At 60.1% G+C, this 90,107-nt stretch carries 75 protein-coding genes, 4 tRNA genes, 1 rRNA gene, 1 other RNA gene and 1 riboswitch (1 of these 82 running past the window's edge); of the genes, 35 read left to right on the top strand and 46 right to left on the bottom strand.

Going from position 1 to position 90,107, the window contains the following annotated elements; all coding sequences use genetic code 11:
• Nucleotides 1-155: 155 nt before the first annotated feature.
• A 5S ribosomal RNA gene (gene rrf / locus NF685_RS06825) occupies nucleotides 156-270 on the top strand.
• Nucleotides 271-302: 32 nt separating this feature from the next.
• Nucleotides 303-379 (top strand) — tRNA-Met (locus NF685_RS06820).
• Between the two features lie 498 nt (nucleotides 380-877).
• Here NF685_RS06820 and NF685_RS06815 read toward each other — a convergent pair.
• The 7 genes from NF685_RS06815 to NF685_RS06785 form a co-directional block, all read right to left on the bottom strand.
• Nucleotides 878-2,041, bottom strand: a complete 1,164-nt coding sequence (locus NF685_RS06815) for an alpha-hydroxy acid oxidase (protein ID WP_252849065.1) — start codon at nucleotides 2,039-2,041, stop codon at nucleotides 878-880.
• Nucleotides 2,035-3,345 (bottom strand): MFS transporter, encoded by a 1,311-nt coding sequence (locus tag NF685_RS06810; protein WP_252849064.1) that lies wholly within the window; start codon nucleotides 3,343-3,345, stop codon nucleotides 2,035-2,037. The genes NF685_RS06815 and NF685_RS06810 overlap by 7 nt, the downstream gene beginning before the upstream one ends.
• Before the next feature lie 74 nt (nucleotides 3,346-3,419).
• Nucleotides 3,420-4,352, bottom strand: a complete 933-nt coding sequence (locus NF685_RS06805; RefSeq protein WP_252849063.1) for a sugar phosphate isomerase/epimerase family protein — start codon at nucleotides 4,350-4,352, stop codon at nucleotides 3,420-3,422.
• Between the two features lie 87 nt (nucleotides 4,353-4,439).
• A complete protein-coding gene (locus NF685_RS06800; protein ID WP_252849062.1) occupies nucleotides 4,440-5,792 on the bottom strand; it encodes an MFS transporter in 1,353 nt (450 codons plus the stop codon).
• Between the two features lie 70 nt (nucleotides 5,793-5,862).
• Entirely contained in the window at nucleotides 5,863-6,849 is a 987-nt protein-coding gene (gene denD, locus NF685_RS06795) for a D-erythronate dehydrogenase (protein ID WP_252849061.1), read from the bottom strand.
• A gap of 70 nt (nucleotides 6,850-6,919) precedes the next feature.
• The gene (locus NF685_RS06790) at nucleotides 6,920-7,870 is read right to left on the bottom strand and encodes a LysR family transcriptional regulator (protein WP_252849060.1); all 951 of its coding nucleotides are present in this window, start codon (nucleotides 7,868-7,870) and stop codon (nucleotides 6,920-6,922) included.
• Between the two features lie 51 nt (nucleotides 7,871-7,921).
• Nucleotides 7,922-8,869, bottom strand: coding sequence for a LysR family transcriptional regulator (locus NF685_RS06785; RefSeq protein ID WP_252849059.1), 948 nt, complete (start codon nucleotides 8,867-8,869; stop codon nucleotides 7,922-7,924).
• Between the two features lie 145 nt (nucleotides 8,870-9,014).
• Between NF685_RS06785 and NF685_RS06780 the strand changes: the two genes are divergently transcribed.
• The 5 genes from NF685_RS06780 to NF685_RS06760 all read left to right on the top strand — a co-directional run bounded on the left by NF685_RS06780 (nucleotide 9,015) and on the right by NF685_RS06760 (nucleotide 16,455).
• Nucleotides 9,015-9,986, top strand: coding sequence for a 3-hydroxyacyl-CoA dehydrogenase family protein (locus tag NF685_RS06780; RefSeq protein WP_222547030.1), 972 nt, complete (start codon nucleotides 9,015-9,017; stop codon nucleotides 9,984-9,986).
• 405 nt (nucleotides 9,987-10,391) lie between these two features.
• On the top strand, nucleotides 10,392-10,967 hold the full coding sequence (locus NF685_RS06775; protein WP_252849058.1) for a biliverdin-producing heme oxygenase: 576 nt from the start codon (nucleotides 10,392-10,394) through the stop codon (nucleotides 10,965-10,967).
• A complete protein-coding gene (locus tag NF685_RS06770) occupies nucleotides 10,960-13,506 on the top strand; it encodes an HWE histidine kinase domain-containing protein (RefSeq protein ID WP_252849057.1) in 2,547 nt (848 codons plus the stop codon). Before NF685_RS06775 ends, NF685_RS06770 begins: the two co-directional genes overlap by 8 nt.
• A gap of 232 nt (nucleotides 13,507-13,738) precedes the next feature.
• Nucleotides 13,739-14,971: a putative DNA modification/repair radical SAM protein gene (locus NF685_RS06765; RefSeq protein WP_222547033.1), complete on the top strand. Its 1,233-nt coding sequence runs from the start codon at nucleotides 13,739-13,741 to the stop codon at nucleotides 14,969-14,971.
• Complete coding sequence (locus NF685_RS06760; RefSeq protein ID WP_252849056.1) at nucleotides 14,968-16,455, top strand: UdgX family uracil-DNA binding protein; 1,488 nt, start codon at nucleotides 14,968-14,970, stop codon at nucleotides 16,453-16,455. Before NF685_RS06765 ends, NF685_RS06760 begins: the two co-directional genes overlap by 4 nt.
• An 88-nt stretch (nucleotides 16,456-16,543) precedes the next feature.
• On the opposite strand, the gene NF685_RS06755 is transcribed toward NF685_RS06760, so the two are convergent.
• Together NF685_RS06755 and NF685_RS06750 are read right to left on the bottom strand one after the other, a co-directional pair.
• Nucleotides 16,544-18,205 (bottom strand): glycoside hydrolase family 13 protein, encoded by a 1,662-nt coding sequence (locus NF685_RS06755; protein ID WP_252849055.1) that lies wholly within the window; start codon nucleotides 18,203-18,205, stop codon nucleotides 16,544-16,546.
• 271 nt (nucleotides 18,206-18,476) lie between these two features.
• Entirely contained in the window at nucleotides 18,477-19,790 is a 1,314-nt protein-coding gene (locus NF685_RS06750; RefSeq protein ID WP_252849054.1) for an ABC transporter substrate-binding protein, read from the bottom strand.
• 601 nt (nucleotides 19,791-20,391) lie between these two features.
• Between NF685_RS06750 and NF685_RS06745 the strand changes: the two genes are divergently transcribed.
• From NF685_RS06745 to NF685_RS06695, 11 genes are all read left to right on the top strand, one after another.
• A complete protein-coding gene (locus NF685_RS06745) occupies nucleotides 20,392-20,904 on the top strand; it encodes a Spy/CpxP family protein refolding chaperone (RefSeq protein WP_222547037.1) in 513 nt (170 codons plus the stop codon).
• A gap of 318 nt (nucleotides 20,905-21,222) precedes the next feature.
• Nucleotides 21,223-22,620 carry a signal recognition particle protein gene (gene ffh, locus NF685_RS06740; protein ID WP_222547038.1) on the top strand — a complete coding sequence of 466 codons (1,398 nt, stop codon included), beginning with the start codon at nucleotides 21,223-21,225 and terminating at the stop codon, nucleotides 22,618-22,620.
• Nucleotides 22,621-22,669: 49 nt separating this feature from the next.
• A complete protein-coding gene (gene rpsP / locus NF685_RS06735) occupies nucleotides 22,670-23,005 on the top strand; it encodes a 30S ribosomal protein S16 (RefSeq protein ID WP_127103580.1) in 336 nt (111 codons plus the stop codon).
• A 31-nt stretch (nucleotides 23,006-23,036) separates the two neighbouring features.
• Complete coding sequence (gene rimM, locus NF685_RS06730) at nucleotides 23,037-23,621, top strand: ribosome maturation factor RimM (protein ID WP_252849053.1); 585 nt, start codon at nucleotides 23,037-23,039, stop codon at nucleotides 23,619-23,621.
• On the top strand, nucleotides 23,618-24,319 hold the full coding sequence (gene trmD, locus NF685_RS06725) for a tRNA (guanosine(37)-N1)-methyltransferase TrmD (protein WP_222547039.1): 702 nt from the start codon (nucleotides 23,618-23,620) through the stop codon (nucleotides 24,317-24,319). The genes rimM and trmD overlap by 4 nt, the downstream gene beginning before the upstream one ends.
• A gap of 27 nt (nucleotides 24,320-24,346) precedes the next feature.
• Nucleotides 24,347-24,727 carry a 50S ribosomal protein L19 gene (rplS, locus tag NF685_RS06720; RefSeq protein WP_025884695.1) on the top strand — a complete coding sequence of 127 codons (381 nt, stop codon included), beginning with the start codon at nucleotides 24,347-24,349 and terminating at the stop codon, nucleotides 24,725-24,727.
• 23 nt (nucleotides 24,728-24,750) lie between these two features.
• Entirely contained in the window at nucleotides 24,751-26,169 is a 1,419-nt protein-coding gene (gene leuC / locus NF685_RS06715) for a 3-isopropylmalate dehydratase large subunit (RefSeq protein ID WP_222547040.1), read from the top strand.
• Nucleotides 26,169-26,801: a 3-isopropylmalate dehydratase small subunit gene (gene leuD / locus NF685_RS06710; protein WP_252849088.1), complete on the top strand. Its 633-nt coding sequence runs from the start codon at nucleotides 26,169-26,171 to the stop codon at nucleotides 26,799-26,801. The genes leuC and leuD overlap by 1 nt, the downstream gene beginning before the upstream one ends.
• Nucleotides 26,798-27,907: a 3-isopropylmalate dehydrogenase gene (gene leuB / locus NF685_RS06705; protein ID WP_252849052.1), complete on the top strand. Its 1,110-nt coding sequence runs from the start codon at nucleotides 26,798-26,800 to the stop codon at nucleotides 27,905-27,907. Before leuD ends, leuB begins: the two co-directional genes overlap by 4 nt.
• Nucleotides 27,908-27,926: 19 nt before the next feature.
• Nucleotides 27,927-29,129: a pyridoxal phosphate-dependent aminotransferase gene (locus NF685_RS06700; RefSeq protein ID WP_252849051.1), complete on the top strand. Its 1,203-nt coding sequence runs from the start codon at nucleotides 27,927-27,929 to the stop codon at nucleotides 29,127-29,129.
• Between the two features lie 5 nt (nucleotides 29,130-29,134).
• Complete coding sequence (locus NF685_RS06695; RefSeq protein ID WP_252849050.1) at nucleotides 29,135-30,340, top strand: pyridoxal phosphate-dependent aminotransferase; 1,206 nt, start codon at nucleotides 29,135-29,137, stop codon at nucleotides 30,338-30,340.
• On the opposite strand, the gene NF685_RS06690 is transcribed toward NF685_RS06695, so the two are convergent.
• Nucleotides 30,337-30,513, bottom strand: a complete 177-nt coding sequence (locus NF685_RS06690; protein WP_252849049.1) for a hypothetical protein — start codon at nucleotides 30,511-30,513, stop codon at nucleotides 30,337-30,339. The genes NF685_RS06695 and NF685_RS06690 overlap by 4 nt on opposite strands.
• Here NF685_RS06690 and NF685_RS06685 point away from each other — a divergent pair.
• The gene (locus tag NF685_RS06685; protein WP_252849048.1) at nucleotides 30,506-32,188 is read left to right on the top strand and encodes a M3 family oligoendopeptidase; all 1,683 of its coding nucleotides are present in this window, start codon (nucleotides 30,506-30,508) and stop codon (nucleotides 32,186-32,188) included. The two genes, NF685_RS06690 and NF685_RS06685, sit on opposite strands and share 8 nt — an antisense overlap.
• Nucleotides 32,189-32,272: 84 nt before the next feature.
• Here NF685_RS06685 and NF685_RS06680 read toward each other — a convergent pair whose 3' ends face one another.
• Complete coding sequence (locus NF685_RS06680; protein WP_252849047.1) at nucleotides 32,273-32,821, bottom strand: thioredoxin family protein; 549 nt, start codon at nucleotides 32,819-32,821, stop codon at nucleotides 32,273-32,275.
• 146 nt (nucleotides 32,822-32,967) lie between these two features.
• Between NF685_RS06680 and NF685_RS06675 the strand changes: the two genes are divergently transcribed.
• Nucleotides 32,968-33,297, top strand: a complete 330-nt coding sequence (locus NF685_RS06675; RefSeq protein WP_222547045.1) for a hypothetical protein — start codon at nucleotides 32,968-32,970, stop codon at nucleotides 33,295-33,297.
• Here NF685_RS06675 and NF685_RS06670 read toward each other — a convergent pair.
• Nucleotides 33,252-33,656, bottom strand: coding sequence for a DUF423 domain-containing protein (locus NF685_RS06670; protein WP_222547046.1), 405 nt, complete (start codon nucleotides 33,654-33,656; stop codon nucleotides 33,252-33,254). The two genes, NF685_RS06675 and NF685_RS06670, sit on opposite strands and share 46 nt — an antisense overlap.
• 89 nt (nucleotides 33,657-33,745) lie before the next feature.
• On the opposite strand from NF685_RS06670, the gene NF685_RS06665 reads away from it, so the two are divergent.
• From NF685_RS06665 to NF685_RS06655, 3 genes are all read left to right on the top strand, one after another.
• A complete protein-coding gene (locus NF685_RS06665; RefSeq protein ID WP_222547047.1) occupies nucleotides 33,746-34,303 on the top strand; it encodes a DUF4142 domain-containing protein in 558 nt (185 codons plus the stop codon).
• Between the two features lie 2 nt (nucleotides 34,304-34,305).
• Nucleotides 34,306-34,842, top strand: a complete 537-nt coding sequence (locus NF685_RS06660) for a cob(I)yrinic acid a,c-diamide adenosyltransferase (RefSeq protein WP_252849046.1) — start codon at nucleotides 34,306-34,308, stop codon at nucleotides 34,840-34,842.
• 498 nt (nucleotides 34,843-35,340) lie between these two features.
• Complete coding sequence (locus tag NF685_RS06655; protein ID WP_222547049.1) at nucleotides 35,341-35,943, top strand: hypothetical protein; 603 nt, start codon at nucleotides 35,341-35,343, stop codon at nucleotides 35,941-35,943.
• Nucleotides 35,944-36,060: 117 nt separating this feature from the next.
• On the opposite strand, the gene NF685_RS06650 is transcribed toward NF685_RS06655, so the two are convergent.
• The 3 genes from NF685_RS06650 to NF685_RS06640 form a co-directional block, all read right to left on the bottom strand.
• Complete coding sequence (locus NF685_RS06650; RefSeq protein WP_252849045.1) at nucleotides 36,061-38,001, bottom strand: OPT family oligopeptide transporter; 1,941 nt, start codon at nucleotides 37,999-38,001, stop codon at nucleotides 36,061-36,063.
• Between the two features lie 102 nt (nucleotides 38,002-38,103).
• The gene (locus NF685_RS06645) at nucleotides 38,104-39,798 is read right to left on the bottom strand and encodes an alginate export family protein (RefSeq protein WP_252849044.1); all 1,695 of its coding nucleotides are present in this window, start codon (nucleotides 39,796-39,798) and stop codon (nucleotides 38,104-38,106) included.
• Nucleotides 39,799-39,892: 94 nt separating this feature from the next.
• Nucleotides 39,893-40,459: a hypothetical protein gene (locus NF685_RS06640; protein ID WP_222547051.1), complete on the bottom strand. Its 567-nt coding sequence runs from the start codon at nucleotides 40,457-40,459 to the stop codon at nucleotides 39,893-39,895.
• 239 nt (nucleotides 40,460-40,698) lie between these two features.
• On the opposite strand from NF685_RS06640, the gene ispH reads away from it, so the two are divergent.
• Genes ispH through rnhA form a run of 3 tightly spaced genes read left to right on the top strand, consistent with a single transcriptional unit; the run spans nucleotide 40,699 to nucleotide 43,189 of the window.
• Nucleotides 40,699-41,712 carry a 4-hydroxy-3-methylbut-2-enyl diphosphate reductase gene (gene ispH / locus NF685_RS06635; protein WP_222547052.1) on the top strand — a complete coding sequence of 338 codons (1,014 nt, stop codon included), beginning with the start codon at nucleotides 40,699-40,701 and terminating at the stop codon, nucleotides 41,710-41,712.
• Nucleotides 41,713-41,757: 45 nt separating this feature from the next.
• Complete coding sequence (locus NF685_RS06630; protein WP_252849043.1) at nucleotides 41,758-42,720, top strand: homoserine kinase; 963 nt, start codon at nucleotides 41,758-41,760, stop codon at nucleotides 42,718-42,720.
• Entirely contained in the window at nucleotides 42,713-43,189 is a 477-nt protein-coding gene (gene rnhA / locus NF685_RS06625; protein ID WP_252849042.1) for a ribonuclease HI, read from the top strand. The genes NF685_RS06630 and rnhA overlap by 8 nt, the downstream gene beginning before the upstream one ends.
• An 85-nt stretch (nucleotides 43,190-43,274) precedes the next feature.
• Here the strand turns inward: rnhA and NF685_RS06620 are convergent, their stop codons facing one another.
• Nucleotides 43,275-44,282, bottom strand: a complete 1,008-nt coding sequence (locus NF685_RS06620) for an ABC transporter substrate-binding protein (RefSeq protein ID WP_252849041.1) — start codon at nucleotides 44,280-44,282, stop codon at nucleotides 43,275-43,277.
• An 83-nt stretch (nucleotides 44,283-44,365) separates the two neighbouring features.
• Between NF685_RS06620 and NF685_RS06615 the strand changes: the two genes are divergently transcribed.
• Nucleotides 44,366-44,441 (top strand) — tRNA-Asn (locus tag NF685_RS06615).
• A gap of 18 nt (nucleotides 44,442-44,459) precedes the next feature.
• Here the strand turns inward: NF685_RS06615 and NF685_RS06610 are convergent.
• A complete protein-coding gene (locus NF685_RS06610) occupies nucleotides 44,460-45,722 on the bottom strand; it encodes an MFS transporter (protein WP_252849040.1) in 1,263 nt (420 codons plus the stop codon).
• A gap of 283 nt (nucleotides 45,723-46,005) precedes the next feature.
• On the opposite strand from NF685_RS06610, the gene NF685_RS06605 reads away from it, so the two are divergent.
• The 4 genes from NF685_RS06605 (at nucleotide 46,006) to NF685_RS06590 (ending at nucleotide 47,080) form a co-directional block, all read left to right on the top strand.
• Nucleotides 46,006-46,359, top strand: coding sequence for a tRNA-binding protein (locus tag NF685_RS06605; RefSeq protein ID WP_222547057.1), 354 nt, complete (start codon nucleotides 46,006-46,008; stop codon nucleotides 46,357-46,359).
• Nucleotides 46,359-46,841: a xanthine phosphoribosyltransferase gene (gene gpt / locus NF685_RS06600; protein ID WP_222547058.1), complete on the top strand. Its 483-nt coding sequence runs from the start codon at nucleotides 46,359-46,361 to the stop codon at nucleotides 46,839-46,841. Before NF685_RS06605 ends, gpt begins: the two co-directional genes overlap by 1 nt.
• Before the next feature lie 64 nt (nucleotides 46,842-46,905).
• Nucleotides 46,906-46,982 (top strand) — tRNA-Pro (locus NF685_RS06595).
• 21 nt (nucleotides 46,983-47,003) lie between these two features.
• Nucleotides 47,004-47,080 (top strand) — tRNA-Arg (locus tag NF685_RS06590).
• Nucleotides 47,081-47,201: 121 nt separating this feature from the next.
• Here NF685_RS06590 and NF685_RS06585 read toward each other — a convergent pair.
• The gene (locus tag NF685_RS06585; protein WP_252849039.1) at nucleotides 47,202-48,134 is read right to left on the bottom strand and encodes a restriction endonuclease; all 933 of its coding nucleotides are present in this window, start codon (nucleotides 48,132-48,134) and stop codon (nucleotides 47,202-47,204) included.
• Between the two features lie 421 nt (nucleotides 48,135-48,555).
• On the opposite strand from NF685_RS06585, the gene NF685_RS06580 reads away from it, so the two are divergent.
• The 3 genes from NF685_RS06580 to NF685_RS06570 all read left to right on the top strand — a co-directional run bounded on the left by NF685_RS06580 (nucleotide 48,556) and on the right by NF685_RS06570 (nucleotide 54,098).
• Nucleotides 48,556-51,609 (top strand): ligand-binding sensor domain-containing diguanylate cyclase, encoded by a 3,054-nt coding sequence (locus NF685_RS06580; RefSeq protein WP_252849038.1) that lies wholly within the window; start codon nucleotides 48,556-48,558, stop codon nucleotides 51,607-51,609.
• A gap of 159 nt (nucleotides 51,610-51,768) precedes the next feature.
• A complete protein-coding gene (locus NF685_RS06575) occupies nucleotides 51,769-53,715 on the top strand; it encodes a GAF domain-containing protein (RefSeq protein ID WP_252849037.1) in 1,947 nt (648 codons plus the stop codon).
• Nucleotides 53,715-54,098: a response regulator gene (locus NF685_RS06570; protein ID WP_222547062.1), complete on the top strand. Its 384-nt coding sequence runs from the start codon at nucleotides 53,715-53,717 to the stop codon at nucleotides 54,096-54,098. The genes NF685_RS06575 and NF685_RS06570 overlap by 1 nt, the downstream gene beginning before the upstream one ends.
• Before the next feature lie 26 nt (nucleotides 54,099-54,124).
• Here the strand turns inward: NF685_RS06570 and NF685_RS06565 are convergent, their stop codons facing one another.
• The 28 genes from NF685_RS06565 to rnpB form a co-directional block, all read right to left on the bottom strand.
• Nucleotides 54,125-55,102, bottom strand: a complete 978-nt coding sequence (locus NF685_RS06565; RefSeq protein WP_252849036.1) for a DMT family transporter — start codon at nucleotides 55,100-55,102, stop codon at nucleotides 54,125-54,127.
• Complete coding sequence (locus NF685_RS06560) at nucleotides 55,099-56,637, bottom strand: PepSY domain-containing protein (RefSeq protein ID WP_252849035.1); 1,539 nt, start codon at nucleotides 56,635-56,637, stop codon at nucleotides 55,099-55,101. Before NF685_RS06560 ends, NF685_RS06565 begins: the two co-directional genes overlap by 4 nt.
• Nucleotides 56,638-56,851: 214 nt before the next feature.
• Nucleotides 56,852-57,080: riboswitch (cobalamin riboswitch) on the bottom strand.
• Between the two features lie 46 nt (nucleotides 57,081-57,126).
• Nucleotides 57,127-57,687: a nicotinamidase gene (locus NF685_RS06555; protein ID WP_252849034.1), complete on the bottom strand. Its 561-nt coding sequence runs from the start codon at nucleotides 57,685-57,687 to the stop codon at nucleotides 57,127-57,129.
• A gap of 123 nt (nucleotides 57,688-57,810) precedes the next feature.
• Nucleotides 57,811-58,758, bottom strand: a complete 948-nt coding sequence (locus NF685_RS06550) for an efflux RND transporter periplasmic adaptor subunit (RefSeq protein WP_222547066.1) — start codon at nucleotides 58,756-58,758, stop codon at nucleotides 57,811-57,813.
• Nucleotides 58,759-58,900: 142 nt separating this feature from the next.
• Complete coding sequence (locus NF685_RS06545) at nucleotides 58,901-59,095, bottom strand: DUF1656 domain-containing protein (protein ID WP_222547067.1); 195 nt, start codon at nucleotides 59,093-59,095, stop codon at nucleotides 58,901-58,903.
• 79 nt (nucleotides 59,096-59,174) lie between these two features.
• Nucleotides 59,175-61,226 carry an FUSC family protein gene (locus NF685_RS06540; RefSeq protein ID WP_252849033.1) on the bottom strand — a complete coding sequence of 684 codons (2,052 nt, stop codon included), beginning with the start codon at nucleotides 61,224-61,226 and terminating at the stop codon, nucleotides 59,175-59,177.
• Between the two features lie 151 nt (nucleotides 61,227-61,377).
• A complete protein-coding gene (locus tag NF685_RS06535) occupies nucleotides 61,378-62,703 on the bottom strand; it encodes a hemolysin family protein (RefSeq protein WP_222547069.1) in 1,326 nt (441 codons plus the stop codon).
• A gap of 82 nt (nucleotides 62,704-62,785) precedes the next feature.
• The gene (gene ligA / locus NF685_RS06530) at nucleotides 62,786-64,852 is read right to left on the bottom strand and encodes an NAD-dependent DNA ligase LigA (protein ID WP_252849032.1); all 2,067 of its coding nucleotides are present in this window, start codon (nucleotides 64,850-64,852) and stop codon (nucleotides 62,786-62,788) included.
• The gene (gene recN / locus NF685_RS06525; protein WP_252849031.1) at nucleotides 64,849-66,564 is read right to left on the bottom strand and encodes a DNA repair protein RecN; all 1,716 of its coding nucleotides are present in this window, start codon (nucleotides 66,562-66,564) and stop codon (nucleotides 64,849-64,851) included. The genes ligA and recN overlap by 4 nt, the downstream gene beginning before the upstream one ends.
• Nucleotides 66,565-66,642: 78 nt before the next feature.
• A complete protein-coding gene (locus NF685_RS06520) occupies nucleotides 66,643-67,455 on the bottom strand; it encodes an outer membrane protein assembly factor BamD (RefSeq protein WP_252849087.1) in 813 nt (270 codons plus the stop codon).
• Between the two features lie 199 nt (nucleotides 67,456-67,654).
• Nucleotides 67,655-68,662 (bottom strand): UDP-3-O-acyl-N-acetylglucosamine deacetylase, encoded by a 1,008-nt coding sequence (lpxC, locus tag NF685_RS06515; RefSeq protein WP_252849030.1) that lies wholly within the window; start codon nucleotides 68,660-68,662, stop codon nucleotides 67,655-67,657.
• 164 nt (nucleotides 68,663-68,826) lie between these two features.
• Nucleotides 68,827-70,311 carry a cell division protein FtsZ gene (gene ftsZ, locus NF685_RS06510; RefSeq protein ID WP_252849029.1) on the bottom strand — a complete coding sequence of 495 codons (1,485 nt, stop codon included), beginning with the start codon at nucleotides 70,309-70,311 and terminating at the stop codon, nucleotides 68,827-68,829.
• 85 nt (nucleotides 70,312-70,396) lie between these two features.
• Nucleotides 70,397-71,797: a cell division protein FtsA gene (gene ftsA / locus NF685_RS06505; protein WP_252849028.1), complete on the bottom strand. Its 1,401-nt coding sequence runs from the start codon at nucleotides 71,795-71,797 to the stop codon at nucleotides 70,397-70,399.
• Complete coding sequence (locus NF685_RS06500) at nucleotides 71,794-72,837, bottom strand: cell division protein FtsQ/DivIB (RefSeq protein WP_252849027.1); 1,044 nt, start codon at nucleotides 72,835-72,837, stop codon at nucleotides 71,794-71,796. Before NF685_RS06500 ends, ftsA begins: the two co-directional genes overlap by 4 nt.
• The gene (locus NF685_RS06495; protein WP_222547077.1) at nucleotides 72,834-73,772 is read right to left on the bottom strand and encodes a D-alanine--D-alanine ligase; all 939 of its coding nucleotides are present in this window, start codon (nucleotides 73,770-73,772) and stop codon (nucleotides 72,834-72,836) included. The genes NF685_RS06500 and NF685_RS06495 overlap by 4 nt, the downstream gene beginning before the upstream one ends.
• Nucleotides 73,769-74,692: a UDP-N-acetylmuramate dehydrogenase gene (gene murB / locus NF685_RS06490; RefSeq protein ID WP_252849026.1), complete on the bottom strand. Its 924-nt coding sequence runs from the start codon at nucleotides 74,690-74,692 to the stop codon at nucleotides 73,769-73,771. The genes NF685_RS06495 and murB overlap by 4 nt, the downstream gene beginning before the upstream one ends.
• The gene (murC, locus tag NF685_RS06485) at nucleotides 74,689-76,107 is read right to left on the bottom strand and encodes a UDP-N-acetylmuramate--L-alanine ligase (protein ID WP_252849025.1); all 1,419 of its coding nucleotides are present in this window, start codon (nucleotides 76,105-76,107) and stop codon (nucleotides 74,689-74,691) included. The genes murB and murC overlap by 4 nt, the downstream gene beginning before the upstream one ends.
• 51 nt (nucleotides 76,108-76,158) lie before the next feature.
• A complete protein-coding gene (gene murG, locus NF685_RS06480) occupies nucleotides 76,159-77,274 on the bottom strand; it encodes an undecaprenyldiphospho-muramoylpentapeptide beta-N-acetylglucosaminyltransferase (protein ID WP_252849024.1) in 1,116 nt (371 codons plus the stop codon).
• Nucleotides 77,271-78,464, bottom strand: coding sequence for an FtsW/RodA/SpoVE family cell cycle protein (locus NF685_RS06475; RefSeq protein ID WP_222547081.1), 1,194 nt, complete (start codon nucleotides 78,462-78,464; stop codon nucleotides 77,271-77,273). The genes murG and NF685_RS06475 overlap by 4 nt, the downstream gene beginning before the upstream one ends.
• Nucleotides 78,465-78,491: 27 nt before the next feature.
• Complete coding sequence (murD, locus tag NF685_RS06470) at nucleotides 78,492-79,856, bottom strand: UDP-N-acetylmuramoyl-L-alanine--D-glutamate ligase (protein WP_252849023.1); 1,365 nt, start codon at nucleotides 79,854-79,856, stop codon at nucleotides 78,492-78,494.
• Nucleotide 79,857: 1 nt separating this feature from the next.
• Nucleotides 79,858-80,949 carry a phospho-N-acetylmuramoyl-pentapeptide-transferase gene (mraY, locus tag NF685_RS06465; protein WP_222547083.1) on the bottom strand — a complete coding sequence of 364 codons (1,092 nt, stop codon included), beginning with the start codon at nucleotides 80,947-80,949 and terminating at the stop codon, nucleotides 79,858-79,860.
• On the bottom strand, nucleotides 80,949-82,358 hold the full coding sequence (locus NF685_RS06460) for a UDP-N-acetylmuramoyl-tripeptide--D-alanyl-D-alanine ligase (RefSeq protein WP_252849022.1): 1,410 nt from the start codon (nucleotides 82,356-82,358) through the stop codon (nucleotides 80,949-80,951). Before NF685_RS06460 ends, mraY begins: the two co-directional genes overlap by 1 nt.
• A complete protein-coding gene (locus NF685_RS06455) occupies nucleotides 82,355-83,824 on the bottom strand; it encodes a UDP-N-acetylmuramoyl-L-alanyl-D-glutamate--2,6-diaminopimelate ligase (protein ID WP_252849021.1) in 1,470 nt (489 codons plus the stop codon). Before NF685_RS06455 ends, NF685_RS06460 begins: the two co-directional genes overlap by 4 nt.
• Before the next feature lie 3 nt (nucleotides 83,825-83,827).
• Nucleotides 83,828-85,804 (bottom strand): peptidoglycan D,D-transpeptidase FtsI family protein, encoded by a 1,977-nt coding sequence (locus tag NF685_RS06450; RefSeq protein ID WP_373317819.1) that lies wholly within the window; start codon nucleotides 85,802-85,804, stop codon nucleotides 83,828-83,830.
• 143 nt (nucleotides 85,805-85,947) lie between these two features.
• Nucleotides 85,948-86,967, bottom strand: coding sequence for a cell division protein FtsL (ftsL, locus tag NF685_RS06445; protein ID WP_252849019.1), 1,020 nt, complete (start codon nucleotides 86,965-86,967; stop codon nucleotides 85,948-85,950).
• Nucleotides 86,964-87,965, bottom strand: a complete 1,002-nt coding sequence (gene rsmH, locus NF685_RS06440; RefSeq protein ID WP_252849018.1) for a 16S rRNA (cytosine(1402)-N(4))-methyltransferase RsmH — start codon at nucleotides 87,963-87,965, stop codon at nucleotides 86,964-86,966. The genes ftsL and rsmH overlap by 4 nt, the downstream gene beginning before the upstream one ends.
• Nucleotides 87,962-88,429, bottom strand: coding sequence for a division/cell wall cluster transcriptional repressor MraZ (mraZ, locus tag NF685_RS06435; protein ID WP_222547088.1), 468 nt, complete (start codon nucleotides 88,427-88,429; stop codon nucleotides 87,962-87,964). Before mraZ ends, rsmH begins: the two co-directional genes overlap by 4 nt.
• 505 nt (nucleotides 88,430-88,934) lie before the next feature.
• Nucleotides 88,935-89,332, bottom strand: an RNA gene (gene rnpB / locus NF685_RS06430) — RNase P RNA component class A.
• A gap of 78 nt (nucleotides 89,333-89,410) precedes the next feature.
• On the opposite strand from rnpB, the gene NF685_RS06425 reads away from it, so the two are divergent.
• Nucleotides 89,411-90,107 carry the 5' portion of an alpha/beta hydrolase gene (locus tag NF685_RS06425; protein ID WP_252849017.1) on the top strand. Its footprint extends 296 nt past the window's final position, so 697 of the gene's 993 nt are visible here — the first part of the coding sequence; it begins with the start codon at nucleotides 89,411-89,413; its stop codon lies off the right edge, out of view.

Raw genomic sequence — 90,107 nt, 5'->3', positions numbered from 1 at the left:
CACGTGAAGCTAACCGGTCCTAATCGCCCATATCGCTCACACAACGCTCTCACAAGAGAGCATACACATGCATAGCAATCATCCACGCAAAACACACTCATCATGCAAAACACCAACCTCCACACCGACACACAGTTGTCGGGTGGATCAGAAGACCTGGTGGCTATGGCGGGAGACTTCCACCCGATCCCATCCCGAACTCGGCCGTGAAACGCCCCAGCGCCTATGATACTGCATCTCAAGATGCGGAAAAGTCGGTCGCCGCCAGGTCCCCTGATCCACCCCACAAAACACCCCACCCTCGCGGGGTGGAGCAGCCCGGTAGCTCGTCAGGCTCATAACCTGAAGGCCGCAGGTTCAAATCCTGCCCCCGCAACCAAACACAAGCCCGCTCAAACAAGCGGGCTTTTTTGCGCCTGAAACCCCAAAAAACAGAATGACCCAGACAGTCAACAACGCCGGGAAAGTGCGCCTCCAGTTCTAGAAGCCGCCGTCGCGCATCTGGGGTTATATTTTCAGAACATGCCTTGATTGGGCTGGCTTTGCTTTCGCCTAAAGTAAATCCCTGACATATCGAGGGGCAGATTGTCTTCCGCGGATGAGGATAGTTGGCGGGAAGGGGCTGATACTCGCCTACTTTCATTCCGTCCGCGTTGCTCTGAAGCCGCCCAAGAGCTTGATCGTCCAATCCGAAATTGAAATGACGCCAAGACTAATTCTCCACCGGGGCGTGCTGTTTTTCCTTCGCACAAGGCCGACACAGATAGAAGCGAACATGCTCTCGTGACTTCATCGGGCCTCGCAAGCCGCTCGAGCAATTGTTCGCTTTTATCTCTCAACACTGCACTGTCACCAACAGAGGCATGCGGCATTCCATTCAGAGACCCACGACCCTTTCTTCACGTAGAGCGTCGCAATCTGTGGCGCCCATCAGGCACATATCGGTATGGATTTCACGTTGCAGCAGTCCGATTGCGTGACGGATATAAGCCTCTCCGCCTAGAGCAGCGGCATAAAGGAAAGGCCTTCCGATCATGACCGCGTCTGCGCCGAGAGCGAGGGCCTTGACGATATCCGTACCACGTCTGAAGCCGCTATCGACCAGTACTGTCATGGTCCCGCTGGCATTTCTGATTTCTGAAAGAACCTCGACGGGCGACACGGCGCAATCGAGTTGGCGTCCACCATGGTTCGAGACCACTATTCCATCCGCGCCGAGTTCTTTTGCGATACGTGCGTCGTCGGCGCTAAGCACGCCTTTGATAATAAAGGCACCTTTCCAGCGGCTGCGTATGAACTCGGCATGTTTCCAGCTGAATGAGGGATAGCCGGTTACAGCATTGATCTCACGCGAGAAGATCGAAGGCCTCGCTTGCGGATCGATATTGCTTATTCTGGGTATTCCCCGCTGTCTGTATGTTCCCAAACCGACTTTCAGAAGCCATGAAGGATGACACGCCATATCCGCGACGAGCCGTGCAGTCGGACGGAATGGCATCGTATAGCCGTTGCGATTGTTGTTTTCACGGTTTGACCCGACGGCGACATCGGCAGTCAGCATGTAGGCGGAGAATCCAGCCCCTTCTACGCGTCCGAGCATCGCATCGATGTTTTCCGTATCCGGCTTCTGATAACCGGCGAACCAGCAACCTGGATATGAGCGCCCGATCTCCTCCATCGGTGTAATGGCATTGGCACTCAAGGCATAAGGAATACCGGCGTTTTTCGCGGCTCGCGCCATGGCATTGTCTGCATCGCGGCCGACCACGGCAGAGGCTCCCATGGGGGCGATCATGAACGGGCTGTTATAGCGTCGCCCGAAAAGGGTTATCTGCTGTGAGCATGTCGACACATCGCGAAGCACCCGCGGGATCATTTTAAGACGGGATAGAGCTTCCAGATTATGCTGCACCGTCGCACCATCATCCGCGCCGCCAGCGACATAGCCATAAATGGCGCGCGGCAGAAAGCTGCGAGCGACAGGGTCAAAATCGTTCAGATTGAGGATCTGGCGATGCGAGCGATCGAAAAAATTCAGCATGTTTCCTGCATCCTCGACGACGTAGACAGAGCGGTCGGGGCCTGTTTGCTGTCGGTCATGGGGAGGGGCGCAATTGGCCCTACGATAAAGAGATAGGACAGAGCTCCAAGCAATCCGAAAGCACCGGTCGTGCAAAGAGGAATGAGGAACGATCCGTGAGTAAGACTCACCATGAGGCCGGTGAAGCTTGCGATAATAATGCCTGCGATATTGGCCGCGCTGTTCTGCATGCCACCCAGTGTAGCGACGAGATCGGGACTGGGCGCGAGATCGGCGGGCAGGGACCAGATATTTGCCCCGGTAAAAGCAATCCCTCCGAATGAAACCGAGAGCAGGGCGATACATAGCCAGGTCTGGGTGACAAAGGCAGTCAGAGCGATAACCGAAGACAGGACGAGACCACCCACAAGGCAGGTTTTGCGCGATGCCGTAAGGCTCCATCCGGCGCGATACAGACGATCGGATGTCCATCCCCCGAGCCATGCTGCCGGAATGGCAACCACTCCCGGGATCATGCCAATCAGACCGAGATCCTTGAGAGAAAAGCCGTGCGCGCTCACGAGATAGCTCGGAAACCAGGTGGCGAAAAAATAGAACACGAAATTGGCGCAGAAGAAGCCGAGCATCATTCCCCATACGGTGCGGTGACGCAGTAATCTGCGCCAGCTTCCTGAACCGCCTTTCTGCTGAGCCGGCTGAGCATCCCTGAGAGTTTGCAAGGCGCTGGACGACATGCGAGGGTGACGATCGGGATCATGATAAAGCGCAAACCATACAGCCACCCACACGAGACCAAGCGCCCCCGCTGCTACGAAGGCAAGGCGCCAGCCCAGCCACGCTATCAGTAGCGCGACGATAGGCATGGACAGGGCAGAGCCAGCGCGCGAGCCGCTATCGAAGATACCTGCGGCAAGCCCGCGTTCCGACTTTGGAAACCAGAGAGAGGCGACTTTCGCATTGGCGGGATAGCTACCGGCTTCACTGATGCCCAGCGCAAGACGGAGCCCCAGAATACTGAACGGTCCCCGGACCAGTGCCGTCAAAGCGGTGCAGACAGACCACCATGTCACGGCAAAAGCATAGGCAGAGCGTACGCCGACCTTATCGACGATCATGCCGAAAGGAAGCTGCATGAAAGCATAGGTCCAGAAAAAGCCACCAAGGATCACACCCAGTACGGTGGGATCGATATGCAGTTCGCGCGCCATGAAAGGTGCGGCGATCGCGATTGTTGCCCTGTCGATATAATTGATCGTCGTTGCGGCAAAACAAAGGATGATCATCAACCAGCGTAGTCGGGGCATGATCCGTCTCCGGTCCGGTGGCAAAACAGGAGCCATGGCCTGCACAGCTCAACGAGCCGTGCAGGGGGCGGTACTCAGGCTTTTTTCGGGAGAATACGGCGCAGATAGTTGCGGTTGGTTGCGCTTACACTCAGTCCGTCACCGCCGTAATGCTCGACCAGAAAGGCGCTTTTGAACCCGTGGGCCAGAGCCATCTTGATGGCAGCCCGATAGCTGATGACGCCGAATTCAAGCGGTGCAGGAGCTGTCACGACCATGCCGGTGGTCGCATCTTCAGTGCGGTAGTAGTTCTTGACGTGCCAGTAACGCGCAAAAGGTGCGACCTTCTGCATCATGGATGCCCAGTGCTCGACCGGACGATGCAGCCGTACAAGGTTGCCCAGATCGGCATTGATGCCGACATTGGTGCAATCCACATCCTGCACGAAGCGCACCGCGCTGTCGGCCGTACCGAGATAGGTGTCTTCATACATTTCCAGAGACAGGCCGACGCCCACCTCCTGCGCATGGCGGGCCAGCTCCCGTATGCGGTCAACGGCCTGTTTCCATGTCGCTGGATCGTCAGGATTGACCGTTCCCTGTGCAGTCCAGAACCACAGGGCAGCCTTTTGCGGCGGTGTCAGGGGATAGAACAGGCCGAACGACACTTCCCCGATACCAAGACGTGCAGCCGTATCGATCACGCGATGACTATAGGCGAGATTTTCTTCGCCCTGTTCGGGGTCGATGACGGACCGGCGTGCGGTTGACAGGCCAGGCATGGTAAGCCCTGCCTCTTTCACCAGATCGGCAAAGATCTTCAGGCGGGCCTCAGGCAGATCGGCAAGCCTGATCCATGAATCGGTCGGGTCGATTTCCGTAAATCCGGCATCGGTTACCTCTGCCAGGGTGGCGGCCCATTGTTCGGGAGTCTGATCCTGTACGCTCGATCCGTCGGGAAGGATATTGGCGTACTGGATCATTGCGGCGGCAATGGGCCAGTTGGTGCGGTCGTACCGTGTGGACATGAATATCTCCTTTTGAGGGAAGATCTCCCGGGGCGCGCCGCCGCTCGACGTCACGAAGCAGTGCGCCTCGAGGGAACAGGAAGGGGATCAGTGCGCAGGCCGGTGGCTTTGATGGTTCGTCCTCGGCAGGAATGCTGCAATTGCGAGCCCAACGAGGCCCGAGAGGGCGACTGCGTAAAGCCCCGCAACCGGCGTTTCCCAGAGATGGGATGCCATGCTGCGTATATTGGGCGCGGCGAAGCCACCGAGATTGCCGAGCGCGTTGATGAGCGCAATCGCGCCTGCAGCCTGAACCCCCGTGAAATGCGCCAGCGGGAAATTCCAGAAGACGGCCTGAACAGTCACGACACCGGCAGCGGCAATGCACAGACCGGACACGGCGATCACCCCGGAATGCGCACTGGAAATCACCAGCCCGATTGCCGCAGCGGACAGGCAGACGAGCAGTCCCAGACGGGGGGCGTCATGTTTCTGCACGAGACGTGTGATGACGTAGGTAGAGAGGATGGCGAACGCCCAGGGGATGCCGCTTACTAGCCCGACGCGAAAGCCGATTTTTTCGTGCAGGATGGTCGAGACCTGTTCGGGCAGATAGAAGACCACGCCGTAACTTGCGATCTGCATCACCATATAAAGGGCAAGGAACTGCAGAAGCTTTGAAGAGTGCAGCAATGCTCCCAGCCTGGCGCCATGATGGCCAGCGCCCTCCTTGGCCTCGGCTTCTCGGGCCAGAATGGAGGAAAGCGTGGATTTTTCATCATCCGTCAGCCAGCCCACATCCTGGGGTCTGTCAGGCAGAACGAACCAGGTCGCGATCCCCATGGCAACGGCGAGACCGCCTTCGAGCAGGAACATCCACTGCCATCCGGCGAGTCCGAATATGCCGTCGAGATTGAACAGCGCACCCGAGAGCGGGTTGCCGAAGGTCATGGCAAGCGGATAGCCGAAATAGAACACGCCCAGCACGCGGGTACGCTCCTTTTCCGGAAACCAGAAGGTCAGGTAGAGCATGATCCCGGGAAAGAACCCGGCCTCTGCAATGCCGAGCAGAGTGCGAAGCAGGACGAAGGACACATTGCCCTGGGTGAACATCATGGCTGCGGAGACAAGGCCCCAGCTGACCATGATACGCGCCATCCACTTCCTCGCCCCGACGCGGTAAAGAATGAGGTTGCTCGGTATTTCGAACAGCGCGTAGCCGATAAAAAACACGCCAGCGCCGAACGCAAACATGGTGTCGGATACGCCCATATCGGTATGCAGAGCCTGTTTGGCCGAGCCGATATTCGAGCGATCCAGAAAAGCCACGATATACATGAGGATCAGAAAGGGCAGCAGCTTGGCAAACGCCTTGCCTGTCGCGCTGGCCCTCAGAGCGTCTGTTGTCGACTGGTGCTTTTTCTGATCGTAGCGATCGGAATGTGGGGTGGCCGGGGTCATGATGCTTATGCTCCTCACGCCTGCCCCGGTCCCTGTCGTCCGGAGCATTGAGGTGATCGGGCTTGGTAGATCAGGCGATACGGCCGCCGAGTTCGTCTTCGATATGCGCCTGGATGATCGCATCGAAGCTCTGTTCGGTGGTGAAACCGAGTGCGAGGGCCCGCTGCGGGTCGAACGCGCGCGCCCAGCCTGCAACGATGCGGGCGATTGCCTCATCGGGCTCACGCCGTATGAGCGCGACGGCCCTGTCGCCAGCGACCCTTCGCAGAGCGGCGATCTGTTCTCCCACCGTGAGCGAGAGGGCAGGCATGGACAGGTTGGGTCGCTCGCCGAGCTGGTCGAGATCGAGCGTTGCGGCATGGCGAAGGAACTGGACGGCAGAGCGTGGGCTGGTCATCCAGTGGCGTGTCGTATCCGGCACCGGGAGGACGGCTTCCAGCCCGACGAGCGGCTCACGTATGATGCCTGAGAAGAAGCCCGACGCGGCGCGGTTCGGTTTGCCGGGTCTGACGCATATGGTTGGCAGGCGCAGGCCGATGCCGTCGAAAATGCCGCGACGGCGATAATCGGCCAGTAGAAGCTCGCATATGGCTTTTTGCGTGCCATAGCTGGTTTGCGGGGTCAGGATGTAATCGTCGGGAATGACCTCGGGAAAATCTCCGCCGAACACGGCATTGGATGAGGCAAAGACCATGCGCGGCTTCCAGTTTTCTCGGGCGCCATGATGACGGATAGCCTCGAACAGCGAGCGTGTCCCGTCGAGGTTGACGCTATAACCCTTGTCGAAATCGGCTTCTGCCTCGCCCGATACGATGGCTGCCAGATGGAAGATGATATCCGGTCGTCCGCTGAGCAGACGGTCTGCCGCGCCCGGCTGGGTAAGGTCGCAGGTCATGGTTTCGCAGGGACCGTCAAACCCTGTGGGTACGGCCGGTGCGACGACATCTGCCAGCGTCAGGCGGGTGGGAGCCTGTCCGCCGGAGAGCGGTGTTTTCACCAGACTCTCGGCAAATTTTCGCCCGATCATGCCTGCTGCGCCGAGTATGAGGATATGCATCGCGTTCATCCTTCCCATCGGAAAATCCGAAAATCAGATGAACGGAACCTATCCGAAAGTTAATGCTCGGCTAGATGCAAGATTGAACCGGGCGATCAGGATTTACAATCGCCTGCTGTTCGAGCGCGCTGAACACAAGCTGTGCCGCAGGTGTAAGGGGGCGATCGGGAAGACTGATCAGCGAATAGGCACCCAGGAAATCCGGCACCGGCACCGAAAGCCGCCGGATCATGCCCGCAGTTTCGTAATGCTGGCTCACACTGCACGGGATCACAGCCAGCAAGCGCGAATGGATAAGAAGATCGATCGTCGCAAACATCGAGGAGGCCTCGATAGGATGCGCGGGCAGGGGCAGCAGGGCGATGGTGAAAGCCGCCTCCACGGCACGTCTCATCGGGCTGGGCGCTGTCTGGAGAATCCATTTTTCACTCGCGACATCGTGCAGGGTAAGCGTGCCCGGATCGGAAAGAGGGTTATGGCAGCTCGTCACGACGCAAAGAGGCTCCTGCCCCAGATCGCGGCAATCCAGTGCGGTGGGGCCGAGCAGACCGCGCGCCCGGCCGATCACGAAATCGAGCCGGCCGGATTCCATACCCAGCAAAAGCGTATCGCTCGTATCGATGGTCAGAGAAAGGCCGATACCCGGTTCGGTTTCGGCAATGCGTGCGAGTACGGGAGAAACGAGCTGCGGAAGGGCTGCGACGATGGAGCCGATGCGTACCGTCCCGAATGTCCCCTCCTGCATTGCGTTCATGTCGAGTTGCAGGCGGTCGATATCGTTAAGCATCAGCCGGGCATGGCGTGCGGCCAGAACGCCGCTGGGGGTCGGGAACACGCCTTGCGAGGAGCGTTCGAACAGCCGGGCATTCAGGGCATGTTCGACCTCCTGCAGCAGCTTCGATACGGAGGGCTGGGAGAGATTCATGCGCTCTGCCGCACGATGCAGATTATTTGTCGCCTCCAGCTCCAGAATGAGACGCAGATGACGCAGCTTGAGCCGGTTGAGCAGAGAATGCGCCATCAGAAAAGACCGCGCTCTTCGAAATAGCCGGGCCCCTTCATGTGCTGCCAGTCAGGATTGAGCATGAAGGCACTCCCTGATCAGCGAAAGCACGGTCTGTGCAGCGGGCGTCGCGGCGCGTTCCCTGGCGATGATGATTCCCCATGGGGCAACGTCGATCGCAAAATCGATAGGCAGTATCGCAATCTGGCCGATATCGGCCTGGAGCGCCGCAGCGGGAGCAGACAGAAGTGTCAGCGCGTGCGTGCGTGTGATGTAGGACAGGGTCATCATCCATGAATCGGATGAGACGAGGCGCGCAGGCAGGGTCAGGTCGCGCTCCTGGAACAGCTCTTCAAGACGCTGGCGCGAGCGACTGCCGCGACGCTGCAGGATCCATGGATAGGTGGCCAATGCTTCGAGCGTGTGCGGGCCGGATTGCGCCAGAGGATGATCGGGTGAGGCTGCGACGACCAGATGTTCGGCCGCGACTTCCTCATAGCTGACGATATGGGGTGAGGGGGCCACAGGGCGACGACCGAGCATGATATCGATCTGGCCATCTGTCAGCATCTGAAAAAGCGTGTCGCTTGGGCCACTGCGTATCTCAAGCTCGATTTCCGGATATTCGTCCTGCGCAATGCGCAGCATATCGACCAGAGACTGGATAACGGGACCGTCGATCGCGCCGATGGCCACATGGCCTATACGCCCGTCGACCAGTGCATTGAGTTCGACGCGGGTGCGCTCGAGTTCGTCAAGCATGACAAGGGCGTGGCGTGTCAGCACCTCGCCTGCAAAAGTCGGGATCATGCGTCGGCCTTCCAGTCTGAAGAGCCGTATCTTCATCAACTCCTCGAGATCGCCGATGAGCTTGGAGGCTGCAGGCTGGGCCATGCCGAGGCTTTCTGCCGCGGCGTGAAGCGTTGTGTGACGCGAGAATGCAGCCAGAAGCTGAAGATGGCGCAGTTTCAGGCGTGAGGCGATGAACCAGAATGGGCCGAGATGGGAATGCGCCATGGGTAATTTCATAGTCAAATGATTATGGATTGCGCCGATACGAGTATTGGACGCTCCCCTTTGAGGGTGAATATTTCTTCTCCCACGTCATCGCTGGGGCATCCCGTCTTCAGCGTCTATGAAAATGATCGTGAGGAGAAGTATCATGGCAGTCCAGACCATCAGAAGCGCAGCCGTGATTGGTGCCGGATATATGGGTGGCGGAATTGCCCAGAGCATGGCCGCTGCGGGCATGAAGGTCGTTCTGGCCGATATCTCACCCGAAGCGACACGCAAGGCGCTGGAGCGTTTGCTGGGTGAGGCGCGCGCTTTCGAGGATCAGGGTCTGGTGCCGGCAGGCAGCTATGACCGGATCATGACCAATCTCAGTACAGCCCCGTCGATCGAGGAGGCTGTGCGTGATGCCGATTTCATCGAGGAAGCCGTTTTCGAGCGTGAGGACGTCAAGAAAGACGTTCTCGGGCGTATCAGCGCCGCCGCCCGCCCCGATGCCATTATCGGCACGAACACCTCGACCATTCCCGTTCATGTGCTGGCGCCCTTTGTCACCGGACGAGAGCGGTTTCTGACCGTGCATTTCAGCAATCCGGCCCCGTTCATTCCGGGTGTCGAACTGGTTTCAGGTGTCGAAACCACAAAACAGGTCGTTGCGACGGTCAAGGAGATGCTCGGTCGTGTGAACCGGCAATCGGCCGAGGTTGCGGACCGACCGACATTCGTTCTGAACCGTCTGCAATATGCCCTGTTCAAGGAAGCCAATACGATCGTCGAAGAGGGGATCGCGACCCCACAGGATGTCGATACGATCGTGAGATCGACTTTCGGCTTTCGGCTGCCGTTTTTCGGACCCTTTGCCATCGCGGATATGGCGGGACTTGAAGTCTATGTGAATGGTTTCGTCACGGCAGAGAATGCGTTCGGTGAGCGCATGTCCTGCCCCGATACGGTCAAACGGCTCGTAGCGGAGGGAAAACATGGCGTGAAAAACGGCGCAGGCTATTATGGATCCTATACGCCCGGGCAGGCGGAAGCCCTCGTGGCCTATCGCAACAAGGCCTATGCCAGGATGGCCGATCTGCTGCGCGAACTCGGCCCTTCGCCGCTAGAGACAAAATAGGAACATGCAGACAGTATCGAGTGGACGGAGAAGGTCGTTCGCGACCTTCTCCGTCAAATAGAGATATCCTGACGGGGTGTTTTGTCGGCAGGCGGGATTATGTGGCAGGAGGGCAGATGGCAACGCGCTCAGACTGTGCCACTATATTGAGCGACTGGACTGGATTACCCGACGCAATCGGTCCGGTTTGATTATTCGCTTCAGCACTATTTTTCAATATTATTTACGTATTATCATGGTAATTTACCGTATACTTTAAACTATTCGATAAAAACGATTTCACTATCCCGGCCAAAAACTACGAGTTTACATTCCGCTACAGAAGGATCTAAATGAAGCGTCTTTCATGTGGGTGGAACAAGGCTGTAATCTTATGTCCGGTCGGCTGACCTTGCTCCAGTACCCATGCTGAACGAAGCGACCACCCGTCGCGCGGTGCTACGCAGGCATGTCCATGATGCGCATGAACAGCTCGATGCGCTTATAGGCGATCTTGAAACATGCGGCGATTATCTGCGCTATGTGCGCGGTATCGCGGCTTTTCGTATTGCGGCTGAACAAGCATTGCGTGCCGTTGCGTATCCCGACTGGTTCGATGGCTGGAGACCGGTTTCCACAGTGTCTGCCCTGCAGGAGGATGTGCGCGTTCTTGGCGTGGTGGTGCCGGATATGCCCGCAATCGCGCCGCCGAACGGTGAATCCGCATTGCTTGGCATGCTTTATACGATAGAGGGCTCCGCTCTTGGGGCCAGGCTGATCGCACGCAGGGCGGGGACACTCGGTTTCGACAGCCGCAATGGTGCAGGTCATCTGGCGGTTCAGACTGGCGCCCCCGAGAACTGGCGCGCTTTCCTTGCCTTGCTCGAAAAGGCCCCTGTATTTGACGAAGACGAGGCAGGCTCTGCCGCCTCTGCTTTGTTCCGGCATGCACGCAGTGCCGTGAAGATGGCCGATCGTGCCAAGGAAGAACTACATGGCTGAGTTTGGTCAGGTCGATCTGACGAGTTGCGATCGCGAGCCCATCCATATTCCCGGCAGCATACAGCCTCATGGCTGCCTGATTACCTGTACGATCAGCGATTTCGTGGTTTTGCGTCACTCTGCCAATGCGCCTGAGATGCTGCGTCAGGAAACGCTTGGGATCGGGACCGACCTGATTGCGATGTTCGGTGCCGATATCGTTCACGATATACGCAACGGTCTGACGCTAAGCGTGACTCAAAGGCGCCCCGTCTTTTTGCTCAATCAGTCGCTTGGTCCCGATCTGAACTTCGATCTTGCGGTTCATATCGTCAATGGCGAGGTCATTCTCGAATGCGAGCCCGCGACATCGTCAACGCGCGCGACGAAATTCCTGACTCAGCTTCATGGCATGATGGACCGCGTTCGCAAGACGACCGATATCACGCGTCTGTTCGATGTCGTGACCATGCTTTTGCGCGGTCTGCTCGAATACGATCGTGTGATGGTCTATCGCTTTGCCGATGACTGGTCGGGCAAGGTCGTTTCCGAGGCACGGGCCCTGTCGCTGGAAAGCTTTTTGGGGCAGCATTTCCCGAGCGCGGATATCCCGGCACAAGCGCGGGAACTCTATCGCCGCTCCCCGATCCGCATGATCGGCGATGTCAAATACACGCCCGTCCCCATGATCGAGGGAGAAGGGCTGGGGCCGCTCGACATGTCGCTCGGGCAGTTGCGCAGCGTTTCGCCCATCCATTGCGAATATCTGACCAATATGGGCGTGCGCGCCTCGATGTCGATCTCGATCGTGATCGATGGCGCCCTCTGGGGCATGATTGCCTGTCATCACTATGCGCCGCGCATTCTGCCGATCGCAGAGCGCGCCGTCGTTCAGATGTTTTCGGAGTTCTTTGCGCTTCAGATCATCGTCATTCTCAAGACCACGCGTCTGCAGGTTGCAGAGCGGACCCATGGGCTGATCGAGAGCGTACTGCGTAATGCCGCTTCGGTTTCGGATATGCCTGCTTATCTGCGCAGTCAGATCAGTCGTCTCGCACCGCTGATCCAGTCCGATGGCATTGCTATCTGGATCGACAATGAATGGACCGCGCATGGTATTTCAGCGCCGCGTGACCTGCAGGACCGGTTTGTGGAGCTTGCGCGGAGCAAGGCCGGCACCCAGATCTGGCAATCGGATCATCTGGTCAAGGATCATCCCTGGATTGCAGACCATACGGCCCATGTTGCCGGCGTGCTTATCATCCCGATTTCGCCGCAGCCCGAGAATTACGTCTTTCTGTTCCGGCGCGAAATCGTCCAGACCATCAACTGGGGTGGCGATCCCAACAAGACCTATGAGCATGGCCCCCTTGGTCCTCGTCTGACGCCAAGGCAGAGTTTCGCGATCTGGAAAGAGCAGGTTCACGAACGTTGCCTGCCATGGTCGAGCTTCGATATCGAGGCAGCGGCCCAGCTGCGCTCTGCCTTGATCGAGGTAATGGGCGTCTATCACCAGCAGCAGCTTTCTGAGCGCGCGGATGCGGATCTCCGCCAGCGTATGCTGAATGAGGAGCTCAATCATCGCGTAAAGAACATTCTCGCTGTCGTTCAGTCCCTGATTGGCCGTCCAGTGGCCAAGGACAGGACGATCGAGGATTACGTCGAGATATTGCGTGGCCGCATCAAGGCGCTGGCGAGTGCCCATGATCAGGTGGCGCGTACCGATGGCGGCGGTCTGCTCCGTACGCTTCTTGAAGCCGAACTCGAACCCTATCGCCATCAACCCTCTGCCGTATCGCTCGAGGGTGACAATCTCTGGCTTTCCGGTCCGGCACTTTCCGTTGCAGCGCTTACATTGCATGAGCTGGCAACCAATGCCGCCAAATACGGGGCCTTGTCCGTTCCCGGCGGCAGGCTTCAAATACGGTGGTATCTCGATGACAGTCAGGAAAACTGGGTTCTTGAATGGACCGAGTCCGGCGGCCCTGCAGTCAGCGTACCCAAGGGGAGCGGTTTCGGCTCTATCCTGCTCGAACGGGCCATACCGCATGAACTCGGGGGAACGTCAGTACGCGAATTCCGTCCGGAGGGGCTCTTCATACAGTTGAGCTTCCCTGTGCGACACGCCGTTCAGGTCTCGGAAACGGTCGCTGTCGTGGAGGCAGAAGAAGAGCCCGTTGCGACGTCCGCCCAGACTGATCGTCTGCATGCTGCGCATGTTCTTCTGGTGGAGGATCAGCTTCTGATTGCGATGGAGGCGGAACAGGCTCTGAGCGCCTACGGTGTGCGTCATATACGCACTGTCTCATCGGTCTATGAGGCGATTCAGGCGATCAAGGAGCGCACACCCGATGTGGCTCTGCTGGATTTCAATCTGGGCAAGGAAAGCTCGCACGATGTGGCGACCCTGCTGCGAAAGAAGCAGATCCCGTTCATTTTCGCCACGGGCTATGCCGACCGCACGATGATTCCGCGTGAATTCAAGGATGTGCCGGTGCTGCGCAAGCCTTATTCCATCAAGAATGCCGTGCAGGAACTACTGAAAGTGCTCCCCGAATAACGGAAGGAGAGGGCGCTTCCATGCATGCCGATCGGGGGGCTCAAAAGACGGCTGTTTTTTTTGGTGTCGCTCAGCCGGGCGCCCCTTGCAGCCAGGGGAGCGGACCCTGATTTGCAGGGTGCTTTTCCGACATCGTTCAACGCGTCGAATTTCGATGCAAAATCCTTGAAAATCGGGCTTTCCGGGCGTTGTTGTTCTTGACTTGTTCTGGGTCAATGTCCATCTCGGAAGGATGAAAAAGACCCTCGCAGCAAGACTGGAAATTCTCTCCGATGCCGCAAAATACGATGCGTCCTGCGCATCGAGCGGCGCGCGCTCGAAGAAAAAACCGGGCGAAGAGGGGTTGGGCTCAAAAGCTCCGAACGGGATCTGTCACGCCTATACGCCAGATGGGCGGTGCATCTCGCTGCTCAAGATCCTGATGACCAATTTCTGCATTTATGACTGTGCCTACTGCATCAACCGCTCATCCTCCAAAATCGAGCGGACGCGCTTTACGGTCGAGGAAATCATCTGGATCACGCTAGAATTCTACCGCAGGAATTATATCGAAGGCCTTTTTCTGTCTTCTGGGGTCATACGCTCGTCGGATTACACGATGGAGGAAATGGTGCGCGTCGCGCGTGAGCTGCGCCTGACCCATCATTTCCATGGTTATATTCACCTCAAGACCATTCCCGATGCCGCGCCCCATCTGATTGAGGAGGCAGGGCTCTACGCAGATCGTCTGTCGATCAATGTAGAAATGCCGACCGATGCGGGGCTTGCTGCCTATGCTCCTGAAAAGGATGCGGGGCATATCCGGCAGAGCATGGGCAATCTGCGTCTGAAAATTCAGGAGGCAGGCGACCGCTCTCTCACGGGACGCAGACCGCCGCGTTTCGCGCCCGGTGGGCAAAGTACGCAGATGATCATCGGTGCCGATCAGTCTTCGGATCGCGATATCCTGCGCAGCAGTGCAGCCCTTTACTCGGGCTATGCCCTGCGGCGTGTCTATTATTCGGCCTTCAGCCCCATTCCGGATTCTTCGTTGGCTTTGCCTGCCCAGTCGCCTCCGCTTATTCGCGAGCACAGGCTCTATCAGGCCGACTGGATGGTGCGTTTCTACGGCTTCTCGTTCGAAGAGATCGTCGCGGAACGTCAGGACGGTATGCTCGATCTCGATCTCGACCCCAAGCTCGCCTGGGCGTTGCAGAACCGGGCACAATTCCCCCTCGACCTGAACCGGGCGAGCCGGGAAATGTTATTGCGTGTGCCCGGTCTCGGGCCGCGTAGCGTCGGAGCACTTCTCTCTGCCAGACGTCATCGCGTTATCCGGCTTGAAGATGTGGAGCGTCTCAACGTGTCCCTGCGCAAGATCAAACCCTTTGTCGTCACAGCGGACTGGTCGCCCGGGCGCATGATCGACCGGGAAAATCTGGCTGCTTCTTTCAGGCCGCAACCCAAGCAGCTTGCCTTGCTATGAGACGGATCGCCCTCCCTGAGGATGCCGATTTCGACGTCTGGCGCGCCGAGGCCAGGCGTGCCCTCGCGGGGGGAGAGCCGCCCGAGGCGCTGGACTGGGTCGTGTCCGATGCCGAGCAGGCTGAACTGTTTCTTCCATTCGAGAGCGAGGGCGCGCCAAATGCTGGGCCGTCTGCCGAGGCGGCTTCAGCTCCTGTGGGACATGTCACGAAGGCGGGACTGACCCTGCTGCGTACGATCCTGCGCTACCGCGATCCCGCACGTTTTGCGCTGGCTTATCGGCTGCTCTGGCGCATGCAGAGCGAACCGGCGCTGCTGGCGATTGCGACCGATCCCGACATACGCGATGCCACACGCATGGAGCACCAGATACGGCGCGACATGCACAAGATGAAAGCCTTCCTGCGTTTCAGTGAGGCGGAGGGAGACCGGGAAGGACGCAGACGGTTCGTCGCATGGTTCGAGCCCGATCATTTCATACTGGAAAGCGTCGCGCCGTTTTTTGCCGAACGTTTTTCGGATATGGACTGGCTTATTCTCACGCCCATCGGCTCGATCCTGTTCGAAGGCGGCAAACTGAGCTGCACGAGAACGCCGTGTGAGAAGCCGGACCTGCAGGACGATGTCGAGACGCTCTGGCACGGTTATTATCAGTCGATCTTCAATCCTGCGCGCATCAAGACCAAAGCCATGCGCTCGGAGATGCCCACGAAATACTGGAAGAACCTGCCGGAAACGCGTCTCATTCCCCAGATGCTGGCCAATGCGGAATCGCGTGTCGCGGCAATGGTGGCCTTGCAGAATGATGGGTCAGCACCAGGGTTCCATGAGCGCCATCAGGCAGAATGGACCAGACGGGCGCAGGAAACACGGCAGGCCCAGGATGCGCTCGAGGGCCTGCCTGCGCTGAACAATGCCCTGAAAACGTGCCAGCGCTGTACGCTTTGCCGTTACGCCACGCAGGTCGTGCCTGGAACCGGTCCGCAGAATGCTTCGCTCATGATGATCGGCGAGCAACCGGGCGATCAGGAAGATCTGCAAGGCAAGCCATTTGTCGGTCCTGCAGGCCAGGTGCTGGACCGGATACTTGAAGAAGTGGGGATAGACCGCGAGGCTGTGTTCCTGACCAATGCCGTCAAGCACTTCAAATTCGTATCCAAGGGCCGCAGACGCATTCACCAGACGCCGGACCGTACCGAGATCGTGGCCTGTTCCTCATGGCTGGAGCAGGAAATCGCGCTCGTGAAACCGCGTCTGATCGTGACGCTGGGCGCAACGGCGCTTCAGGCGCTGGAGGGGCGTGTAACCCGACTGGGTGTCACAAGGGGGCACATTCGTGAGGGGAGCGACCGTCGCCCCCCGAGCCTTGCGACCATTCATCCGTCCTATCTCCTGCGTCTGCCCGATCCGCAACGTGCGCGAGAAGAAGAGCAGCGTTTCAAACAGGAACTGACGATTGCCAGGGACTGGCTAGCCGCCAGCTGATCACCGGCCCGAACTTTGCGCAGAGCATGCGAGAGGACGCTAATTTCTCGTTTCTGTGAGACGATGCCTCTCGCATGATGCGCTTGTTTCAGTCTGTCGTTTCGGTCATCCACACCGCCGCATTGGCTGGCAGCTGCCCCGGTTCCTCCATGGGGAGGCTAGAGAGCAGAATCTTACCGTCGGGTAGCGAGATGGGTTTATCGCCACAATTGAGCACGACCCTGATGCCGCTATTCAAAAACTCAACCACATGATCGCGGGGCTCCGCCCAGTGTAGTGCCCCTGTACCAAGTCCGTGTTTTTTGCGTGCGGCGAGGAGTGCGCGATAAAGCGCGAGCGTGGAATCGGGATCTTTTTCCTCTACCGAGACAGCGTAGTTTTTATACTGCGCGGGCTGAGGCAGCCAGAGTTCGCCCGTGTCGTTGAAACCGAGCGATGGCCCCTTGTCGCTCCAGGGCATGGGAATGCGACAACCGTCACGGCCGATTTCTTCTCCGTCAGTGCGGAAAAACGCAGGGTCCTGACGGTATTTCCTATCGAGCGTCGTATGATCGGGCAGTCCAAGCTCTTCACCTTGATAAAGCGTGACCGAGCCCGGTAGACCCAGCGTCATGAAAATCACGGCGCGTGCGCGGCGCAGTCCGAGGGCTTCATCGGGCTGCTCGTGCGCGGCATCGATGCCCTGAGGGCGGGCCCCAGCATCCTTGAGGCCAAGTCGTGAGGCGTGACGAACGGAATCGTGGTTCGACATGACCCAGGCTGTGGTCGCGCCGACTTCATGCATGGCCTTCAGTGAGTCGGTAATGATCTTGCGGTATTTGTCGGCATTCCAGCGGCAGAGGAGATAATCGAAATTGAAGGTCTGCTGCATTTCATCGGGGCGAACATAGCGTGCCAGTCGTGAGAGCGGCTTGACCCAGGCCTCGGCGACAAGCATCCGGTCGCCGGGATAACTGGCAAGAAGCCTGTGCCAGCTCCGGTAGATCTCGTGCACGCCATCGCGATCCCACATTGGCGCATCGCTCGGCGTCTTGTCGTCATCCTCGCCAACCATTGTGGCGCGTTCGGTACAGGGCGGCAGGCCCTTTTCCTTGATCAGGCCGTGAGCGACATCGATACGAAAGCCGTCCACGCCGCGGTCGAGCCAGAAACGAAGAACGGACTCGAACTCGGTCCGGACTTCAGGATTGTCCCAGTTCAGGTCGGGCTGGCAGCTATCGAAAAGATGCAGATACCACTGTCGCGACTTGCCATCCTGACGCTCGGCCTCGCGCGTCCAGGCACTCCCCCCGAAAACGCTTTTCCAGTTATTGGGAGGTTCGTTGCCCTGCTCGCCTTTGCCGTCGCGGAATATGTAGCGCGCGCGCGAGGTACTCCCCGGCTCTGAAGCCATGGCTTCCTTGAACCAGACATGCTGATCGGAGGTATGGTTGGGGACCATATCGGCGATGATGCGCAGGCCGTGCTCATGGGCATCGCGTATCAGGGTTTCGTAATCGTCTACTGTGCCGAAAAGAGGGTCGATCTTGCGGTAGTCCGATATGTCATAGCCAGCATCGCCCTGCGGCGACTGAAAACAGGGCGAGATCCACAGGGCGTCCACGCCGAGTTTTTCAAGATAAGGCAGGTGATCGATGATACCGGGCAGATCGCCGATACCGTCGCCATTCGAATCTGCAAAAGAGCGTGGATAGACCTGATAGATGACAGCGTCTTTCCACCAGACTGGGTGCGAACCGTTCTGTGCCATAGCTCTGCTTTCCATGAGATGCATTCAGCACAACACGGGGCAGGGGTATGAGTTGGGCGCGGTCACACTAAATTGCGATGACGCCCGGGGTGCGGGAAGTCGGGACGATGGGGCGACGTCGGGCGAAAGCATGGACAGGGATTGCGAAAGAGGCGGTGACCCTCATGGCGAGGCTCTCAGGTCTTTTCCACCCCCAAGAAAATGGGTCGGGTAGGAAAATGGGTCGGGCAGGAAACGTGTATCGGGGCCGCAAGGCCCCGATACCGTGATCCTATTTCTGGTAACCGGCCTGACGGATAACGCGGTTGGTCGCGGTATTGGCGGCCGAGAGTCCTGCATCGACACTGGTCGATCCCGCCAGAATGGAGGCGATGGTCTGTCCTACCTGTGTTCCGATGCCCTGGAACGGGGTGATGTCGACGAACTGCGCGCCGACATAAGGCCGCGGCTGTGCTGTCTGACCCGACGGGTTCGAGCTTTCGATGGCTTTCAGCACGAAGGACGAGAAGGGCGCGACTTTCTGGTAGTCGGGCGACTGATAGGAAGAGCTTCGCGTGCCTGGCGGAATATTGACCCAGCCATCTGTCTTGGCAACGAGCTGGATATAGTCCTTGGACGTCGCCCACTGAATGAAGGTACTGGCGGCTTCAGCGTGGGTGGACGATGCCGGGATGGCGAGATTCCATGACCAGAGCCAGGTGGGGCCGCCTTTGAAGTTGCCTGTGGGCAGCGAGGCGAAACCGACCTTGTCGGCAACCGAGCTTTGTTTGGGATCGAACACCGTACCAGCCGCGCTGGTGGCATCGACCCAGATGGCGCAATGGCCTGTCGCAAACAGGGAAAGGTTTTCGTTAAAGCCGTTGGCGCTGGCACCGGGCGGCCCGAACTGCTTGAGAATGGAGCTGTAATAGCTGATGGCGTTATGCCAGGCGGGCGTGGTGAGTGCTGGCTTCCAGCTCATGTCGAACCACTGACCGCCAAAGCTGGTAACCATGGTGGTCACAATGGTCATGTTCTCACCCCAGCCCGGCTTGCCGCGCAGACAGATGCCGTAGGTGTCGGTCGATTTGTCGGTCGTCTTGGCAGCAAAATCACGTATCTGGTCCCAGCTTGGCGTCTCCGGCATAGTGAGACCGGCCTTGGCGAACAGGTCCTTGCGATAAAGCGTCATCACGCTTTCAGCATAAAAGGGCAGGGCGTAGATCTTGCCCTCATAGCTGACGCTCTCGCGCACAGGAGCGATAATGTCGTTGACGTCATAGGCGGCAGACAGATTGTCGAATTTGTACAGCCAGCCCTGCTTGGCCCAGAGGGGCACTTCGTAATTGCCGATGGTGAGAATATCGAACTGACCCGCATGGGTGGCGATATCGGTCGTGACGCGCTGGCGCAGCACGTTTTCCTCGAGCGTCACCCAGTTGAGATGGATATCCGGGTGGGCCTTCTCGAATACGCTGGACAGTTTGCGCATCTCGATCATCTGCACGTTGTTCACGGTCGCGATCGTGAGCGTCGTGTCGGCTTTGGCCTGGGCGCCTAGCCCGAGCCCGAAGGCAACACTGGCCAGAAGCAGGGATTTCTTCATTGGGGCTGTCCTTGGAAAAGCGCCGATCCGTAATCGGCACGGTACTCTGGGGCGGGGAAGGCGGATCGGGCAGGGCCTGACAACGCCTTATCGAACGACGTCACACACGGCGCGTGGGCACGATGCCGTGAGAGCGACGTGTCAGAAGAGTTAAATGTAACAGAGCGGATATTGACGATGGCACTGCGGTCGAGCCCTGCTCTCCACAGCGTGCGGCAACAGGGGTCGACAGTCCCTGTGACAGCCCTGGCGGGAGTGGAGAAATCTGGGTTGCACGACATTTGCCAATCCGGTTCCTGACACGACGCTTTCTGGGGAATGCGTGTCATGAAGCTGGCATTCTTTCCGATACTTAACAAGAAGATGACACAGTCGTAACGTGAACGTGTTGGATTATGGGAGCGCGAGCGTGAACACCCGTCAAACGCCCTCCCTTCCTGAGCAATGACGGGTAGAGCTTCTGTAACAATCCATACACTCTGTAGTGCTTTGGCCCACGTTTTCCGCATTCTTCTTGCTAGGGATTGGTCATGGGTATCGCTCTAGATCCCTTTGCAAATATAGGAAGAAGACGAGCATGATCTCGAAAAAGACATTCTGCATGTTGGCCTTCGCAGCCGCCCCTTCTTTCATGGCGATTGCCAATGCCCATCCGCCCGTTCCGGGTCCTGTCGGTCCCGTGCCGCCTATGGGCCATATGGGGCCGATGATGCCGCCGCCGCTCATGGGTATGCTGCGCGGCGTGGACCTGACCAAGGAGCAGCGCGAAAAGCTTCATGCACTCATGCACAGCCATCGTCAGGAACGTCGCGATGCCATGCATCAGCGCCGCGATCTCGATAACCAGATTGGCGCATTGCTTCTGGCGAAGGGGCCAGTCGACAAGGCCAAGCTCGATGGTCTGGTCAAACAGAAGGAAGCGCTCAATGCGAAGGATGAAGAGGCGATGGCTGCCGATGCCGTGGCAATCCACGATATCCTGACGCCCGAGCAGCTCGACAAGGCACGCGCGACGCAGGACAAGCTCGACGCGCTTGAAGGGCAGATACGCGACCTGCTTCGCCCTCCTCATGCAAAGGGTGCTGCGGACAAGGACGACGACGACGCCCCCTGATTGGGTGTTCTGACTCCCGACGCTGGGGTTACGTGTTCTGAAGCGGCCTGCTGCGGTCAGCACCGCGGGCAGGCCGGGCGTAACCGCTGTGCGGATGGACCGACAGGAAGGGCAGGTGAGGCGTCAGGCAGCCTTGTCTGCCCTCTTGTCGTAATCACCGGTTCTCCCAAGGATCGGTACTCAGGGAGCGTTACGTGACGGCAGGGCGTTTTGCCTTGACAGATGCCGCTCACCTCTTTAGCTCCCTCTCCAGATTTGAAACGCCACCTCGCGAAGACTCGCGCAGTGGCGTCTTTCTGTTGCTTATAAGGGTTCAACGTGTTCGACACGCTTTCTGGCAAACTTTCCGGTGTATTTGAGGGTCTGTCCAAGCGCGGCAGGCTGTCCGAGGCCGATGTTGCCGAAGCCATGCGTGAAGTGCGTCTGGCCATGCTGGATGCCGACGTGGCGCTCCCCGTTGTGCGCGACTTCGTCAACAGGGTGAAGGAAAAGGCGGTCGGGACTGAAGTGCTGGAAAGCATTTCTCCCGGTCAAGCCGTTGCCAAGATCGTCAACGATGCGCTGATCGAGGCGCTAGGCGGTGCGGGCAATGTGCCGCTGAACCTTGCTGCTGCGGCGCCGGTGCCCGTCCTGATGGTCGGTCTGCAGGGCTCGGGCAAGACCACGACATCGGGCAAGATCGCGCTGCGCCTTCTCACCCGTGAGCGCAAGCGTGTGCTTCTGGCCTCGCTCGACGTGCAGCGCCCTGCCGCCCAGCTTCAGCTCCAGCAGCTTGCCGAGCGCGTCGGTGTGGGTTCGCTGCCCATTATCGCCGGACAGCAGCCTGTCGAGATCGCAAAGCGTGCAATCGAGACGGGTCGTCGCGAAGGCTATGACGTCGTCATTCTCGATACGGCAGGCCGTCTGTCGATCGACGAAGCGCTGATGCAGGAAGTGCGTGACGTTCGCGACGCGACGAACCCTGTCGAGACGCTGCTCGTGGTCGATGCCATGACGGGTCAGGATGCCGTGAATACGGCCCAGCGCTTCAACGAGGCGGTCGGTATCACCGGTGTCGTCATGACCCGTATGGATGGCGATGCACGCGGTGGTGCGGCTCTGTCCATGCGCGCCATTACGGGCGCGCCCATCAAGCTGGTGGGGCTGGGCGAGAAGCTCGAAGCGCTCGACGATTTCTATCCCGAGCGTGTGGCTGGTCGTATTCTCGGCCTTGGCGATATTGCCGGGCTGGTCGAAAAGGCCAGCGAGACGCTCGACCATGAAGAGAGCGAACGCGTCGCCAAGAAGATGATGGCGGGCAAGTTCGATCTCGACGACTACGCCTCGCAGATCCGACAGATCGGGAAGATGGGGTCGATCTCCGGCATTCTGGGCATGCTTCCCGGTATGGGCAAGCTCAAGGACAAGCTGGGCGACAAGGATCTCGATACCTCGATCTTCAAGCGTCATCAGGCCATCATTTCCTCGATGACCAAGGATGAGCGCAAGACGCCCTCGATCATCAAGGCCTCTCGCAAGAAGCGTATTGCTGCCGGTTCCGGCACGACGGTTCAGGAGGTCAACAAGTTGCTCAAGCAGTTCGACGACATGTCCACCATCATGAAGCGCATCAGCAAGATGGGCCTCGGTGGCATGAAGCAGATGCTTTCCGGTCTCATGTCGGGCGGTGCTCCCGGCGGGCGGCCCGGCGGTGGCTTTGGCGGCCCGCGTCGCTAACCCCATCCGGCATGATTTTTACAGTTTTTCGACTATCTGGAGTTAATCAATGAGCCTCAAGATCCGCCTTTCGCGCGCTGGTGCCAAGAAGCGTCCGTACTACCACATCGTGATTGCTGACAGCCGCAGCCCCCGCGATGGCCGTTTCATCGAGAAGGTTGGCGCGTACAACCCGATGCTGCCTTCCGATCATGCCGACCGCATCCGTCTGAACGACGAGCGCATCAAGCACTGGCTGTCGAACGGCGCGCAGGCGACCGATCGTGTTGCCCGCTTCCTCGGCAATGCCGGCCTGATGGAAAAGCCCGTTTACAACGAGCAGCCCAAGCAGTCCGCGCCGAAGAAGCGCGCTCAGGAGCGTGCAGCTGCCAAGGCCGCAGCCTGAGCCATAGACCAGGGATAGGCTTCAGCATTCCATGACAATCGCCAGCGCCCCCGGAGAAATCCATAAGGATATCCTGGTCGCAACCGTGGGCAGACCTCACGGCGTGCGTGGGCTCGTGCATCTTTTCGCGGCAACCGACGATCCGGCCTCGGTCGAGGAAATCGGTGTTCTGCACGACGAAAAGGGCCGTATCTGGCGTGCGGAATGGCAGGGTCACGGCATTGCGCGTCTCTTCGACGCGTCAGGTCGCGCCATTGCCGATCGCGATGAAGCCGCACGTCTCGTCAATCTCAAGCTGTTCGTCGAGCGGGATCGCCTGCCCGAAGCGGATGAGGACGAGTTCTATCATGCCGATCTGATCGGGCTGCGCGCCGAGACCGCTGAAGGTCAGGCGCTGGGTACGGTCGCGATCATCCATGATTACGGTGCTGGCGTCAGTCTGGAAATTTCGGGAGTCGGGCAGGATGGCAAGGGTCAGGATCTGATCGTGCCATTTACCCGTGCCTGTGTGCCTGAGATCGATTTCGATCGCGGGCTGGTCATCGTTGAACCGCCGCATGAGGTGGAAGTCGAGGGTGACCTGTCGGGCAAGGGCGATGTGGCGGTGCGTTCATGACCTGGCGCGCGGATATTCTCACCCTGTTTCCGGACATGTTTCCGGGGCCGCTGGGGTTCTCCCTGGCGGGACGGGCGCTTGAAGAAGGCGTCTGGTCGCTGGGTGTGCACGATCTGCGCGTTTTCGGTCGCGGGCGTCATCGCGCCGTGGATGACACGCCTTTCGGGGGCGGTGCGGGAATGGTGCTTCGGGCTGATGTGGTTGCCGAAGCGCTGGACTCGATCGAGGCCGAGGGGCGTCCGGTCATTTACCCGACGCCGCGTGGCGCACGCCTGACACAGGCGCAGTCGCGTGAGTTCGCGTCGGGTGACGGGGTTGTGGTGCTGTGCGGGCGCTTCGAGGGGGTCGATGAGCGTGTTCTGGAGCGACGGAATGTCGTGCAGATCTCGCTTGGCGATTTCGTGCTGTCGGGGGGGGAAATTCCTGCCTATGCGCTGCTCGATTCCTGCGTGCGCCTCCTGCCCGGTGTGATGGGGTCAGAGCTGAGCGATGCTGAAGAGAGCTTCGGTGACGGTCTGCTCGAATACCCGCATTACACCAAGCCAGCCTCATGGGATGGCATGGATGTGCCGGAAATTCTGCTTTCGGGGCATCATGCCGCGATTGCAGCCTGGCGGCATGAACAGGCCTGTGAGACCACGCGGACCAGACGCCCCGACCTCTGGGCGGCCTATGCTGAAGCCAAGACCAACAGATAAGATTTTTTGTTTTCTCGGAGAAGTAACATGAACATTGTCCAGCAGTATGAGGCGCGCGAAATCGAGCGTCTGACCGCCGCCCGTCCGGTTCCCGAATTCCAGGCCGGTGACACCGTGCGCGTCGGCGTGCGCGTTGTCGAAGGCACGCGTGAGCGCGTTCAGGCTTATGAAGGCGTTGTGATTGCCCGTTCCAACAAGGGCCTGAACAGCAACTTCACGGTTCGCAAGATTTCGAACGGTGAAGGCGTCGAGCGTATCTTCCCGCTCTACTCCCCCAGCATTGCCGAGATCGCTGTTGTCCGTCGCGGCAAGGTGCGTCGTGCAAAGCTGTACTATCTGCGTGAGCGTAGCGGTAAGTCGGCTCGTATTGCCGAGCGTCCCCGTGACACTGTGAAGACGGCTTCCTAAGTCAGGACAGTCGAAACCGGTTTATGAAAAAGGAGAGTACGGTGGCGCGAACATTGTTCGATAAGATCTGGGATGACCATGTGGTCGAACGCCTCCCGGACGGCACCTGCATCCTCTACATAGACCGGCACCTTCTCCATGAGGTGACAAGCCCGCAGGCTTTCGAAGGCCTGCGGATGTCCGGGCGCCGCTTGCGCCGCCCGGATGCGACGGTTGCCGTGGTCGATCACAACGTGCCGACCTCGGACCGCTCGCTGCCGATCGAGGAGCCGGAATCCCGTCTCCAGATCGAAACGCTGGAAAAGAATGTCGCCGAATTTGGCGTCCCCTATTTCAGGCTGCGCTCGAAAGACCAGGGGATCGTGCATGTGGTGGGGCCCGAACAGGGCATTTCCCTGCCTGGCATGACCATTGTCTGCGGTGACAGCCATACCTCGACCCACGGTGCGATGGGGGCTCTGGCCTTCGGTATCGGTACCTCCGAGGTCGAGCACGTCATGGCAACGCAGACCCTTCTGCAAAAGCCCGCCAAGAACATGCGTATCACCGTATCGGGCCAGGTCGGTCCCGGCGTGACGGCAAAAGACATCATGCTGGCAATCATCGGCAAGATCGGCACCGCAGGCGGTACCGGGCATGTGATGGAATTTGCCGGCGACGCCATCCGCGCGCTCGATATGGCCGGGCGCATGACGCTGTGCAACATGTCTATCGAAGCCGGTGCACGCGCGGGGCTGATCGCTCCCGACGAGACAACCTTTGCCTATGTCGAGGGCCGTCGCTTTGCGCCCAAAGGCGAGGATTTCGAAAAGGCCTGTGCCTATTGGCGCACGCTGGCTACCGATGAAGACGCGGTGTTCGATACCGAAGTCACGCTCGATGCGGCCTCGATCCAGCCCAATTTGACCTGGGGTACCAGCCCTGAAGACGTGATTGCCATCGACGGCATCGTGCCCGATCCGGCAAGCTGCAACGATCCGGCCCGTGCACGTCAGGTGCAGCGCATGCTCGATTATATGGGTCTCGAAGCCGGTCAGAAGATCGCCGGAACCAAGATCGACGTAGCGTTCATAGGGTCCTGCACCAATAGCCGCATCGAGGATCTGCGTTCGGCAGCCGCTATTGCCAAAGGCCGCCATGTGGCTCCGGGTGTGCGCGCCATGGTCGTGCCGGGTTCGGGTCATGTGAAAGCTGCCGCCGAGGCAGAGGGGCTGGATCAGATCTTCCGCGATGCCGGTTTCGAATGGCGTGAGGCGGGGTGCTCGATGTGTCTGGGCATGAATCCGGATAAACTGACTTCGGGCCAGCGTTGTGCCTCGACCTCGAACCGCAATTTCGAGGGCCGTCAGGGACCGGGCGGTCGCACACATCTGTGCTCGCCTGCTATGGCCGCGGCAGCGGCGGTGTCTGGTTGCTTCGTTGACGTGCGGGAGATGGCATGATGGACAAGTTCACGACACTCACTGCTATCGCGGCCCCCATGCCGGTCGAGAATATCGACACGGACCAGATCATTCCGGCACGCTTTCTCAAGACCATCCAGCGCAGCGGACTGGGCAAGAACGCCTTTGCCGCACAGCGCTATAACGAAGACGGGTCCGAGAAGCCCGAATTCGTGCTGAATCGCGAGCCCTATCGTCAGGCAGAAATCCTGATCACGCTGGATAATTTCGGCTGCGGGTCATCGCGTGAGCATGCGCCCTGGGCCCTGCTGGATTTCGGTATCCGCTGCGTGATTGCACCGAGCTTTGCAGATATCTTTTTCAATAACTGCTTCAAGAACGGCATTCTGCCAATCCGCCTGCCGCGCGACATCTGTGAGAGCCTCATGGAAGACGCGCAGATGGGGGCCAATGCCCGCATCACCATCGATCTGGAAAAGCAGGTCGTTCAGCGCCCGGACGGGAGCACCATCGCGTTCGAGGTCGATGCCTTTCGCAAGCACATGCTGATCGAGGGGCTCGACGATATCGGGCAGACGCTCCAGCATGACGGCGCGATCGCGTCCTTCGAGCAGAAGCGCCAGAGAGATGAGTCCTGGCGTCCCACCATCGTCATGGAGACGGTTTCGTGAGCCAGGCCCATAAGCTACTCGTTCTTCCCGGTGACGGGGTCGGCCCCGAAGTCATGCGCGAGGTCGTCAAGATCGCCAGCTGGCTGGACAAGGCCAAGGGCCTCAAGCTCGAAATGACCGAAGAACTCGTGGGCGGCGCATCGCTGGCCGTTCACGGCGTGCCGCTTCGCCCGGAAGTGGTGGATATGGCGAAAGAAGCCGATGCCGTGCTGTTCGGCTCGGTGGGCGATCCCAAATGGAGCTCGGTCGCGTTCGACAAGCGTCCGGAAGCGGCCATTCTCGGCCTGCGCCAGGAGCTTGAACTGTTCGCCAATCTGCGCCCGGCGCAGGTCTTTCCGCCACTGGTCAATGCCTCGTCGCTCAAGCCGGAACTCGTGGCCGGGCTCGACATCATGATCGTGCGTGAAACGGTGGGCGGCATTTATTTCGGTGAGCCGCGCGGTATCGAGACGCTGCCCGATGGCTCGCAGCGCGGGATCAACACCGAAGTCTATACGACATCGGAAATCGAACGCGTGGCTCGCGTGGCTTTCGAGCTTGCCCGTCTGCGCGACAATCGCGTGTGTTCGGTCGAGAAATGCAACGTGATGGAAAGCGGCCTGCTGTGGAAGCAGGTCGTGACCGCCTTGCACGAGCGCGAATACAGCGATGTGACACTCACCCATATGCTGGCCGATAACTGTGCCATGCAGCTGGTGCGCAACCCCAAGCAGTTCGATGTGATCGTGACCGGCAACCTGTTCGGCGATCTGCTTTCCGATCTGGCCTCCATGCTGACCGGATCGCTGGGCATGCTGCCTTCCGCTACGCTCGGCCCGGTGCAGGAAAGCGGCAAGCGTCATGCGCTTTATGAGCCTATTCACGGTTCCGCACCCGATATCGCAGGGCAGGGGATCGCCAACCCGCTGGCGCAGATCCTCTCATTCGCCATGCTGTTGCGCTACTCGCTCAACCGCGAGGCCGAGGCCGCTCTGATCGAAAAGGCCGTTTCGAATGTGCTCGCCAGCGGCTTGCGCACAGCCGATATCATGTCTGAAGGTATGAAGCGCGTCGGCACGGAAGAAATGGGTGCCGTCGTTCTTCAGGAAATGCAGAAGCTGGCCTGAACGCCAGCCGGAGGAAGATATGTCCCTGATCGCTGCCCGGCTTAACCGGATTTCTCCCAGCCAGACGATCGCCATCACGCAGAAAGCGCGGGCCCTGAAAGAAGCGGGGCGGGACATTATCAGCCTTTCCGCCGGCGAGCCCGATTTCGATACGCCGCAGAACGTCAAGCAGGCTGCCTGCGATGCCATCGCGCGCGGTGAAACGCGCTACACCGACGTGGCGGGCACCGCTGCCTTGCGCAAAGCGGTTGCTGCCTGGCTGAACCGTGATTTCGGCCTCGATTACAAAGCTGAGGAAATTGTCGTCTCTACCGGCGGCAAGCAGGTCATTTATGACGTATTCACAGCTACGCTCGATGCCGGCGATGAGGTTATCATCCCGGCACCGGCCTGGGTTTCCTATCCCGATATCGTGGCACTGGCCGATGGCACGCCTGTCATTGTGCAGACCAGGCCGGAAAACGGCTTTCGTCTCGATGCTGACGCCCTTCGCGCAGCGATTACGCCCAAAACCAAGTGGCTGGTGCTCAACTCGCCTTGTAATCCGACCGGCGCGGTCTATTCCGAAGCCGATCTGCGTGCGCTGTGCGACGTTCTGCTCGATCATCCGCGCATCTGGGTCCTGACCGACGATATCTATGCCAAGCTGGTCTATGACGGTCTGGTCAGCAAGACGCTGGTTCAGGTCGAGCCAAAACTGCGCGATCGCGTGGTGACCATGAATGGCGTGTCCAAAGCCTATGCCATGACCGGCTGGCGCATCGGCTTTTCGGCTGCGCCTGTGGAACTGACCAAGGCACTCATCAAGCTTCAGGGCCAGAGCACGAGCAATCCCTGCTCCATCGCTCAGGCTGCCGCGCTCGAAGCTGTGACAGGACCGCAGGATTTCATTGGCGAAATGGTATCCGTCTATCAGGGCCGTCGCGATCTGGTGCTGTCCATGCTGGCTCAGGCCCCGGGTCTGACCTGCACGCGGCCAGAGGGCGCATTTTATGTATTTCCCTCCATTGCGGGGCTGATCGGCAAGAAGACACCCTCGGGCAAGGTGATCGACAATGACGAGATCTTCGTCACCGAACTGCTTGAAGAGACGGGCGTAGCGGCTGTTCACGGCAGCGCCTTTCTGACGCCCGGTTATTTCCGTATTTCCTATGCCACCGACACCGAGAGCCTACGTGAGGCCTGCACGCGTATCCAGCGTTTCTGCGCTTCGCTGAGCTGACGATCATGAGCTTCCGTCTCGCCCGGCGCCTGCACGGCCTGCCTCAGCCTGCAACCATTGCCATGTCGGCCAAGGCACGCGCCCTGCGCGCAGCCGGTGTGGACGTGATTTCTCTTGCTCTGGGCGAGCCGGATTTTCCCTCGCCGCCCGAGGCGGTGGAAGCGGCCTATCAGGCGGGACTGCGCGGCGATACGAAATACCCACCCGTCGGCGGTCAGCCTGCGCTCAAGGCTGCCGTTGCAAAGAAATTCCTCGACGAAAACGGGCTCGTTTATGCCCCGGAGGAAATTCTCATCGGCAATGGTGGCAAGCAGCTTATCTACAATGCCTTTGCCGCTACCATCGATCCGGGCGACGAGGTGATCGTGCCCGTGCCTTACTGGGTGAGTTATCCGATTATCGCACAGATGATGGGCGGCATTCCGGTTCCTGTGCCCTGTCTCGAAAGCGACCGGTTTCGCCTCGGGGCCGAAGCCCTGCGCGAAGCCATCACTCCACGCACGCGTTGGCTTGTTCTCAATTTCCCCAATAACCCCAGTGGCGCCATTCTTGAGCGTGACGATCTCGAGGCCATTGCAGCGGTGTTGCGCGAAGCGCCACATGTGCTGGTCATGGCCGACGAGATTTACGAACATCTGACCTTCGATGGGCGCAGTCATGTCTCGCTGGCTTCTGTCGCGCCGGATCTCAAAGACCGCATCCTGACCATCAACGGTATGGCCAAGGCCTATGCCATGACGGGATGGCGCGTGGGATTCTGCGGCGGTCCCCAGCCGCTCATCAAGGCGATGACGAGCATACAGAGCAACGCCACGTCCGGCATTTGCACACTGGCTCAGGCTGGAGCGGTTGCAGCGTTACAAACGCCTCCCTCCCGACGCGATGCTATGCGCGATATCTATCAGAAGCGGCGCGATCTGGTCGTATCGGCGCTTCAGGGTATGCGCCATGTGACCTGCGCCATGCCAGAGGGAGCGTTCTATGCTTTTCCGGGCATTGCAGCTGCACTAGGGCGGGTCACGGCTGGCGGGCGCAGGCTCGGGAGCGATATCGACTTTGCCGAAGCCCTGCTGGACGAAGCTCATGTCAGCGTTGTGCCGGGAAGCGCGTTCGGTCAGCCGGGGCATATCAGGCTCTCCGTGGCTGCGTCGGACGAAGTCCTGCGCGAGGCCTGTGACCGGCTGTCGCGCTTTCTCGAGACGCTGCACTAGCCTGCTGCCTCGATCGGTTGGCCCGGTTTGCCGGTCCGATCGACCATCCCGCTCGGCTGCTTCGGTTGACGGCTCGGGTTGATCATTCTGACTGGCGTCGTCAGCGGCCATGACTCACGGGCAGGGCTGACTGGACGAAGCCAGGCCGGAATGCGACCATAAGGCATGATCACATCATTTCCTGATTTCAATACGCTCGATTTCCCTGCCCCCACGCGCGAAAGCCTCGACACGGCTTATGCCACCATTAACGAGGCACTCGATTCCGGCGACATCGCTTCGGCCCTGTCGCTTTTCGATGCGCAGCGCCGTGCCTATGAGTCCTGGTCAGCTCTTGTGGAGCTGCGTTTTTCACAGGACACGCGCAACACCGCTTATACTGAGGCGCGTGACTACGCCGACAAGCTGACCCCTTACGCCACAGGTCTGGAAACTGACGTCAAAAAGCGCCTTCTTGGCAGACGCGAGGAGGTGGCGCAGCATCTGGATGACCATGTGCTCGCCTTATGGGATGCCGATGTCACCACCTTTGATACGCGCATTGAGGCGATGCTGGCTGAGGAAGCGCGTCTCTCTGCGGAATACACGGCGCTTCTGGCGGCTGCGGAGATTCCCTTTCGCGGCGAGACCCATAACCTCTCCGGTCTGGAGCCTTTTCAGCAGGATCCGGATCGGCAAACCCGCCATGAGGCCGAGGCGGCAAAATGGGCCTTTTATGAGAGGAACGGCGAAGCGCTCGATCGTATTTTTGACGATCTGGTGCGTGTTCGCGTCGCCATGGCGCAGACGCTGGGTTTCGAGTCCTATGTCGAACTTGGTTATCGCCGTATGCGACGGACGGATTACTCGGCTGCGGATGTTGCGGGTTTCCGCGAGCGTATTGCCACGCATGTGACGCCTCTGGTTCAGGCTCTGCTTCAGCGCCGTCAGCTGGAAATGGGCTGGGAGAGCCTGAAAGCCTGGGATGAAGCGCTGGTCGATCCGAAAGGCAACCCTGGACCCGCCGGGGATTACGATCTGATGATCGAACGCGCTCGCGAGATGTTCGCTCGTCTCGATGAGAGTGGCGAGATGGCAGCGTTTTTCGGTGAAATGGTCGACAAAAACTATCTCGATCTGAAAAACCGTACCGGTAAGGCAGGGGGCGGGTTCTGCACGTCGTTCTCGACGCAGGGCACGCCTTTCATTTTTGCCAATTTCAACGGCACCCATGGCGATATCGGTGTTTTCACCCATGAAATGGGCCATGCTTTTCAGAACTGGAAGAGCCGTGGTTTCCCCGTGATCGACATGCTCTGGCCGACGATGGAAGGCGCGGAAATCCATTCGATGGGGCTGGAATTCCTGACCTGGCCGGAAATCGATCTGCTGGTGGAAGACGGTGCAGGCGAGCGCTATCGCCGCCTTCATCTGATCGAAAGTCTCTGCTTCCTGCCTTACGGTGCCTGTGTGGATCACTTCCAGCACGAGATCTATTCAACGCCCGGGATGACGGCGCAGGATAGACATGCCACCTGGCAACGTCTGGAAAAACAGTACATGCCATGGCGCGACTGGGGCGATCTGGCCTATCCGGCAAAGGGCGGACGCTGGCAGGCGCAGCGGCATATCTATGGGTCGCCCTTCTACTACATCGATTATACGCTGGCGCTCTGCGTGGCGCTTCAGATCTGGCTTATCGCCCAGGTCGATGCACCGCGCGCTTTCGATCTCTATCGCGAACTCTGCGAAGCAGGTGGAAGCAAGGCATTCTGCTCGCTCGTGCGTGGTGTGGGGCTGACAGTGCCTTTTGAAGAGGATGCTCTGGCCGAGATCGTGCATGAGGCCGAGCAGATGCTCATGATGTGACAGGCGGGGCAGAGCCCGCGCGACCGTGATCGGCCCGATAGTCGTGTTCTGCCCGGACCTGATTGCCGGGCAGAGGCGAGGGTCTCAGCCGCGACGATTCCACTTGTCGAGCAGGTCGAGCACGGCCTGGGTCGACATGGCGCGTGCATTGCCGAGCGTGTTGGCCCCGTCGGCGTTAAGGAGGGTATGACCGGGTGTCACGACCAGCACGGTCGGGACTTCGTGAATCGTTACGCCGAATTCCTTGGCGATATCCAGATTTTTGTCGATACGCCCGACATTGACCGGCACGACGACGAACTGCGATTCGAGCCACTGTGCCACTTCGGGCTGCTCGAAGATACCGGCAAGCATGCGACAGTCCGGGCACCAGTTTCCGCCGAAATCGATAAGCACCTTGCGCTTGGTGCGCGCTGCCGTGGCGAACGCCTCATCCACCTGCGTTCTGGCAAGCGCGACATCGGGATAGACGTCCTTCGCCGGGGTGATGACGACATCCTTGTCCAGAACCGGCGGGGCGGGGGGACCGCTCTGCGCGTGGGCGATATTCTGCGACAGGGCAGACGACGCGGCAGTCAGGGTCGACAGACCGAGGGCGAGCGATGTCAAAACGCCGAATTTGCGATGCAGCACGTGGCGGGCCTTTCCGGTAAACTGGCGGGCGAGACGTCAGAAGAACGACGTCTGAATGCACGATAAGCCGCCCTGGGGGTTGAAAACCTGACAGAGTATGAAATGTTCCCTCAAATCAGGGAATGCAAGAGAGTAATGCAAAGAGCATGAAACAGCGCAATACGGTCAGTGATTCGTCGGCAGAAGTATCGATTACCACGACCCTGCTCCGTACGATCGGGCTTGTCGGGCTGACGCTGGTTCTCGCCTGCCTTATGCGTTTCGTACCGTTCATGGCCCATGCGGTTCAGTATGTTGCCGGAACGTCGGCATGGGAATGGCTCTATGGCGTGTTCGGTATCGATTCGAGCCTTGGACGCGAACAGATGCTTCTGATCGGCATCATGGCGACGTGTTTCATTATGGCGCTGTGCCTGCAGACCGCGTTTGTTTATGTCGTTTCGCGTTTGCGTCGGTCTTCACGGTCGGGCCGCTGAACGAAAAATGCCAGCACCGCGAGGAGCAGCCACGACACGATCGTAAGGGTCCCGCCCCAAGGCGCCAGAAAGGCAAGGGATGGGCCATGCAGGGCGAGCATCGCGACGGGAATAACGAAAAGCAGCGTTCCTGCCGCCATGGGAAACGCCACCCAGCGCAGAACGGCTTGACCGCTCAGCGCGAGTCCCATCAGAGCCAGTCCGTGCCACATCAGCATTTCCACGCCGCGCGATAACATTCCCCTGCCGTTCGGTATGAAAGCGCTTTCGGGCAGATGGGCTGATAGTGCAGCCAGCACTACGCCGGTGCAGCCGCAAATGCCACTCAGGCACAGGATCAGGCGTTGCCATCTCATCATGGGCGGGACACTCTGTTTTCTTGCCGGATCGCATACCGGAATGGGGGTACTCTACCCTATTGCGGAACTTCGAACAGAAAGAGAGAGACATGAAATCTGGATATCTGGCTGGTTTTGCATTGCTGTCGCTTTGCGCCTGTACGCCTGCCTATCCCAAGCTGCCGCCTCTGCCAGAGAAGGCACCGCCATTTACGACGGCCGATGCGGCTTTTCTTCAGCAGGCCAACGAGCATGATCTGACGCAGATCGCCCTCGCGAAACTGACAGTCGACCATGCCCGTTCAGGCGACGTCAAAACGCTGGGTCAGGATGCCGCCAAGGATTACGATGCTCATCGTAAAACGCTGGCAGCACTTGCCAGCAAGCACGATCTGGCCCTGACGGACACAGTGCTGACGAGCGATCAGGCGATCGTCGATCGTCTGTCCAAGCTTCACGGCCCTGCTTTCGACAGGGCTTATGTGAAGGCGATGCGCGATGATGCCCAGGCCAATCAGGGCGCGATCGGGTCGGTCTTCACCAGCACCAAGGACAGCGACGTCAAATCTGCTGCGACAGGTCTGCAGAAGCTCGACCAGCGTTATATTTCCTCGGCCTATAGTTGGATGCCGCAGCTGAGCACGCGCAAGCATCGCAAGGGAGGCTGATCATGAGCCTGCGCCTCGACAGGATCGTGACACGTGGTGGCGATAAGGGCATGACGTCCCTTGGGGATGGCGATCGTGTCCGCAAAGACGATCCGCTGATCGAGGCGATGGGCACAGTCGATGAACTCAATGCGACGATCGGACTGCTGAGGCTGCATTGTGCAAAATGCGACGATCTGGCCCGCATCCAGCACATCCTGTTCGACCTTGGGGCTGTGTTATGCATACCTGAGCGCCAGGTTGCCGACAGTTTTGCAGAGAGCGATCTTATCTGGATCGAAACGATGCTTGGTAACATGCGTGAGCGTCAGGCTCGATTACGCAGTTTCGTATTGCCCGGGGGAAGTGCAGGAGCCAGCTGGGCCCATATGGCGCGCACGATCGCGAGGCGGGCAGAGCGACGTGTCGTCACGCTGGATCAGACACGCCTGGCTCCGGTCGTTGTCTTTCTGAATCGTCTCTCCGATTATTTTTTCGTGCTTGCGCGGCATCTCAATGATGACGGACGTGACGATATTTTATGGCAACGTCGGTCATGAAGAAGGGGGTGAATGCCCCTTCTGCTGCGGATTGCCGTTCTGTCACGTGTTTGCGAACGTGTGTAACGATTATTAACGAAGCAAAAAGAGTACGGGAGAGGTATTGTAAAACACTTGTCCGTGAAACATATACCAAATCATCGTATCGAGCCCTCCGTTACGGGTTTGTGGGCCCGACCGAATTCTTCCTTCTTTCTATAACTGAATTATACGGTTGTTAGCCTAATCACGATGTGGGCAAAACTCGGCGCATAATCATTGTGGTTTTAATTGCAGGTATTTGCAGGTTACGCTCACAATACGTGTCGCCTTTTACTGATAAACATGACGATTTACCAAGGTGACATGAGTAGGTGTTTCGTTTAGAAAAGTGACGAAACCTAAGGTTCAATCATCCCTGAAATGCTGGTTTACCGTTTGTTTGAAAATAACAAATCATCGATCTTCCATCGATAATACTTGTCTGCCGGATTAAATAAAGTGACCATGAGACCGGATTTGAATAGTCCAGAAGAACGTCCAGATACTGAAATCAGCGAAGATTCACTGCGGCTCGCGCTCGAGCGGCTAGGGGCCAAGCAGCCCCGCCGCTCGTCATCGCCGACGCAGTCCAAATCAGGCTCCGACCCGAGGCGCCGTCGCTTCGTGCAGGAGGGGCAGGTCGTTGTCGAGCATCATCAGACGTCCAGAGCATCCCAGCGCGTTGCCTCCGTTCAGAGCGACGATCAGGGTGAGGAAATTGCCCGTCTTCGCAACCTCCTCAAGCTGGAACAGAGACGGGCAGAGGATGCGCAGCGCGATCTGAACGATGCGCAGGTACAGCTGCGCACTCTGGAGACCCATCTCGTTCACGAGAAGCTTCACACCAAGGAAATCAAGGCGCGTTGCAGCGAAGTCGAACAGGCGCTGCTGGAGGCGCAGGTTCAGCTGGCACAGCTGCGCGAGGCCGCAGCTGACCGCAAAAGCGCAGTCTCGCAGGCGGGTGATGAGGGTGTCGAGGCTGCGGTCGTAAGACCCCGCCGCCCCGGCCGTCCGCCCAAACCGCGTCCGGTTGTGGAAATCTCGGAGGAACCCGAACCTATCCAGTGGTGGAAAGACTGAGAACGCGAAAGGCTTCGCTGTCGATTGTGGCCAAAGGTGACCCGCCGCTTTGGGCGAGGTCATTGTAATTCTGCTGGGATCGTCTCACCGGCGACGATCCCGCCCTTTTCTGTCGATTTATCGACGCGCAGCGGCCATACGCAGCTGTCTTGCAAACCAGACCATGCAGGACACGAAAACCACGATGCCGAGTATCTGCGCGACGCTTGCGCTGACGGAAAGCGCGAGAAGGGCACTATGGCCCGTTACGCCACTCAACACCGCGATCACGACACCGATCAGACTCTCTCCAACAATGAAGCCGGATGCGAGCATGGTCCCGGTGCTGTCGTCTCCATGGCTCTCGTTCTGTCGTGCCGTATCGAAAAGCCTGGCAATCACGGCACCTATGGCAATTGTCACTGAAACGTCGGCCGGAAGATAAATGCCCATACCCACAGCAAGGGGCGGCAGTGCCAGATTACGGAGCTTCAGAAGCCGGTCGATCACAATCAGGGCCACGCCAATTCCTGCCCCGATCAGGATCATGGACCAGTCGAGGTTGCGCAGCAGAATGCCGCGGGCGATGTCCACCATCAGGGCGGGCTGCGGGGCAGCCAGGGCGCGTGCCGGATCCATGTCCGTGCGTGGCAGGGCGCCCGCAAAGCCGTACGCCTGATACAGGATATCCAGCACGGGGGGGATGACCAGCGCCCCGACCACACAGCCGATCAGAAGCACGACTTCCTGCTTCCATGGTGAGGCACCGACAAGCTGCCCCGTTTTCAGATCCTGCAGATTATCGTTCGAAATCGCAGCCGATCCGGTCAGGGCTGTGAGCACGAACATGATATAGGCGATGGCGATATGCTGCTCATGGGCAGACAACGCATCGGGCACCAGATGCAGGGCCTCAAGGCCGAGAAGCGCCATGCAGAGTGTTACCACACTGATGATCGAGATGCCGGAAATGGGTGAAGACGATGACCCTATGATACCCGCCATGTACCCGCAGGCACTGGCCACCAGGAAGCCGATCAGCAGACAGGCGGCCAGGCCGAGCGCGAGCATGACGAGAAGCAGACCGTCATGGGGCGTGACTGGCCACAGAAACAGCGTGAACAACGCGCCCAGCCCCAGAACCAGTCCGGCGAGCAACGCATTCATCACCAAAGGGGGCAGATCGCGATCGCCGTCATCCAGCGTGTCACGGTGTGTGGAGGAGAACGCTTCGCGCAGTCCCTTCAACACAGGGCCGAGCAAGGCGCCTACAGTCCAGCAGGCGGCGACGGCAATGGTTCCTGCGCCCATGAAGCGCACCTTGTGCACCCAGAGCTCCGTTGCAAATGCAGCAGGAGAAACGCCGGCCGGGTGCGGCAGGAGAACCGTCAGCCAGGGTACCGCGACCCCCCAGCCGATCACGACGCCACCGAGCATGGCCAATCCGCCCGCAAGGCCTACGAGATAACCGGTGCCGATCAGGGCAAAGGAATAAGCGCCCTGCATTCTGAAAATTGCGGGGCCGAGGCTGAGAGTCAGGCTCCAGCCCTCTTGGATGACACGCAGTCCCGTGCTCAGAAACGTCACTGCAGCGGCCAGAACGCCACCGCGGATCAGGGCCTTGAGCGCTTGCTGGTTCCCCTCGGGCGAGGCGACACGCAGGATCTCGGCGCAGGCGACGCCTTCGGGGTAGGGGAGTGCGCTTCTTGTCACGAGGGCGCGCCTGAGCGGAATGGTAAAGAGTACGCCTGTGGCCCCGCCGAACAGCGTGATGAAAAAGCTCTGCCAGAATGGAAAGCCGCTCCAGAATCCGATCATGACCAGACCGGGTATGGTTGCAAACACGCAACTCAGCGTGCCGGCTGCTGAAGCCTGTGTCTGGACCAGATTGTTTTCGAGAATGCTGCTTCCACCGAGTGCGCGCAGCACCGCCATGGAAATGACCGTGGCAGGGATGGAGGAAGCGAAAGTCAGACCGATCTTGAGCCCCAGATAAACATTGGAGGCCGTGAAAACGACCGTGATCAAGGCGCCGAGAATGAGTCCTCTTATCGTTAATTCCCGGGTCGCCTGGATCATGCTGTCTCGCTGTGTCGATAACGTAAGGAAAAACTCCTACGACGAAGTGTCATGAAACGGAAGCGCCGGGAAAGAGATGAAGGCATAGGGGAGCGGGAGCGATCAGAAACGGAACACGAAATTCGACTGATAGTAGCTGCCGCTTTTGCCACCGGCCGCACGAACGCCGTCGGATCCGATGAAGCGGGCGCCATATTGCGTCCAGGTCAGATGACGGTTGAGCTGGAGCGTCAGCGAGGCCTGAGGCACGACACCGATCAGTCCGCCATGCACCCCGTTGAACGCATAGGCGCCCGACGGGCCGTAAATGACGTCATCGGTTGAGGCGCGCCACATGACCGGGCTTTTGAACTGGACGCTGAGCCAGTTGCGCGGCGTAAGGCGAATGACCGGCGACAGGCTGATCAGGTTGCTCGGCGCGATATAGGTTGTCGTATCGAGGTAATTGGTCTGCGGGTTGAAAGGCGCGATATAGGTGCCGACCGCGCCGGTATTGTTCTTCGAAGAGCCGCCCGAATAAAGATCGGCCTGGACGCCGACGAAAGGATGGAGAGGCGACGGGGTGTGACGATATCCCGCTATGGCATTGAAAGCATAGGCCGCGACCGAACGGGTCTGCCCTGTTCGGTCCAGCTCGAAACTGCCCCCCTGATACAGGCCGCCCACCGAGAATTCGAATGAGGGTGCGCCGCCATACCAGCGAAACCCGTAATCCTGCCGGGCAGTCGTGCCGTTGAGTGTGGTCCGGTTATAGGGCAGCGCTGCCGAACTCCCCCCAAGCCGGAATGCGATCAGAAAGACATCGAGAAACGAGGAGACGCGTTCTGCCCCGAGAGAAAAAGAAGGCGGCGCCCAGGTCAGATCGATCCCGTGCAGACGCGTACTCCAGTCGACGCGATCGTGAAACATCTTGTTGAAGGTGACGTTCGTCCCGACGAAATCATAGACATCGGCGCGCAGGCGGGGCCAGAAGGCGTAGCCGCGCACACCGTTCCAGGAGAGCGGAACGTTGGGCGTTTCACGATTATAGAGAATGTAGGACGGCGCATCGAGAAACTGCTGCCTGCCTACAATCACACCCGTTTTTGCGCCCATCAGTCTGGAGCGGAATTCCACAAAACCCTGCTGCAGGTCGAGACGCTTGCGATAGGTGGTATTGTAGCCGAACCCGCCCCATCCGGCGGCATCGCCATTCACGAGCTGGCCGAAAAACCGCACATGCTCGCCCAGATGCAGATCGGCGCCATACAGGTTGCGCACGGCAAAACGTCCCGACCCGGCAGGGCCGCGTGTGCCGAGAAAGGGTGCTTCTTCCGACCAGTTGCGCAGGCGTGTCTCGCCCGAAAAAGTAAGCCACCAGCGACCGCTGGCATTGAGCGGAATGAATTTGAGCGCATCGAACGGATCGTCATGGCGCTTTTTGTCGCGCAGGAATGACCAGTCTTCCGCCCAGGGGGCAATGCCATAGCGGCCGATCGGGCCGAACCCGGCAGACTCACCGTTTCCGCGTGTGAAGACACCCCAGTCGCCTTGCGTGCCATGAGGAGGCCGGTTCTGGAGCGGGGTGACCCGTCGAGGCTGCCCCACAGGCCCGGCATGAGGAAAGTTCTGGATTTCAGGGCGCGCCGTGCCATTGACCACCACATGCTCGTCCGCCGCTGTCGGATCGACACGAGCGGCTTTGGTGGGGGGCTCGCCCTGCGCTGTCGGGCCGGTCGCGATATCGCCTGCCATCACCCGGCAGGGTGAAGCGCCTGCAAGCAGGAGAACGACAGGCAGGGCAGGGGCGAGGCGCATGGCAGGACAGTCCGGAGGAAAAGGTTCCCCCAGACTATCGGTATAAAAACAAATTACAACGTGTTTCTATTATATAACGATATGAAGTCGTTGTTTAGTTCGTATGCGACGTGAATTTTGCCGGGCGGAGATGCGTCTGGTTGTAGTCGAGCTGTTCGCGTGTCAGCTGGAAACCCACCTTGAGGGCATAATTCGTCTGCTGCAGATCAGGCGAAGCCGGAACGTCGATAAAACGCACAGGCGTACGAAGGGAGACGGTCGACTGATTGCCAGCAAAGGAAACCGGAACCTCGAACTCCTTTTTGTCGATGATCTTTCCGTCATGCATGACCGCCACGAAATAGGGCAGGACGATATCCTTCCCATCGGAGGCCGGACCGCGCTCGACGGTAATCCCGAGGCTCAGCTTGGTACGGACGATCTTCTTGGGGCCGGCTTCGCAGTTGCCCGTCAGCCCGCTCATGCCGGCATGGGTCACGAGGCTGCCTGCATCGAGACCATGACCGTCATACTGATAGAAGTCGGCGGCCTGGCTCAGAATCTCGACGGGCGGACAGATGGGCGCAAAGGCGCTCTGCTCGTCCTGGTTGCAGGCCGTAAGGGCCATGCCCGCGCCGAGCACGGCGAGGAGGGGAAGGAACTGGCGGGCGGATCTGGTCATCAACAAGGCTCTTTGTCTATTCACCGGTGCGCAGTCCAGGCCCGGTATGGTATGAGAGTGACACGACGCCGAATGAAGATGCAATCGCGGGTTCGCAAACTGGCGCGGGCTTGCAAACTGGCAACGGGTTGCGTAGCTCCCATATGCAAGCCCATATCGCGACGTGATGCATTATTCGTCATGCGTGCTGCCTTGGGGCTTGTTCGCATATACCGCCTGCCGTGAGATTGGGGAACACCATGCCCGACACCTTGACCACTTCGCGCCCGCAAGAGACCTCGGAGCAGGCGTCCGGGGCACAAACGCTCCGCGTTCTTCTGGCCGGGCCCCGTGGCTTCTGTGCTGGCGTCGATCGTGCCATCCGCGTGGTGGAAGAAGCCATTCGCCGCTACGGCGCACCCGTCTATGTACGTCATGAAATCGTGCATAACCGTACCGTCGTTGAAAACCTTGAGGAACAGGGCGCGATCTTCGTCGAGGAGCTCGATGAGGTTCCTGCTGACGGTCATGTCGTGTTCTCTGCCCACGGCGTGCCGAAATCGGTGCCTGCCGAGGCACAGCGACGCAATCTGCTCTATCTGGATGCGACCTGTCCGCTGGTGTCCAAAGTGCATCGTGAGGCCGAGCGTCATTTCGCCGGAGGCGGTCCCGATGCCCGTCATATTCTCATGATCGGTCACGCGGGCCATCCCGAGGTTGTCGGCACCATGGGCCAGCTGCCCAACGGGGCCGTTACGCTGATCAACGATGCTGAAGAAGCCCGTACGGTACAGCCCGAAGACCCGTCCCGTCTCGCCTTCATCACCCAGACGACGCTGTCGGTCGACGATACCTCCGAGATCGTGGCGATCCTGCGTGAGCGTTTCCCGCTGATCGAAGGGCCGAAGAAGGAAGATATCTGCTACGCCACGACCAATCGTCAGGAAGCAGTCAAGGCCATTGCTCCCGAGAGCGATCTGGTGATCGTGATCGGCTCGCCCAATTCGTCCAACTCGCAGCGTCTGCGTGAAGTGGCCGAGCGCTCGGGTGCCAAGCGCGCGCTTCTGGTGCCTAAACTGGCCGCACTGGACTGGAGCGTGCTCGAAGGCGTTTCCACGGTTGGTATCACGGCAGGGGCCTCGGCACCTGAATCGCTGGTGCAGGAAATGGTGGATGCTCTTTCCACACGCTACAAGCTCGAAATCGAGGAGCGTATCGTGAAGAAGGAGAATGTCGCCTTCCGTCTGCCCAGCCCGCTCGGTGAGCCGGTCTGAAGGCTGAAGCGACGATCATGAACGCCTTGTTTCCCGCCTGACCCCATGGCGGTTTACACACCCATTCCGCAGGATACGCTTGAGGCGTTTCTTGCGGAATACGATCTTGGCCCGCTCAAACGGGTGGAGGGGATTGCCGAAGGTGTCGAGAACACCAACTACCTGATCGAAACCGAGCGGGAACGGGCAATCCTCACCATTTACGAAAAGCGCGTGCGCGAAGAGGAGCTGCCCTGGTTTCTGGGGCTTATGCAGCACCTTGCCCGTCATGGGCTGAAATGCCCGACGCCGGTCAAGGCACGCGACGGCGTTGCGCTGCGTCAGCTCATGGACAAGCCCGCAGCGATCACAACGTTTCTTGCGGGCAGACCGATCGGGACAATCACCGCGAGTGCCTGTTTCAGCCTCGGTCAGTCGCTCGCGCGCCTGCATCTTCTGGGTGAGGGGTTTCGCGCTGAGCGCCCCAACAGCCTTGGACCCCAATCCTGGCGTGCGCTTCTGGACTCGTGTCACGGCGCGGGCGACGCATTGCGTGAGGGGTTGACGGAAGAGCTGTCGGAAGCAATCACCTCGATCGTGGCTGCATGGCCGGAAAAATCCGCGCTGCCCGCAGGTCAGATTCACGCAGATCTCTTCCCGGACAATGTGTTTTTCGACAAGGGGAATGTTTCGGGGCTGATCGATTTCTATTTCGCCTGCACCGATCTCTACGCCTACGATCTGGCGATCTGTCTGAATGCCTGGTGCTTCGTGGATGAAAAAACACCCGATCCTGCGCTGATGGCAGGATTGATGGGGGGCTATCAGTCGATTCGACCCCTTTCTGCCGACGAGAAAGCTGCTTTGCCGGTTCTGGTTCAGGGAGCGGCAATACGTTTTTTGCTCACCCGTCTTTACGACTGGGTCAATACGCCGGCTGATGCTGTGGTGACGCGCAAGGATCCGCTTGCCTATCATCACCGGCTTCAGGCGTGGCGCAGCAATGCAAAGGAGCTGCTTCATGTCTGAAGAGGCAAAGCCCGACCTCCCGGAAGATGCACCCAGTGTTGAGATCTGGACCGATGGCGGATGCAGACCCAACCCCGGTCCGGGGGGGTGGGGCGTGCTCTTGTGCTCCATGGGGCACGAGCGCGAGTTATCGGGCGGGGAGCCCGAGACGACCAATAACCGCATGGAGCTGACCGCCGCCGCGGAAGCGCTTGAGGCACTCAAGCGCCCCTGTCATGTCACGCTTCACACCGATAGCGAATATCTGCGCAACGGCATTACGCGCTGGCACACGGGGTGGGTCAGACGGAACTGGCGTAATGCGGCAGGTGATCCGGTCAAGAATCTCGATCTCTGGCAGCGTATTCTCGCGGCTGAAAAGCGCCACAAGGTAACCTGGCTCTGGGTCAAAGGGCATAGCGGCGACGTGAATAACGAGCGTGTCGACCAGCTTGCGACAGCCGGCCGGGAGGCCATCGAACGGGGCTGATCGGGCGATAGGCCTGTCGGGTGCGGGCGTGCTTCGTCACCCGGCTATCATCGACACTCCCTGACTTGCCCCAGGGCCGGAGCGCTCACACGCTCAGGCAGATTCGATGGGCAATATCCGTTGCGTTATCGGCATCCTGCATCAGGCCGAGCAGCTTGAGTTCATCGACATATTGCTCGACCTGAACACGCAGGGCGTGATTCGTGACCGGATGGCTCGCAATCTCGCGGTCCAGCATACCTTTGGCGTCATCTGGCGCTTCGCCATCCTTGAGCCAGAGCTGCGCAAGTTCGTCGCGATGCGCAGGAAATTCGTGCTGCGCATCGTTCAGGGCGGCTGTTAACGCGGCGGCAAGCCCCGGATCGCGGGCGAGTGCTTTGGTCGCGATGCCGAGCGTCAGATCGATGCGCTCGCGCTCTGCCCCGGTCATGCTGTCGAGCATGTTCCAGCTGATGCCCTTCGTCTGCTGTAGAATACGCCAGCCCATCGGGTCGTGTACGGCAACCGCGTCCAGTTCACCGGCACGAAGCGCGTCGCCCATGTCATCTGCGGGAATGGCGACCCAGTGAACCGAATCGGTGGGGTGCAATCCGCGCCGTCTGAGCTGGATACTGACGAATCGTCTGTCGGCGCCCTCAAGGCTCACCACGCCTATTTTCTTGCCCGCAAGATCGGCGACCTTGTGCAGATGCAGGTCGCGGCGCACCAGAAGGCGATAACTCCCCCCCCTTATGCCGCATGTCAGTTTCGCAGGCAGTTCGTCGGCGTCATCCTGATAAAGGGTTGGAAGCCAGTCGAGCAGGGGCGCAAGAGCCGCATCGGCCCGCCCGTTGAGCACGGCATCGATGGCGCTGTTGCCGCCGCCTGCCTCGATGATTTCCACCTCAAGATCGTACCGGCCGAAAATACCCTGCTGGCATAGCCACAAAAGCGGATCGTAATCGGGCTCGGGCCAGGCAAGGCGGACGCGACGCTTCTTTCCGTCTGTCGCAATCTGTTTGCGATGGTGAAAAATATGGCGCGTTTGCAGGGCTGTAGCGAGAAGAATGCCCCCTGCACCCATGAGTAGAAGACGTCGGGAAGGCGCTGCCATGAGAAGAAAAACTCCATATGCAAAAAAAATGACAAAGGGGGGTTTACCCCAGGAAAAGCTTTCGCTAGATAGTGCCTCGCCGGTCCCGAATAGCTCAGTTGGTAGAGCAAGCGACTGTTAATCGCTGGGTCGTAGGTTCGAGTCCTACTTCGGGAGCCAGGCATTTTCCCTTGAAAATCATTCACCATCCGGCCTGATCGTATCGAGGCGATCCAGCGTCCACAGGCGCGGGAACATCCTGATCCAGAGCCCGGCGACAATGAGCGTGCCGATCCCGCCCATCACTACGGCGGCCTCCGTGCCGATAGCCGTTGCCAGCATGCCGCTCTCGAACTCACCCAGCTGATTGCTCGACCCGATGAACAGCATGTTCACAGCCGATACACGGCCGCGCATGCCATCAGGCGTGGCCAGCTGCGTCAGCGCACCGCGTACCACCACGCTCACCACGTCTGCTGCCCCCAGAACGGCCAGAGAGAGCACGGAGAGGGTGAGAGAGTGCGACAGACCGAACACGATGGTCGCAATGCCGAAAACACCCACCGATGCGAACATGATCGGCCCGGCATGGGATTTGAGCGGATAGCGCGCCAGAAAAAGCGACCCCAGCAAGGCGCCGATGGCGGGTGAGGCGCGCAGGATGCCGAGCCCTATCGGCCCGAGATGCAGAATATCATCGGCATAGACAGGCAGCATGGCTGTGGCCCCGCCGAGCAGCACAGCAAAAAGATCGAGCGAAATTGCGCCCAGAAGATCGCGACGGCGACGCAGAAACGCGATACCGCCGAAGAGCGATTCGAGACTCATGGGCGAGCGGCTGCCTGAATAGGGCTTGAGCCTGAGCAGCGAAGTCGAAACGAACGCAATGGCAAACCCCACAGCGCAGGTCAGGTAGCAGAAATCAGCCCCCAGACCGTAAAGCAGCCCGCCGAGAGACGGACCGATGATCGAGGCTGTCTGGAACAGCGAGGCCGAGAGTGCTGCGGCGCGCGGGAACTGGGCAGGGGTTGCGATGGAGGGCAGAAATGTCTGCTGGCAAGGGCCTTCGAAAGAACGCAGGGCTCCGAAACAGGCAACGAGCACATAAAGCGTCCAGGGCGCGAGCTGTCCCGTCATGGTGGCGAAGGCCATGAGAAGCGCCCCGCAGATCTCGATTGCCTGACAGATCTGCACGATGCGTTTGCGGTTGTAGCGATCCGCGACATGGCCCGAGATAAAGACGAGGACGAGCATGGGCAGGAACTGCGCCAGCCCGATGAGACCGAGCGCCGTGACGCTATGTGTCAGGGCGTAGGTCTGCCATGCAACGGCAACAGCAAGAACCTGAGAGGAGAGGGCGGATAGCGTGCGCCCGGCAAGGAAGGGACGCAGCCCGGCGATGTCGCGTAGCGCTTCGGAAGGCGTATCGGGAACGGAGGAGGTATTTTGAGGTTCTGGCATGGCGCGGCTACTATAAGCAGAGCCCGCGAGACAGGACCAGCGACGAGAGCCACGGAACCAGCGCCATGGGCATGTGAGCCTGTGACGTCACAAAACCCTTCTGGCAACAGGTATGAGCGCGGTCAGGCGCTACAGCGCTTGGGTGCGGCACAACATTTCAGGAGGCCCCCAAGGCCGTTCTTTTGCGACGCCCCTCCGGTATATCGGGGCATGCAGAGGCCGGACGGCGCCGCGCCTGCGTGGCCGATTGCATTTCGCGAAGCATACAGGCAGTTTTTCGACGATGAATGCACATCCAGATCTTACCTCCGACTCGTCTGGCCCAGAGGGCGCGATCGGCTCCAGCCAGCCCGATATACGCGTAGGGACGATCGCCTCAGCGCAGGAAGAGGGCGACAAGACGCTTCTCTGGATCGATTTCGGCGCACATCTGGGTGTCAGGAGAGCCACAATGGCGCTGGCAAAGCGTTACAAGGTCACTCAGCTGGTTGGCAGGCAAGTTTGTGCTGTGGTTAATCCCCGACTGCATACTACTACCGCTAATCAAGTGCTGGCACTTGGCATGCCGGATCGCTCGGGCGATCTGGTCCTGATCTGCCCGGATCACCGGGTGCCGGATGGAGGAAAACTGTTCTGATGGCTACCAACTACGCAACCGTCACCTGGGACCAGTTGCATCGCGATGCCCGTACCCTTGCTTCGGCCCTGATGGCACGCGGTGAATTCAAGGGGATCGTTGCCGTGACGCGCGGCGGGCTCATTCCGGCAGCCATCATCGCCCGCGAGCTGGATTGTCGTCTTGTCGAATCGATTTCGGTTATCAGCTACGCGGGCGAAAGCGCACAGGACCAGAGAGTGCCGCAAGTGGTCAAAGCCCCGGTTGCGGCTGGCGATGGCGAAGGCTTTCTGGTGATCGACGATCTGGTCGATTCCGGCGAGACGGCCAAGGTGGTGCGTGACGTGCTGCCGAAGGCGCATTTTGCCTGCCTTTACGCGAAGCCCAATGGCAAGCCCCATACGGATCAGTATGTCATGGAAGTGGCACAGGATACCTGGGTGCTCTTCCCGTGGGACACTGCACCGCTCTTCGTGCCGCCTCTGGCCCGTAACCTAGGATAATTCTTCAGTTTTTTCAAAGACGCATCTTTCACCCTATCGCGACTTGCGGTAGGGTCCGCGCGTTCGGGGCGTGGCGCAGCCTGGTAGCGCGCTTGTTTTGGGTACAAGAGGCCCCCGGTTCGAGTCCGGGCGCCCCGACCACCACCAAGGGTATGGCGATACGCGCCCTTAGCTCAGTTGGATAGAGCAACAGCCTTCTAAGCTGTGGGTCGCTGGTTCGAATCCAGCAGGGCGCGCCAGTCTTCAACCAGATCGTGACAGTCTTTGACCCCTGGGTGTTTCTGGCATCGGGCAACGAATCGCGTCATGGAGCTGAGGTCGTCTTGCGTGTGTGAACATGCTGGGAATATCCACGCCCGGTCATTCCTCGGCGAAAAAATCCTCGTCCAGTCGCTTGAACGCAATCGCGCGACTGATGCGCACGCCAACGCCATATTCGATCATCAATTCGGTAAGCCGCTCGCCGTCGATCAGAATGACACGTTGTGTCAGGTGTTTGACGTAATCGCGTGCCTGCGTGCTGAAGCCTGAGGTTGTGACGAACACACCCTTGGTAGCTCCATGTCCCACCAGACTACCGACAAAGGCCTGAACATCGGGGCGGCCGATGATGGCATCGGCATAGCGTTTGGCCTGAACGTAAACCCGGTCGAGACCCAGCTTGTCTTCGTTGATGACACCGTCCACACCGCCATCGCCCGAACGGCCAAGCTGTGTGGCGGCGCTCCGTTGCGAGCCGCCATAGCCCATGGCAATCAGCAGATCGACAATCAGATGTTCGAAAAATGCCGGGCTGTTCTGGACAATGCGTTCCAGCAATTCTGCCCGCAGGGCCGATTGCATGGCCTGATAGGCGGCCTCAACCTGTTCTTCTGGCGTGGCGGTTTCCGAGGCTTGGGGAAACTCTGACAGAGGCAGGGCCGTTGCCGCGTTTTCATCCTCAGTCGGTTTCTGTCCGCTATAGAAGTCGTTAAAGCTCTGATAGCTTTTCAGGTCATCGACACCGAGCTGTGTCGGGTTGGTGTTCAGCAGGATTTTTCCAGCCTCGGTCGCCACGAACCGCCCGCGTTTGGGCGAGGCGATTAGCCCCGCCTTCGTCATATAAAATTTCGCCCAGTGAATGCGGTTATGGAGCAAACGCTGTCCACCGCTCGGGAGCAGTTCCTCACGTTCGTCAGCGCTCAGACCGAGCTCATCGGCAATATGTTCTGCTACCTCAGCCACACGTTGCTCGCCCGTCGCAGCGAGGCGCAGAACGGGAAGCATCAATGTTTGATAATTGGGAACAGGCATCCGGTCAGACCACTTCCTTTTATAGGCTTTCAACGCGGGAATAGGTTAAATCATAAACCGGGAATGCGATTTCTCAACCGTTTGATGGTGCGAATACTGGTGCGTTACTGTTAAGTTCCGAACGCGGCAGGTCCGCGGCTTTGTGTTGTTTCCTGTGCAGCGAGCAGTATGCGTCGACGGCTGTAACAGGTTGAACCAACAGGTTGAACCAACAGGTTGAACCAACAGGTTGAACCGTCCCGCCGATTTAACCTGCGGTCGTATCGAAATCGTCACTTTTCCTGTCTAAAATGTGGAATTATGAATTCTGGGTTTCTGCCTTGGGCGGGTCACTGCCCAACGCGGCGGATGAATGCGATATTGCACCTCATCCGTTTGCCTGTGCCACCACGATACGAAAATGGCAGATGGAAAGCGCAGTATGGCAAGGGTTGAGAGCGTGACCGCGCCAGAGCGCTTCAGCTTCTACAGACTTGATGACGATGCAAAAAAGCATCTGCCTTCCCGCGCAGCGACGCTGTGCGCCGTGCTCGCTCTGGTTATGACGCCAACCGTTGCCATGGCGTCCAAAGTCGATGCGTTGTCGCCTCTGGCCAATTACGCGATCAGGCATTGGACGACGCAGGACGGTCTGCCTCAGAACTCCATACGCGACATCACCCAGGGGCCGGACGGTCGCATGTGGTTCGCGACATGGGAGGGGCTGGTCTCGTATGACGGGCTCGATTTTCATGTGCAGAACCGTGGCAGTGACCCGGCCCTGCTTGATAACGGTATTGGCGCTCTGGTTACGGATTCTGCCGGGGATATGTGGTTCAGCGATGCCCGAGGCGATATCGGCCGGCACGATCATGACGGGAGCTGGCATTTCTGGGCCCATAATGCCGAGGCACCTTCAGCCCTGATCCAGTCGATGAAAATCGACAGACATGGCGATGTCTCGCTGCTTTATGAAAATCACGGTCTGGGAACGATGTCCCGTTCTGGGGCCTTCCATTACACCGCAGCCGGGCCGAACCACCCTTTATCGACCATCTATCGCAATATGGCGTTCGATGAATCCGATGCGCTCTGGGTCGGCACCTATAGCGGTATCCTGATTCGCGAGACCAATGGCCATGTTCACGCGCCGCCAGCCGCATGGAATCTCCCACACGGGCTTTCATGGCCGTATCGTGCCCCGGACGGGACATTCTGGGTTGTTTCCGACAGCCGCGTCTATTCCATCGCCGACCGCAAACCCAGGCTCGCCTACGATCTGCGCGATGAAGGCCGTGTGACGGCGCTGCTGCAGGATCATCACGGTGCCTTGTGGGTCGGTACGGAAGATCACGGTCTGATCCGCATCAGTGGCGAGCGCATTGAGGAAATGCCGGACACGCTCGATCCGACCGGTGGGCGTATTCTTGCTCTCGCGGAAGATCGGGAGGGATCGATCTGGGTGGGGACGAATGCCGGGCTCTTCCGGCTTCAGGAAACGCCTTTCAGTACGCTGCGGCGCAATAATGGCCTTGCCGGTGATTTCGTACGCACAGTCATGGAAGATCATGACAAAACGCTCTGGATCGGTACGGATGGTGGCCTCTCTCATCTGGAAGGCGATGAGCCGCCGGAAACCGAATATCTCCCAACCCGGTCGGGTCATCAGCCGGAAATATTGTCCAGCGTTCAGGCGCCAGATGGGACCTCATGGTTCGGCACTTACGCCGATGGTCTCTTCGGGCTACTCCCCGATGGTACGATCAGTCATCTCGATACCAGCAACGGTCTGCCGGCCGGTAATGTCCGGGCACTGGCGATCAGCCAGGACGGGCATATTGTCATCGGCACGCAGCATGGCCTGTACAGGCTCGACCAGGAGGGGCGGGTTACCCGTTATCCGGCGCGTAATACACCGGCCGGGCTGATCACCGCGCTTGTCGAGACCGAGGGAACGCTCTGGGTCGGGACGCTTGATGGATTGAGAACCATTCATGACGGGGCGACGCGTATCTACCGTTTCAGCGGTCTCGACGGGGCCCATACGATCTTCGGATTTCTGCCCGTGGCAGGCGATATGTGGTTTACCTCGGATCGTGGTCTGTATCGTTACCGCAAAGGCAGAATCGCTCATGTGGGCCGAAATGCAGGTCTGCCTGTTGATTCCGTATTTTCTCTCATTGAAGATCACCGGGGCTATGTCTGGGCAACAAGTAACCGCGGTCTGTTCAGGATGTCGCTGGACGATCTTGAGGCAGCAGCCGATGGCAGAAAACACACGCTTTCCCTGATCCAGCTCGATGAGACGAACGGGCTGAGCAGCAGTCAGGCCAGCGGTAGTGCGCAGCCCAGTATTGCGTTACGCGCCGACGGGTCGCTCTGGGTTGCCACCGCGATTGGCATTGCACGGACCGACCCTGCAACCTTCGACAATTTTCTGGTCAAGCCGCCGTCTCTGCCCGTGGCACTCGACGGCATCGCGCTGGATGGGCGTGAAATCCACGATTATCGCAACGGGGCCGTCCTGCATGTGCCGTCACGGCACAACCTTACCGTGCATTATACCGCGCCCAGTTATATCGCCCCGGCGGAAATCCTTTTTCGTACCACCATACGCGGGGCAGGGAATGAATGGACGACAGAAGGTCGGTCGCGCACGCTCGAACTGACAGCCCTGCCACCGGGGCGTTATACGCTTGAGACGTCGGCGGCTCATCCGGGGCAGGTCTGGCCAGAACCTTCCAAGCTGGTCGACTTCGTGATCGATCCCAGATGGTGGCAGAGGCGACAGTTCTGGGTGCTGGGTGGTCTCGCGCTGGTCGTGCTGATCGGGTTGTCCTATGTGGCGATCGTCTGGCGCTATCGTATCGAAGCCCGCAAGCTGTCGCGCATTATCAGCAGCCGAACCGAAGACCTGCAGGCACAGGCGCGCAGGCTTGAACTGGCCGATGTCGAAAAAGACGCCTTGCTGGCGCGTCTCAGGATACAGATGGAGCTGACAGCCCGCCAGGCGCGTGAAGATGCCCTGACAGGCGTCTATAATCGCAGGGCGTTCGACGAGGCGGTCGAGACGATGCTTGCGGGGATGGAAGAGGGTGGCCCGGCTTTCTGTCTGGCAATTGTTGATATCGATCATTTCAAGGCGATCAACGACACGCACTCTCACGAAGTGGGCGATCGGGTGCTCAGGGAAGTCAGTCAGCTTCTGAAGAGCGGTGTTCACCCCGCCGATATGGTAGCGCGCATAGGCGGAGAGGAATTTGCCATTCTCCTGCCTGCAAAAACGCTCGATCTGGCCCGGAGGCGGCTCGAATTGCTGCGTGAGGCCTTTCACGGAAAAGCCGATTGGGATTTGTCGCCTCCGTCAAAAATCGTTACTTTCAGTGCAGGACTTGCACGATGCGAGAGGGGCGATACGGTAAAGACGCTCATGCGCAGGGCTGACATGCTGCTCTACGAAGCCAAGAAAGCTGGGCGCGATAGAATTAACGCATAGTAACGTTTTCTGCGCGCCTTTCGGTGCGGTTCGTCAATACCCGCGCTGACAGCTGTATGAGGGTGCGTTTTATTGGGCTTTTGTAACGAAAGAATTCATCGTAGGAGCAGGACATGAAAAGCCGGAGCGTCGCGCTGCGCGTTTCGCGCCGGAGGCTGCATGGATCACGATAAGACCGATAGCACAACGACGTCTCATGGGCTGCGGGCCTATGACATTCTCGATACGCCGCCAGAACGCGGCTATGACGATCTCGTCGCCCTTGCAAGCCAGATCTGCGAAACACAATCGGGCGTGGTCAGCCTGATCGACCGGGACAGGCAGTGGTTCAAGGCGCGCAAGGGCATTGCCCTGTGTCAGACCGATCTCGACAATGCCATTTGCATGATGGTGGTGAATGAGGACCGGATTATCGAGATTGACGATCTCGCCGACGACCCGCGCACGGCCCATAATCCGCTCGTACTCGAAGACCCGAAGCTGCGTTTCTATGCGGGCGTGCCGTTACGCACGCCGTTCGGCACCATCGGCGCTCTGGCCGTATTCGACCCTGCGCCACGCCCCGGAGGGCTTGCGCCGGTTCAGCGTCTGACCCTTGAAAAACTGGCACGGCTCGTCGTCGATCTGCTGGAGCTACGACGCCAGAGTCTGGCGCATGACACGGCCAGAATGCACTGGCGCAGTCTGTTCGAAAGCATGAACGAGGCCTTTTTCCTTGCCGAAATCGAGCGCGACGAGCAGGGGATCGTCAGGGGTTGGCATTACCGGGAGGTCAATCCGGCCTGGGCCGCGCATGTTGGCATAGAGGTGTCGGATGTCATCGGGCGAAGCTGTCATGAGGTATTTCTCGATCTGGAGCCTTACTGGATCGATCTCGCAAGACGGGCGGTAGAGGAAAACCGGCCCGTATCCTTCACGCAGAGCGTTCGTGCACTGGATCGCTGGTATGAGGGAACGTTTTATCCCGTCGGCGCCGATATGTTTTCCGCGACTTTTCGTGAGGTCACGGCGCGCATCACGGCAGAAAAGCGCCAGAGCGGACTGGTGGCGTTGGGCGACGTGCTGCGTGACGAGCGCGATATTGCCACCATGATCTCAAGGTCGATGGCCGTGATCGGCGAGGCCTTCGGTGCCGACCGGGCGACGTATGGTGAGCTCGATCACGATATCGAAACACTGCGCGTTGCCGAAGGCTGGGCGCTTGGTGACATGCCGCCCATTCAGGGGCTCTATCGTTTTGACGATTACGGCAGGCTTCGTGAAACCCTGCTGGCGGGTGAGGCGCTCGTCATTACCGATATCCTTACCGATCCGCGAACTGCGGGAGACAGTGCGGGGTGGCTCGCGCTGAAGGCGCGCGGTGTGATCAATATTCCGGTGAGGGATGACGGGCGCAACGTCGCCCTCATGCTTGTTCACTTTTCCACGCCGCATGTCTGGACAGACGAGGAAATCCACTGGCTCCACAACGCGGCAGACAGACTTGAAGTCGCGATTGCCAGAAGACGGGCAGATGATTTTCAGGCGGTTATCAATGGCGAGATCGCCCATCGTCTGCGCAACACGCTTGCCATGGTGCAGGCGGTGGCGCGCATGACATTGCGCGATGCGCTGTCAAAGGATGAGGCAAACAGGTTTTACGAACGCCTGCAATCGCTCGGTCGGGCGCATGATCTGCTGCATGCCGGCAACCAGCGTGCCGCACATCTGGGCGAACTCGTCGGCAATATTCTGGGCGATGCCAGCGTGATCGATCGCTGTCGCCTGAGCGGTCCTGTCATTCGCCTCGGGTCGAGAGCGGCCATGTCCACGGCGCTTCTGATCCACGAAATGACAACCAATGCCTGCAAGCACGGGGCGCTCTCGGCTCCTGACGGTGCGGTCAAAATCTGCTGGGAAATCGACGATCAAGGTCCGACCCATGAACTGGTTTTGCACTGGACGGAACGCAATGGCCCGATAACGACGCCTCCTATACGTGGGGGGTTCGGATCGCGGTTAATATCGTTCGGTCTGATTGGAACGGGCGGGGTTGTGCTGCGCTATGAGCCTGAAGGTCTGTCGGCCAGTTTCCGGGCCGATCTAGAAAAGATCATGAGGACATAATGGCTCAACCGATCGCACGTGCTTTGTCGCAGTTGCCCACAGTCCTTGTGGTCGAGGACGAGCCCCTGCAGCGTATGTGCCTGATGGATCTTATCGAGGAGGCAGGATACGCGGTTGCCGAAGCCTCCGATGCCGATCAGGCTCTGGATGTTCTGCAGCGTCGTCCTGATATCCGTATCGTTCTGGCCGATGTCGATATGCCCGGAAGCATGGACGGGTTGCGCCTTGCCGCACTTGTCCGCGACCGTTGGCCACCCATCGAAATAATCGTGACCAGCGGGAGGGGCATTCCCCAGCTGGCAACGATACCCGCGCGGGCCATGTTCCTGCCCAAGCCGCTGAACGAACAGCGCGTTCGCGAGGCTTTGACCCAGTTTGCCTGAGCCATTTCGGTGGGGTAGCGCGGAATTTATTCCACTACTGTGTCGATCGTGTCGATAACCGGGCGACGATGCGCAGCGACGCAGCACAGCACGCTCGCAACGATAAAACCAAAAGACGCGATTTCGAGAACACGCGGTGCGCGCCAGTCCCATAGAAAGCCGTAGAGCAGGGCAAACAGGGTTTCGAACAGAATCATCTGTCCTGTGAGCGTCAGGGGTAAAAGGCGGCTCATGCGGTTCCACAGGGCATTGCCACAGACAGAAGCAATCACCGCGACGCCGATCGAAACGACCCAGAATTTTGTCCACGCATGAGTGTCATGCACGACCGGGTCGACAAGCCGCGCAACCGGTAAAAGGCACAGGGCCTGCGCCCCGGTCATCAGCCCGGTCAGAAGATTCCATTCATGCGCCGATACGTCATGTAAACGCCCAAGGGCGCGGCTGTTGCCCACGGCAAATCCTGTCCAGGATGCCAAAGCCGCGCAGGCGCAGAGCAGCCCGATAAACGCCGTATGGCCGGACGCACTGCCCTGTGTCGGGGCAGTCTGGAACAAGGCCTGAAAGCCTATGCAGAATGCGCCGAGCATACAGAAGAACAGCGAGGGGGCGAGTTTGCGAAGGGGCGGCGCATCCCGGTCACGGCTGCCGATAATCGTGACGGCAACGGGCATGAATCCGATCACGAGTGAGGTGAGGGCAATGCCGCCATTCTGCACAGCCATGGAGAGCATCACGTAATAGAAACTGTTGCCGAAGAAGGCGAGCCAGAACAGGACACGCCAGTCACGACGGCCCAGAGCGCGACATGCAGAGGGCAGGCGCCGGCCGAACAGGGCCAGAGCGATCGTGCCGTAGGCAAGGTAGCGGCCAGCAGCGAGATCGAGCGGGGCAAAATCCCGTACAAGTTCGGGTGCCAGAAAAACGAGCCCCCATAAAGCCCCGGCGCCAGCGCCGCATAAAATGCCCAGGGGAAGTGTCTGTGCGGAGGAAGGCGTGTTCATTGCGCTCTTGTAACCTGACTGTCTTTTCCTGTCGCGCTCTGGTTGTGTGATTTGCGCGAAGCTGCCGTTTGCCTCCTGCGGCGGATGAACAGAATCCGCTGCACCCCGATACACAGACCGGAGAGACAGAGCCCGGCCATGCCGGCGAGCAGCGGAACGATGATGAAAAGCCGTACGGCCGGGTGGCGTAGCCAATTTGCGAAGTCGAGATCGTGAGGACCATAGACGATCCAGCGCAGTTCCTTTGCCGAGGCATCGACATGAAAAATCGCGGCGCCGCTTGTGCCATCGAGATAGAGCCTTGCTCTGTCCTCTCCTGTGACCCGATAGACCGGGAAAAGACGCGATGTATGGCGCGTGGAGAAATAGTAGGAATCGTCATGATCGAGCCGCACGATTTTGCCATGCACGCCAGTCAGACGGGCAGCGTTGTCGAGCGCGGCCAGGTTCAGAGGTGCGGGCAGCAGCCGGTTGTCCAAGCGGATCGCCTTGCCTGCTTTGTCCAGCGCATACACGAACCCGCGGTCGGCAAGAGGCAGCACACGGATTTCCCGGTATGCTCCAGGATGAGTGCGTAGCAGTGTCAGGGCCGGGGTGAGTGCCGAGAGCGGTAGGGTGCCGGTAAGGCGATCCATCCATTCCGGGGCCGCGCGGGGGGCCATGAGGCCGCCGGGGGTCATGGTGAGAAATCCGGTAACGACCCATGAGAGCAGGAACAGGCCGCATATCATCCCGAGAACATGATGCACGGCGTGCACGCCGCGGTAGGGCGTAAGACGACGACCGTTCCTTAACCGGCGCAGACCGATCCAGAGACCGAGCCCTGTCAGGAGGATACCTGCGCCTGAGACCAGCATGACGACATCGGCCCAGAGCGCTGGATGCGCACGCAAAAGCGCAGGATAAAGCCAGTGTGGAATAGGGCCGAGCCACGCCCATAAACGTGTCTGTCGTGTCGTGACCTGAACGATATCGCCCGTATCGGCAGTAAGATAGACGATGCTCCTTGCCTCATCGTCGAAATCGAAGCGGTCGAAACCGGCTTCACGCCCTTTCGTGTCCAGTATCCATTGATCGTTCTGCCGCACACCACGAAACACGCCTGCACCAGCCTTGCCTTCCGGATCGACATAGGTTCCCGCGACTTGTGCGCGCACGGCGAGGGGGAGGAGACGATGGGAGGCGTCCTCATGCGCGTGCGCAAGAGGTGCGCCACTGCGGAGTTCGTAGGCGAGTGCCGGTCCGTGGGTGGGAAAAAGCTGTAGCACCGGCACTGTTCCGACCATGACAAGCCGCATGGCGCGGAACCTGCCGTCCATATGCGGCACCACAGGGGGGTGACCGAACCGAAGCATGTCATGCGCCATGAGGGCGCGCCGTGCGTCAGGCTGGGGCCATGGTTTGTAGAGCATGACGATGCCCGAAAGGCACCAGACGAGCATCATGAGGCCCAGCGACACGCCAAGCCAGCGATGAATCAGGAAACTCAGGCGTATGAGCGTCTTGCGCCATGAGACAGAAGGGGATGCCCTCATAGCCTGCAAGCGCGACAAGACGCCACATCCGACCCCGGACGGAAATCATGCGTACCTGCGTCGCGTCCTGTTCTGCATCGACTGGTTTGAGCGGGCAGGCGGAACGCGGTCCGGGCGCCGATAAAAACGCGTCGGGGCTCGGTTGGCCGAGGAAGAAGGACAATTCTGTGCATCGCGCAATATCCGGCTTTTCCGGCCATCCCCGACCGAAACAGATAGATCCAGACCGATGGCAGGTCTCCTGGCTCGCGGATCGGGGGTCATGGTTCTGCCTTCCCATCCTGTCAGGGACAGTGGCGATTGCACGGGTCAGATGATCCGGGCCATCACGAAACATGACCTACCGCTTACAGTTGCGGGGGCAGCGCCAGACTGGCCTGATCAGGCGTTACGGGCTTCCCTTTTCATTCACTTGCGTGAAACCGATCGGTATTGGTGCGAGCCTAGACCGCGCGACAGCGGCTCACAACGTCACGACCGCATGAAAGCTCAGAGCGGTTCGATATGCACCCCTGCGCCGCGCAGTTCATCGAGAGCGGGTGACGGGTTCTGTGCAATACCCCGGCAAGCCGCCTCGATCAGGGTTGTCTCAAAGCCGAGGCGACGCGCATCGCGTGCGGTAGCCGAAACGCAGAAATCCAGAGCAAGACCGCAAAGCGTGATCCGCTCGATGCCCAGGCCACGCAACAGGGCGTCGAGCCCGGTCGAGCTGACATGGTCGTTATCGAAAAAGGCGGAATAGGAATCGCAGTGTCGATCCATGCCTTTATGCACGATATGGCTCAGGCGGCTCTGATCGAGGCCGGGCGCGAAATCGGCCCCCCTGGTGCCTGCAACGCAGTGAACGGGCCAGAGGCCGCCATCGGGCAGGAAGGAGCAGTGATGCGCGGGATGCCAGTCGCGGCTCGCAATCACCGCCGCGAAATCCTGTTTCATGAGATCGTTTATCGCCGGAACGATCAGACCGCCCTGCGGTACGGCGAGCGCGCCTCCGGGCAGAAAGTCATTCTGCACATCGACAACGATCAGCGCCCGTTTGCCCAAGGTCATTGTCCTGCTCCGATCGTATTCATGGGGCCAGCCTGTTTCCCAGCTCAGGCCGTATCGGGTTTGACCCGATACGGCTGTCCGATACAGCCGCCCGCTTCAGGTGATTGCGCTGAGCGTCGGTTATCAGTGTCCGATAACATGACGCATATCATCGCCGAAATGATGAAGCGCGTCCTTGGCCGACATATGACGCCTGTGACCGTTCTCGGCCACGATGGTGACCGTGGCTGTCATCCCTGCTGCAAGGTGCAGATCGGGTGGGAGCTTGTCGATATGCACGCGTACCGGAATACGCTGGGCCAGACGCACCCAGGTATAGACAGGGTCGACCGAGGGCAGGCCCTGCGTTGCCGTCGATGCGTTCATACTGGAAATGCCGCGTGTAATGCTTTCGACATGGCCGAAAACGGGTTGATGTCCGCCCATGAGGTCCATGCGAACCGGATCGCCGATTTCGATATTATGGATTTTGGTTTCCTCGAAATACCCATCTACCCAGTAGGACGATGAATCGATGATCTGGATGTTCACATGTCCGGCTGTCGCGAAATCGCCGGGGCGCATCAGCAGGTTGGTCACGTAACCATCGATGGAGCTGTGCACGACGGTTCGTTCCAGGTCGATACGCGCCTGACGCAATGCAGCCTGCGCCGCGTCGTATTGCGCGCGTGCCTGCGCCGCAGCGGCCGCGTATTGCTGCTTCTCTTCCCCCGATACCGCTACCCCGGGAATGATCCGCCGTCTCTGGAACTGCGAGGTACGAAAGTCGAGATCCGCCTTGCGCTCGGCGACATTCGCCTCGGCAGAAGCGACGCGCACGCGAAAGTCGAACGGATCTATGACATAAAGCACATCGCCACGCCGGACGAATTCATTGTCATGCACGCGTACCTCCAGAATTTCACCTGAGACACGCGGCGCCATGTTGGCCACCTGGGCACGCACCTGACCGTTTCGGGTCCAGGGCGCTGCCGTATAGTAATCCCACAGGATCACGATCACGATCCCTGCAACCACAAGGATGGACAGGGTGATGAGCCATCGGATCAGGCGTGAGGCGCGAGCGAGCACGAGCAGGGTTCTTTCACTGAGTCAGACAAGGAATAACCGGCAGCGACGGCACAAGGGCCGGCGTTGTGGCGACCGCGCGAGACCCGAGCGGGATGTTGGCGGGTGCAGAGTGCGGGCAGGGTAATGGCGCCGCCGGGTCATCTCACAAAAGCCATGTGTAGAGCCCCAGCAGACAGACAAGCAGGCCGAACTGGGCAAGGGGCGGGTTCCAGAAAAAACGCCACAGATTGAGCCTGCCGAAGCTCCAGCGAATAAGCGCAAGTGTGAGCAGGGCAAGAAACAGATTGGCGACGAAGGCCGAGACGAGCACCCCTTCGAGATCGATCACCTCGCTCATGCGGAGCCTCCTACGCGTGATGGACTCAGGCGGTATGTCCCCCGTCGCTTTTCCGGCAAACGACGCATGGTATCCATGCCTACCATCGTGCCCGTCCCAGTCCGAAATGGAGCAGGGTAGAGCGGTTGTCGCTCAGTGTAGAACGCACGGCCTCAAGGCTGCCTGCACAGAGGATCGCCAGCGCCCTTTCATCGGGTTGCGCATGGCGCGCGCTTTCAAGGAAGCGTGTACTGATGCCATGCAGCGCATGAGTCAGTGTCGAGAACGAGCCGGTATTGACCAGATGATGGGCCTCTGCAGAAAGCGCACTCAGGCGGGGCCGGGCTTCTGCCTCATCCAGATAATGGCGTACACGTGCAAAGCTGGTCGCCAGATCTTCCAGCATGACCAGCCGGTTGAACACATGGCGATTGACCGGTCGTTTCTGATCCATGCGTTTCGTCCAGTTCAGAAGCTGGGCCAGTCGGTCGTATTTGAGGCTGAGAAGCTCGGCCCCCGCAGGGCGACCGTTACCCTTGAACTGGGCCTCGAGGTCCTGCCCGATGGAGGCAGCAAGACGAAGCCGCCTGGATTTGGGCGTGGGCGGAAAAAGCAGAACCAGAATGACGAACGCAATGACGCCTGAGATCAGATAGAAAACATTGCGCGAAATGAATGTCAGCGGGTCGTAATCCTGATGATTGCTGAGCCCGAGGATGATCGGGAAAAACGCTCCGTAATTGAATCCTATGGCGCTGATACGCGGGTTCATCAGCATGAGACACGCAAAGGCGGTATGCGGCAGGAAGACAAGCGCCAGCGCCCCGAATGCCGCAATATGGGGCAGAATGAAGTAGTTCATCACACTGGCGACGATGAACGCCAGGGTGAGGCCCAGTATCGCCCCCATGCCGAATTGCGATGTATCGGTGGCGGTGGACGCAAGGGTAAGGATGAGGGCTGCCTGGGACAGTGCTGCCGTCGAGGCAGGCTGGTTGCTGGCGATGCATAGCCCGGCCATGATGGAAAAACCGAGCAGGACGCGCAATGCGTTGATGAGTGCCGCCACATAATCGGGATGGCGCGCAATCTGCGCCAGTTTCAGGGCCTCGCCCGCCGGAGTGGCATGCTGAAGCGTGTCGATTCCTGTGCTGATATGCAGGCGATTGCTGAGCATGACCGCGCTACGTTCCAGAAAATGCGCATCGGCAGGATCGGGATGATAGCCGGGTTCTTCTTCCTTCATGGTTTCGAGCAGTGCGGCGAGTGTTTCGTAGCGGTCGCAGTGATCCTCGCGCAATTCGTGCCAGGCCAGAACATGACGTCGGGCGAGGGGGGAAATCGTCTTGTGTCGCAGGATATGAGCGATAGCCCGGCCTGATCCCAGCACCGTCAGCATGCCGATAATGGCAAGGCGCGCCCCTGCCGTGCGACGGGTGGAGCGGTCTATCTCGGTGCGTGCGTAGGTGATCTGCGCGGAGAGAGAGAGAATATCGCCAGCGAGTGCGGTCGTTTCCATGGCATCGGGTACCATGTCGCCCTGCATGGCCTTGCGTCCGAACGTCCTGATCTCGCCCGCTTTCGCTTCAAGACTGTCAGCGAGTTTCTGCCAGGCCTTGGGAGAGCCGGTCAGCATGTTCACGAAGGCGACCGAGGCGATACCTATGGCAACGCAGGATGCGCGTGAAAGCGCAACATCGAAAACGCTTTGCGGGGTGTCGATGACATTGATGGCGACGAGCGCGATCGTATATCCGGCGAGCAGCGCGCCGTAGGAGCGGAAATGACGTTCGAGCGAGCCGATATAGGTGCATCCGGCAATCCAGAGCGCGCAGCCACCTAGCATCATGCCCCGGTCCTGACTGAAACAGGCGATCAGGAGTATGGAGGCTGCCACGCCCAGAGCCGTGCCGATCAGACGGTAAATCGCCTTGGAAAGGGCCTGACCGCGCAACGGCTGGGTGATGATCATGACCGTGACCGCAGCACCGGCGGGAGAGTCGAGCTGTGCCCAGAACGCAGTCGCGAGAGCGAGGCAGACCGCCGCCCAGCTGCGCAGGGAGAAACCGATCCAGCCGGGAGGAAAGGGTGGGTTGGGCAGATCGCCGGGCATGGGCCACCAGCGTCCACGCGTCTGCACCCCCTCGGTCATACGGCTCCATCCAGAAAACTGACGTTTCGGAGAGGAACGCCCCGATGGCGTATGAGGTCAAGGATTCAGCGCACGAACCACCGAATAGACATGTTTTGTCTGATACGCTTGAGAAATCACCCCGGCATTCAGGCGTGTGCGGGAAACTATTTCAGATCGGGTTCATGCGCGAGACAAGAAGCTGATTGATGCGGAACCCATCCACATCGACCACTTCGAAGCGATAGCCCGCAGCCTCGATACGATCGGCCTTGCGGGCCATGCGACGCAGGCGGTGCATGACAAAACCGCCGATTGTGTGGAACAGGTCGCGCTCTGCATCGAGATCGATATCGAGTTCGCGAAATACGTCCCCGATGGGGGCAGCGCCATCGATCAGCCAGGAATTTGCGTCGCGTCGCACAATGGCCTGTTCCTCGAACGGGCTGGCAAGACCGTCCATCAGTGCGCCCATGATATCCTTGAATGTAATCAGCCCGACCACGAGGCCGTATTCATTCACGATCAGGGCAAAACCTGCGCCATGCGTATCGAACTGGGCAAGCGTGTCCCACAGATTCAGGGTGTCGGGCAGAGAGAGCGTATCGCGACGCATACGGAAAATCTGGTTTGTAATAGGCTGACTCGGATCGGCGTTGGTCGGCACTTCATCGACAACAGCGACCAGAACGTCTTCCGCGCGTATCGAGCCGATCACATGGTCGAGGCCGCCATCGCATAGCGGATAACGCGAGTAAGGGCGGATACGCACCTTGTCGCGTTGCGATTCAAGGCTTTCCTGCACATCGAGGAATACGATCTCATCGCGCGGCGTCATGGCCGACGTGACGGAGCGATCCTGTAGCGCCAGCACGTTCTGGATCAGCTGGTGTTCTTTTTCCTGCAATACGCCCGATGCCGTGCCCGCTGCGAGCATGGCATTGAGGTCCTCCGGCGTGACAGGCTCGACAACGGAGGCGGCCGGAATGCGCATCAGCGAAAGCAGCCAGTCCGAGATGATCGAGAAAACCCAGACAGCCGGATAGAGCACCCGCAGGGCACCGGTCAGAAACCAGCCGACACGCAGGGCGACACGGTCCGGGTTATTGAGGGCAATACGTTTGGGCAGCAGATCCGCGAACAGGACGAACAGGCCTGTCACGATGATGAAAGCCAGTGTGGCCGCGGTTTTCGTGGCAACACCCGGGCTGAGACCGGCTTCGATCAACGCCGTGCTGAAAGCCGGTGTGAGCAGTTCGCTCGAAATCACACCACCCAGCACGCCTACCGCGTTGAGGCAGATCTGCAGAACCGTGATGACCTGACCGCTGTTGCGGCGCAGCTTCAGAAAAGCCGAGGCGCGCGCATCGCCCTGATCGGCCAGAGCGCGCAGGCGTATGTCACGCGCAGCGGCAAAGGATATTTCCGAAAGCGAAATCAGAATAGAGACGGCAATCGCTGCCACCATGGCCGCGAGGCCCAGAAGCAGCAACGTCATGCGCGTGGCTCCTCAGAAAAAGGGCTGGAAAATCGGATGCCTTTATTTAGGCCTGTTGCAGGGCTTACGCCAGTCTTCGCCTTCAGGGTGAGGGCGCAAGTCCGGCAATAGCGCGCCATCCTGCCTCATCGCAGGTTTCCAGCCCGAGATCGGCTGCTTTCTTCGCTTTCGATCCTGCCTTTTCGCCAAGAACGACCAGACCCGTCTTTTTCGACACAGAGTCGCTTACCTGAGCGCCGAGCCGCTCTGCGATGGCCTTGGCTTCGGGACGTGTCATGGTGTGCAGCGTGCCGGTGAAAACAATGGTCTTGCCCGAGAGCGGACCGGCCTGCGGGCTTTCCTCAGGGATGATCGTCAGCTCCGCGTGCAGGTCGCTCAGCGTTTCGAGGTTATGCGGCTCCGCAAAAAACGCGAGAAGATCGGCCACGATGCTCTGCCCGATACCCATGATGCTGCCAAGGGCCAGACGGGCGTCTGAGCCGATCAGGCTTGCGGCCTTCATGGAATCGAACCAGGCCTCGTAGGTCTGATAATGACGGGCCAGAAGCTGCGCGTTGCGCTCGCCAATGCGCCTGATGCCCAGCCCGAACAGAAAACGGCTGAAGGCAATGCTGCGGCGCTGCTCGATGGCATTGAGCAGATTGCGCGTCGAAATATCGCCCCACCCGTCCCGCGTGCGGATCGTTTCGGCTTTTTCGTGCAGTCTGAAAATATCGCCTGGCCTGTCGATCAGCCCGATTTCGTGAAACTCGCGTATCGATCTTTCGCCAAGACCGTCGATGTCGAATGCGGGACGCGAAACGAAATGGATCAGGCGCTCCACGACCTGCGCCTCGCAGGTAAGACCGCCCGTGCAACGACGAACGGCTTCGCCTTCGGGGCGCTCGGTCTGCGCGCCACAAACCGGGCAATGGGTCGGGAATTCATAAGCAGGACCGCGAGGCTTGTCCTCGGGGACATGACCGAGAATCTGGGGGATCACGTCGCCGGCACGCTGCACACGCACCAGATCGCCCGGTCGTACATCCTTGCGCGCGATTTCGTCCTCGTTATGCAGCGTTGCCCGCGAGACGATCACACCGCCGACATTGACGGGTTCGAGATGGGCCGTGGGCGTCAGGGCTCCTGTACGACCGACCTGGATCTCGATTTTCTCAAGGCGCGTGATGGCCTGTTGGGAAGGGAATTTCCAGGCAATGGCCCAGCGAGGCGCCCGACCGGCAAACCCCAGGCGCGTCTGCAGCGCAAGATCGTCGAGTTTGAAAACGACACCGTCGATATCGTAGGGCAGGGACGCCCTGTCGCGTCCGAGCGCCTCGATATAGGCAGCGATATCGCTGACATGGGCAATATGGGTCGATAACGGATTGACCGGAAAGCCCCATTTCCTGAGGCGCTCGAGATAGGCCCAGTGCGTCTCGGCACAGGGTGTGGTGGAAAAACCCTGGGCATAGGCAAAAAGCGACAGGGGTCGCTTTGCGGTCACAGCCGGATCGAGCTGCCTGAGCGAGCCTGCCGCTGCATTGCGCGGATTGGCAAAGGGCTTCTGACCCTTGGCCTGCATCGTCTCGTTCAGTGCCAGAAAATCGGCTTTCGCCATGAAGATCTCGCCACGGATCTCGATTTCTTCTGGCGGTTCGCCTCCCGCCGGATCCAGCACGCGCGGGACATCCGCGATGGTCAGCAGATTGGCGGTCACGTCCTCGCCCACGAGGCCATCACCGCGTGTTGTCCCGCGTTCGAGCCGGCCCTTTTTATAGGTCAGATTGATCGAAAGCCCGTCGATCTTCGGTTCGGCCACGAATGACAGCGCGTCGGCGGATTGGGTATCCAGACCGAGGAAGCGTGCAGCCTTCGAAATGAACGATGCGAATTCCTCGGTCGTAAAGACGTTGTCGAGCGAAAGCATCGGCACATGATGGGCCTGCTTGCCGAAGGCCGTATCGGGCGCGGCGCCCACCTGATCCGTAATGCCGCCCTCGACCTTTAGCGCGGGATGCGCTTCCTCAAGGGCGAGCAGGGCACGACGGGTCGCGTCGTACTCGGCATCGGACACTTCAGGGGCGTCGTTGCGGTAATAGGCCGTATTCCAGCGCGCGATGAGGGCTGCCAGCCGGGCATGCTCAAGGGCGGGGGCGTCATCGGTCATTCTTGTTCCAACAGGCTGTCTGCAGCCGTACGCGCGGCATCTGTGATGGTTTCGCCCGCCAGCATACGGGCGATTTCCTCCCGGCGTTCTTCCGGGGAGAGTTTTTCGGCAAGCGTTTCCGTACGCTCCTTGCGTATGCGTTTGCTGATACGCAGGTGCTGGTCACCGCGTGCGGCGACCTGCGGACTATGCGTCACGACAAGCACCTGCACATCCTGCGCAACGCGATGCAGACGATCGCCGATGGATGAGGCTGCGGCACCGCCTACGCCTGAATCCACCTCGTCGAACACCAGCGTCGGGATGGCCGAACGCTCGGCAAGAACGACCTTGAGCGCAAGCATGAGACGCGACAATTCGCCGCCGGAAGCAACCTTGGCCAGAGGGCCGGGTGGCTGGCCCGGATTGGCGGCGATCAGGAAAGAGGCCTGCTCCTTGCCGCGCAAATTCCATGCTTCAGGGGCAAGCGGTGTGAGCGAGACGATAAAACGCGCGCGCTCAAGGCGCACAGGTTTGAGCTCTGCCATCACGGCCGTTTCAAGGCGGCGGGCTGCGCGTTCGCGTATCTGACTGAGTTTTTCCGCCGCTGCCGCAAAAACCTCGCGCGCGGCACGTGTTTCGGCCTGAAGCTGCTCGATGCGGGCATTGCCGGAATCGAGCGCTTCGAGACGGGCCTGAAGGCTTGCCAGCAAGCCTGCCAGCGCATTGACGGCCACACCGTGCTTACGCCCGGCCGCGCGAAGGGCGAACAGGCGTTCTTCGGTCTCTTCAAGCAGGCGCGGATCGGTATCCGCATCGGCTGCAAGGCGGGATAACAGCGTTTCGGCTTCCGCCAGCGCCTCCTCCGCCTTTTCGAGCGCAGCGAGCGCTTCCTGTGCCTGTGTCTGTTGTGCCGAGGCCGACAGGGCTTCCTCTCCCGGCGCAGGAAGAAGGCGAGCCAGTGTGCGACTGGCACTGCGCAAGGCTGTCGCGGGCGTGGCAGAGCGTCGGTCGCGCGGTGTCAGTTCAGACAGCGCAGCGGCTATGGCCTCGCCACGTCGCTCGCTCTGCTGCAGCCCGATACGCAGGGCCGCGAGCTGTTCTTCCTCGTCTTCTTGCGGGGCAAGGGCTGCGAGATCGTCGACGGCCTGTCTCAGCCAGTCTTCTTCACGCCTTGTTGCCTCCATTTCCGATTGGGCGGCGGCAAGGGCGGCCGTAGCCTCGATCCAGCGTTTATAGCTGCGTGCCACGGCATCGCGGCTCGCCCGATCCACGCCAAAGGCATCGAGAAGATCGAGATGCGTGCTCTGGTCTGCAAGACCCATCTGGTCGTGCTGCCCCTGTATCTCGACCAAGAGGGCGGCGATGCGGCGTAACAGCCCCACGCCGATAGGCTGGTCGTTGACATAGGCGCGTGAGCGTGAATCTGCGGTCACGGTGCGTCGCAGCACGACAGGTTCGTGCGGGTCGTCGAGTGCAATGCCCTGTTCGGCCAGAAGCTGATGCACCGGATGGCCGTCAGGAATATCGAAACAGGCGGAGACGGCAGCCTGATCGGCATCGGCACGTACCAGTCCGCCACTGGCGCGGTCTCCGAGAGCGAGACCGAGTGAGTCCAGAAGAATGGATTTTCCTGCCCCGGTCTCGCCGGTCAGAACGGTCAGACCCGGGTAAAAGGGCAGATCGAGCCTCTCGATCAGAACGACGTCGCGTATCGAGAGGTGAGTCAGCATGCAAAAAGGTCCTGAAGTGTCAGCTTGGAAAGCGCATAGGGGGCAGAACGGCCCACAAGCGGAAAAGCCTTGCCCGGATCAGAAGACCGAGTGCCACATGCGGCTGAAGAAGCCGCGCTGCTTCGAGCCCGGTGCCACACTGCGGTCAGGCAGAAGGCCGCGATTGCGCAGGAGGTTGTAGCTGTAGCGGTACCACTGGCTGTCGGGATAGTTATAGCCGAGAACGGAAGCCGATTTGCGCGCTTCGTCCACCAGCCCGAGTTCGAGACTGACTTCGACGATACGTTCGAGTGCTTCAGCAACGTGGTTGGTGGTCTGGAAGTCGGCCACCACGCGCTGATAACGCCCAAGAGCAGCCTCGTAATTATGCTGCTGCTCGTAATAGCGCCCGACGAGCATTTCCTTGCCCGCGAGATGGTCGCGGCAAAGATCGATCTTGAGCTGGGCATCGCGCGCATAGGCGGTCTGGGGGAAGCGCGTCACGACTTCCTCAAGAGCGTTCAGTGCCTCGATGGTGCCCTGCTGGTCACGCTGTACTTCGGCAATCTGCTCATAATAGCAAAGCGCGCGCAGATAATAGGCATAAGCCGCATCGGCACTGGTGGGATGCAGCAGAAGATAGCGTTCGAGCTGCTGGACCGAGAGCGCATATTCGCCCTGCAGGTAATAGGCATAGCCTTCCATCAGCTCGGCATTACCGACATAGCCCGAATACGGGTAGTTCTGCTGGAGCAGTTCGAATTCGCCACTCGCTAGGGTGTAGCGCTTCGAATGCAGGGCATCGATGCCGTAATTGTACAGGGTTTCGGCGCTGGCCACCTTGGGGGCCTTGACCTCTTCCTTGTTGGAAAAGAGCGAGCATCCGCTCAGGAGCAGAAAACTGCCTGTCATCAAGGCGCTAATCAGGCGCTGACGCGCTGATACAGGAGGGACGTTACGTTCTGTGTTCTGGTGCATGCCGACTCTTCCACTGACGAACGGTCTTATATCACGCCTGACAATTCGCGGAAGACCTGCGCGCACCGGATCGTTTCTATGATGCAAGACCTTTAACCGACCTCGAAAAGGCCGGATCTTTCGTCTGCAGGTTTCAGGCGGTAGCGTGGGCCAGATTGTGACTGAGGGCGTCGTCGCCGACGAGGCGCCAGTTCTCGCCTGAAGAAAACAGCGCGCGCAGCAGGCGGTTATTCAGCCCATGCCCCGACTTGTGTCCCATGAAACCGGCCTTGAACGTGTGTCCGGCGAGATAGAGATCGCCGACCGCATCCATAAGCTTGTGACGCACGAATTCCTTGGGGTGACGCAAGCCCGCTGGATTGAGAACCGTTGCGCCTTCCACAACGATCGCATTATGCAGCGATCCGCCACGTGCCAGACCCATTTTCTGAAGCGCGTCGATTTCCTTGCGCTCGACGAAAGTACGGCAGAAGCTCACCTCCTGTCGAAAGCGCTGGACTGTGAGCGGCATGGCATGACGCTGGCGACCGATCGCCTCGACATCGAAATCGATGGACATCGCAAGCGCAAACCCCGTACGTGCAGGGCGAAGTTCGGCAAAAGCACCGTTCGCATCTTCCACATGAACCGGGCGGAGCACTTCGACGATGCCGCGTGACGCATCCTGCTGAAGCGTTCCCGCGCACTGGATCAGAAAATCGAATTCTGCGGCTGATCCATCGAGCACGGGTGTTTCCGGCCCGTCGATTTCGATCCGGACATTATCGATCCCGTTGGCATGAAGAGCAGCCATGAGATGCTCGATGGTTGCTACCCGTATTTCGGGTGCATCGGCATGGGCAATGACTGTGCTGAGACGTGTGCAGACGACATTGTCGTACCGGGCCGGGATAGGCTTCGAGCCGGGACAGTCGATACGCTCGAAGACCACGCCATGATGGACCGGGGCCGGATGAAGCGTCATGCGTACCGTGTGGCCGCTATGCAGCCCGACACCCACGCAGGTGATGGATTGTTTCAGCGTCGATTGAAGCGGATTTTTTGCAACGCCGTAAAAGCGTGTGGTCTGGTCGGGGGTGGCTTGGAACAGGGGAGGAGGCACAATCAATGCTTTGAACGGTGTTTCGGCCGTGATCTGCATGATAATGACTCTCCCCGATAGCCGGTCACAAAATTCCGGATCCGAAGAAAGCTCTAGCCGCTTAGAGGCAGGGCAGACCAGTCAATGTTTATTGCCATTCATTACGGCGTAAGTGCCTGAAACCAAATGTAATTTTGGTTTCAAGCTGAGGTCCTGTCAAGGCTTCAGCGCCCCTGGTCGCGTCTCAGGAAGGCGGGGATATCCAGACCGTTCTCGTCACCGCTGTCGTGGCTCGACACCGGACGCGACGGTTCTGCACGCTCGACCACGGTGGGTTCGTTGCGCGGAGCCTCTTCCTGAGGGGCAGCATGCGTCTGTGCCGGGCGACCGCGAAGTGCGCCCGTCACGATGCCGAACAGGCTGCGCGGCTGCGATTGCGGCTCGGGGGCAGGGCGCTGGCCCTGATCCGAGAAAAGACCGGAACGCGGTGACGGTGCAGCCTGCGGCGTGTGTTTCGCAGCCTGAGGCGGTACGGAATGGGGCGAAGGCGCTGCAGCGGCCTGTCCCTGCGAATCCGTTGTGTACTGGGGCTGCTGACGCGGCACCGAGGCGTAGGTGGAGGCAGGCTGGAAGGGCTGAGCGGTGTTGCCCTGATTGAGTTCTGCTCCCTCTGGCGCGACAGGCGCCTCCTGAGCGGGTTCGGCAGGGGCTTCAGCGGCCTCGGGGTCGGGCGCACGGCTGCCATCGATGCCTGTGGCCACGACAGAGACGCGAATACGCCCGTTCAGTGTCGAATCGATTGCCGAACCCCAGATGATTGTCGCGTCGTCTGCCACTTCCTGACGGATGCGCTCTGCGGCCTGATCGACTTCGTACAGGGTCAGGTCGTCGCCACCTGTGATGTTGATCAGCAGGCCACGTGCGCCGGACATGGACGAATCGTCGAGGAGCGGGTTGGAGATGGCACGGTTGGCAGCTTCAAGCGCGCGATCCTCGCCCTCTGCCTCACCGGTGCCCATCATGGCTTTGCCCATCTCGGCCATCACCGTACGGATATCGGCAAAGTCGAGATTGATCAGACCCGGCGCAAGCATGAGGTCGGTTACGCCGCGCACGCCCATATACAGCACTTCGTCAGCCATCTTGAAGGCTTCGCGCAGGGTGGTGTGCATGGTGGCCATGCGAAAGAGATTCTGGTTCGGAATGACGATGAGCGTATCGACATATTGCTGAAGCTCGGCGATTCCGGCCTCGGCAACCTTCTTGCGACGCGCACCCTCGAACCCGAAAGGCGTGCTGACAACGCCCACGGTCAGGATCTTGCGGTCGCGCGCCATCTTGGCGATGACAGGCGCCGCACCCGTGCCGGTGCCGCCGCCCATGCCCGCGGTGACGAACACCATATGGGCGCCATCGATATGACGGCTGATTTCGTCTGCGGCCTCTTCAGCGGCTGCCTTGCCGATCTCGGGTTTTGCGCCTGCGCCCAGTCCCTGGGTGAGATGCGGGCCCAGCTGGACACGACGTTCGGCACGCGAGCCGGCCAGTGCCTGGGCATCGGTATTGGCCACGACGAACTCGACGCCCTGCAACTGCATCTCGATCATGTTGTTGACGGCATTCATGCCGCCTCCACCCACGCCTATAACGGTAATGCGTGGAGAGAAATCGGAATAATTATATTGCGGGGCAGTAAGATTTAGCGTCATGGCGTAATCCGGATAGGGCTGAAATCAGTCCCTGGAATCTAGGAGTTATGACTGAAGAGCGTAACCTTAATAGGTTAGTTTTTCCTCAGGTGCGACCCCTAATGAAATGAACGAGGCGCTTTAACATGCCATTCGGGCGTGGTTCGGGGGCATCGGCGTCGTGAAAACTGCGATCGGCGCCGGCTACCCAGGCAAGCAGACCCGACGCCGTCGAGAAGCCCGCCGAGTTTGCGCCGATTTCAGGCAGACCCACAATGCCGAGCGGTCGGCCCAGACGCACCGGGCGGTCCAGAATACGGGCTGCCATGGGGCCGACACCATCGAGCAGCGAGGCACCGCCGGTCAGGACCACGCGTTCGCGGCCTGTCCTGCTGAAACCGGCATCGTCAAGACGGTCTCGCACGAGTTCGAGCGTTTCCTCGATACGCGGCCGGATGGCCGAGACCAGTCTTGCACGCGACACTGTCGTCAGTGTGCCGGGGGCTTCGCCGATTTTCTGGAGCGTGATCAGCTCGCTGCTGTCTTCGGCAGAAAGCTCTGCAGCGCCGTATTTTGTTTTCAGCCGCTCCGCCTCATCCAACGAAGTGGAGAGCATACCGGCCAGATCGCGCGTTACATGCAGCCCGCCCACCGGCAGAAAAGCCGTATGGCGCAGCATGCCGTCACCGAAAACGGCGATGGACGTGGTGCCGCCGCCCATATCGACCACCGTGGCGCCGAGTTCGCGCTCATCGGCGTCGAGAACGGAAAGACCTGAAGCAAGAGAGGCGGAAACCAGCCCGGTCATTTTCAGTTCCGAACGCATCAGAACCGAGTCCAGTGTGCGTACGGCCGTCGTTGCAGCATCGACGACATGCAGGCGGGCGGTCAGCTGCTCGCATACCTGACCGCGAGGGTCGACGATCCCGTAGGTATCGTCCACGGCATAGCCGATCGGCAGGGTGTGAATGACCGTGCGCCCTTCGGTATAGGCGCGGGCCTGACCTTCTGCCACGACGCGCACCATGTCGCTTTCCGTGACGCCCTGTCCGCCGATGGGCATACGCGCATTGAACAGCCGGCTCTCCGGATGACCGCAGGAGAGATTGACCGCGATATTGTCCAGACGTCTGTCTGCAGCATCTTCGGCCTGACCGACCGTCGCGCGTATGGCCTGTTCGGCTTCCTTGAGGTCGACGATGTTGCCGTTACGGATGCCGCGCGACCGGCGCCAGCCATAACCGAGCACGCGTAATGTGCCGTCGGCTTCGCCACGCCCGATCAGGCAGGTCATTTTGGTCGAGCCGATATCGAGAACGCCGAAAACGCCGACGCGCCAGTTGCGCGGAACGGCCGGTTCGTCAGCGGGCGGCAGGGACAGGATGTGTTCTTCCGAACGCTCGTGATGTCTCTGGCCAGTACTCACCGGCAGCAGGGCACGGCTGCGTACGGTGCGCCTGCGCTTCTTGCGCGGTGTTTCCGGATCTGTAACCACGAGATCGTTCATTCTTCTGTCGATGCTCCATCTGAGGCGGGGGCAGGGCGGGGGCCGCCAGTCTTCGGTGCAGGATTACGGGCTTGTCTGTGGGCGGGATTATGCGCGTCTTTCGGGCCCGGTGCCGGAGTGGCACCGGTTGTGTCGGCAGTGCTGCCGTCATGCGCGGTGTCGCCCGGTTTCCCGTCGGTCTGCGCACCCGGCTGGCCTGTTCCATCGGGCGCAGGCGGCTGGTGGATAACCATACGATCGGGAAGACGCATGTCGATCGAGACCACAGGACGTTCCAGCAGGCGGAACTGCGCCTGATATTGCGCAAGCCGCGTCAGCGCGGCCTGTTCCTGTCCCTCGGGGAGAAGCACCGTCGCTCCGTCACGCAAGGTCAGGTTCCAGCGTCTCTGGCCCACACGCACGGCAGCCACGACGAATTCCTTCACGGTCGGATTGGCGGTAAAGGCATCAACAAGCGAGGAGGCCGCCATATTGGCCCCTTCTCCCACAACCAGAGGCAGGCGGATGAAAGCCTGACCGTTTTTGCCTTCAAGACCCTGATCGGGAACGCGCTCGCCCGCGCGGTTGATCAGGATGAATTGTCCATGATCCTGCCAGACGGCGATTGGGCTGCGTTCGGTAATCTTGACGACCACAGTATCGGGCATATGGCGCTCGACAGTGGCATGATCGACAAAGGGCAGGGCATCAATGCGGTCGCGTGCCGCCGCAACCGAAAAGCCGAAAATGGGTTGTCCCGTCGTCGTGCCGAGCGCCTTCATCAGGTCGTCTTCCGGCGTCAGGACACGGCCCTGAACCTGAATCGTCTTGATCTGGAAAGGGAGATAATGGACGAGTTTTGCGCGATAAGGCGCAAACCGCGCTTCTGATGCCGACAGACGCAGGGCCGATGCCGCGATCACGGCCAGAACGAGCAGAAACAGGAAAACCAGAAGCACACGCACGCCGCGCTTGTGCCGCCGCATGAACAGGACCAGTCTGGCCGGTCTGTCCTGCTGCACAGGGCCGCGATAGGAAGTGTCCGGTCGCCTGTTTTTCATGCAGCGCGTCGACCGCGCTGGGCCAGTGCGTCGCGCACGAGCCAGTCGCAGAGTTCGGGATAGCTGATCCCGCAATAGGCCGCCTGCTCGGGCAAAAGCGACGTGGCCGTCATGCCGGGTTGGGTGTTGACCTCCAGCAGGATCAATCGCCCTGTTTCCTCGTCATAGCGAAAGTCGGAACGCGATGCCCCGGAGCAGCCGAGCGCACGATGCGCGGCTTCGGCGCAGCGCAGAGCCTGCTCGAAAATCGCCTCGGGCACCTGTGCAGGCACATGATGAACCGAGCCACCCGGCGCATATTTGGCGTCGAAATCGTAGAAATCGCCGGTGGGGGAAGCGGCAACGATGTCGGTCACCGTGAGCGCACGATCGCCGAGCACGGCAACGGTCAGCTCGCGACCGGGAATATATTCCTCGACAAGTGCCTCGTTGCCATAAGCCCAGCTGGCGGCAATGGACTGTCGTCTGTTGCTGCCGCTACGCACGATTTCCACACCGAATGACGAGCCCTCGGCTATCGGCTTGACCACATAGGGGGTCGGAAGGGGATCGCCAGCGGCGAGTTCTTCCATCGTGACCACGCGGCCTTCGGCGACGGGCAGCCCTGCGGCGGCAAACACCCGGCGTGATGCCTCCTTGTCCATGGCGAGGGATGAGGCACGTATGGAGGAATGGGTATAGGGCAGACCGAGCCACTCAAGCACGCCCTGAATGGCGCCATCCTCGCCCAGCGGTCCGTGCAGGGCGTTGAACACGACATCGGGTGCTGCCTTGCGCAGTGCCTGAATCGTCTCCACCAGATCGGCACCTGCATCGACGCTGACCACGTCATGTCCGGCTTCGATCAGGGCCTGTGCCACGCCTGCACCACTGCGCAGGCTGACCGGACGTTCGCTCGAAATCCCGCCCTGCAGAACGGCAATTTTCAGGCTCATGAGTGTTCCCCTACAGGTCGGTTGCCGGGTCGTTTTCCGATACGCTTGATTTCCCAGTGCAGCGCAACGCCGCTATGGGCAAGGACACGATCGCGCACTTCATCGCCGAGTGCTTCGAGATCGCTGCTGGTCGCCGTGCCGAGATTGAGCAGAAAATTGCAGTGCTTCTCGCTCACCTGAGCCCCGCCCTTCGTCAGGCCACGGCAGCCGGCTTCATCGATCAGTTGCCATGCCTTGTGCCCGTCCGGATTGCGGAAGGTCGACCCGCCTGTGCGTGCCTTGACGGGTTGCGAGGCCTCACGCGCGGCCTTGATTTCGGTGATGTGCGCGCGGATCGCATCGGCGTTGCCGGGTTGAGCACGAAGGCGCGCGCGCAGAACGATCGCGCCCGGTGGCAGGCTGGCGTGACGATAGCTGAAAGCAAGATCGCTGTTGGCGAGGCGCGCGGTCGTGCCCCCCGGCAGCAGGATTTCGGCCCAGTCGAGCACGGCCTTGATGTCGGAGCCATAGGCGCCGGCATTCATCACCACGGCCCCCCCGATGGAGCCGGGAATGCCGGCAAGAAATTCGAGCCCGGCCAGCCCGGCAGCGGCAGCCTGCTCGGCAACGATCATGTCGAGCGCCGCTGCACCTGCAATCAGCCCATCCGGCTCGACGGTAATATCGGCAAAGCCACCCGCCAGACGCACAACCAGTCCATCGATACCGTCATCCCTTATGATGACGTTCGAGCAGGCCCCGAGCATGGTGACGGGCGTGCCTTCCGGCAGGGCCGCAAGAGTCTCGGCCAGATCCTGCGCGTCTTTGGGCACGAACAGCGCTTCCGCATTGCCTCCGGTGCGAAACCACGCACGCGGGCCAAGTGGGGCGTCGAAACTCAGTCTGCCACGCGGCGCAAGCTGGTGCAGTGCAGAGCTCATAATGTCTTGCCGTTCAGGGCTGCGAGCTGACCGGGCAGGGCATGCGCCCAGTTGGTGATCGTGCCGGCGCCGAGACAGACAACGAAATCGCCTGGCTTGGCGATGGCATTGATCATCTCTGCCAGATGCTCCGGTCCCGGGAGCGGCACGACGGAACGATGCCCACTTGCGCGTAGACCCTCGATCAGCGAATCGCGGCTTACGCCTTCGATCGGGGCTTCACCTGCGGCGTAGACATCGGTCACGATCACTGTGCCCGCATCGTTCATGCAGGTGCAGAAATCACTGAACAGTGCTTCCAGACGCGAATAGCGATGGGGCTGAACCACGGCGATGACATCGCGAGCACCGGCCTGACGGGCAGCGCGCAATACGGCTGCGATCTCGACAGGATGATGGCCGTAATCGTCGATCACCGTAATGCCGTTGAAATCGCCGCAACGTGTGAAGCGGCGTTTGACGCCACGGAAACCGGCCAGCGCCAGGCGGATGGTCTCGTCATTGATGTCCATCTCGCTTGCCACGGCGATGGCGGCCAGGGCGTTGAGCACGTTATGCTGGCCCAGCATGGGCAGGCGGAACGGCCCGGCACGACGGGTGGTTTTTTGCGTGCGGCTGGTAATCACCACCTCGAAGGTCGCACCCAGACGATCGGTAATGAGCTTGTCGGCGCGTATATCGGCCTGGGGGCTGAAGCCATAGGTCACGATGCGATGATCGGACAGGCGGGGAATCATCTGCTGCACGGCAGGATGATCGATGCACAGCACAGCAAAACCGTAGAATGGAATATTGGACACGAACTGGTCGTAAGCCGCCTGCATGGCCTCTGCCGTGCCCCAGTGGTCCAGATGCTCGGGGTCCATATTGGTGACGACGGCAATCACGGCAGGCAGACGCAGGAAAGAGCCGTCGCTCTCATCCGCCTCGACCACCATCCAGTCGCCCGAGCCCATGCGCGTATTGGTGCCATAGGCCTCGATAATTCCGCCATTGATTACGGTCGGGTCCAATTTGGCCTGTTCCAGAACACAGGCCACGAGGCTCGTTGTGGTGGTCTTGCCATGCGTGCCGCCAATGGCCACGGCCCAGCGCAGGCGCATGAGCTCGGCCAGCATTTCGGCGCGGCGCACGACAGGGATCAGCCTTGAGCGGGCGGCCACAACCTCGGGGTTGTCCTTCCTGACGGCTGTTGAGGTGACTACCACCTGCGCTGCGCCAAGATTGGCCTCGTCATGGCCGATGGCGACTGTGATACCCAGCTTGCGCAGGCGCAGCACATTGGCGTTTTCGCTGATATCCGACCCCTGAACCTTGTAGCCGAGCATATGCAGCACCTCGGCAATGCCGGACATGCCAATCCCGCCAATGCCGACGAAATGGATGGTTCCGATGGAGAGGGGAAGTGCGCGCATGAACCGGGCTTTCAGAGTAACGGTAAAAAACAGAAGTGCGTGAGATACGGATCAGGAAACAGGCGACCGGTAATCCGAAATACGGGCTTCGACAAGGTCGGCCAGCAGGCGGGCGCTATGCGGATGAGCGAAGCCTCTGGCCGCCTCCGCCGCCTTTGCCAGACGGTCCGGATCGTTGAGAAGCGTGCCGATGAAGGCGGAAAGGCTCTCGGTCGTGATGTCTTTTTGCCGGAACATCCAGGCGCCCCCGGCGTCGACCAGCTGGTTTGCGTTGGCGCCCTGTTCATCCGAGGCCGCAATTGGCAGCGGCACAAGAATGGAGGGGCGCCCTGCAATGGTCAGTTCGGCCACGGACGAACCGCCCGCCCGCCCGATGACAAGATGGGCCTCCCTGAGCAGCGAGGCCACATCGGCAAAAAAGGGTGAGAGCGTACAGGCGATCCCGGCAGCCTCGTAGGCTGCGCGCACTTCCGGGATGTCCTTTTCATGGACCTGCTGTGTGATGCGCAGTCGCGCCCGGAAGCCTGGAGGCAACAGGGCAAGCGCCTCGGGTATGGCGGTGGAAAAAAAACGGGCCCCGAGCGAGCCGCCCCAGATCAGGAGCTGAATGGCTTCTCCCGGCGGGGTGTAGGGTTCGTTCAGCAGGGCTTCTATTTCAGGGCGGACGGGCATGCCGGTCAGGGCTGTGGGCAGGCCGAGCGGAAGACGCGCTACCGTAGGATAAGAGGTTGCGATGGCACTGGCAAAGCGCGCCAGCATGGCATTGGCCTGACCCAGAACGGCATTGCCCTCATGCAGAATGACAAGGGGACGCTTTGCAGCCGGGAGGAAACGACTGCCGAGAATAGGGGGAACGGAGGGATAACCGCCAAACCCGATCACCGCGACTGGCGCGATCTCATTATGCAGGGTGCGCGCCTCCCAGGCGCCGCGCAGCAGGGAAATCATGCCGCGCAGTTTTGCGCCGATGCCTTTGCCGGCAACACCTGTGCCATCGAGCACATATTGCAGCCTGTCCCTGAAAATGCCGCTTGTTCTCTTGCCTGCACGCTTGTCCGTCATGAGCACCAGATCATGACCGCGCGCTGCGAGTTCTGTCGCCAGAGCCTCGGCAGGAAAGAAATGGCCGCCCGTACCACCGGCGGCAATGACGATGGGGCTTTTCATGAATTCTGTCCTTCACGCAGCGATGTCCAGTGGCCCTGTCCTGCAAAGCTGGAGCTGATCGGGCTGGCAGAGACCTGATGGCGTGTCAGGGCCAGAACCATGCCGAGTGTCAGGGCGATGGAGAGAGCGGACGAACCGCCATAGGAAATAAGGGGCAGCGTCATGCCCTTTGTAGGGATCAGATGCAGGGTCGAGCCCATGTTGATGAACGCCTGAAGCCCGAAACCCGCAACCAGCCCCGATGCCGCAGTGATCACGAACGGATCGCTCTCGCGCATCAGCTTGAGCAGCGTGCGTATGACGATCACCGCAAAGATCAGGATGATGAACAGGCAGATGAACAGGCCGTATTCCTCGCCCGCAACGGCGAAGACGAAATCGGCATGGGCGTCGGGAAGAAGGTCTTTCACGCGCCCTTCGCCCGGACCGCGCCCCATCATCCCGCCATTGCCGAAGGCGCGCAGGGCGGTGTCGATCTGATAATGATCACCCACATTCGGATGCAGGAAGCGCTCGACGCGCGAGCGCACATGAGGAAAGGCCACGTAGGCGCCTGCGAATGCCGCGATCATGGCACCCACACCTGCTCCGACGAAAACGATCGGCAGACCGTTCACGAAAAGCTGGATGAAAAACACCATGGTGATGACCGAAAGCATGCCGATATCCGGCTGCGATTTCAGCAGAAGCAGGATCAGCCCGAAACAGCCGAAGGCGATCAGCATGCCTGGAAAACGCACGGAGCCGAAAATGACCCGCCGTCTCTGCTCGGCAAGCAGCCAGCCCGTCACCACGGCGAAAAACGGCTTGAGGAATTCCGAAGGCTGGACCGACATCATGGGCAGGGCAATCCAGCGCCGTGCTCCCTTGATCTCCACACCATGAACAAGCGTCATGAATGTGGCCCCAAGTGCGATTACGCCACCGATCAGGGCAAGGCGGACAACAGCCGGGCGTGACAGGCTCGATACGCCGAGCACGACGCCCCCCGCAAGAAGCAGGAAGATGACCTGTTTGAGAATGAACATCTCGCGCGAGGCACCGATACGCACAGCCACGGCAGGACTGGCCGCAAGCATGAGAATATAGCCGAATGCAATCAGAACCCCGACGCAGCAAAGCGTCACGCGATCGATATTGCGCCACCAGCGCCCTATTCTGGACGTATCGACACGTGAGAGCCCTGCCATGTTTCCCTAACCCCTCGGCCCTACGGATCAGGGCGTTTCTGAATCGCTGAGACGAGTCAGGATATCGACAAAAGACGCACCTCGCGCCTCAAAACTTGCAAACTGGTCGAAACTTGCACAGGCAGGGGAAAGCAGAACGGTTTTCACATCCATTGCCCGTGCTGCCTCAAGCGCCGCCTGCGTCGCGGCTTCGAGCGTGACGCTGTTCTGTGTGGCCACACCGTGGGCCAGCAGGGTCTGTTCCAGAAGCGGCGCATCGCGTCCGATCAGAAATGCTTTGGCGATGCGTCCGAAAAGGGGCGCAAGCGCTTCGATCCCGCCGGATTTGGCCATGCCGCCAGCAATCCAGATCACCCTGTCATAACACAGAAGCGCTTTTTCCGCGGCTTCGGCATTCGTGGCCTTGCTGTCGTTGATGAAGCGTATGTCGTCGATCACACCCGCCAGAGCCTGACGGTGAGGCAAGCCCGGATAGGTCCTGATCCCTCGTGCAATGGCATCGTCATCCAGTCCCAGATGACGGGCCATGGCCTGGGCGACCAGCATGTTCTGCAGATTATGCGCGCCCGGCAGGGTTGTAGCATTGTTACCCGCAGCCACACCTGTCACAGCGCTCGCATCCTGTACGGAAATTTCCGCAACGCGCAGGCCGCGCCCGATCAGCTCATGCGCTTCCTTGCGGCAATAGGCATCATCGACACCGATAACGGCCAGATCTTGCGGAGTCATGTTGTCGAACACATGACGCTTGGCTGACGCATAGCCTGCCATATCGCCGTGACGGTCGAGGTGATCGGGCGTCAGGTTGAGCAGACAGGCGGTCGAGGCGTGATACCGGTCCAGACGTTCCAGCATGTAGGACGACATCTCGATTACATACACGCCTTCATCGGGCAGGAGCGGCAGGGCAAGCGAGGCTGTGCCCAGATTGCCGCCCGCCGCAACCGGCAGGCCTGCCCCTTCGATCATGTGAGCGAGCAGGGCGGTGGTAGTGGATTTGCCGTTCGTGCCGGTAATCGACGCAAAACGGGCGTGTGAGCCAGCTTTGCGTACAGCGCGATAAAGGATTTCCGCATCGGAAAGGATCGGTACACCGGCTGCACGCGCATGCACCGCAACAGGGTGGGGCGTGGGGAGGTGGTGGGGAATGCCGGGAGAGAGAATCAGCGCCTCGAAACCTGTCAGATCTTCCAGCGGCGCGGCCACAAACCGGCTTGTGCCAGCACAGCCGGCAAAGTCGTCCGGGCCCGGCGGGGCATTGTCGTCCCACGCCTGCACCTCTGCCCCCATCGAGAGCAGCGCCGTCACCACGGCACGGCCGTTGCGGCCCAGACCGACGACAGCAAAGCGCGATCCGGAAAAAAGATCGCTCGGAAAGGCGCCGTTCGTCATGTCAGCGCAGCTTCAGCGTCGCGAGACCGGCAAGGCCGAGGAGGATAGAAACGATCCAGAAGCGGATGACGATTTTGGGCTCCTGCCATCCCTTTTTTTCGAAATGGTGATGCAGCGGGGCCATCAGGAAAACGCGCCGCTTGGTGCGCTTGTACCAGAAGACCTGAATGACCACCGAAAGCGTTTCGACCACGAACAGACCGCCCACAATGCACAGCACCAGTTCATGCTTGACCGCAACAGCAACCGCACCGAGTGCGCCGCCGAGCGAGAGCGATCCCGTATCGCCCATGAACACATCGGCAGGCGTTGCATTGAACCAGAGGAAGCCCAGCCCCGCGCCGATGAGCGCCGCGCAGAAAACGGCCAGCTCTCCTGTTCCAGGCACCAGATGAAGCTGGAGGTAATCCGCAAATACACGGTTGCCGACCAGATAGGCGATCAGGGCAAAGACGAGCGAGGCAATGACCACGGGCACGATGGCAAGCCCATCCAGACCGTCGGTGAAATTCACGGCATTCCCGAAGCCCGTAATGGTGACCATGGCAAAAAGCGGAAAGGCGAAACCGAGCGGCAGGAGGTAGTCCTTGACGAAAGGAAACGCCACCATGTTCCGCAGCTCCGGCGGCATCAGGCTTTGCATCCAGTACCCGGCAATCAGCGAGGCAGCGAATTCGCAGCCCAGACGTGTCCGCTTGGAAACGCCTGCCGTATTGCGTCTGGAGAGCTTGAGATAGTCATCGGCAAAGCCCACAGCGCCGAATGCCGCGGTGACGAACATCACGGCCCAGACGAAGCCGTTGGTCAGATCGGCCCAGAGCAGGGTCGAGACGAAAAGCGCGATCAGAATGAGCATGCCGCCCATTGTGGGTGTACCGGCCTTTTCGAGAATATGCCGCTCGGGGCCGAGCGTGCGTATGGGTTGCCCTTCACGCTGGATGCGCTTGAGCTGCGCGATGAAGGGACGCCCGAACGCCAGCGAGATGACGAAAGCGGTCAGACAGGCACCGCCGGAGCGGAACGTCAGATAATGGAAGAGATTGAAAAATCCGCCATGGGTCGTGTCATGAATGGCGATGAGATTATACAGCATCAGGCCTGCACGCCCCCGGCAAGAAGAGGGGCGACAATATCGCGCATGCGACTGCCAAGACTGCCTTTTACGAGAACCACGTCACCGGCTTTCAGAATGGATTGGACGAAGGGGGCGAGAGATGCCGCGTCTGGCTGCCAGACGCCACGCTTTTCTTCGGCAAGCGCGTCAAAAACATGGCGCATATGCGCACAGCAGCAAAAAACCAGATCGGCATGGGCTGTTACATCGGGCACTAGCGAGAGATGCTCGCTTTCGGCAAATTCGCCCAGCTCGCGGATATCGCCGAGCACGGCGATATGCCTCGTGCCGGGAACCAGGGAAAGCGTTGCCAGCGCGGCCCGGATCGACAGTACCGAGGCATTATAGCTCTCGTCCAGAAGGGCAGCCTGACCGTTCAGTATAGGCTGGATCTGCCCGCGACCTGCACCGGGGCGCCATTGCGCCAGCGCCTCGACGGGTTTGTCGAGCGGCAGACCCATGGCACGCAGAGCGGCCAGAGCGAGTGCCGCATTATGGACGAGATGGCCGCCCGGTGCACTGAGTCTGACGGCGATATCGTCGATCGTGAAGGACGAGCCATCGGGGCCCGTCTCGATCGTGCCGAGCCGGAAGGTAGCGTGATCGGACTGGCCCACGCGCATGAGCTTGCAGCCCGATCTGGCTGCAGCCGCATCGAGAATGCGATCCATGCCGGTGTTGTCAGGCACGATTGCGATGCCCGAGGAAGGCAGAGCCGCAATCAGATCGGATTTTTCTTCGGCAATCGCTTCGACACTGCCCATATAGCCCAGATGAGAACTGCCTATCGTCGTGATGAGCGCCACATCGGGCCTTACCATGGCGGCAAGAGGGGCGATTTCGCCGCGATGGTTCATGCCGATCTCGGCAACGCAGAAAGCCGCGCCACATGGCATTCGCGCCAAGGTGAGAGGCACGCCCCAGTGATTATTATACGATGCCACGGCGGCATGGGTGGGCCCCAGCGCCGAGAGGGCGCATTGCAGCATGTTCTTGGTGGTGGTTTTGCCAACCGAGCCCGTGACCGCAAGCATTTTTCCGGTAAAGCGCGCACGCGCGCCAAGGCCCAGTGCGCGTAGCCCTTCCATCGTATCGCGCACATGCAAAAGGCGGGGGTCATGACGATGGGGGGGATGAGGAGCGGGACCGCTATCGCCGGGGGTGTCGTGAACCATCACACAGGCTGCGCCCTTGTCGAACGCAGTGGCAATATGGGCATGACCGTCGCTTGTCTCCCCGACGAGCGCGATGAACAGATCGCCTTTCTCCAGACTGCGTGTATCGATCGAGATACCGGTGACTGCAACGTCGGCCTCAAGGGTGCCCCCTGTCGCCGCACGCAGTGCCTCACTGGTCCAGAGCGGTGTCTGGTTATCGCGTCCTGTCACGAGGGCACTCCTGCAAGTTCGCGTATGACCTCTCGGTCGTCGAAAGGTGTCGTGACACCGGCAATGGTCTGACCACTCTCATGGCCCTTGCCAGCCACAACCACGACGTCACCCGGCTTGGCCTCGGAAAGGGCGGTGGCAATGGCGGCGCGCCTGTCGCCGATTTCCAGCGCATCGGGGCAGGCCTCGCATATGGCAGCCCGTATGGTTGACGGGTCTTCGCTGCGCGGGTTGTCATCTGTCACGATAGCCAGATCGGCAAGCTGCGCAGCGACCGCTCCCATAAGGGGGCGCTTGCCTCGGTCGCGGTCTCCGCCTGCGCCGAAAACGACGATCAGGCGGTTCTGCGCATGAGGGCGCAGGCTGTGCAGCAGATGTTCGAGCGCATCCGGCGTATGGGCGTAATCGACATAGATGCCTGCGCCGTTATCGAGTGTCACGGCCAGCTCGGCGCGCCCGCGTACGCCCTGAAGATGAGGAAGATGGTTCAGGACATGCCGTGCCGCGTCGTCCTGATCCCAGGCCATGGCAGCGGCCAGCAGGACGTTATCGATCTGAAAACGCCCTGTCAGTCCCAGGGTGAATTCAGGCTGGGTTTCGCCGAACAACGACAGAGAGACGATCTGACCGTGAGGCAGCGGTGTTGCACGCAACAGCCGCAGGGTCTCGCCCCGTTCGCCGACGCTGCGCAGGCGCAGCTGGCGTGACCTGCCGATATCCATGAGCGCCGAGACGGTGTCCCGATCCATGTCGGCGTTATAGGCGGCGATAGCCCCCGGGGGGAGGAGATCGGTGAAAAGACGGAGCTTGGCCGTGCGATAGGCCTCCATCGTGCCGTGATAGTCGAGATGATCGCGCGTCAGATTGCTGAAGCCGCCCGCACAGAATGTCACGCCATCGAGCCGATGCTGATCGAGCCCGTGAGACGAGGCTTCGAGGGCGACATGATCGATTCCTGCGGCCTTGAGGCGCGCAAGGCTTTGCACGAGAGAAACCGCGTCCGGCGTGGTCAGCGGGGGCGGGGCCTCGACCGGAATATCGCTGATCAACCCCAGCGTGCCGATGCTCGCGGAGGGATTGCCCGAGAGCGACCAGAGCTGACGCAGGAAATCTGCTGTGCTGCTTTTTCCATTGGTGCCTGTAATGGCCGCAATATGCGCGGGCTGCGGCCCGGCAAGATGACGGGCCAGAACAGCCAGCGTATGGCGTGGCGCCGATGAGCGAATGCATGGGACTGCACCGCTCTCGATCGCGCCTGCATTTTCCGCGACGAGCAGGGCTGAAGCGCCCTGACTCAAGGCCTGAGGAATGAATTTTGTGCCGTCCAGAGCGACACCCGGCAGAGCTGCGAAGAGCGTGCCGGGCACGACCTGACGACTATCGGCGGTAATTCCATCGATCTGCGGATCAGCGGAGAGAGGCGGAACCGGGAGGCCGGCCCGCTTCAGAAGGTCGGAAAGGCGCATGGTTCAGCCTCGTTCGGGTGAATGGTGCGCGGCACGCGCAGAGGCCTTGGCCGCAAGCTTCGCAGCCTTTTCGGCAGCCTTGGCCGCTTTTTTCTCGGCTTCTTCCTTCTGCGCGGCAATGCGCGGGTCGCCCGGATCGTTGCCCGGGCCGAGCGCGCGTTTGCCGGGGGGAATGCCGGGCTCGAGCGGTATGGCCATCGCGGCATCGATGCGCGCCGCATTCTTGGTGTCGGGAAACAGGCCGAGCATGGGGCCGATACGGGCGATCAGCTTGCCCGTTGTGGGCGCCGCATTCCAGCCGGACGTCACGAAGCCATGGGTCTTGGGCGTGGGATGAGGGGAGTCGAGCATGACGTAAACCGCATAACGCGGCGCATTCATCGGGAAGATCGACGTAAAGGCCGAAATATTGACGTGTTTGAGATAGCGCCCGTTCGGGCCGACCTTTTCGGCCGTGCCGGTCTTGCCGCCCACGAAATAGCCGGGCACTTCGGCGCTGCGTGCCGTGCCCTGCGTCACGTCCAGTCGCAGCATCTTGCGTATCAGGGCCGAGTTTTCCTCGGAAACGACGCGCTGCCCCTCAGGCGCGGGTGGAGGAGCAGGCGCGTCGCCTGCGGCATCCGTGTCGGGCTTGAAAGCTGCCGGAACGACCGGAGCACCTGCCGGTGACGACGACGGGGCCTGTGTGCCTGGCAGCGTCTCGCTACCGGGTTTCGCGGCATCGTCCTGCTCGCGTGCGAGCAGGGTTGGCTTGATCAGGATACCGCCATTTACCGTCGCGGCCGTTCCGCGCACGATCGAGAGCGGCGGTTCTGCCACACCATGACCGAAGCCCACGGTCATGACGGTGGAAATGCCCCAGTTCTTTATCGAAGGCACGATAGGGCGACCGGCTTCGGGTAGTTCGATCGGCACACGGTTGAAGAACCCCATCGTGCGCAACCAGTCCTGCTGCCTCTTGGCGCCGACATCGAGCGCGATATGCGCCGCCGCAGGGTTGGAGGATTTGGCCAGCACGTCGGGCAGGGCAAGCCACGGCGAGAAATGATCGGTCTTGATATCGGAAATGGTGAAGCGACCGATATGGATGGGAATGGTCGAGAACCGGTCCCAGATATGGGCGACGCCATATTCGATAGCCATGGCTGCCGTCTGAAGCTTGAATGTCGAGCCTGGCTCATACATGCCGGTCACGGCGCGATTGAAACGCGCATCGGCAGGCGCGCGACCGAAATCATTGGCATCGTAATCGGGCAGGCTGACCATGGAAATGATCTCGCCCGTATTGACGTCCATCACGATGGCCGCAGCACCGATGGCCTGGAATTCATCCATCGCCGCCTGCGTGACTTCGCGTGCCACCGCCTGGATACGCACGTCGAGCGACAGACGCAGCGGCGTGCGATCCTTGTTCAGGCGCTCGTTGAAATAGCGTTCGATACCGGCCACACCGTGATCGTCGATATCCACGCCACCGAGTATTTGTGCAGCAGTACGGCCCAGCGGATAGTGGCGGCGTTCGCTGGCTTCGAAATAGATACCCGGGATACCGAGGTTATTGATCGCGATTTCCTGCACGGGCGAAATATCGCGCGCAATATAGACGAACTGCTTTTTCAGGGAGAGACGCCGCGTCGTTTCGGCTTCATCGAGCTGCGGCAGGACGCTCTTGAGCTTTTTCGCCGCATCAGCCGCGTCGATCAGCTCCATGGGATTGGCATAGACCTGTGCGACAGGGAGCGACAGGGCCAGCGTCTGCCCGTTACGGTCGACAATGCTCGCGCGGTGCACATCGGGTAGCGAGAAGTCGCCGGCGATCTGCCCCTTGGGGTCGCTCTTGGGGATCTCCGGGACCTGCGAGGCTATCTGACGCTTTTCGGGCGCCATCGGCATGAAGACGGTCGCAAGACTCAGTTTGCCGGCAACCAGTCCGAACAGAACGAGAAAGCCGAGCCCGACACCGATCAGACGCGTGTGCATCTGATCGAGCGAAGCCCGGATCCTTTTTGTGCTTTTACCGTCGGCGCGTGACGGAGCGCCTTTTGGTTGACCCGACCTGTTAGAGGGAGGGGGTGTCCTGCCAGCCATGCTCAGGCGCTTTCATATCCGCTCAATAATTCCGCTCAGTTGGCGATCGGCGTCGGCGGCGGGAGGGCATCGCCATATCCGGCAAGAGCCGAAGAAGAGCCGGAATCGCTCTGTACATGATGCGGCTTGGGGGACTGCATGGCAATCGCCGTGTTCTGTCGCGCTGCGTGGGCCGAGGCTGCGGCATGGGTGCTGCGCCACGACGTGGCCGCTGTCGCCTGGGGGCGATTGCCACGGAAACTGGCCAGACGCACGGCAAGATCGGGTTCCTGCGCGCCGGCCGCAGGGGCCGGACGCGTGGTGGCGTGAACCACTGAGTCATAGCGGTGATTGCGGTGAGCGGACTGGCCGAGCTCGTCCGACACCACATGCGTGCGCGCATTCTGCTGGGCCAGCTCGATGGTCGGTCCGGAAACGGAACGCGAGACGGAAGCTGCAGGTCGGGCAGCATGCGTCGTCGGGTTCTGCAATGTCCGAACCGGGTGGGGCGTCACACTGGCCGAGGCCAGAACCGCACGCGGTGCCGCCATGGCGGTCTCGGCAGGTGTCGTAACCGCCGGGGAAGAGCGACGACGCTGCGGCTCGGCACTAGCCACAAGAGCAGCCGTATCACGCGTGCCGGGTGCAGGTTGTGCAACGACTCTGGGCTCGACCGGCTTCACCGCAGGCGGGGTGGTGATGACAGGCTTGTTTGCCTGTACCGGTGGCGCCTTCGATACAGCAATGCTCAGGCTTTCGCGCGGATCACGGAATGCCGGTCTGGTCGAGGGGGCGGGCAGTGCCTCGATCATGCTGGCCAGACGCACATATTGCGAGGGCGCCATGGGGTGAAGCTGGCCGAGGAACCGCGTAGAGAGCGCGCTCAGCCTGTCTGGTTGGTTGAGCAATGCCCACTGCGTTCGCAGCATGGCAGTCTGCTGACGCACGCGCTCGGTTTTTTGCACGATGGTGGTGATGTTCTGATCCAGCACCGTGGTTTCATGCTTCTTTGTGTAAAGAAACAGTCCCGAACCACCAGCAAGAAGGGCGCAGAGTATCGTAAATGGCCGGATCATGAATGAGACCCCCTAACAGAGGCTGATGGTGCGGTACGGAGCAGGCTGCGCAGCTTGGCACTGCGCGAACGGGGATTGCGGCTGATCTCTTCATCGGAGGCGAGAACAGGGCGGGTATGGGGCAGGACATAGTCCGGCGTGACGAAACGCTCTGCCATGGGTTCATGGCGCGAGGGACGGCTGACACGCCCTGCCGCCTGGGCAAAGGCACGCTTCACCAGACGATCTTCAAGCGAATGGAACGTCACTACGACGAGCTTCCCACCTTCCGCGAGGAGGGACGGCGCTTCGTCGAGCGCGCGCTGAAGCTCGCCCAGCTCGTCATTGACGGCAATGCGAAGCGCCTGGAAGGTGCGTGTGGCAGGATGAATGCCGGACTTGTCGGGACGGACCACGCTGCGCACGATATCGGCAAGACGTGCCGTCGTGCGGATGGGCTCCTCGTGACGGGCGCGCACGATCGCTCCAGCGATGCGGCGCGACATACGGTCCTCACCGTAGTGATAGATGATATCGGCCAGCTCGGCCTCATCGGCCTCGTTGACCAGATCCGCAGCCGAACGACCCGATTGCGACATGCGCATATCGAGCGGCCCGTCGTGACGGAAGGAAAAGCCGCGTTCGGCCTCATCGATCTGGTATGAGGAAACGCCGATATCGAGCACGATACCGTCGAAAGGCGCTTCGTCTTCCAGGAGGTCGGCCATGGCGCCGAATGTTCCGGCGACAGGGACGAGCCTGCGTCCCGGCGCATGTTCGACCAGACTGGCGGCAAGTTCGGATGCGCGGGCGATGGCCGTCGGATCGCGGTCGATGCCCCAGACGGTACAGGCCGCGCGCGAGAATATGCCGCGCGTATAGCCGCCGCCGCCGAAAGTGCCATCGACATAACGACCGCCGTCGCGCGGGGCGAGCGCATCGAGCACTTCAGGCAGCATCACGGGCACATGGCCTGGGTCGTGACGTGTGAGCAGGGTGAATGAAGGAACGGCGTTCATGATGCGGCCTCGCTGGTCGCCGGACGGCTGGTCATGCGCCGCGCGCGGGCGCGAGCGTCTTCGCGGCGTTTCGCACCGGCCTCGGGCTCCCAGATCTGGAAAACACGACCCAGACCCATGAACGAGATCTCATCGACAAGATTGGCATGACGCTTGAGCACGTCGGGAAGGATGATACGGCCTTCCTTGTCTGCGTCGATCGGATAGGCATCAGCGTAAAGGCTGGCAGCGAGGTCGTCGTGATCGTCCGAGAAAATATCCAGGGAGTCGACCGGTCCGGCCAAGGTGGCAAAGGCGGCGCTGGGCCAGGCTTCGATGCAGGGATGGAGATGGGAAGGGCGCAAAATCACGAGGCTTTCATCCGGTTGTGCCTGCGCACGCAGGGCAGCGCGGAAGGAAGCGGGGATGGACACGCGGCCCTTGGCGTCGAAACGGTTCTGATGCGTGCCAAGAAACACACTCACGCCGTTCGATGCCTCCTCGTTTCTCTGGAGTAATTGCCGCTGATGTTTCGCTCCCGACACGGGACAGGCCATTTGAGGTCATGTCTCAGATGCCGCTCGGGATAGATTTGGGATATCATGGGATTTCATGGGACGTCAAACAATTCGCGCCCGAAAATGGCGGAAAATCCAAGTTTTTTTGAGGAACGAGGATCGAATGTTCTTATTATGTTCTTGCGTACAGTAAACGCGTTGACATTCGATTTGCCAGTTTGCGGTTTTTGTTATGTTCTTATTAAGGCATTGGCCGACAGAATTGGGGCATCATTACGGCGTGCAAGTTGGCTACAGTACTTTTTGCAAGCATGACTTCAAAGAAATCACTGCGTGTTGGAGTACCGCAGCCGTCAGGATTTCGTCGACGGATCGCGCTTCCATGGCAGGCCTCCGGTCGCAGGTTTCCGTAAGGCGATGAGCCGGATGACCTGTTGTGAAGATTGTGAGGAGGCGCTCTTGCAAGGGGGGTAATGTCAGACGGTCTGTAAGCCGGGTTCTGTCCGCCCTGAGGCGGGGCGATCATTCCTCTGGGACCGGTCTTGCAACCGGCCTCACGCAACCAACCCGAATGACAAGGCGGGAGAGCCTCTGATCCCATCCCGAAGGACGGATCCGCCATTCCTATTCGGTCTTGCTCCCGATGGGGTTTGCCCTGCCTCCCGCGTTACCGAAGGAGCGGTGCGCTCTTACCGCACCGTTTCACCCTTGCCTGCAGCCCAAGGGCCTGGCAGGCGGTTTGTTTTCTGTGGCACTTTCCCTAGGGTCACCCCCGCCGGCCGTTAGCCGGCATCGTTCTCCCGTGGAGCCCGGACTTTCCTCCATCACGACGGTTCTCACCGGCGCAGCAGCGATCGCCCGACCGTCTGACGGGCGCAACCTGACCCAAGCGCGGCACCGGGTCAAGCGGCTTGCCCTGTTTTCGCTCTCCCGTGATAGGCTGGGTTCATGACCGATCTGCCCGTCTCCCGCCCCGGACTGCTCTACCGACTCTTTCTGAAATGGCTCAGACATGCGTCGAACGGGCGCGATGGGTTGCCTTTGCCCGAGCATCTCACACCCGACTCACTGGCGGCGCTGCGTCGCATGACCGGCATGCCGAGTTTCCCCCAGCGGCTTTCCTCCCTCCAGATCAGGAAATGGCGCAGCCTTCGCGTGCCCTGCGGTGACACCACGCGCATGACGCGCCTTTATCGCCCCAGAGGCAAGGTGAACGGGATTATTCTGTTCCTCCATGGCGGGGGCTTCGTGCATTGCGATCTCGTCTCGCATCACGGCATATGCTGCAGGCTTGCCCGCACTTCCGGCGCGATGGTGCTCTCTCTGGATTACCGTCTGGCCCCCGAGCATCCTTTTCCGGCTGCTGTGGACGATGGCTGGGGCGCACTGGTCTGGCTGAACGAGCAGGCGAGCAGGCTGGGACTCCCTGTCGCTCTCTGCGGTGACAGTGCAGGCGGAAATCTGGCGGCCGTACTGGCGCGTCGTGCGGGTGAGCAGGGCATGACGCATGTTGCAGCCCAGCTTCTGTATTACCCGACCGTTTCCGGATTATGGTCGCCTGCCTCGCGTGCGACCTATGCCGAGGGCTATATGCTGACAGCGCGTTTGCTCGACTGGTATGGGCGACAATATATCCGTGACGATC

The organism is Asaia lannensis NBRC 102526 (assembly GCF_024054035.1).
Taxonomy (GTDB): Bacteria; Pseudomonadota; Alphaproteobacteria; order Acetobacterales; family Acetobacteraceae; genus Asaia; species Asaia lannensis.
This window is presented reverse-complemented; position numbering and strand designations above follow the sequence as displayed.

Coding starts and splice junctions, on each gene's coding strand:
- NF685_RS06815 (WP_252849065.1), bottom strand. CDS start 2,041: ATGCTGAATTTTTTCGATCGCTCGCATCGCCAGATCCTCAATCTGAAC.
- NF685_RS06810 (WP_252849064.1), bottom strand. CDS start 3,345: ATGCCCCGACTACGCTGGTTGATGATCATCCTTTGTTTTGCCGCAACG.
- NF685_RS06805 (WP_252849063.1), bottom strand. CDS start 4,352: ATGTCCACACGGTACGACCGCACCAACTGGCCCATTGCCGCCGCAATG.
- NF685_RS06800 (WP_252849062.1), bottom strand. CDS start 5,792: ATGACCCCGGCCACCCCACATTCCGATCGCTACGATCAGAAAAAGCAC.
- denD (WP_252849061.1), bottom strand. CDS start 6,849: ATGCATATCCTCATACTCGGCGCAGCAGGCATGATCGGGCGAAAATTT.
- NF685_RS06790 (WP_252849060.1), bottom strand. CDS start 7,870: ATGGCGCATTCTCTGCTCAACCGGCTCAAGCTGCGTCATCTGCGTCTC.
- NF685_RS06785 (WP_252849059.1), bottom strand. CDS start 8,869: ATGGCGCATTCCCATCTCGGCCCATTCTGGTTCATCGCCTCACGCCTG.
- NF685_RS06780 (WP_222547030.1), top strand. CDS start 9,015: ATGGCAGTCCAGACCATCAGAAGCGCAGCCGTGATTGGTGCCGGATAT.
- NF685_RS06775 (WP_252849058.1), top strand. CDS start 10,392: ATGCTGAACGAAGCGACCACCCGTCGCGCGGTGCTACGCAGGCATGTC.
- NF685_RS06770 (WP_252849057.1), top strand. CDS start 10,960: ATGGCTGAGTTTGGTCAGGTCGATCTGACGAGTTGCGATCGCGAGCCC.
- NF685_RS06765 (WP_222547033.1), top strand. CDS start 13,739: ATGAAAAAGACCCTCGCAGCAAGACTGGAAATTCTCTCCGATGCCGCA.
- NF685_RS06760 (WP_252849056.1), top strand. CDS start 14,968: ATGAGACGGATCGCCCTCCCTGAGGATGCCGATTTCGACGTCTGGCGC.
- NF685_RS06755 (WP_252849055.1), bottom strand. CDS start 18,205: ATGGCACAGAACGGTTCGCACCCAGTCTGGTGGAAAGACGCTGTCATC.
- NF685_RS06750 (WP_252849054.1), bottom strand. CDS start 19,790: ATGAAGAAATCCCTGCTTCTGGCCAGTGTTGCCTTCGGGCTCGGGCTA.
- NF685_RS06745 (WP_222547037.1), top strand. CDS start 20,392: ATGTTGGCCTTCGCAGCCGCCCCTTCTTTCATGGCGATTGCCAATGCC.
- rpsP (WP_127103580.1), top strand. CDS start 22,670: ATGAGCCTCAAGATCCGCCTTTCGCGCGCTGGTGCCAAGAAGCGTCCG.
- rimM (WP_252849053.1), top strand. CDS start 23,037: ATGACAATCGCCAGCGCCCCCGGAGAAATCCATAAGGATATCCTGGTC.
- trmD (WP_222547039.1), top strand. CDS start 23,618: ATGACCTGGCGCGCGGATATTCTCACCCTGTTTCCGGACATGTTTCCG.
- rplS (WP_025884695.1), top strand. CDS start 24,347: ATGAACATTGTCCAGCAGTATGAGGCGCGCGAAATCGAGCGTCTGACC.
- leuC (WP_222547040.1), top strand. CDS start 24,751: ATGAAAAAGGAGAGTACGGTGGCGCGAACATTGTTCGATAAGATCTGG.
- leuD (WP_252849088.1), top strand. CDS start 26,169: ATGGACAAGTTCACGACACTCACTGCTATCGCGGCCCCCATGCCGGTC.
- NF685_RS06700 (WP_252849051.1), top strand. CDS start 27,927: ATGTCCCTGATCGCTGCCCGGCTTAACCGGATTTCTCCCAGCCAGACG.
- NF685_RS06695 (WP_252849050.1), top strand. CDS start 29,135: ATGAGCTTCCGTCTCGCCCGGCGCCTGCACGGCCTGCCTCAGCCTGCA.
- NF685_RS06685 (WP_252849048.1), top strand. CDS start 30,506: ATGATCACATCATTTCCTGATTTCAATACGCTCGATTTCCCTGCCCCC.
- NF685_RS06675 (WP_222547045.1), top strand. CDS start 32,968: ATGAAACAGCGCAATACGGTCAGTGATTCGTCGGCAGAAGTATCGATT.
- NF685_RS06670 (WP_222547046.1), bottom strand. CDS start 33,656: ATGATGAGATGGCAACGCCTGATCCTGTGCCTGAGTGGCATTTGCGGC.
- NF685_RS06665 (WP_222547047.1), top strand. CDS start 33,746: ATGAAATCTGGATATCTGGCTGGTTTTGCATTGCTGTCGCTTTGCGCC.
- NF685_RS06660 (WP_252849046.1), top strand. CDS start 34,306: ATGAGCCTGCGCCTCGACAGGATCGTGACACGTGGTGGCGATAAGGGC.
- NF685_RS06650 (WP_252849045.1), bottom strand. CDS start 38,001: ATGATCCAGGCGACCCGGGAATTAACGATAAGAGGACTCATTCTCGGC.
- NF685_RS06645 (WP_252849044.1), bottom strand. CDS start 39,798: ATGCGCCTCGCCCCTGCCCTGCCTGTCGTTCTCCTGCTTGCAGGCGCT.
- NF685_RS06640 (WP_222547051.1), bottom strand. CDS start 40,459: ATGACCAGATCCGCCCGCCAGTTCCTTCCCCTCCTCGCCGTGCTCGGC.
- ispH (WP_222547052.1), top strand. CDS start 40,699: ATGCCCGACACCTTGACCACTTCGCGCCCGCAAGAGACCTCGGAGCAG.
- NF685_RS06630 (WP_252849043.1), top strand. CDS start 41,758: ATGGCGGTTTACACACCCATTCCGCAGGATACGCTTGAGGCGTTTCTT.
- rnhA (WP_252849042.1), top strand. CDS start 42,713: ATGTCTGAAGAGGCAAAGCCCGACCTCCCGGAAGATGCACCCAGTGTT.
- NF685_RS06620 (WP_252849041.1), bottom strand. CDS start 44,282: ATGGCAGCGCCTTCCCGACGTCTTCTACTCATGGGTGCAGGGGGCATT.
- NF685_RS06610 (WP_252849040.1), bottom strand. CDS start 45,722: ATGCCAGAACCTCAAAATACCTCCTCCGTTCCCGATACGCCTTCCGAA.
- NF685_RS06605 (WP_222547057.1), top strand. CDS start 46,006: ATGAATGCACATCCAGATCTTACCTCCGACTCGTCTGGCCCAGAGGGC.
- gpt (WP_222547058.1), top strand. CDS start 46,359: ATGGCTACCAACTACGCAACCGTCACCTGGGACCAGTTGCATCGCGAT.
- NF685_RS06585 (WP_252849039.1), bottom strand. CDS start 48,134: ATGCCTGTTCCCAATTATCAAACATTGATGCTTCCCGTTCTGCGCCTC.
- NF685_RS06580 (WP_252849038.1), top strand. CDS start 48,556: ATGGCAAGGGTTGAGAGCGTGACCGCGCCAGAGCGCTTCAGCTTCTAC.
- NF685_RS06575 (WP_252849037.1), top strand. CDS start 51,769: ATGGATCACGATAAGACCGATAGCACAACGACGTCTCATGGGCTGCGG.
- NF685_RS06570 (WP_222547062.1), top strand. CDS start 53,715: ATGGCTCAACCGATCGCACGTGCTTTGTCGCAGTTGCCCACAGTCCTT.
- NF685_RS06565 (WP_252849036.1), bottom strand. CDS start 55,102: ATGAACACGCCTTCCTCCGCACAGACACTTCCCCTGGGCATTTTATGC.
- NF685_RS06560 (WP_252849035.1), bottom strand. CDS start 56,637: ATGAGGGCATCCCCTTCTGTCTCATGGCGCAAGACGCTCATACGCCTG.
- NF685_RS06555 (WP_252849034.1), bottom strand. CDS start 57,687: ATGACCTTGGGCAAACGGGCGCTGATCGTTGTCGATGTGCAGAATGAC.
- NF685_RS06545 (WP_222547067.1), bottom strand. CDS start 59,095: ATGAGCGAGGTGATCGATCTCGAAGGGGTGCTCGTCTCGGCCTTCGTC.
- NF685_RS06540 (WP_252849033.1), bottom strand. CDS start 61,226: ATGACCGAGGGGGTGCAGACGCGTGGACGCTGGTGGCCCATGCCCGGC.
- NF685_RS06535 (WP_222547069.1), bottom strand. CDS start 62,703: ATGACGTTGCTGCTTCTGGGCCTCGCGGCCATGGTGGCAGCGATTGCC.
- ligA (WP_252849032.1), bottom strand. CDS start 64,852: ATGACCGATGACGCCCCCGCCCTTGAGCATGCCCGGCTGGCAGCCCTC.
- recN (WP_252849031.1), bottom strand. CDS start 66,564: ATGCTGACTCACCTCTCGATACGCGACGTCGTTCTGATCGAGAGGCTC.
- NF685_RS06520 (WP_252849087.1), bottom strand. CDS start 67,455: ATGACAGGCAGTTTTCTGCTCCTGAGCGGATGCTCGCTCTTTTCCAAC.
- lpxC (WP_252849030.1), bottom strand. CDS start 68,662: ATGCAGATCACGGCCGAAACACCGTTCAAAGCATTGATTGTGCCTCCT.
- ftsZ (WP_252849029.1), bottom strand. CDS start 70,311: ATGACGCTAAATCTTACTGCCCCGCAATATAATTATTCCGATTTCTCT.
- ftsA (WP_252849028.1), bottom strand. CDS start 71,797: ATGAACGATCTCGTGGTTACAGATCCGGAAACACCGCGCAAGAAGCGC.
- NF685_RS06500 (WP_252849027.1), bottom strand. CDS start 72,837: ATGAAAAACAGGCGACCGGACACTTCCTATCGCGGCCCTGTGCAGCAG.
- NF685_RS06495 (WP_222547077.1), bottom strand. CDS start 73,772: ATGAGCCTGAAAATTGCCGTTCTGCAGGGCGGGATTTCGAGCGAACGT.
- murB (WP_252849026.1), bottom strand. CDS start 74,692: ATGAGCTCTGCACTGCACCAGCTTGCGCCGCGTGGCAGACTGAGTTTC.
- murC (WP_252849025.1), bottom strand. CDS start 76,107: ATGCGCGCACTTCCCCTCTCCATCGGAACCATCCATTTCGTCGGCATT.
- murG (WP_252849024.1), bottom strand. CDS start 77,274: ATGAAAAGCCCCATCGTCATTGCCGCCGGTGGTACGGGCGGCCATTTC.
- NF685_RS06475 (WP_222547081.1), bottom strand. CDS start 78,464: ATGGCAGGGCTCTCACGTGTCGATACGTCCAGAATAGGGCGCTGGTGG.
- murD (WP_252849023.1), bottom strand. CDS start 79,856: ATGACGAACGGCGCCTTTCCGAGCGATCTTTTTTCCGGATCGCGCTTT.
- mraY (WP_222547083.1), bottom strand. CDS start 80,949: ATGCTGTATAATCTCATCGCCATTCATGACACGACCCATGGCGGATTT.
- NF685_RS06455 (WP_252849021.1), bottom strand. CDS start 83,824: ATGCGCCTTTCCGACCTTCTGAAGCGGGCCGGCCTCCCGGTTCCGCCT.
- NF685_RS06450 (WP_373317819.1), bottom strand. CDS start 85,804: ATGCACACGCGTCTGATCGGTGTCGGGCTCGGCTTTCTCGTTCTGTTC.
- ftsL (WP_252849019.1), bottom strand. CDS start 86,967: ATGATCCGGCCATTTACGATACTCTGCGCCCTTCTTGCTGGTGGTTCG.
- rsmH (WP_252849018.1), bottom strand. CDS start 87,965: ATGAACGCCGTTCCTTCATTCACCCTGCTCACACGTCACGACCCAGGC.